A 115,343-nucleotide genomic window follows, 5' to 3' on the forward strand; every position below is an offset into this window, starting at 1 on the left:
ATGTACGCCGCCTGATGCCGGCCGCCGAGCCGTATCGGGCCTGGGCCACGTTCTCCTTCACCGCGCAGTCGGGCCGTATCAACGAGTGCGACCTCCTGATCGCGGTACCCGCCGGCCTTTACCTGGTCGAGATCAAGAGCCATCCAGGGCGCCTGGAGAACAACGGATCCACCTGGAACTTCCGAGGCTCCGACCGCACCCGGACGATCAACAACCCGCTGCACTTCAACGATGCCAAGTCGAAGGACCTCAAGAGCAGACTCCTGTGGGCGGCCCGCAAGCTGGGCATCCCCGAGCGCTCCGTGCCACGTGTGGAACCGGCGATCTTCCTCTCGGCTCCGGACCTCGAGAGCCATCTCGACGACGTCCAGAAGGTCAAGGTCTACGGTCGTGACGACCGCCCCACCGGCCTGAAGCGCATCTGGCAGGACTTCCTCGGCCTGCCGCCCGACCGCCCCGACCGCCGCATCACGCCCGACTTCTCCCGGAATACGCTGCCGCGTCTGCTGAAGGCCATCGGTGTCCAGCAGTCCACGGCCCATCTCAGGTTCGGCGACGCCTGGAAGCTGCAGCCGCACCCCCTGGACCGCGGGCAGTCCTGGGAGGACCGCCTGGCCACGCGCGACGACGGCCTCGTCCAGGAGGAGGGCCGCGTCCGCATCTACCTGGTCGGCCATATGGCCACGGAGGCCGCGAAGAAGTCGACCGATCGCGCGGCTCGCCGCGAGTACCAGGTCCTGCAGGGCATCACGCACCGCGGCATCGTCGAGGCCGTCGAGATCCGCGAGCACCAGGGCGGACCCGCGATCCTCTTCCGTCACCGGCACACGGACCTGCGCCTCGACCAGTACCTGGCCACCTATGGGGGCAAGCTCACCCCCGAGATCCGCCTCGACCTCGTACGACAGCTCGCCGAAGCCGTCCGTTACGCGCACAACCGCGCCCTCTACCACCGGGCCCTGGCGGCCAGTTCCGTCTACGTCTCCTTCCGGTCCGACGGAACGCGCCCCGAATTGCGCATCACCGACTGGCAGACCGCGGCCCGCGACTTCGACAGCAACGCCACCTTTTTCCGCTCCATCGGCGGCTCGGCACTCGACGCCGCTCTGATCGAGGACGCGGCCCGCCTCTATCTCGCCCCCGAGACCGACCAGCCGTACGCCGATCCGGCAGACCTGGACATGTTCGGGCTCGGCGCGGTCGCGTACCTGATCCTCACCGGTCAGCCTCCCGCCACTCAGCGCAGCGCGCTGAGCGAGCGGCTGCGCACCGACTCCGGGCTGCATCTGTACGCCGTCGCCGACGGTTTCTCGGACGTCCTCGACGACCTGGTCTTCAAGGCCACTCGCTCCGACGTTACCGAACGCCTCGGCTCCGCCGAGGAGTTCCTCGACCTGCTGGACAAGGCGGAGCGCGCCAGCGTGCTGCCCGAGGCGCCCACGGCCGTCGGCGTCGACCCGCTGGAGGCACTGCCCGGCCAGTCGCTCGACGCGGAATGGTCCGTACGCCGCGTTCTCGGCACCGGCGCCACGGCCCGCGCCCTTCTCGTGGAGCGCGTGGTCGAGGACGAGGACGGCCGCACACAGATCGACGAGCGAGTCTTCAAGGTCGCTCTGGACGAGCAGAAGGCCGAACGGCTGCGTGCCGAGGCGGGCGTCCTCAAGGAGGTCGGGGGCGGCGCGGTCGTACAACTGCGGGGGGAAGGGCTGCGCGAGATCGGCGGACGCACTGTCCTGCAGCTCGAGTACGCCGGTGAGCAGTCCCTGGGTGCCCGGCTGCGCGGCAAGGGCAAGCTGACCTACCACGAGCTGGAGCGCTTCGGCGACGATCTGTTCAGGGCGCTCGACCAGCTGGCCGCCAACGGAGTCCTGCACCGCGACCTGAAGCCCGACAACTTCGGCATCCACCACAGCAAGGACCGGATCTGGCGTCTGAAGCTGTTCGACTTCTCCCTCGCCGACGCCTCCGAGCGTGACATCAAGGCGGGCACGCGCGGCTACCTCGACCCCTTCCTCGGCTCCCTGCGGCGGCCGTACTACGACGACCACGCCGAGCGGTACGCGGCGGCCGTCACCCTGCACGAGATGGCCGGCGGTGAGCGCCCCATGTGGGGCGACGGACAGCTGGACCCGCTCACCAACGAGTCCGCCGAACTGTACGTCGCCTCCGAGCTGTTCGAGCCGGCCCTCAGGGACGGCCTCACGTCCTTCTTCCGGCGGGCGCTGCACCGCGACACCGAGCACCGCTTCGACACGCTGCGGCAGATGCACGACGAGTGGCGCGAGGTGTTCCGGGCGGCCGACGCGACCAAGCCGGCCACCACCCCGGCCACGGTCGGCGCCCAGGCCGAGGACGCGGAGGAGGCCCGTGACGCCGCCGCCGAGGCCGCGGACGCCGAGACCCTGCTGGACGCCGCAGGCCTGTCGCCCCGGGCCGTGTCCGTCGCGCACGGGCTGGGCGCCACCAAGGTGGGAGAGCTGCTCAACGTCCAGCCGTACGCGATCTCGAAGGCGCGGGGCGCGGGTGCGCTCGTACGCAAGGAACTCAACCGGCGCCGCAAGCAGTGGGCGATCGCCCTGCGGCAGCCCACCGGGGCCGACGTCCGACCCGCGGTACCGGCCGCGCGCGCGGCCGGTGACCCCGAGCCGGACGGATCGCTGCTCCTGTCGATAGACGACATGGCCGCCAGGCTCACCCCCGAACCCGGTCGCAAGGGTTCCCACCGTGCGCCGGTGGTCCGGCTCACGCTCGGTCTGCCGCCCGAGGAGGGCGGGCTGTCGCCGTTGGGCCCCTGGCCGGTCCAGGCCCGCATCGCCGACCACCTCAAGATCAAGCAGCCGCCGGTCTCCCGTCACCACCGCATCGAGATCAAGCAGTGGGCCGAGACGGACTGGTTGCGACGGGTGCGCGAAGAGCTGGTCGAGATCGTCACGGCGGCCGGGCGGGTCATGACCGCGCAGGAGGCGGCCGCCGAGCTGCGCGTCCGGCACGGCGCGGGCGACGACACCCCCGAGCGTACGCTCGCGAGGGCGCTGGCCGTGGTACGGGCCGCCACTGAGGCCGAGCTGTGGGACGGCGAGGGCGTGGAACAGCACGAGCCGCGCCTGGCTGTGCACCGACGAGGCGACACCGTACTGATCGCCGCGGAGTCGTTGCCCGGGACCGACGACCCGAGCCCCCGTGAACTGGCCGACTATGCAGCCGAGTTGGGGTCGGTGGCGGAGCGACTGGCACGTGAGGAGCCATTGCCGGGACGAGCCGCGGTGGTCCGGGACCTGCGCGCGGTGCCCGCCCCGGAGGGCTTCGCCCCGCTCGCGGACACCCGGCTGGTCGACCTCGCAGCCGCCGTCGCCGTGGGGACCGAGGTCACTCCGCGCCTGGAGCTGTACCCCCGTGACCTCAGCCTGGACCGCGCCCTGCGCATTTCGCAGGCAGGGGCGGGAGTACGACGGGACCGTGGCATCACCGTCGCTGAGCTGCTGGCGCGGCTGCGCGCGCGCTTCCCCGTGCTCGACGCGCTCTCCACAGAGCGCGAGCCGACGTACGTCGAGCTGGAGGACCCGCTCAGGGAGGCCCGCTTCGAGCTCCAGTACGACACCAAGCTGGAGCGGTTCTTCCCGCCGGCCCTGGAGACGGCCGGCCAGTGGACGTCCACCGGGACGGGCACCAGTTACGTGTCGCCCGGCCATGGCATCCCGGCGGTCGCGGAGGTGGACGGGGATCCGCACGCCGCCACCCGTGCCAGGCTCGCTTCCCGCGTTCAGCGTGGCGGGTTCCTCGCGCTGACCGTGAAGGGCAGCCGGCTGCCGGGTGCCGCCGGGGCGGTGGCCGCGGCGTTCCCCGTCGAACCGGTCGACCTGGGGCGGGAGTTCCTTGCCGAGTTCCGCGCGCTGGCGGCGGAGAAGGGGCAGGACTGGGAGAAGGTCCTGCGTGCCGACGCGGGCTCCGCGCCGGGGCAGATCAAGCGGGGTCTGGCTTCGTTCGTCCGCGCGGTCTGGGTACGTCTGGAGGCGGCCCTGCTGGAGCGGGCCTCGGCACCTCGCACGGTCCTCTTCCTGCATGATGCGGGGCTGCTCGCCCGGTACTGGGACGAAGGCGGCCACGACCTTCTGGTCCGGCTGCAGACGGCGGCCCGCCGACCGGCCGACGACCCGCACGGGCTGTGGCTGCTGTGCCCCGTGGACACGCGGACGCAGGTCCCGCACCTGGACGGGCGGACGGTCGAGGTGATCGGCGGCGACGGGGAACGGGCGTACCTTGACGGCGACTTCCTGACGGCGGTGGCTGCGGCGGCCTGAGCGCTCCGCTGGAAGTACCGCTTGGAAGCGCCGCGGTGTGCCGTCGGTCGTCTGTGGCGCCGTCGTCGCCGGTCGCTCAGTTCCCCGCGCCCCTTCGGGGCGCTCTCCGCCGCCTTCAAGGCCGCACGCCGGGATCTGCCTGTGGTCAGTGTGCGCGCCGGGAGACGCCCCCCTTGCGGCCGATGCCGAAGGCCAGGCGGTAGACGTCGGGGATGTCGACCGCGTAGTCGCGCAGGTCGGTGGCGCCCGCCGCTCGCCGTGTCATCACGCCGAGCCTCTCCAACTCGTCAATCAGCTCACGGTGGTTGTCGACATCCTCCGGGCCGCTGCCCTGCGAGCCGTTCGCCAGGACCTCGCGCAGCTTCGCGGAGAGGGAGGCGTCCCGCCAGTAGGCGAGGACCACGGACGGCTGCATCGGAACCTGGCCGCCCCGCAGTTGCTCGACGGCGACCGCCGCCCAGCGGATGTCCTCCGTGATCTCGTCCACGCGGATCTGGGAGGCGGTACTCACGGACGCGCGGATGGCGTCGTAGTGAAGGGCGTATTCGTGTTCGGGGTGCCGGTCCCGGCTGATGGTCGCCGCTGTGGAGACCGCCTGGAGGAGGGTGCGTGGACTCACCTGGCCCCTGCCGTCCTGCAGGTGGTTGGGAAGCCAGGTGTACGTGTGGCCGCGGCGGTGGCTCGGACCCATGTACGGGCCGGCCATCGTGACGAACAGATCGTGCTGGCGTTTCGGGGTGGCGATGACGTCGACGGGGGCGATGCACCGGCCTTCGCCCTCGCTGCGCCAACTGCCGGTCCACGAACGGAACTTCTCCGCCTCGGGGCTCGGGTGGTTGCCCAACTGGTGGTAGAGGAGGCCGTACAGGTTCTCCGTGGTCCAGGTCAGGTCGGTGGCGTTGGCGCCGAGTTTGGAGGCGTCGGGGAAGTGTTTGGGCGCGCTCTCGTACATGTCCGGGCGGACGAAGATCTTCGCCCGGATGGCGCTGGTGCTCATACGGAGATCCAGCGCCACCTCGAAGAGGCCGGACACCAGCTGGTCGACGACCGGCCTTTCGTTGTGGAGGTGCTCCAGGGCATCGAAGATCAGCAGGCGGGTGCGGCCGCTCTTGCGGGCCTCCTGGTCGATCGTCCACAGGGCGCGTTCGTAGGACTCCATGTGCTCGGCGACCCAGCGGACCCGCTTGTCCCAGCCTTCGATGCGCAGGATCTCCGGGGCCCCGAGTCCGGTCAGGACCACGGCTGACCAGAGGTGCCGGGGCTTGACGCCGTCCTCCACGAGTTTGCTGATGACGTTCTTGCTGGGGTGGTGCAGATTGGGCTCGCCGCCTGTCGCGTGGCCCGTGGCGACCGTCATCCGTTGCAGCCGGGGCATCATGTACGAGGCTGCGGCGATCTCGCGCATGCTGTCGTCGCTGAGGACCTTGGTCCACACGGTCTTGCCTGAACCGCGTGCGCCGCGCACCACCGTCACGTCGGGGTCCAGCGCACGCCGGTGGCTCGACGGCGTGAACAGCCGCGTGACGTCGGGGCTCACGGTGTCGGCGTCGAAGGCGCTGCCGGGGGCGGTGGCGAGCAGCGTCCGGTACTCGTCGGTGGACAGTGGGTCCCGGTCCGTCATGACAGCTCCTCGCTGGGGAAGACGAGTTGGTAGACCTCGTCGAGGAACCTCTTGTACGCGGCCTCCACGAAGGGCAGTTCGGGCCAGTCGCGGTCCTGGAGCGGGTCGAGGCCGATCAGGTCGTGGCTGAAGAGGATCGGGATGGGCGAGTGCGGGGCCTGGTCGTCCTCCAGGGCCGGGTGGTACGCGTCGAGGTCCGCGCCCTCCGCGTCGTCGTAGAGCGTGTCGGCGAACATCTTCTGGGCGTTGTCGCGGAGCTTGTGCAGGCGCTGTATGTCCCCGGCGGACCGGAACATGGCGGCCACGATCCGGAGTCGTTCGCGCAGGTCGACGGCCCGGTCCGGGCGCTGCTTCCACTGGGAGAACAGCATGCCGTAGCCGTACCAGGTGGACGGGTTGTCGACGGTGAAGAGCAGGGACAGCCCGCTGAGCTGGGTGAGGGTGACGGCGGCGATGTCGTGAATGCCGGCGCGGCTGTCGAGCAGGACGACGTCCGGCTGCCGAGAGACCGCGGCCACCTGCGCCTCGCAGGCGGCGATGGCCTCCTCCAGCCGTACACAGAACGGCTTGGGTGTGCCGCCCGGTTCGGCGGCCGGAAGGTCGCTGTAGATGCGGTTCAGCTTTGCGAGGTAGTCGTAGTCGTCGCGGGGGCGGCCTCCGGCGGGGGCCAGCCAGATCTCGCCGTTGCCCTGGGTGGGAGTGAAGAACGAGCTCTGGGTGACGAGATCCAGCTCGTCCGCGTTGCCGACGCCGGCTTCGACCAGGTGGTCGACGATGCCGTGCTCGGGCAGTTCGTCGAGGCCATGCAGGAGCGTGGAGACTCCCGGGGACTCCAGGTCGAGGTCGACGACGAGGACGCAGTGGCCCTTGTCGGCAAGGTGCCGGGCAAGGACGGCGGTGGCGGTGGAGCGCCCGACGCCGCCTTTGAAGCCGTACAGGGCGACGCGCCGCTCTCGCACCTCGGGCTGCGGTGAAGCGCCTGGTGCGGCTTCCCGGGCCCAGTCGGCGCCCACGACGGTCCGTTCGAGTACGGCGACCCTGCCTCGGTGGCCTGGCTCGCCCTCGTCCTGCACGATGAGTTCGCGGGAGCCGAAGAACATCTCCGGTGCGAACATCGTGGACGCGGCCTGGACGGGTTGGGGGCCTGCGAAGGCCTGGGTGTCGCTTCGGAACGCCGCTGCGAGCGATTCCAGCTCCTCGGCGGACAGTGGCTCGGACTCGTCGTCAATCAGGAGCGACGCACGCCCGAACAGGTCGCGTACGAGGACGGTGTCCCGGCCGGTTTCGGCGGCCCGGTGGGCGTGGCCCAGGGCGGCGTGCCACGCGGCGTCGAATCGGGTCGGGTTCATGGGGCGGGCGCCTGCTTTTCCACTTCGGCTCTGGCTTTGGCTTGGCTTCGGCTGCGTTTGTGCTTTGTGCTACTTCGCCTGTTGGTAGGCGGCGATCACGGTACGGGCCGCGGTGAGGTGACGTTTCACGCGCTGATCCGATATCTGGCTGCTGTCACGGTAGCGGTGGGCCACGTCCCACTCGTCGGCGGATTCCCGGAAGGGGTTCTGCTGGGGGATCTGCGCGAGGACGGTGGCACCGCGGTGGCCATTGGCGAGTAGGAGGAGCTGGTCCCAGACGTGGGGGAGGTGACCGTGTTCGGAGGCCTTCCTCGCCTTCTCGATCTGGGTCTTGCTCGGCGCCGCCGGGTTGTTCCTGATCGCAGGGCTGTAAGGGATCCCGAGCGGGGTGTCCTGTTTGGAACCGAAGAAGTCGAGGAGCATCGCCTTGATGACGCACTCCGCCGCGATTCCGGCCAGGTGGTCGGCGGGGCCGAAGAGCGGGGGTGACTTGGCGAGTTGCGTTGCCGCGTCGTAGTGGCCGCGGCCCACCTCCAAGAAGGAGTGTTGGTGGGCGGGTACGGGTGCGGGTGTCGGCGTAGGTGCTCCGGGTGCCGGGGCTGCGGGTGTGGTCGAGGCCGCCGGGACCGGAGGAGGTGTCTGAGCCGTCACGGTGATCACCTTAGCGGCGTGATCATGGCAGATGAGAGTACTTTGCCATGACTCCTGCGGGATCTGTTTCGGTCGACGGTGCTGGCAGGATTGGGACGCGAAACCGTGTAGCGATGTGCGGTGGGTGACGTGGTGCTGCGAGAGGGATGCGAAGAGTGACGGTCACGGGCCAGGGTGAGCGGGCGGGGCTGGATCAGGCGGCGCTGCTGAAGGATCTGCGGCGGCAGGTCGTCGTCCTGGAGGACGATCTGCGTGCGCGCAGTGAGTCCGAGGAGGAGTACCGCGTCCGGCTGGAGTCCGAGTACCGGCGGGCCCGGGAGGCGCAGCGTACGGCGGCGACGTATGGGGCTTGGCGGGACGAGCGGGTGACTCAGGCTGCCGTGGCTTGGGTGCTGGCCTGTGTCTTCGTACGGTTCTGTGAGGATCACGGGCTGATCGAGGCGCCGTTCATCGCCGGGCCCGGGGAGCGGTTGGTCGAGGCGGAGGAGCGGCATGAGGTGCACTTCCGTGAGCATCCCGACCACAACGACCGGGACTGGCTGCTTGCGGCGTTCGAGCATCTTGCGGAGGCCCATGAGACCGTGGCCGGTCTCTTCGACCGCGCGCACAACCCGCTGTGGGAGCTGATGCCGAGCTATGAGGCCGCGACGGAGTTGTTGCGGTTCTGGCGGCGGTGGGACGCGGACGGGCGGATCGTTTACGACTTCTCGTATCTGGACTGGGATACGCGGTTCCTCGGTGACCTGTATCAGGACCTGAGTGACCATGCCCGGAAGACGTACGCGCTGTTGCAGACGCCGGAGTTCGTCGAGGAGTTCATCCTCGATCTGACGCTGGAGCCGGCCATCGAGGAGTTCGGGCTGGATCCCGTGGCGGAGGGGCCAGGGGGCGTCGAGCGGCGGGGGCTGCGGACGATCGACCCCGCGTGCGGGTCCGGGCACTTCCTGCTCGGGATCTTCGAACGGCTCGTGGAGAAGTGGCGGGAGGCGGAGCCCGGTGCGGATGAGTGGTCGGTGGTGCGGAGGGCTCTGGAGTCCGTCCACGGGTGCGACAAGAATCCGTTTGCGGTGAGTATCGCTCGGTTCCGGTTGTTGGTTGTGGCTATGCGGGCTGCGGGGGCTGAGCGGTTGGCGCTCGCGCCGGTGTTTCCCATCAATGTGGCGGTGGGGGACTCGTTGCTGCATGGGCGGGATGCGGCGGGTATTCAGACGGATTTGGGGACGTTGTTTGCGGAGGTGGAGGGGGGTGGCTCTGAGGGGGGAAGCGCCTTTGTTTATTCTACGGAGGATGTGGGGGAGTTCGCTGGGCAAGTGGATTTGCTGGGGCGGGGGTCGTATCACGTTGTGGTGGGAAATCCGCCGTATATTACGGTGAAGGATAAGCAAGAAAATGAAAACTATAGGGGTGCGTACGATGCTTCCGCAGGGAAGTATGCCTTGTCGGTGCCATTTGCGCAGAGGCTCTTTGAGCTGGCGTTGAGGGGAGTGGGTGGCAGCAGGGGTGGCGGAGGTTTCGTCGGCCAGATCACCGCCAACTCTTTCATGAAACGGGAGTTTGGTAAGAAGCTCATCGATATCGTCTTCCGTGATCGGGTCGAGCTGTCACATGTGATCGACACGTCGGGAGCATTCATTCCTGGGCATGGAACGCCGACCGTGATTCTGGTGGGGCGCAACCGGGTGCCGCGTCCTGAGCGCACGGTGCGGGCAGTTCTGGGGGTTAGAGGAGAGCCATCACAGCCCGATGTTCCGGCGGAGGCGGCTGTCTGGCGGGCGATTGTTGAGCAGGTGGATAGGCCTGGCAGTGAGTCCCAATGGGTGTCAGTGGAGGACACTCCGGCCCGCAATTTTTCTTCGCATCCTTGGTCGGTGAGCGGCGGCGGCGCGGGTTCACTTCTGGAACGCCTTGAGGAGGCGACGGTGGGGAAGCTCGGCGCCATCGCGGACTCTGCAGGTATCAGCTCCGTGACAGGCGAGGATGATCTATTTTTGCTTCCTGCGGGCGGTGCTGCGGGACGCTTGGCGGTAGCGCAGACGCGGCCAATGATTACCGGCGATGTGACCCGAGACTTCATGGCGCGGAGCGAGGTGGAGGCGATCTGGGTTTACGGGGACGACTTTGAGACTCTCCCTCTGGAAAGCATCGGCACCACTGCACGAATTCTCTCGGTCTACCGAGCAGCTATCTCTCATCGGCGACGTTTTGGTGTGCCGATGTTGGAACGTGGCATGTCTTGGTATGAGTGGCAAGAGCTATACCCGAGCAAACTGCGGACACCGCTGTCGATCGCGTTTGCCTTCGTGGCGACACACAACCACTTTGTACTGGACCGGGGCGGAAAGGTATTTAATCGATCTGCGCCTGTAATCAAGCTTCCTGCAGAGGCGAGCGAGGAGAAGTACCTCGAACTCTTGGGCTTGCTGAACTCGTCGACCGCTTGCTTCTGGCTGAAGCAAGTGAGTCACGACAAGGGCAGCCAGTCCGGCACTGGTGGATTCATGCACGATGAGTGGGAGCGATTTTATGAGTTCACCAGTACCAAGCTTCAAGAGTTCCCAATTCCTGATCGGTTGCCGCTGGTCACGGGGCGGCTATTGGATTCTCGTGCTCAGAGAGTGATCCAGTTTGACGCATCGACTGTTTGTGAGTCAGGGCTGCCGACACGTACCGTCCTCGATAGTGCTCGCGCCAAGTACACAGACCTTCGTCAGCAGATGATTGCTCTTCAAGAGGAGTTGGACTGGCAGGTGTATGGCCTGTACGGTCTGTTGTCTGCCCATGACGCAGTGCGGACAGCCGTCACGTCTCCCGAGCAGGTCGATATCCCCCAGGTGCAGCTCGGGGAGAGGGCTTTCGAGATCGTGTTGGCTAGGCAGGTGGCAAGTGGTGACGCAGAAACCGTGTGGTTTGACAGACACGGATCGGCCCTCGTCACCGAGATTCCAGAACGTTGGCCCCGCTGGTACCGAGACATCGTGCAAGCCCGTATCGACATCATTGAGGCTCGCAAGGACATTGGCCTCATCGAACGGCCGGAGTGTAAGCGACGGTGGTTCGTCGAACCTTGGGAGAAGAAAGAGAAGGACGCTCTGCGTACCTGGTTGCTGGACCAGTGTGAGAATCCGACGCTGTGGTTCACTCTCCGCGAGGGGGTGAAGCAACCTCGTACGCTCACCGTCAACCAGCTTGCGGATCTGTTGAGTTCCGATGCCGACTTCACTGCTGTTGCCGCACTGTACGCCAGGGATCACCTAAAGAAGCCGGACCTGCCAATTGGGCAGGTGCTGGCTGACGTTGTCGCCGATGAGCATGTGCCGTACCTCGCTGCCATGCGGTACAGGGACGCGGGGCTGCGTAAGCGTGAGCAGTGGGAGGGAGTCTGGGAGCGGCAGCGACAGGAGGACCGGACTGGACAGCGGCTCGATATCCCCGTCCCACCAAAGTACTCATCCGCAGACTTCCTGAAGACGTCCTATTGGTCCAACCGCGGCAGGCTCGACGTACCCAAGGAGCGGTTCATCTCCTATCTGGAGGCCGGGCCCGAGGCGGACCCGACCACACTGCTCGGGTGGGCCGGGTGGGATCACAAGGATCAGGCTCAGGCGCTCATCAACCTCATCGAGGACCGTACGGAGCAGAGCGGTTGGCACACCGAGCGGCTCACCCCGCTGATCGCTGGGTTGCATGAGGTCATGCCCTGGGTGCGGCAGTGGCACGGTGAGTACGACGCCGAGTGGGAGTCCGTGCCGGCGGAGGACTGCGATGCCTTCCTGGACGAGCAGATGGGCAAGCACCGGCTCAGCGCGGCGGATCTCAAGGCATGGCGGCCGGTGAAGCGCGCGCGAGGGCGGAAGGCCGCCGTCTCGAAGAAGGCGAGCGCCCCGGAGCAGCCCGCCCTCGACGTCGAGTAGGCGGAACGTGGCGGTGGGGCTGGCGGGGTTCAGAACTCGGCCAGCCCCACGGGCGTTGGGCGGGTGTCAGACTTGGGCGTCTGCTGCGTACGCGACGAAGGTCGACCACGTGGTGCGGGAGAGGGCGAGCTGGCCGCCCTCCTTGTCCTTGGAGTCCCGGACGTGGACGGCTTCAGGGCAGTCAGCGACTTCGACGCAGTTGTCGCCCTCGCTACCGCTATAGCTGCTCTTGAACCACGCCGGTTCCGTAGTGCTCATAGCGCTCCTCGCATGTGTTCCAGCAGGCTCACCGTGGCCCTGCAATCGAGGGCCTGCGCACGCAGCTTGCCATAGCGCTGGAGCAGGACGCTCACGTCCTTCGATGCCGTGATCAGGGTGCTGGAACGCTGACCCTCGGTGTAGCCGATCCACTGGTTGTCAGGAGTCTCTGCCAGGTACATCTGGCCGTCAACGCCCGCGTGGTCCTCCTGCCGCAGTGGCATGAGCTGGATCTCCACGTTGCGCAGCTTCCCGACCTCCAGGAGGTGCTCGATGAGGGCCTTTGTGACGCTCGCTCCACCCACCCGCCGTTCCAACAGCGCCTGTTCGATGACGAAGCTGAAGGCCGTGTTCGGCTTCTGCGTCAGGAGTTGCTGTCGCTCAAGTCGTGCCGCAGTCTCGCGTTCCACTTGCTCCTCGGTCACCGGCGGCAACCTTCGATCAAAGATCGCCCGGATGTAAGCCTCCGGCTGCAACAACCCAGGAACTGCCCGGCACTCATACGCATAAAGTGAGATCGCCTCCTCCTCGATCCCCGCCCACTGCACGAACCACGAAGCCAGCCCCTGCCTCCGCGTCAGATGCCGTGCCGCCGCCTTGAGCACCCTCGGCGCCTGTAGAACCGCCCCGGTCCGCTCGATGAACCTCACCGACGGAAACCGTTTCCCCTGCTCCAGCTTGGCCACCGCATGTACGGAGTACCGCACCTGCGGAGCGAACTCCTCCTGCGTCAGGCCCGCTTCCTCCCGCAGCGCTTTCAGGACCGCGCCGAAGCTCTTGAGGCCGTCCGACACTTCCGGTTCACTGCTCGCGACGCCGTCCAACACGCCCGGCCCACCTCCCACGTACCCCACCGGGACATCAACCCACCCATGGTTACGGGGCGTCACCCACCCTGTCCACTCAGTGAACCCACCCAGCCGCGGCTGTACCAGCGTCGTGTCTGTTGAACCGCTCTCCCTCCCACAACGCTGGACCGCATGACCGCACCTCAGGCCCAACCGGCCGTCACCGTACGTGTGTTCTTCCAGAGGCTGAGCGCGACCCGGCGCGGCGCCCGCCTCGCCCGCCACCTCGCCACGCACCAACTCGACGCCTGGGGCATCCCGTTCGGCTCGGACCTCTCCGACACCGCCGCCCTCGTCGTCGCCGAGCTGGCGTCCAATGCCGTACTCCACGCCCGCGTACCCGGCCGCGACTTCGCCCTCCGCCTTGAACACCGTACGGACGCGCTCCGAATCGAGGTCGCCGACGCCCGAGGTGACCGCCCCCTCGCCGCACAGCCACCCGCGACCGCCACCACGGACGCAACCACCGATCAAGACCACGGCCGTGGCCTCGTCATCGTCGGCGCCCTCGCCTCCCGTTGGGGCGTCACCGACCGCCAAGGGCCCGGCAAGGCGGTCTGGGCCGAGATCGACCTCCTCGACAGCGCCCCGAGTATCCGTCATGGCATCGGAACCGCCGGAGGGGTCGGCCGCTGCCAATAGTGCAGCACCGGAGGATGCGCGACCTCCTCCCCGAGATCGGAGGTCAGCAGGTGATGCCGGGCAACCGCGTCGTCGACGATCTGCCGCCACCACTCCAGCCTGTCCGGGCCCGCGTCGGCCGAGATCAACTCATCGTGCAGCGCGTACAGCTCACACGTGTTGTGCCACTGCGACTCGCGTACGCCGGCGTTGCTCTCGCTGAAGCGGGACAACTCGGCGCCCTCGCACACCGCGCACCCACACGTCCACGGATCGACGCGCGCGAACCAGTTCTGCAGCACCTCCACCCGGTGGTACTTCAGCAGGTCGCGGACGAGCACCACCGGATACGGCCGCCAGCCCCGGCCCTTGCGGCGCGGGTCCATGCCGTGACGGAGCATGGCGGTGACCCCCACCGCCGTGCCCAGGGCGCCGTGCGCCAGAGCGTCGAAGGCGGCCAGGTCCGTGCGCCACAGCAGCAGCCGCGGGCACGACCGGCACAACACGCGCAGGCCCTCGGCCACCCCCACCCGCTCCAGCGGGTCCTTGTAGTGCTGCATGATCAACGCCACGGGGTGCCGACTGTCCCGTACCGCCTCCACCAGATGCAACAGTGACTCGTCCCGCAGCCAGCGGTAGCTGCACGGCAGCAGAACGACCGTGTCCGTTCGCTCCAGCAGGTTGGCCTGGTTGATCACGGCACGCAGCACGCGCGCGTCGGCGTCCTCGTCCGGCGGCGGTATGAAACAGGTCGGGGTCACCGCGAACGCCGCTTTGTTGGCCAGCTGGCCGTTCAGGACCTCCTCCAGGCCGGAGTGGTCCAGCGCGTGCCAGCCGTCGGACGCCTGATAGCCGAAGGGGCGGTCGGCGGTCGCGACCCGGTGTTCGTGGCCGCCGTAGTCGACGGCCACGACGGTGTCCGGGTAGCTGTTGCGTATGTTCCGGCACCTCGCGGCGGCATCGGCACCCGTGAGAAGCAGGCCCCCGGTGTGGCCGTCGATGTGCGGCAGCAGGCCGATCGCCGACCTGTCGTTCACCATGATCAGTAACCTGTCGCGCAGTAAGCCCTCGATCCCGGTGCTCCCCATGTGGTCCCCCTCGCGGTCATCAAGCACGCTGGCATGTCCCGCTGGTCACGAGTGTCAGAGCCGGTTGAAAAGGAGCACAAGACGGTCGTATGCGGGCTTAAGTGGTTCTCGGCCAGGCTGTCGACGGGCCTACACCCAGGTGAAAGTCACGGAGAGATGCTCACTGGTCGCTTTGCGTGAGAGATTCGTGCGCTCGAGTCGCTCAACGTGACACCAGCGTCACGCAACTTGCGTCTGGCCTGGGCACAAGGCATGGCAAGACTGGCAAGATTGGATGTCGCGCGTGAGATCGGGGAGATCGGCGCGCCCCGACTGCTGCCGAGTGAGGGAACGAGAGCCGGATGCCCACCAGCGAACTCTTCCTGCGGGATGTCATCGACATCAAGGAAGACGTCCATGCCGGCGATTTCAAGGTCGAGCTGTCCGGCGGGTTCACGGAAACCGATGCCCGCGTCGCGGAGTACGTGGTCACCGAGCAGCTGCAGGGGGCCTTCCGGAGCGCGCTCGGGCTGGTCGGGGCGGCGGTCAGGTCGGGGAACTCGCACGCTGCCTATCTGCATGGTTCGTTCGGTGCCGGTAAGAGCCACTTCCTGACCGTGCTGCATGCCGTGCTGAACAACAGCGCTGCGGCCCGCTCCAAGCCGCGGCTGCAGGAGGTCATTGCCGAGCACGACGACTGGCTGCGCGACAGCAAGTTCCTCATGGTGCCCTACCACCTCGTGGGCTCCACCGACCTGGACTCGGCCATCCTCGGCGGCTACGTCCACGCCGTGCGCTCCCTCGACGGGAACAAGCCGACCCCCGCCGTCTACCGGGCCGACTCCGCGCTCACGGACGCACGTAGGCAGCGGGAGTTCCTCGCCGACGATGCCAAGTTCGTGCAGTGGCTCGGGGACGGGGCCACCGTGGTGACCCCGGGCGGCGGTGCCGTCGGCGCGGACGGCGATGACGACGACCTCGACATGCTGGACGCGGACGACGCCGCCCCGGCCGCCGGGAGCTGGACCTCCGCCGACCTGGACCGTGCCTTCGAGGCGCCCGCCGGGGACCCGTACCGCGAGGCGCTCGTGTCCGCCCTGCTCTCCGGGCCCATGGCGGCGTACGCGCAAGGAGCCCGCGGCGACAAGGACGCCTTCGTGCCGCTGGAGAACGGGCTGTCGGTCATCTCCCGGCACGCCAAGTCCCTCGGCTACGACGGCATCGTGCTCTTCCTCGACGAGCTGATCCTCTGGCTCCAGGCGCACATGGGCGAGCAGGACTTCGTGCGCGACCAGGTGCAGCGGCTGGTCAAGCTGATCGAGTCCGGCGACACCGACCGGCCCGTACCGATCGTGTCCTTCATCTCGCGTCAGCGCGACCTGTCGCAGCTCATCGGCTCCGACGTGGCGGGCGCCGAGGTGCAGAACCTGGAACAGCAGATCGAGTATCTCGCCGGACGCATCGACGTCGTCAATCTGGAGGACAGCAACCTCGTCGAGATCATCAAGCGCCGTGTGCTGGAACCGAAGCCAGGGATGGAATCGGCCCGCGACGAGGCCTTCACGCTCGTCGAGTCGTCCAAGGACGAGGTCCGGCAGGTGCTGCTCGACGCCCACGGGCGGACCGAGGCCAGCTGGGACGACTTCCGCACCCTGTACCCGCTCTCGCCCGCGCTGCTCAACGTCCTCGTAGACCTCTCCGGAGCGCTCCAGCGCGAACGCACCGGTCTCAAGCTCGTCCAGGAACTGCTGCGGCGCCGACGCGACGACCTGAGGATGGGGGAGCTGATCCCGCTCGGCGATCTGTGGGACGTCATAGCGTCGGGCACCGGCGAGGCGTTCACCGCCAAGCTGCGCCGCGAGTCCGAGATCGCGCACCGCTTCCACGCGCGCGTACGGGCGCATCTGCTGGAGAAGTACGGGTCCGTCGACGATCCGCGCTACCGGCGGGACGACCGGCTCGTCAAAACGCTGCTGCTCGCCGCGCTCGCCCCCAACGTCCCGGCTCTGGCACGGCTGACCGGTGGGCGGCTCGCCGCCCTCAACCACGGCACGATCAGGGCCCGGGTGGGGTCGGCCGGATCGATCGCGGTGAAGGCGCTGCGAGACCTCCAGGCCCAGGGTTTCGGGGAGCTGAGGAGCGAGGGCGACGCCGACCCGGTGTTCCATCTGCACCTGTCCGACCTGGACGTCGAGCCGCTGCTCGAAGAGGTCCAGGGGGTCGCTGACAAGGGCGGACACCGGCGGCAGTGGGTCAAGGACCAGCTGTGGGCGGCCTTCGGCATCAAGGACACACAGGCGTTCGTGTGCGAGCGCGAGATCGTCTGGCGGGGCACCAAGCGGACCGCCGAGTTCGTCTTCGGGAACGTGCGGGATCCCCATCTGCCCGACGAGCAGTTCGAACCGCAGACGGACGGCAACATCCGTTTCGTACTGGACTATCCCTTCGACGAGCCGCAGCGCTCGCCCATCGAGGACGTCCACCGGATCGAGGCCCTGAAGCGGTCGGGACGGACCGGGAACACCATCGTCTGGCTGCCCGACTTCTTCTCCGAGCAGCGGGCCCGGCAGCTCGGACGACTCCTGAAGATCAACTATCTGCTGGAGCGCGACCGACTCGACGACGTCACCGCCACCCGCCCGACCGAGGAACGGATCCAGATCCGCCACCAGCTCAAGGCGCAGAGCGACAATCTCACCACTCAACTCTCCGCCGTACTGGAGCAGTTGTACGGGATCAGTAAGGCGGAGGCCGCGAACGTCGGAGCCGAGGTCCCGGCGGACCAGCACGTGTGGTCGCTGCGGCCCGGCTTCACGCGGCAGAAGCCCGAGCCCGGAATCGGCTTCGAGAAGAACCTCTACGCCCTCGCGGACGAGATGTTCGCCGTGCTCTACCCGAAACACCCCGACTTCGACCCCGCCCTCACCCGCAAGCCGGTCACCCTGCGCGAGCTGAAGACGGCGCTCGAATGGATCGGCCGGGCCATGGAGAGCGGCGAGCGACGCATCGTCGTCGACAGCCACCAGCTGGCCATGGTGAAGAAGATCGTGCACCCGCTGGGACTGGGCGAGGTGTACGACGGTCCGCTGAACGTCAGCCGTGAGTGGCGGCTGCGGATCAACCAGAAGGCCGCCGACGCGCACGCCGGGACGGACCTGTCCGTCGAGGACATCCGCAGGTGGATCGGCCAGCTCGGGTTCACCGGCCTGGAGAAGAACGTCAGCAACCTGATCATCGCCACCTACGCACTGCTCGACGACCGGACGTGGGTGTACCAGACCTCACCGCTGCGGCAGGCGCCGGAGCTGGACAAGATCGGTCCCGGCTACGGACTGCGCGCCGTCGAGAAGCCGACCGACGAGGAGTTCGCGACCGCGCGTGAACGGGCCGGAAGGATCTTCGGGGTTCACGTACCGCCCGCGCTCATCGCACTGAACGTCGCCAAACTCGCCACCGGCGTGAAGGAAGTGGCCGAGAGGCATCGCGATGCCGTGAGCGGGGTCCGGTCCGTGCTGCAGAAGCGGGCCGGGGAACTGGGGCTGCAGGGCCCCCAGGGGGCGGACGCCCCGCGGATGAGGTCCATGAAGGCCGCGGCGGACCTCGTGGCCCGGCTCGGGCGCACCGACGACGCGGCCCTGGTGGTGCGCGAGCTCGCGTCGGTGGCGTACGACGTGACCGACCAGGAGATCGGGGCAGCCCTCAAGCAGGCCCCCGAGGTGCTGGCCGCGCTCGACGACACCAACTGGAAGCTGCTGGGCAGCGTGCGCGGCTTCACCGGCCGGGACGACGGGGTGGGCGACCGGGCCGCACGGTTGATCCAGGTCATCGAGGAGACCGCGAACGACCACGAGCAGGCCCGCTCGCTCGTCCCCGTACTCGAACAGCTCCAGGACCGGGCGCTGGCCCTCGTCAACGAAGTCGCACGCCTCGCGCAGGTCGCCCAGCCCGTGCCACCTCAGCCGCAACAACCACAGCCGACCGCCGACGACATCAGCTTCACGGAACACGGGAAGCCGGTGATCCCGTCGGTGCCCGTCGTGCCGGAGGACACGCCGCAGCAGGTCGACGGTGGCGGGCGGCCGGTCGAGGTACCCGCTCACGCCGTACGCCCGGGGGCTCCGCATGTCGTCGAGCCCACTCGGCTCGAAGCGTCCCTCGCCGCCACGGTCGCCGACGTGGAGGAGGAGATCAGGTCGTACCTCGCCACCCATCCGGGCACCCGCATCCAGGTCACCTGGCGCCCCGTGCCCACCGGCGACCAGGAGCAGGAGACCGGACGCTGATGGGCGCCGCCCTGCCCCAGGTGGGCCGCCGCACCATCGAGGCCCTGCTCGCCACGCACGCCTCCGGGCTCAAAGAGCGGCGTCTCGTCCTGGTGCACGGGCGCTACACGGCCGGCGCGCCCGAGGAGTTCACCGTGCGGACGGGGGAGGAGACGAGGCGCGTCCGCGTCAGCCACCAGGCGTCCGTCCTGGGCATCCTCGAGGAGTGGACGAAGCACCGGGACAAGGCTGCCGGTGCGGACCTGCTCGTCGTCACCACCGGCGTCGACGACGGTCAGATCGGCTGGGACCTGCGCGGGCAGGCGGTACGGCGGCAGACGCTCACGGTGGAGAACGCCGAAATCGTCATGCAGCGCTTCGGAGCGGCCGGACTCGATCCGCGCATGTACGACGAAGGATGGCTGCTGGAGGCGCTGCTCGACGCCGAGCCGTCCCGGGGGTGGACACGCGCGGGCTCCGTCCTGACGCGGGACGCGGCGCTGCGCGCGCTGGTCGTGGCCCGGCTCGGGCTGGGCGACGGCGACGACGGGGCGGCCCCGGCTGCGGGGACAGTCGTCGATCTGGACGCCTTGCTCACCTGGTCCCGTACACCTGCGGGGCCCCTGCGCTTCGCTGAGTTGGACCAGACCGAACGGGATGAGCTGAAGAAGTGGCTCGGTGAGACCACGGGCCCGGCGGCACCGGTCCTGATGTCCCTGGCCGAGACCGGGCGCGGACCGGACGCGATGCCGCTCGGTCTGCTGGGAGCCGTCCTGCGCGACCAGGCCGCGAGCCCGGACGTGGTGCTCGCCGTGGGCGGGCTGTTCGGCCAGGTGATGCCGCGCCGGACCGAACTGCAGTCCTTCACCGAGGCCGTCGAGGGCGCCCTCATCCGCTGGATCGGGGAGGCCCGGCACAACGCCGACGCACTGGAGCGGGTCTCCGCCGTCCTCAAGCGCGCCGACGAGCTCGCCGAGGACGCCGGACTCACCACGGCTCTCGAATCCAACCGCTTCCTGCCGTCCAGCTTCACGGCCCAGCTGCGGCACGTGACGGCAGCGGCCCGTACCTCCCCCGAAGCGGGGGAAGCGGCCCTGTCCGAGCTGAACGCGCACATGCTGGCCCGGCTGAACACGGACCGCGTCGGCGTGGCCGAGATGGCCGTACGCATCGCCCGCTGGCTGTCCCTTCCGCGGCCCTCGGTGGCGTCGGTGGCGGCCGGAGTACGGGACCAGGCAGGGGACTGGGGCTGGGCGGACCGGGCGCTCGCCGTTCTGTGGGCCGGCGACCCCGAGGGTGACGCCGCCGTGGGCGAGGACCTTCGCGCGCTGTACGACGCGGCCCGAGAGCGGCGCGAGTGGCTGGACGAGGAGTTCGCCCGGCGGCTCGCCTCCTGGGTACCGAACGCCACCGCGCTCCACCCCGGCGGCTGCCTGGTCGTCGAGAACGTACTGGCCGAAGCCGTCAGGCCGCTGGTCGGCGATACGGCTCCGCTCGTTCTGGTCTTGGACGGCATGAGCTCTGCCGTCGCCGCCCAACTGGGCGAGGAGGTCGAGCGCGAGGGCTGGACCGAGGCCGTGCCCAGCAAGGCGGGCTCGGAAGAAGAGCCGCGGCGGATGGCCGCGGTCTCCATGCTCCCCTCGGTCACCGAGGTCAGTCGTGCGTCCCTGCTCACCGGAACAGCGGTCAAGGGCGGGCAGACGAAGGAGAGTTCGGGCTTCGCCGCCTTCTGGAAGCAGCGGCGTCTCGACGGGCTGCTCTTCCACAAGGCCGGGATAGAGGGAGGAGCGGGAAGGTTCCTCTCCGAGGAGATCATGGCCGCGCTCGCCTCGGATGCGGTCGTCGGCGTCGTACTGAACACCATCGACGACGCCCTCGACAAGGGCCAGCAGGGGCGGCGCACCCAGTGGAGCCTGGGTGACGTCACCTACCTGCGAGAACTGCTGTCGGCGGCCAAGGGGTACGGGCGCCCGGTCGTGCTCGTCGCGGACCACGGGCATGTGCTGGAGAGGGGCGCCAGCCAAGGACCTGGGGGTGACGAGAGCGCGGGGCCCGGCTCGGCCCGATGGCGTACCGGCGCGGCGAAGGACGGCGAGGTCCAGCTGTCGGGGCCGCGCGTCCTGGAAGGCGGCGGCAGCATCGTCGCGCCCTGGCGGGAGGACATCCGCTACACCGGCCGCCGGGCCGGGTACCACGGCGGAGCCGCGCTCGCGGAGGTCACGGTGCCGCTGCTCGTCCTGGTGCCCGACCGCGACCTGGTGCCGAAGGGGTGGGAGGCCCTGCCCCGGGAGCAGGCCGTCCCTGGGTGGTGGGCCCCCTACAAGGGCGGGCGGCCCGAGGCCGTGGCAGCGCAGGAGCCACCACGCAAACCGAAGCGGGGCAAGCCGAAGGAGCAGCACGCGGGCGAAGGACTCTTCGCCGCTGCCGACGTCGTAGTGCCGGCCGCGGACGGAGCCGCCCCTGCCACCCTGGGCGAGCGGGTGGTCGCCAGCGAGGTGTACGAGGCGCAGAAGGAGTACGTCCGCAAGGCTCCCGAGAGCAAGGTCGTGGCGGCCGTCATCGACGCGCTGGCCGGGGCGGGCGGCACCATGTCGCCGGCCGCGCTCGCTGGCGCCATCTCGGCGACCGGGCGGGTGCGGCGCAACATCGACGGGTTCATCGCCACCGTGCAGCGGCTGCTCAACATCGAGGGCTACCCGGTCCTCGGCTTCATCGACGCCGGGCACACGGTGAAACTCGATGTGACCCTGCTGCGCGACCAGTTCTTCCCGAAGGAGCCGACGTGACGCCGATGACGCCGTCGCCCGACGTGAGCGCGGTCCGGCGGCGGGAGGTCGTCGACGCACTGCGCCGGGGCACCGTGCCGCACTCCGGGCTCGACCTCTTCGCGGTCGGCCTCGACCGGTTCACCGGCGCCCTCGACGAGGACGTGGCCACGGTGGCGCGGGGCGGGGCCGCCTTCCACGCCATCCGCGGCGAGTACGGATCCGGCAAGACCTTCTTCGCACGCTGGCTCGCCGAGCGGGCCAAGCGCGCCGGGCTCGCCACGGCCGAGGTGCAGATCTCCGAGACGGAGACACCTCTGCACCGGCTGGAGACGGTGTACCGCCGGCTCACCGAGCGGCTGTCCACGGCGACCCACCAGCCCAGTGCGCTGCGCGCGATCGTCGACTCCTGGTTCTACACATTGGAGGAGGAGGTCCTCGACAACGGGGACGTGGACGAGGACGACGAGGTGGCGCTGGCAGCGGCCGTCGACGTACTGATGGAGCGTCGGCTTGCCGATGTGGCCCGCACCACGCCGGCGTTCGCCGCGGCGCTGCGCGGGTACCGGCGCGCGGTCGCGGCCGACGACGCGGCGACCGCCGAAGCCCTCATCGCCTGGCTCGGCGGTCAGAAGTCCGTCGCGGCGTCTGCCCGTAGGGCCGCCGGAGTCCGGGGAGACCTCGACCACTTCGCGGCCCTCGGCTTCCTGCAGGGACTGCTCACGGTGCTGCGTGACTGCGGCCATCCCGGCCTGCTGGTCGTCCTCGACGAGATCGAGACTCTCCAGCGGGTACGTGGTGATGTGCGGGAGAAGGGGCTCAACGCTCTACGGCAGCTTCTCGACGAGATTGACGCGGGGCGCTTTCCCGGGCTGTTTCTCGTCATCACCGGGACCCCGGCATTCTTCGACGGTCAGCAGGGAGTGCAGCGGCTTCCGCCGCTGGCGCAGCGGCTGGCGACCGACTTCAGCACCGACCCGCGATTCGACTCTCCGCGAGCGGTCCAACTGCGGCTTGCGGGCTTCGACTTGGAGCGGCTCGGCGAGTTGGGCAGGCGGGTGCGCGACCTGTACGCGGGTGCTGCCCGGTATCCGCAGCGAGTCGAGCAGCAGGTGGACGACGCTTATCTCATGGAACTCGCCACTGCCGTCACCGGCGGACTCGGGGGCAAGGTCGGGGTAGCGCCCCGCGTCTTCCTGCGCAAGCTCGTCGCCGATGTGTTGGACCGGGTGGACGAGTTCGAGGACTTCGATCCGCGCAAGCACTACGCGCTCACCATCGCGGACGGCGAGCTGACCGAAGTGGAACGCAACGCGGCGGCCGCACGCGCGGACGACATCGACCTGGAGATGCCGTGAGCGGCATCGACGATCTCGAACCCGCGCTGGTCCACCACATCGTCAACACGCTCGGCTGGCCCGGACTGCGCCCTCTGCAGGAGGAGGCCATCGGGCCGCTGCTCGCGGGCGACGACGCGATCCTTCTGGCACCCACCGCCGGAGGGAAGACAGAGGCCGCTTCGTTTCCGCTGCTGTCGAAGATGGTGCAGCGGAAGTGGTCAGGGACGTCCGTCCTCTACGTGTGTCCGCTCAAGGCGCTGCTGAACAACCTGCTGCCCCGGCTGGAGACGTACAGCTCGTGGCTCGGACGCACGGCCGCCCTGTGGCACGGGGACGTCACCTCCGGCGCGCGGAAGCGGATCCTGGCCGCGCGGCCCGACATCCTGCTCACCACGCCGGAGTCGCTGGAGGCGATGCTGGTGAGCGCGAACGTCGATCACACGTCCTTCTTCTCCGGACTGCGCACCGTGGTCGTCGACGAGGTGCACGCCTTCGCCGGGGACGACCGGGGCTGGCATCTGCTCGCGGTCCTGGAGCGGCTGCAGCGCGTCGTCGGACGCCCCGTCCAGCGCGTCGGGCTGTCCGCCACGGTCGGTAACCCTGAGGAGCTGTTGCTGTGGCTGCAGGGATCCGGAGCGGGGAAGCAGCCGTCCGTGGTGGTGGCACCGCATCTGGCCGATCCGCAGCCGGAGACACAGGGAGCGATGTCGCCGCCCCTGGCGGACATCGAGCTCGACTATGTGGGTTCCGTCGACAACGCGGCCACCGTGATCGCGGCCCTGCACCGCGGCGAGAAACGGCTCGTCTTCTGCGAGTCCCGTCGGCTCGTCGAGGAGCTGGGCGAGAAGCTGCGAGCAAAGGGCGTGACGACCTTCCTCTCGCACGCCTCCCTTTCGGTCGACGAACGCCGTCGCGCGGAACAGGCATTCGCCGAGGCCCGCGACTGTGTCATCGTCTCCACGAGTACCCTCGAACTCGGCATCGACGTCGGGGATCTGGACCGGGTCATCCAGATCGACGCCCCGCTCACCGTCGCCTCCTTCCTGCAACGGCTCGGCCGCACCGGACGCAGGCCCGGGACGTCACGCAACTGCCTGTTCCTCGCGCTGGACCGCGATGGACTCCTCGGCGCCGCGGCCCTTCTCCTGCAGTGGTCGCGCGGCTGGGTGGAGCCTGTCGTGGCCCCGCCGGAGCCGCGGCACATCGTGGCCCAACAGCTTCTCGCGCTGTGCCTGCAGGAACCGCAGGTCGGGGACCGTCTCTGGCAGGAGTGGTGGAATGGCCTCGGCCCGTTCGGCCAGTCCGCCGAGCCGATCGTCCGGCACCTGGTCGACAACGGCTACCTGAACCAGGACGGCGGACTCCTGTTCATCGGCCCCGAGGCGGAACGGCGCTTCGGGCACCGGCACTTCATGAACCTCACGGCGGTCTTCACCGCGCCTCCCCAGTTCACCGTGCTGCAAGGCCGCCGGGAGATCGGCAGGACCGATCCGAGCCTTCTCACCGAACGGATCGACGGACCAAGGCGGTTGCTCCTGGCCGGGCGGAGCTGGCAGGTCACGTACATCGACTGGAAGCGCAAGCGGTGCTTCGTCGAACCCGTCGACGGCGGCGGCAGAGCAAAGTGGAGCGGTGCCGGGCTCGACTTCGGCATCTCCTTCGAACTCACCCGCGCAGTACGAGAAGTGCTCCTCGGGGCTAACCCGCCGGTGGACCTCACGGCGCGTGCGGAGAAGTACCTGGCCGAAGCACGGGAGCACTTCATGGAAGAGGTGCACCCCGGAGGCACGGTGATCACCCGCGGTTCCGGAGGATACGTGAGGTGGTGGACATGGGCCGGCCATCGGGCGAACGCCACACTCTCGGCGACGCTCGCTGAGGTCGCCGTACCTGCCCAGCAGATCAACGACTGCTGGATCCGGCTGCGTGAGGACCTCAGCCCGGACGCCTGGAAACAGGTTTCGGTCGCCGCCTCGGACCATCTGTGCCTGCCGGAGGTCGACGAGCGGGCGGTCAAAGGACTGAAGTTCGCGGATGCACTGCCGCCGAGGCTCGCCGAATCGACGCTGGCAAGGCGGCTGGCGGACCTGGAGTCGGTAGCGCGAGTGCTGTCTGAACCCGTGCGGTTCGTTGCACGGCCATGATGAGTGCTTGGGTCAAGCCAGGAGTTGCGTCAGGGCGTGAGTCTTCGGGCAAACAGGCTTTGAGCGAGCCTCACGCGAGTCGGCCGATTCCGCCTCCGGTTGAGGGCCGCTGCAGACTGCCGCTTACCTCCCAACGTCGTGCTGCTGCAGCTCCAGGCACCTCAGCCATTGAACAAGAGCCGCCCTTGCCATCCGCAGCGAATCCTCTGCAAACCACTCGTCCGCGAAGCCGGTCCTCGCCGTCCGCCGTACGACGACGACCAGATATTTGGCCACAGCCGTGAGGCGTTCCCTGTGCGCCACTGCCAGGAGACCGTCGTGCTCCGCGTCGGCCCCGTACGTGGATGGCACCCCGCGCGGCTCGGTCTCGCGAGGCCGGGACACGTCGGCCGGCGACGAGCCGACCTCAACGGCCGCCTCCCGGCCCACAATCCGATTCAGCAGGCGTAGTGACGCCAACGACTGCAGCACCTCGCCGACGATCGCTTCGAGATCCGCCAGGTCTGCTGCTACCTCTTCCCCGGCTTCCTGGGTGAGTGGTTGCCCCAGGCGTTCCCCGGCAGCCTCGCCGTGTGCACCAGCTTCATCGATCACGCAGTAGTGGCGTTCAGCCCGGCGAATGCCGCTCCATCGCGGCGATCGAGGCTCTCAGCATCCCCGCCGTATCCTCGCCGAAGACGAAGATTGCGCAACACCAGGCGATGACCATGACCAGGGCCCAGCAGTTGATCGTGGCCCGAACTGTACGCCGACGAGGGCCTGCACTCTGCTCAGTGAGGGTTTGGACGCTGCGGACCGACTGCCCCAGAAGCGACACAGCTCTGCTGGACGGTTTGGTGCCGGGGCAGGGACTTGCTGGTGCCGGGGGCCCCTATGCCTTTGGTCAAGGGGTAGTCGGGGTTGGTGGTTGGTAGAAGGTGCCGTCGCGGAGCATCGCGAAGAGCACGTCCGCTCGGCGTCGGGCAAGGCAGAGGATCAGCGGTCTGTAAGTGCCTTCGGAGTTGGTGACACCCCCCCGGGCCATGCACTCGACAAGGGGAGGTAGTAATGCCAACTCCGAAGGCCGGTAACCCCGTTGCGGGGCTACGAAGACGGTAATGGGGGGCGGGGCGCATCAGCGCTTGCGTAGCCGTCAAAGTAGCCACACTGGTGGACATTACGCCCTGCGACGGCTCTCCCCGGCGTATAGCCTGACTCGTCTGCCGCACAGGACCCCTGGTCAGCGAACATGCTGGGCAGGGGCGCTTTTTGTGAAATCGGGGGCTAGGTTAGACCCCGCTCCGCACCGGTTCAAACGGGGTCGCGTGGCTACGTACGTAGCCACGAGAGTAGCCATGGGGCGTGGGGGCGGAGATTGGTGGCGACCCGACTGCGGCTACTGCTACGTCTTCACTCCCCTGAGCAGCGTGGCGAAAGCCGCCCGCCCGCATGAGCATGGAGGTCGCCCGAGCGGCCGGGAGAAGAATCCGCCAGCATGCGGCGGCGCACCAGCCGCGGACGGTGGATCCGGCACGTTCAGAGGTCGCTGAGCCAGCACGGCTGGGAACCGCGGGCATCGGCGCCGTCACCCCCACAGCTCGGCGACCCGCATCGCGATGTCGCAACGCGCGTTGACCGAGCCAAACACGACCTGTTCGATTCCCCGCCACTGGCTTCCGCCCTGCTCGTGGAGGACGGCCGGGGTGACATCGTCGGCATGGCCGCCTACTCGCTTCTCTGGCGGGCCGCAGGTTCCTCTCACTCTCTCTTCCTCAGGGAGCTCTACGTCGGGACCCCCTTCGTAGGCAGGGAGTCGGCAAGGCACTGATGAGGAAGCTCCGCGGCATCGCCGACGAGTGGCTGGGATGCAGTCGCTTGGAGTGGATGGCCGACCGTGAGAACGAGGGGCCCGATTGTCTTCCGAGAACTCGGCTTCGCTGAGTTCGGCGGGAAGATCGTCTACCGGTAGACGGGAACCGGCGCATTCCATTTCGGCCTGCCACGCGCCTGCCGGTCGGGAGACGGAGGCGTCACCTCGAGGTGGTGATGAGGTCGTCGAGTACCTGCTCCAACAGGCTGTTGTCGCCGAGGAAACTCTTCACCGAGGCGTCCTCGTTGCGCTGGGGGTCGATGCCCGACCAGTTCAGGTCGTATCCCGCGTCTGCGCTGAGCTGGGCCAAGAACGCCCGCTGGGCACGGCCGTTGCCCTCGCGGAACGGGTGGAGAACGTTCATGTCGCCGTACAGCGCGGCGAGTTGGATGACGAATTCCTGCCGAGGGAGATCCCTCAGATGGCCGGATGAGGCGAGATGGCCGAAGATCTCTCCGGCATAGGGCACCAGGTTTCTCGCCGGGCAGAACGGCGTGCGCTTGGCGATGTTCACAGTGCGTAACTCGCCTGCCCACGGGTAGATGTCGCCGAAGACCGCGGCATGGAACGCCTGCAGATGGCCGAGGTCGTACGCGCCGGGCAGGGGGCGTACGGCGAGCATGACGAAGCGAGCCCGGGTGATGTCCGCCTCCGCTGCCGCTAGCAGCTGATGGGAGGTGATGCCGAGCTTGTTGCGTAGCACGCCGTTGGGCATGGAGTACGGATCGTTCACCCGGCCCGCTGCTCCGAAGTCTGTCGGTGGCGGGCGATCGCGCGGGCGACAAGGGTGTCCACGTCGAGGTCGCCCTTGACGTACGCCTCGGTGTCGCGGTCGGAGGCGTCGGAGGCGTGAAGCCGCTCGGCCTCGATGGAGCCGGTGGCCGAGGCGACAGCTGCACGTCGTGCCGCTCGGCCGCTCAGCGCCTCGAAGGCCTCGACGGACAGGAGGACGCCTTGGGGTTTGCGGTGGGCGCCGATCAGGACCGGGTGCGCATCCGCGCCGGACTCCGACAGGTCAGTCAGGATCCGCGACAGTCGCGCGCGCGCGTCGCTGACGGTCACGACCTCAGGGATCTCCATGCTGTCACCGTACCCATATAGAGGCCTGATTCTGTACAGATTCTAGTACGGATTCCGGTGAGTGTCCCGCCTCGGGTGGCCTTGGAGGTATCCCCAACCCTGTCCCGGAGGCTGCCACCAGCGAGACTGCGACGTCCTCGCCGATGTCGGCGGGGTTGAACCGGACCACCGGTACATCGCGCCGGTTGAGTTCGGTGATCTCCATGTCGGCGGTGATGCCGTCCGCCTCGGTTTCCACCAGAACCGGCCTCTCCGAGAACGACGAAGCCCCCGTCCGGACCGCTCTGGCGCGGGGCGCCTCCTTGCATAGCCATCAAGGTAGCCACGGAAACGCCCTCCCTGCACGTTTGTGCAGGTCATAGCGTTGCGGTGATTCTCCCCGGCGTACAGCCCGACTCGACTGCCGCTCTCCGTCGCCCGGCGCGTCCCGTGTCCCGTCACACGCCCAGCCGTCAGTCGATAAGTCCGGCCCGCTCGCAAGCGGCCCGGATCCCCGGTGTGCAGATCTGGTCGACGGTGTACACACCGTCCTTGATGACCGTGTCCTTGATGTTGTCGACGGTGACAGGGACGGGATCGAGCAGGACGGCGGGGATGTCCTTGGTGGTGGCCGTGTCGACGCTGGTCTTGGCGATGGCGTCGACATTTCCGCCGCGGCCCAGGGCGACGGCCATCTCCGCGGCGGTGTCGGCCTCGGCCTTGAAGGGCTTGTAGACGCTCATGTACTGCTCGCCCAGGAGGATGCGCCGCACGGCCTCCAGGTCGGCGTCCTGGCCGGTCACGGGAGGCAATGGCTCGATGCGGGCGGCTCTGAGGGCGGAGATCACGCCGGCGGCGAGGCCGTCGTTCGCGGCGTAGACGCCGTCGATGCCGTCGGCGCCCAGGGCGGCGATGGCGCGGACCATGTCGGCGTGGGCGATCTCCTGGCTCCAGCCCGGGACGTCGTACGACCTGCCGATCCCGACCTTGCCCTGGAGGGCGGACATCGCGCCTCTCTTGAAGGAGACATTGGTCGGGGAGGTCTGGGGACCGTTCATCATCACGATCTGCCCGCCGTCCGCCTTGTCGCCCATGGCCTTCAGGAGCGCCTCGCCCTGGAGTCTCCCGACCCGTTCGTTGTCGAAGGAGACGTGGGCCGAGATCGGGCCCTCGACGAGGCCGTCGTAGGCGATGACCGGAACGCCCGCGTCGTGCGCCCGCTCGACCGAGGAGCGCAGCGACCGGAAGTTGACGGCGCTGAGGATCAGGACCTTGACGTCCTTGCTGAGCAAGGTCTCCACCTGCTGTTTCTGGGCGGCCACATCGCCCTGGGCGTTGGCGTACTCCAGCGCGCAGCCCGCGCACAGCTCCTTGACCCTCCGCTCGATCAGGGGCTTGTCGAACGTCTCCCAGCGCGTCTGGATGTTCTGACTGAGCAGCAGCCCGACCGTGAATCCACCCTCGCCGGAGGCAGCCCCACCCGGGCCGGGCTCCCCGGAGCCGCCACAGGCGGCCAGGCACACGACCAGCGACAATGCGGAGGCTGCGACCGCCGTACGGCCCCGACACCCACTCACACGGGGACCTCCCTGACTCGCCGAGGCACCCCCGGCCGCCCCCCGCCGGCCACTCTCTGCCAGCATAGGGCGGACACTTCGACCCGGCAGACCCGATGGGGCCGTCGGACCAGGGAAGGGCGCCGGACATGCCCTCTCAGGGACCTTCAGAGCGCGTCCACCGCACTCACCTTCCAGCCGTCGTCGGTGTCGGTCATCGTCATCCGCACCCGGTTCAGATCCACCCGAGCCCCCGAAACCTGCGTGCTCTCAGTGACCTGGTTGACGAAGAGCAGCACCACGACCCTGTCCGGCGAGGCGGAGACGACGGAGGCTGCCGGGGCTCCGGTCGTGGGAGCGGCGACCGTGGCCTTGACGACCCCGTGGTACTTCTCGGCCGTCGGGCCGACCACGGTCTTCGTCGTCTTGCCGTACTCGTCGCGGAAGTCGCCGGTCAGGTGGGTGCGGGCGCGGGTGAAGTCGCGGTCCAGGTGGCGGTAGTCGTACGACAGGACGGCCGGTGCCGCCTTCTGCGCGGCTGCGACGGCCTCGGCGCGGGCGCTCTCCGTCTGGCGTGCGTCGCGGTACTGCCATCCCAACAGTGCGGCTGCCACCAGGCCGGCCACCAGAAGGACACCGAGCACCGCGAGGAACAGTCGGTGCCGACGGGGCCGTAGCCCGTCCTCTGGCGGCGTGTCCTCCTCGAACGACTCCAGCGACGGCTCCGGCGGGTCCTCCCAGCCGTCCTTCGGGGCCTCGATGAGCACCGTGCGTCCGGCGACCGTGGCCTCCGGGACTGGCTCGTGGTGGCCGCGTTCCGCTCGCTTGGCCGCTGCCCTGGCCGCTGCCGTCATCTTGCGCCGGGTGGTCGTGCCGGGGGCGCGGCCGGTCGTCGTCTTCGCCATGGTCGTGCTCCTCACTCGTGCGTCCTCAACTTGCCGGTCAGCCGACGAACTCGACATCCGACGTCAGCCAGCGGCCATCCCGCCGCACCAGGTCCAGCTGCAGGCGATACGTGCGTGCCTCCCCCTGCGGCACCGACGTGTTCGTCACCTTGCTGTCGGCCACCACCAGCACGCGGGCCGAGTTGTCGTCGGAGCGGACGATGCCCGCCTCCAGGACCTGGCCCTCCGATACGGACTTGTTCGTGGCCACGAGCTGTGTCAGCTGCTCCGTCTGGGCCGCGAACTGTTTCTTGAAGGCGCCGGTCGCGCCTGCCAGGACGTTGGCGCTGTCGCGGTCGTAGTGGCGGTAGTCGAGCGACGTGAAGTTCAGTGCTGACTGGCGGGCCGTGGCCAGGATGTCCTGGCGGCGTTGGTCCGCCTCGCGTTGCGTGTGGAGGCCGAGGATCAGCCAGATCGTCAGGGCGGTGACTGCGGCCGTCGCCGTCGTCAGCGCCACCGGCAGTGCCTTGCCCATACCGTTCAGTGCCTTTCTCATGCCATCGGGCCAACCAGCAGCCATTGCCACGACTCCTTTCCGAACACGGCCCGCTGGCCGCCCGTCGTACCGATCCGCACGTCCCGTCCGTCCGGGCCGGTCGTGGTGCCGGTCTCCGGGTCGTACGGAGTGACGTACGGCGCGTTCTGCGCCCCCCGCACCGACGACTCGCTGCCCCGCGGCAGCGTGCAGCGGGCGCCCGTGTTCGCCTCGCGCGTGCTCGTGTCCGCGGGGTCGCGGCGTGCCGTGCCGTAGCCCTGGGTGCAGGCCGGGGGATCGTCGGCGTTGACCACCAGGCCGAAATGCGTGGTGCCGTCGCCGGGGACGACCGTGTAGCTGCCCGCCACCATCACCGGGAAGGTGACCAGCGCCTGTTCCACGCCGGGCAGGCGGGCCAGCGTCACCTGGCCGCCGCTGATCAGGTTGGCCAGCAGGACCGAGAGTCTCGGCGATACCGACTTCAGCAGCGCGTTCACCTCCTGCGCCGCCGGTCTCGCGTTGCCGATCAGCCTGCGCAGGTCCCCGTCGCTCGCCTTCAACTGGGCTGTCAGGGCTGCCAGATCGCGCGAGAACGACTTGATCGACGAGCCCTGGTCCGCCTGGGTCTTGAGGACCTTCCTCGAGTCCTCGATCAGCGCGATCGTCTCCGGGAGTGCCTCCGACGCCGACTCGATCAGCTCGTTGCCCGAGTTCACCAGGCGGCTGAGGCTCGGGCCCGTTCCCGCGAACGCCTTGTCCAGCTCGTCCACGGTGACTTGCAGGTCCTCCTTGCCGACCGAGTTCACCAGGCGGTCCAGGCTGAGGACCAGGTCCGTCGTCGGCAGCGGCACGCGTGTGCTCGTGCGCGGGATCGTGCTGCCGTCGAGCAGATACGGGCCGTGGGACGTGCGGGGTTGGAGGTCCACGTACTGCTCGCCCACCGCCGAGCGGTTCGCCACCACCGCCAGCGCGTCCGCAGGGATGCTCGGTGTCCCGTCCTGGATGTCCAGGGCCACGGACACGCCGCCGCTGCCCGTCAGGTGCAGCGCGCCCACCTTCCCCACCGGCACCCCGCGGTACGTCACCTCGGCGCCGGGGAAGATGCCCCCGGAGTCCGCGAAGTCCGCCCGTACCGTGTAGCCGCGGTCCAGGGCTTCGTCCACCAAGCCCGTGTACTCGGCGCCCACGTATGACACCCCTACGGCGGTGATGGTCGCGAAGGCGAGGAGCTGGGCCTTGACCGTGCGTGTGATCACGGCTGGACTCCCTTCAGCATCAGCTCGGCCAGGTCGAGATCGATGCCCTCGGGCCAGTCGCCCCCGGTGCGGTAGCCACTGCCGTAGCCGGCCGTGCACACCGGCGGGCACAGCAGGTCACCGCCGCCCCCGGACGGCGCCGAGGGGGAGGAGGACGGCACGCCCGGCAGGGCGGTGGGTGTGGGTACGCCCGGCACCTCCGGGAGATCCGGTACGTCCGGCAGGTCAGGGGTCTCGGGCAGCTCGGGGCCCTGGGTGTCCCCGTCGTCGTCCCGGTCGCCGCCCGGCTCGTCCGTCAGGTTGCCGTAGATCCCCGCCAGGTCCAGGTCCGCCGTGATGTGCAGGTTGACGTAGTCCCCCTTGATGGCGTCCACCGCGTTGCGTGGGAACGGGTAGGTCGTCAGCAGTTCGAGGGAGTTGGGCAGGTCGTCGCCAGCCTTGTTCAGCTGCCGCAGAATCGGCCGCAGCGCCCTGAGGTTGGCGACCGTGTCCTCGTGCGAGGCGTTGATGACCCTGGTGCCCGTCCTGCCGAGCTTCGACAGGGCCGTCAGCATTCTTGTCAGGTCGCGCCGCTGGTCCGCCAGCACCTTCAGCGCCGGTGGCATCGCGTCCACCGCCTCGGCGATGGTCTTCTTTTCCTTGCCGAGGCGCTTGGACAGCCGGTCCACGGCCTCCAGGGCCCGGACGATGTCCTTCTTCTGCTCGTCCAGGCCGCCCAGGAAGACATTCAGCTCCTTGAGCAGGGACTTCACCCGGTTCTCCCGGCCCTCCAGCGCCTTGTTCAGCTCCACGGTGATCGTCTTGAGCTGGGCCACCCCGCCGCCGTTGAGCAGGGCCGACAGCGCGGACAACACCTCCTCGATCTCCGGGTTGCGGCCGCTGCGGGACAGCGGGATCACATCGCCGTCGGCGAGACGGCCGACCGGTTCCGCCCCCATCGGCTTCGACAGCGCCACGTATTTCTCGCCCAGCATGCTGGTCTGGCGTAGCTCCGCTATCGCGTTGGCCGGCAGCTTCACCGAGTCGGCCACACGGAGGTGCACGCGTGCGTGCCAGCCGTCCAGTTCCACCTTCTCGACCGCGCCGACCGTCACGTGGTTGACCTTCACCGCCGACTGCGGCACCAGGTCGAGGACGTCACGGAACTCGACGGTGACGTGGTACGCCTTGCCGTCCGAGGCGGCGCCGCCGGGCAGTCGGACGTCGTACCAGCCGTTGAAGTCGCAGGCGGAGAGGAGCAGTGTTCCTGCCGCCGCCCAGGCGACCGCCCCGCCCTTGCGCAGAGCCCTCATGCGCTCGCCCCCAGGATTCCGCCGAGCGTGCGATCGACCGTGCCCGTGACCGCCGCGCCGCCGCCATGCGGCACTTCCGGCAGGGAGTCGAAGAGCTCCCGCAGCTCGCCGCAGTCCGGGTTCTCGCCGCCCTCGTCCCCCGTCGTCCTGAGCACCGAGCACAGCAGTGCCGCCGGATCCTGCGCCTGGTCGGCGTTGTTGCGGGTGTCGAGGGTGCCGGCCGACGGGTTGTACGCGTTGTTGAGGTTCGACATGCCGGTCGGGGCCACCTCCAACAGCTCTTCCAGCGCCGCCCGTTGGGTGACGAGCACCTTGGTCACCTTGCTGAGCCCCTCCACGTTCGCGGTCAGCGACTTCCTGTTCCTCTTCACGAAGTCGGACACGTCGCCGAGCGCCGCCCCGAGGTTCTTCAGTGCCGCCGCCAAGTCCTCGCGCTCGGCGGCGAGTTGGCCCGCGACCTTCGCGAGGCTGCTGTTGAAGGACCGCACGCTCTTGTCGTCGGCCGCCAGCGCCGCCGTGAACACCTGGAGGTTGCGGATCGTGCCGAACAGGTCCGTGCGGCCGTCGGAGAGGGTCGCGACCGCCTGCGAGAGGTCCTCGACCGTCTGGTGGAGGTTCTCGCCCTGGCCGTCCAGGTTGTCGGCGCTCACCCCGAGCAGCCGGGACAGGGCGCCGTCCTTGTTGGCGCCCTCGGGGCCCAGCGCCTCGGCCGTGGTGTGGAGGCTGTCGAAGACACGGTCCAGTTCGACGGGTACGGCCGTACGCGACTCGGGGATCTCGTCCCCGTCCCGCAGCACCGGACCGTCGCCCCGGTACACCGGCAGCAGCTGCACGTAACGGTCGCTGACCACCGAGGAGTTGATGATGGCCGCCTGCGCGGACGCCGGTACCTTGCGGTCCGCGTCGTACTCCAGCTCCACCCGCACCCGGCCGCCCTCCGGCGTGATCGTCCTGACCTCGCCGATGCGGACGCCGAGGACGCGGACGTCCGAGCCCGGGTAGATGCCGACCGTGCGCGGGAAGTACGCCGTGACACGGACCGGCTCGGGGCGCGGCCACAGGACGTAGGCGAGCGCGGCGACCAGGGACAGTGCGGTGAGCAGGGCCAGCCGCTTTCTCAGCCTGACAGGGATCCTCACTGTGCCCCTCCCGTCCGCGGCGCCACCGGAGCGGCGACCAGGTTCTGCACGTAGGAGTCGAACCAGCGGCCGTTGCCGAGGGTGTTGGTGAAGAGCCGGACGTAGGGCGCCATGAGCTTGATGCTCCGGTCCAGGCTCGACTGGTTCCGTTCCAGCATGTCCACCACGCGGTTCAGGCCCTCCAGTGCGGGCCCGATCTCCTTGTCGTTGTCCTGGACCAGGCCGGAGAGCTGGATGCCGAGCGCGGCGGAGCTCTTCAGCAGGTTGTGGATCGCCTCCCGCCGCCTGCTGATCTCCCGGAACAGCTTGTCGCCGTCCTTGACCAGGGCGGTGAAGTCCGCCGAGCGGTCGGCCAGGACGCCCGTCACGCCGTTCGCGTGGTCGAGCAGCTCGCGCAGCGCCTTGTCGCGGGAGGCCACCGTGCGGGAGATCTGCGACAGGCCCTTGATGGACGCCCGTACCTCCGAAGGGGAGTCCTCGAAGGTGGTGGAGATGGTGTCCAGGGCCTTCGCCACGCGGTCGGTGTCGATCTCCTCCGCTGTCGTGGTGAGGTCGCTGAAAGCCTGTACGACGTCGTACGCGGGGACGGTGCGCCTCAGCGGTATCTCGCTGCCGGGTGCCAACTGGCCCCGGCCCTCGGGGTGCAGGGCGAGGTACTTCGCGCCGAGGATCGTCTTGACCCGGATCGACGCCCCGGTCTCGGTGCCGAAGCCCGGCTCACCCTTGATCCTGAAGGTGACCTTGACGTGGTCGCCGTCCAGGTCGACCTCCTTGACCTTGCCGACCTTGACCCCGGCGATCCGCACCTCGTCGCCCGGCTTGAGACCGCCCGCCTCCGCGAAGGCCGCGCTGTACGTCTCGCCGCCGCCGATGACCGGCAGCCGGTCGGCGTTGAACGCGGCCACGGCCAGCAGCGCGAGGATCGTGAGGCCGATCGCGCCGATGACGACGGGGTTGCGGTCGCGGAAGGGGCCGAGGTGCGGGCGGCGGAGCCGAATCCTCGGCAGCTTCGGCGGCTCGACGCGCACCTTGATCATCGGCCGCGGGCGGCTCGGGCGCGGCTTCCGGCGCGGCAGGAGCCGTACCTTCGGCAGACGTGTCCTCGGCAGGCTCGGCAGGCTCGGCAGTTTCGGCGGCTCGACGCGCACCTTGAACAGCGGCTCCGGACGGGTTTTACGGCTCATGCCCCGCACCTCGCCCTCGCCACGTGCAGGTCTGGCGTGAGCACCTGCTTCGTCTTCGGCAGCACGATCCGGCCGTCGAAGTCGCAGAGGTAGAAGTTGAACCACGAGCCGTAGGACGCCGTTCCCGTCAGCTCGTTCAGCTTGTTCGGCAGCCGCTTCAGCACGCCCTCCACCGTCTTCTCGTTGTCGTTCAGCGTTCCGGTGAGTTCGGTCAGCTCGGCGATGTCGTCCCGCAGCGGTGGACGCGCGTCCTTCAACAGCCCTGAGGTGGCCTCCGTCAGGTCGCCGATGCTCACCAGCGAGCGGCCGATGGGCTTGCGGTCGGCGGACAGGCCCGAGATCACCCGGCGCAGCTGCTCGATCAGGCCGGAGAAGCGGGTGCCCCGGTCGTCCAGCGTCTCCAGCACGGTGTTCAGGTTGTCGATCACCGAGCCGATCAGCTGGTCGCGGCCGGCCAGTGTCGAGGTGAGCGACGCCGTGTGCACGAGCAGGCTGTTGACGGTGCCGCCCTCGCCCTGGAGTGTCTTGATGATCTCGGTGGCGAGCTGGTTGACGTCCTTCGGGCTGAGCGCGGCGAACAGCGGCTTGAAGCCGTTCAGCAACGCGTTGAGGTCCAACGCCGGCTGGGTGCGCGACAGCGGGATGGTCGCGCCCGGCCGCAACGGGCGGCTGCCGTCGCCCGTGCCCTCGGTCAGCGCGACGTAGCGCTGCCCGACCAGGTTGCGGTACCGGATGACGGCGCCCGTGCCGGTGAGCAGTGGCCGGTCCTCGCTGACCGTGAAGGTGACCTCGGCCAGCGTCCGGTCCTTGATCCGGATGCCCTCGACCTCGCCGACCCGCACCCCGGCCACCCGGATGTCGTCGCCCTCCTCCAGGCCGGTGACGTCGCTGAAGACCGCGCGGTAGCGATCCTCCGGGGTGAAGGAGATGTTCACGATGGTGGCGGCGAGCAGGGCCGTCGCCAGGATGGTCACCAGCGCGAAGACGCTGAACTTGATGAGGGGAACGGCGGTCTGCCGTGCGCCTGCGGTTCTCATGCGACGGTCACCGCCGTCCCGCGCGCCATCGGCCCGAACAGCAGCGTCGCGACCGGCGGCACCTCGTCGGCGGGCACGCCCAGGACCGGGGCCACGAGCGAGCCGACGGCCCGCTGCTCGGCCCGGGTGGCGGACACGCCGAGCGGGCCGCCCGAGGACGAACTCGGCTTCTTGGAACCGTCGTTGAGGTGGGCGCCCGGTGCCGGCACCCGAGGGTGCGACAGACCGTGACAGTTCGGCCCCGACCGCTCGCCGTAACGTGGCTCCTCGCCCGGTTCGTACGCCCCTTGCGGCCGTACGACCTCCAGCGTGATGTGCATCTTCCCGCCCCGGAACGCCTCCTCCGAGGCCTTCTCCTGCCGGACCAGTCCGGCCAGCAGGCACGGGTACTCGGGGGAGTAGCGGGCGAACAGCTCCAGGGTCGGGCGGGAGACCTGGCCGAGGGTGATCAGCCGGCCGCCGTTCGCGTCGAGGAAGTCCTGCGCCGTGCCCGCGACGGTCGCCGTGGTCTTCAGCGCCGCCGCCAGCCGGTCCTTCTGGTCGACGATCGTGCGGCTCGTGGTGACGGTGTTGCGCAGGATCTCCATCAGGTCGGGTGCCGCGTCGCCGTACGTCTCGGCCACCTCGGCGAAGCGGGCGATGTTCTCGGTGAGGGACGGCAGATGGGGGTTGAGGCGGCTCAGGTAGGCCTCCAGGCGTGTGAGGTTGTCGCCGATGCGGTCGCCGCGGCCGTCGAGGGCGGTGGCGATGGCGGAGAGCGTGGCGTTGAGCTTGCCGGGCTGGACGGTGCGCAGCAGGGGCAGCAGGTCGTTCATCAGCTGCTGTACCTCGATGCCGACGCGGGTGCGGTCCTGGGTGATGACGTCACCGGCGCGGATCGGGCGGGCCGACGAGGAGCCGGCGCCGGCGGGCGGCACCAGGTCGACGTACTTCTCGCCGAACAGCGTCTTGGGCAGCAGCCGCGCGTGCACGTCGGACGGGATGTACGCGACGTGCTCCGGCTTGAGCGCGATGTCCAGCCGCGCCTTCGTCCCGTCGGCGTGCACCTCGCGCACCTCGCCGACCAGCAGCCCGCGCAGCTTCACGTCGGCGCGCGGGTCGAGCTGGTTGCCGAGGCTGTCGGCCTCCAGCGTGATCCGCACGACCGGCGTGAACGCCTGCCGGTAGACGGCGACCGACAGGGACAGCAGCAGGGCGAGCACGGCGAGGAAGACGATGCCGTACAGCCGTAGTCTCAGCACTCTCATACGCGCCCTCATCCGGCGGCTCACCCCGCGATCCGTACGGTCGTGTTGGCGCCCCAGATCGCGAGCGACAGGAAGAAGTCCAGGACGTTGATCGCCACGATCGACGTCCGCACCGCACGGCCCACGGCCACGCCGACCCCCGCCGGGCCGCCGCTCGCGTAGTAGCCGTAGAAGCAGTGGACGAGGATGATCAGGACGGCGAAGACGAGCACTTTCCCGAAGGACCACAGCACGTCCACCGGGGGCAGGTACTGCTGGAAGTAGTGGTCGTAGGTGCCGGCCGACTGCCCGTAGTAGCCGGTGGTGATGGTGCGGGCGGCCAGGTACGAGGACAGCAGGCCGATCACGTACAGCGGGATGACCGCGACGAACCCGGCGATCATCCTCGTCGTCACCAGGAACGGCAGCGAGGGCACGCCCATCACTTCGAGCGCGTCGGTCTCCTCGCTGATCCGCATCGCGCCCAGCTGGGCCGTGAACCCGGCGCCGACGGTCGCCGACAGCGCGAGCCCGGCCACCAGCGGGGCGATCTCCCGGGTGTTGAAGTACGCCGAGAGGAAGGCGACGAAGTTGGAGGTGCCGAGCTGGTTGAGGGCCGCGTAGCCCTGGAGGCCCACCTCCGTGCCGGTGAAGAAGGACAGGAAGGCGATCACGCCGACCGTGCCGCCGACGACGGCCAGGGCTCCGCGCCCGAAGCTCACCTCGGCGAGCAGCCGCAGGATCTCCTTCTTGTAGCGGCGCAGGGTGCGGCCGGTCCATGCCAACGAGCGGCCGTAGAAGGAGAGTTGGGTGCCCAGCGCTTCGAGGGAGCGCAGGGGGCGGTCGAGCAGTCTCATCGGCTAACCCCTCTGCGGGACGACCTGGAAGTACACCGCGGTCATCACGAAGTTCGTCACGAACAGCAACATGAAGGTGATCACCACCGACTGGTTCACCGCGTCGCCCACGCCCTTCGGGCCGCCCTTCGCGGTGAGCCCTTTGTACGAGGCGACGATCGCCGCGATCGCGCCGAAGACGAGCGCCTTGATCTCGGCCGCCCACAGGTCGGAGAGCTGGGCGAGGGTGGTGAAGGAGGCGAGGTAGGCGCCCGGAGTGCCGTTCTGCAGGACGACGTTGAAGAAATAGCCGCCCGCCACGCCGACCACCGACACCAGGCCGTTGAGCAGCACCGCCACCAGCATCGACGCCAGCACGCGCGGGACGACGAGGCGGTGGATGGGGTCGATGCCCAGCACCTGCATCGCGTCGATCTCGTCCCGTATCTTCCGGGCGCCCAGGTCCGCGCAGATCGCGGTGCCGCCGGCGCCCGCGATCAGCAGCGCGGTGACGATCGGCGAGGCCTCGCGCAGCACGGCCAGCACGGAGGCGGCGCCCGAGAAGGACTGGGCGCCCAACTGCCGTGTCAGGCTGCCGATCTGGAGGGCGATGACCGCTCCGAAGGGGATGGAGACAAGGGCCGTCGGCAGGATGGTGACACTCGCGACGAACCACGCCTGCTGAATGAACTCCCTTGCCTGGAACGGCCGTCGGGGGATCGTCCGGACGACGTCCAGCGCCATCGCGAACAGGCTCCCCGAGTGCCGCAGCGCTCCGACCGGTGACGGACTCATGCGCTCGCCCCCGCCTTCTGGCGCAGCGCGGCCTCGCGCCGGGCGATCGCCTCCCAGCGTGGTGGCCGCGGGATGCCCGGCCCCGGCAGCAGGCGGGGAGGAAGAGCCTGGCTGCCGGGAGACCGTGTGCCCTTGTCGGCGTCGCCGAGGGCGGCCAGCTCCTGCTCGACCTGGGCCGCGTCCTTCTCCTCCGCCATGCCGATCGGTCCCTGCATCCGGCCGTTCAGGAACTGCCGTACGACCGGCTCGTCACTCGTCAGCAGCTCCTCGCGGGGCCCGAACATCACCAGTTCGCGGCGGAACAGCAGCCCGATGTTGTCCGGGACCTGGCGGGCCGAGGCGATGTCGTGCGTGACGATCAGGAAGGTCGCGTCGATCTGGGCGTTCAGGTCGACGATGAGCTGGTTGAGGTAGGCGACGCGGACCGGGTCGAGGCCCGAGTCGGGTTCGTCGAAGAGGATGATCTCGGGGTCGAGCACCAGGGCCCGGGCCAGTCCCGCCCGCTTCCGCATCCCGCCGGAGATCTCGCCGGGCAGCTTCCCCTCGGCGCCGATCAGCCCGACCATGTCCATCTTCTCCAGCACGATGCGCCGGATCTCGCTCTCGGACTTACGGGTGTGCTCGCGCAGCGGGAAGGCGATGTTGTCGTACAGGTTCATCGAGCCGAACAGCGCACCGTCCTGGAACAGCACGCCGAAGAGCTTCCGCACCTCGTAGAGGTCGTGCTCCCGGAGCTTGGTGATGTCCCGGCCGGCGACCTTCACCGACCCCCGCTCCGGCTTCAGCAGTCCGACGAGCGTCTTGAGGAACACCGACTTGCCCGTGCCCGAGGGGCCGAGCATGACCGAGACCTCCCCGGCGGGCAGCGTCAGCGAGACGTCCTGCCAGATGACCTGGTGACCGAAGGACTTGGTCAGCCCTTCCACACAGATCTCGACACCCATCCGGTCCACCCTTCAGCCCGCGGAGCAGCTCTGACATCTGCTCTACGGGGAGGGGCGGGGCGTCCGTCGCTCGCGTTGCGGATTTTTTCCGGGCGGGTTTCCGGTCGATGGTTTCGTGATGATTTACGGCCGTATGTCCGGCGGTTGTATGTCCGGAGCCTGCTACGGCAGTGGGGTCGCCATGGGCGCGGGGAGCGAGGCGGACGGTACGGCGGTGGAGGCGTCCGGGATCGCCGGGGGTGCCGTGTCCGTCGGAACGGCGGAGGACGTGACCGGCAGGCCGGGGAGCTCGGGCAGCTCCGGGACGTCGGGCACCTGGGGGACCTCCGGCGCGGACAACACCGGCAGCGGGGACACGGAGACCTCCGGGACGTCCGGCAGCGACGGCACGGTGAGCGGCAGGGACGATTCGCCCGCCGGGGACTCGGCTGCTCTCCGTTCGGCCGACGTGACTGTGGGCTTGTTCCCCTGAGGTGTACGTCCTTCGCCACCACCGTCCGGCCGCACCGCCTCCGGACCCGGCGAGGCGACGGCGGGCCGAGGCGCCGTACCGCCCCCGCCGCCACTGCCGTCGAGGGCGTACGGCAGCACGAACCCCGCAACCGCCAGGGTCGCCGCAGTCGAGGCCACCGCCAAGGCCGGGCCCTTGCCGGCCGGCCTCGGCCGCCCCCACCCGATCAGGAACAGCACGCACCCGAGCGTCGCGGCGAGCGACTGCCGCAGCGTCCGCCGGGCCCGGGCGAGCAGTGACTCGACGGTCCGGTAGCTCAGCCCCATCCGGACGGCGACCTGGCCGACGTCCAGGTCCTCCGACTTCAGCCGCAGCGCCTCGGCCTGCCGCGCGGGCAGCTCACCACTGCGCACCGCCAGCCACTTCGCCTCGGCCCGGTCGCAGACCGCCTCCTCGACGGGCACCGGCCCGGGGGCGATGAGGGTAGGGCTCGTGCGCACCTGTGCCTCACGGTTCACCTGCCGGTAGCGGTCGACGCAGATCCGCATCGTGACCGTCGTCAGCCACGCGGCGAGCCGTTCGTCGTCCAGGTCCGGCCGCTCGGCGGCGCGCAGCATCGCCTCGTGCACCGCGTCCTCGGCGTCCTCCGCGCTCACCGACCTGCGCCGGGCCACCTTGAGCAGCTGCTCGCGGTGGCTCCACATGAGCTGCCAACGGTCGTCGTCGGCGTCCATCTCCGCAGGCGCCGCGGGTGTCTGTGTGCTCATGTCCGCAGGCATGTCCGTCGCCATGAGGGCCCCTTCGCTCTCACCCCACCGGTCTCGTGCCGTCCGGCGGGGGGCGACATTACCGCCGAGTATCGGCGGTTGTGGAGGGGGAGGCGGGCATCGATTCCACGCCGTTACTGGTCAGCGGGGCGCCGCCGGACAGCAGGTCGTCGCCGGGGAGCTCGATGTCCGGGGCGGGGAGGGGGAGTTGTGGAATCCCGGTCTCCTCGGGGGCGGTGGCGGGACGGGACGTGGCGGGGGACGGAGAAGCGGGAGCCGGCGGAGTGCGGGACGGGGTGGTGCTCGGACGGGCGGTGGGGGTCGGTGCGGCCTCGTCCGGCTTGCCCGGTGAGGGCGACGGCTCGGGGCGTACCGACGAACCGGCGGAGCCGTCCGGCACCACCCGGTGCCCGTCGAGGAAGTACGTGTACCAGGCCCGGACCGTGCGCAGATAGGCAGCCGAGTGGTTGTAGCCGAGGATCGCCCGGTCCAGCTCGGCCGGGACGGACAGATCCCTTCCGCCCGCGCACAGGTAGCGTCCGGCGGCGAGAGCCGCGTCGAAGACGTTGTTCGGATCCGTACGCCCGTCGCCGTTGCCGTCCGCGCCCCAGCGGGCCCAGGTCGACGGGATGAACTGCATGGGCCCCACCGCGCGGTCGTACGTCATGTCCCCGTCGTGGGCGCCGCCGTCGGTGTCCCGGATCAGCGCGTAGGCCACGCCGTCCAGCCGTGGCCCGAGGATCGGCGTCACGGTCGTACCGTCCGACGCCACCCGGCCGCCCCGCGCCTGCCCGGACTCCACCTGCCCGATCGCCGCGAGCAACTGCCACCGCAGCCGACAGCCGGGCGCCTCGCGCGAGAGGCGCGCCTCCGCCCGCCGGTACGCGGCGAACACGCTTGCCGGAAGCGCGGCGCCGACCTCCGCTGGTGCCTTGTCGCCGTGGGGCTGTCCGGTTCGCAGGGGTGGCAGTTCGGTGCGGTACGGGGTGTCGCCGGAGACGCTCGGTCCGTGCTCGGTGGGTGTCTGCCCCGGTACCGGCGCCGAGGCCCGTGCCGGGGCCGCCCCCGGCGCCTGTGACGCGGTCAGCGCGACCATCGCCGCGATCGCGGCCGCCGTACCTCTGACGGTTCTGACTCCGTGCCCTGCCACGTGCTGTTCCCCTCCCCGCAGACTGCTGTCGTCTGCTCTACGGGGCAGGGCGGCCGGTCCGTCGCGCGGTTTGTGCGCGTGCCGCTACGGCGAATTCCGCACCCCGCTCAACGTCTCCTCCGCCCGCTGGTCCACGAGGTGCGTCACCAGATGCTGCGCCGCCCCGAACAGCACCGCCCAGCCGAGGATCTGTGCGGAACTGTCGAGGTTGCTCAGACCCGGGACGAAGGCCGCCTTGATGAGCACGATTCCGGCCAGCGCGGACAGCGCGCCCATCGGGAACTTCAGTACCGCCGCGGCGAGCGGGAGGCGGAACTGATAGGGATGCGCGTTGCTCTCGTGGAGGCGGCGGACCGCGGTGACCACGGTCAGGGCCGCGCCGATGAGGCCCGCGCACTCGACGGTCAGAACGTCGAGGCGGTCCGAGTAGTCGCTGGTGATGACGTCCGTGGGGGCGGCGGTCTTGAGCGCCGGGGGTGGGCCCAGGTACGGGACCCGGTGCTCGCCGGTGGGGCACACCACACGATTGCCGGGCGGCTGGGGGCGGAAGCACAGGTCCACGGACGCCTTGTCGAAGTACCCCCACAGCGCGAGCACGATGACGCCTAGGGTCGCCGCTCCCGTGAAGATCCACAGCAGGTCCGCCATGACACGCACCCGCCGGTACTTGCCGCCCAGCGAGGCGTAGGCGAACGCGAGCGCCCGGACCAGGGTGGTGCGGTCCTGGTCCGTGAGGGGCGCCTCGCCGGAGTCGACCTTCTCGGCGAGGTCCTCCACGGCCTGCCGCTGCGGACTGCCCTCCGAAAGGTGCCGTCGCACCATGCCCCGGATCTCGGGGGTTCTCGCCCGGAGCTCGTCGTCGGAGGCGAGGGAGAGGAGGTCGGCCTCGGCGGCCCGGACGTTCGACCAGACGCGTTCCAGAGTGCCGGACCTCGGCCGGAACCTCGTCGCGCTCAGACACGCCTCCTCGGCCTCCCGGAGATGCTGTCTCGCCCCGTCGAGCACCACCCTGCGCCGATCGCCGTCGTCCCCCGCGACACGGCACTCCTCTTTCGCCAGCTGGGTTCGGAGTCGGGAGATCACGGTCAGCGGCAGTTCTCGCCAGGACGCGAGATTGTTCCTCTGCCCCGTGGACATCCGGGCCTCCGTGACTTCCCTCGCGGAAGTCCAGTACGACACGACCGCGGCCCGTACGGCGAGGTGACTGCTCCCCACGGGTGACGGCGACGGCCCGGGCCCGCCCGGGCCGTCCACCCCCGCGCGTCACCGTTCCGGACCCTTCCTGGAGGCCGGACCTCCGGGCTTCCTCTATTCAGGAGGTATGCAGGAGAGACCACCCCGGAGCGCTGGAGGCACGGCGTGGACAACAACCCCAGACTCCCCCTCGTCTACGTCCGCGGCTTCGCCGGCGGCACCCGCGGTATCGACAAGGCCGTCGACGACCCCTTCTACGGCTTCAACGAGGGCTCCACCCACATCCGCGTCGGCGCCCGCAACCAGCCCTACTTCCACCAGTTCGAGAGCCCGCTGCTGCGCCTGCTGCGCGAGGAGGGCTACGAACTGCTCGTGAAGGGGGACCAGGCGGCCTATCTCGCCGAGCACACGGAGATTCCCGCCAACACCGTCTGGATCCACCGCTTCTACGACCGCTCGGCGACCACCTGGGGCGGCAGCGCCCAGGAGTACCGGCTGGAGAACGCCGCCGCCGACCTGCTCGACCTCGTCGACCGGCTCCGCGAGAAGACCGGCGCGCCCGCCGTGAACCTGGTGGCTCACTCCATGGGCGGCCTGATCTGCCGGTGTCTGCTGCAGAAGGTCCTGCCGGACCGGGGGCGCGGCGCGGACTGTGTCGCGAAGCTGTTCACCTACGGCACCCCGCACGGCGGTATCACCTTCGACCTCGGGGGCGGGCTGTTCGAGCGGGTCCGGGACAAGCTCGGCATCCAGGGCGCGGACATCTTCGGACCCCGGCGGATGTACGAGTACCTCACTCCGCAGGCCGAGCTGGACCCGGACGGCCCGCCCCGGGGCTGGGACGCCCGGGAGATGCCCCAGGGGCCGGGGACGCTGCCCGTCGAACGGGTCTTCTGCCTGGTCGGCACCGACCCGGCCGACTACGACGTCGCCCTCGGTCTGTCCGCGGCGGCCGTCGGACCGCACAGCGACGGGCTCGTGCAGATCGAGCGGGCGTATGTGCCGGGGGCGCAGCGCGCCTTCGTGCACCGCAGTCACAGCGGGCGCTACGGCATGGTCAACTCCGAGGAGGGCTACCAGAACCTGCGGCGGTTCCTCTTCGGGGACACCCGGATCGAGGCCTCGCTGGTCGACTACCGGCTGCCCGGCGACGACGACCTCGTGTGGCAGGGCGATGTGCGGCTGTCGGTGCGCGGGCTGCCCGTGGTGATGCACGAGCGACTCGCCGCCCACTGGTGTCCGATCCAGCTCGACCCGCCCGCCGAAGGGCAGCAGGGGGCGCCGGTCACGCTGGCCACCACCTTTCTCAACAGCGGTCTGCGACAGGCGACCGACGAACCCATGCGGTTCATCCTCGAACTGCGGCTCATCTCGCTGCGCGAGCGGCGCGGCATCCTCAGCCTCGGCGACCACCTGGAGCAGACCGCCGACTTCGCCGACACCCTCGTCATCGACGTCGGCACACCGCAGGCCGGCCCCGGCATCTGGGCCACCTGGAACTCGGAGATCGAGGGCGCCATCCGCGACCACCGCGTCGCCGGAACGCCCCGCGTCGACGAGGACCCCGCCCCCGGCCGCTGGGTCGCCCACATCGCACTGCCCGCCACCGCCGCACCGCTCCTCGGCGGCGACGCGCGGATCCGGCTCGTCGCCACGCCCTGGACATGAGGCGGTGAGGGACCTCATCTGCGGTTACTTGCCTCAGGCAACCCGCAGGTAAGGTGGCCGTATGCCGAAGCCGCCGTCTCCCGACGCGGTGCCGGATGTTCTGCTCGTCGTCGGCGATCCCCGTACGTCCGAGCCGCTCTCCGCGATGCTGGAGCTCGCCGGCTACCGGACCGCCACGGTGGACCGCGCGACCGAGGCCGACGACCTGCTCACCGAGCGCCGGTTCGATCTGGTCATCCTCGATGTGACGTTGGCGGACACCGAAACGCTCAAGCACAGCCGCCGGCTTCTCGCCGCCGACCGCCCGGCCGTCCTGTTGCTCACCGGAGCCGGCGAGTTCCTCGGCAGTCTTCCCGGCGGCAGCCCGTCCGGAGGCGGCGCGGTGGCCCGTCCGGTCAAGGTCGCCGATGTCCTGGCCCGGGCACGGCAGTTGGTACGGAGCGGTGAGCCGGTGGCCGCGTGGGACGGCGCGCTGCGCTACGGCGACCTCGTACTGGACGACGCCACCCGCCGGGCCCGCCGCGGCGAGCGCACCATCGAGCTCACGCCCGCCGAATACCGCCTGCTGCGCTGCCTGCTGGTCAACGCCGAACGCGTGCTCTCCAAGGAGCAGATCGGGCGGCACGTCTGGGACGACCCGCCGACCGACGGCGCCGTCGAGCGGCTTGTCTCCCGGCTGCGTCGCAAGGTGAACGGGGAGCAAGCGGCGCTGATCCACACGCGCAGGGGCTTCGGCTACTGGCTGGGCAGTTCCGCACAACCGTAAGGGACGTGTGTCCTGGCTCACACCGATCGCGTGTCCGGGATATGTCTGGGAGCTGTCAGCCCACTTCGCTTCACTGGTCTCGACTTCCCCTGTCCCGGCCCTCCCCACGGCCGGCCCCACGACCGAGGAGAGCACGCCCGTGCCCGAGCCGCAGCCCCTGAACCAGGACCTGGACCTGGACCTGGACTTCGACCCCGAAGCCCTGCGCGCCAAATACCGCGCCGAGCGCGACCGCCGCATCCGCCCCGACGGCGGCGCACAGTACCGGCACCCCACTGGCGAGTTCGGCGCGTACGACGAAGACCCCCACGCCGACCCGGAGTTCACCCGCGCGCCCCTGCACGACCGCGTCGAGGCCGTGGTCGTCGGCGGCGGGTTCGGCGGGCTGCTGGCCGGGGCGCGGCTGCGGCAGGCGGGGGTGCAGGAGATCCGGGTCGTCGAGAAGGGCGCGGACTTCGGCGGCACCTGGTACTGGAACCGGTACCCGGGCATCCACTGCGACATCGAGTCGTACATCTACCTCCCGCTGCTCGAAGAGCTCGGCTACGTCCCGAAGTGGAAGTACGCCCCCGGCGAGGAGATCCACGAGCACGCGCGGGCCATCGCCCGCCACTTCGGCCTCTACGACCAGGCCTGCTTCCAGACCCAGGTCACCGAACTGCGCTGGGACGACGAGCAGTCGGAGTGGGAGGTCGCCACCGACCGCGGCGACCGCATCCGCGCCCGCTACGTCGTCGTCTCCAGCGGCACCCTCAGCCAGGCCAAACTCCCCGGCATCCCCGGCATCGAGACCTTCCGCGGGCACACCTTCCACACCAGCCGCTGGGACTACGACTACACCGGCGGCGACGCGACCGGCGGCCTCACCGGCCTCGCCGACAAGCGTGTCGCCCTGATCGGCACCGGCGCCACCGCCATCCAGGTCGTACCGCACCTCGGGGCCGACGCAGCGCAGGTGTACGTCTTCCAGCGCACCCCGTCCTCCGTCGACGTGCGCGGCAACCGGCCGACCGATCCGCAGTGGGCCGAGTCGCTGGAGCCGGGCTGGCAGCGGCGCCGTATGGAGAACTTCCTGAAGATCGTCACCGGCGTCCGGGCGGACGAGGAGGATCTGGTGAACGACGCCTGGACGTCCAGCGCCCGGCTCCAGGAGAAGCTCATCCCGACCAACGCCTACGCGGACGTCCCGGCCGAGGAGCGCGAACTCGCCTACGAGATCGCCGACTTCCAGAAGATGAACGAGCTGCGCTCCCGTGTCGAAACGGTCGTCGAGGACCCGGAGACCGCCGAGAAGCTCAAGCCCTGGTACCGCTACATGTGCAAGCGGCCCACGTTCAGCGACCAGTACCTCCAGACCTTCAACCGGCCCAACGTCACCCTCGTCGACACCGCCGACACGCACGGCGTCGAGCGGATCACCGAGAACGCCGTCGTGGTGGGCGGGACGGAATACGAGGTCGACTGCGTCATCTTCGCCACCGGCTTCGACGTCGGCAGGTCGGGCGTCCTGTCCGGCAAGCTCCCCGTGTACGGGCGGGGCGGCGCCGGTCTGCTGGAGACCTGGATGACCGAGGGCCTCAAGACGCTGCACGGCTTCACCACCCGCGGCTTCCCCAACTTCTTCCAGCTCGGCCCGATGCAGAACGCCTCCGCCGTCAACTACGTCCACATCCTCGACGAACAGGCCACGCATGTCGCGGAGGTCGTCGCGGAGGCCCGCAAGCGCGAGGCCCGGTACGTCGAGCCGACCGCCGAGGCGCAGGACGCCTGGGTGGCGACGGTCCGTCAGAAGGCGCCCGACCTCTACAAGTTCCAGGCCGAGTGCACGCCCGGGTACTACAACAACGAGGGCAGCCCGAGGGAGCGCAGCGAGTCGTACGGCGACGGACCGGTCGCCTTCCACGAGCTGCTGCGGCGCTGGCGTGCGGAGGGCGGCATGCGTGAGGTTCTGACCGAGAGCGAGGGGTGAGAGGCGTGACGGGCGTGACGAGCACAGAACCGAGCAGGTACGACGCGACCGGCAAGCGGCACGCCACCAGCGCCCGTTGGGCCGTCGAGCGACTCAACCCGCCCAGCCGGCTGTGGGGCTCCAACGGCGTCGCCTTCGGGCCGGACGGGCGGCTGTACGTCGCCCAGTTCCTCGCCGGTCAGATCAGCGCCGTCGACCCGGCCACCGGGGACGTCGAGGTCGTCGTACCGATGGACAGTCCCGTGCAGTCGCCGGACGACCTCGCCTTCGGCGCGGACGGCTCGATGTACATCGCCGACCTGGTGCCGGGCCGGGTGTGGCGGCGCAGCCCGCAGGGGACGTACACGCTCGTCTCCGGCGATGTCGACAACCCCAACGGCATCACCTGCGTGGGCGACCGGCTGTTCGTGAACGAGATGAAGCCGGACGGCCGGCTGATGGAGCTCTTCCCCGACGGCGGCGACCCCGTGGTCCTCACCCAGGGGCTCGCCCTCGGCAACGCGATGCAGCTCGGGCCGGACGGCCACCTGTACTACCCGCACATGATGAGCGGCGCGAACCCCCTGCTCACCGGCCAGGTCTGGCGGATCCCGCCGGACGGGGGCGCGCCCGAGGTGGTCGCGGACGACGTCCATCAGCCGGTCGCCGTGCGGTTCGACCAGGGCGGGGTGCTGCATGTGCTCTCCCGCGGCCCCGAGGGCATCGTCACCCGAATCGACCTGCACTGCAGCGGTTCGCGGACCCTGGTCACCAGCGGGGTCGTCGGGCTGGACAACGCGGCCTTCGACGCCGAGAACCGCATGTTCGTCTCCAGCTACTCCAGCGGCGGCGTCACCGAGATGCACCCCGACGGGCGCACCCGCGAGATCGTGCCGCGCGGACTCGACGGACCGTACGGCGTGACCATCGACCTCGGCGGCCAGGTGTACGCCGCCGACCACTACCGTCTCGCGCGCCCCGACCCCTCGCCGGAGGGCGGCGTCACCACCCACTCCCTGCTGCACTTCTCGCACGGCATCGTGGCCGCCGGCGAACTCCTCCACATCACCTCGCAGTTCGGGCAGGTCCAGACGTACGACCCTGAGTCCGGGACCACGCGGGACCGGGCCGGCGGACTGCGGCGCCCCCTCGGCATCACGGTCGCGCCGGACGGCTCGCTCGTCGTCGCCGAGTCGGACGCGGGGCGGGTGGTGGCCGTCGACGAGAACGACGCCGTCAGCGTCCTCGCGGACGGGCTCGACCGGCCCGTGGACGTGGCCTTCGACGCGGAGGGGCGTTGTTACGTCAGCGACGAGGGGGCCGGCGTCCTCTTGAGGGTCGAGGCGGACGGGGCGGCGACGGTCGTCATGGACGGGCTCGACGCGCCCCAGGGCCTCGCGGTCCTCGGCGACGAGCTGTTCACGGTGGAGACCGGGCCGCGCAGACTCCGGGCCGTGTCCCTGACGACGGGGGAGACGCGCACCGACGCGGAGGACCTGCCGGTCGGGCCGCCGCCGGGGGTGGTTCCGCGGGCGGAACCGGCTCTCTTCGCCAACGGGATGCCGGGGATGGCGCGTCGGTTCGCGGGGTTGGCGGTGGGGACGGACGGTTCGTTGCTGTTGTCGGCGAACGGGGAGGGGACGGTACTGCGGCTGACGGTCAGGACGCCGGACCCAGCGAACGCTCCGTCACCCGCTCCAGATGCCGATGGAAGACCTCCTGAGTGTCGGGCGTCAGCGTCCGCAGGGCGACCAGTGCGGTGATGACGACATCGCACAGCTCGCCCTGCACGTCCTCCCACGTGTGGGTGACCCCCTTGCGCGGGTTCTGACCGGTCGCGCCGATCACCGCCTCGGCGACCTCGCCGACCTCCTCCGACAGCTTCAGCATGCGCAGCAGCATGCCCTCCCTGCCGCCGATCGGCTGGTCCGTGTCGAGCCAGGTCCACAGGTCGTCGATGGCTGCCCAGAGGTCGGTCGAGGTCGCGGGAGGGGTGGCCTGATCAGTCATGCGGGCAGCTTGGCACAGCGCCGTCCGCCCTCGCGGAGGGGAAGAGACCTCTACTCCTCGAACAGGGCCTCCTGCCCCTCGATCCCGGCCGCGCCCTCCCCCTTCTCCGGCCTGTCCAGCCTCCGGTTCCGCGCCCCCACCACCAGCGCCGTCACCGTGGCCGTCGCCGCGAGTGCCGTGGGGACCATCCAGCCGCGGTCGACGACATGGCCGAGAGCGTGGTCGAGGGAGAGCCGGCCCGGGCCCGCGATCGCGAGACCGGTCGCGGCGAGGGCGAGGGTGGCCGCGTACTCGTAGCCGCCGCCCTGGTTGAAGAAGCCGTTCGGGGCGTGCACCGCGGACGCCCCCGCCATCGCCCCGGCCGCCGCCGCGCCCGCCGCGGGCGTCGCCAGCCCCAGCGCCAGCAGCGTGCCGCCACCGGTCTCCGCGAGGCCCGCCGCCGTCGCGCTCGCCTTGCCCGGCCGGTAGCCGACCGACTCCATGAACTGGCCGGTCCCATGGATGCCGTGCCCGCCGAACCAGCCGAACAGCTTCTGGGTGCCGTGCGCGGCCAGCACCCCGCCGGCACCCAGCCGGAGCAACAGCAGACCCAGATCACGTCGATCGAAAGCACGCACAGCACCCAAAGCGACTCCCGGAACAGTCAGCAGGAACGGATCCCCTCCCGCGTATCCACCGTCGCACCCACGGCACCCACCCGGCCCGCCCTCGCCGCCGTTCGGGTGGCGGGTCGGCGGGGGCGGTGTGAGGCTGACCCGTATGACGATTCAGACGTCCAAACTCAGCGACCCGGCCGTCCGCGCCTTCGTCACCGCCGTCAACGCCCATGACCGCGAGGGCTTCCTGAGCATCCTCGCGCCCGGCGCGACCATGGCGGACGACGGCACCGACCGCGACCTCGCCGACTGGATCGACCGGGAGATCTTCACCTCCCACGGTCATATGGAGGTCGACAACGAGTCGAACCGCGGCCGCGACCTCATCGCCTCCTACCGCAATGACACCTGGGGCGAGATGCGCACCCGGTGGCACTTCGAGATCGAGGACGACGGCAGGATCTCGCGGTTCGAGACCGGGCAGGCGTAGCCGGTCAACAGGAAGCCGTCGCGGGCAAGCCGCCCCTCAGGGGCTTGCCTTCGTGTGCGCTCCAACCCCTACCGTCCCACCCCATGGAGACCAAGAGGACTTTGGGACGGACCGGCATCGAGGTAAGCGCTCTCGGCTTCGGCTGCTGGGCCATCGGCGGTGAGTGGCAGTCCGGCGACGGGCAGCCCCTGGGGTGGGGCAAGGTGGACGACGAGGAGTCGGTACGGGCCGTCCGCCGCGCCCTCGACCTGGGCGTCACCTTCTTCGACACCGCGGACACCTACGGCGCCGGCCACAGTGAGCGGGTCCTCGGCCGCGCCCTGGGCAAGCGTCGCGCCGAGGTCGTCGTCGCGACCAAGTGGGGCAACGTCTTCGACGAGGAGACCCGCACCCTCACCGGTGCCGATGACTCGGTGGAGTACGCCCGCCGCGCGCTGACCGCCTCGCTCAAGCGGCTGGACACCGACTACATCGACCTCTACCAACTGCACCTCTCCGACGCCGACCCGGAGCGCGCGGCCGAACTCCGCGACGTCTGCGGGGAGTTCGTGCGCGAGGGGCTCGTCCGCGCCTACGCGTGGAGCACCGACGACCCGGCCCGCGCCGCCGTCTTCGCGCGAGGGGAGCACTGTGCGGCCGTACAGCACATGGCCAATGTGCTCCAGGACGCGCCGGAGATGTTCGCGCTGTGCGAGGGGCTGGAGCTGGCCAGTATCAACCGCAGCCCGCTGGCGATGGGGCTGCTGACCGGCAAGCGCCGGAGCGGTGAGGCGCTGGAGGCCGGGGACATCCGCAACCGGCCGCCGCAGTGGCTGCAGGGGTTCGCGGACGGGTCCGGCGCCGACCCGGAGTGGGTGGCCCGCGTCGACGCGCTGAAGGACGTCCTCACCAGCGACGGCCGTACGCTCGGTCAGGGCGCCCTCGCCTGGCTGTGGGCCCGCAGCCCGCGCACCGTGCCGATCCCGGGGTTCCGTTCCGTCGCCCAGGCCGAGCAGAACGCGGGTGCGCTGGCGAAGGGGCCGCTCACCGGCGAGCAGATGGGCGAGGTGGATCGGATCCTCGGTCGCTGAGTATCGCCACGCGCCGCCTACGACTTACGCGGCAGCCGTTCCACGCACCGGTGCGCACCTCGCGGTCCCACGCGAAGTCCACCCCCACCCGGTGATCGTGGAACGGCTGCCGCCTCCCCCCTCGGAGTGGCCTGCGGAAGCCTTGTGCTCCATATGTGAAGCTCTGGTGCAGGGCGCGTTGAGCATATGCCGCTCACCGGCCGCGATGCAGCGGAACTTCATATTCCGGTTGTGCAAGTTGTGGAGGTGGTGAGCGGGGCTCAGGAATTTCAGCCGCGCCCCACGTACGGCATCGCCGTCGCCAGCACCGTCGCGAACTGCACGTTCGCCTCCAAGGGCAGCTCCGCCATGTGCCGCACGGTCCGCGCCACGTCGGCCACGTCCATCACCGGCTCGGGTACCACGGAACCGTTGGCCTGGAGAGCGCCCGCCTCCATTCGCACGGTCATGTCGGTCGCCGCGTTGCCGATGTCGATCTGGCCGACGGCGATGTCGTACGGCCGCCCGTCCAGCGACAGCGACTTGGTCAGGCCGGTCAGCGCGTGCTTGGTCGCCGTGTAGGCCACCGAGTGCGGACGGGGTGTGTGCGCGGAGATCGAGCCGTTGTTGATGATGCGGCCGCCCCGCGGGTCCTGCTCCTTCATCTGCCGGTACGCCGCCTGCGCGCACAGGAACGCCCCGTTGAGGTTGGTGTCCACCACGTGCCGCCAGGCGTCGTACGACAGCTCCTCGACCGGCACCCCGCCGGGACCGAACGTGCCCGCGTTGTTGAACAGCAGGTCCACCCGCCCGAACCGCTCCACGGTGGCGGCGAACAGCGCGGCCACGTCCTCCTGCCGTGACACGTCCGTCCGTACGGTGAGCGATGCGCTGTCGGGCACCAGCCCCGCCGTCTCCTCCAGCGTCTCGACGCGCCGCCCGGCCAGCGCCACCGACCAGCCCGCGCGCAGCAGTTCCACCGCGACCGCGCGTCCGATGCCGGAGCCCGCGCCGGTCACCACGGCGATCCTCGGGCCCGTGATCCTCGCGTCCGTTTGCCTCTCGTTCATGGGCCCGCAGCGTACGGGAGGGTCCGCCATTCGGAACTCATCTGTCTGCCATCCGGGTGTTGTGTACGCGCCAAGCGAGTGTCGTCCCCGGCCACTCCAATGCCTCGTGCATCCATCAGTCAGGGGAGGACCGGATGACCATCGCAACAGACCTGCCCCAGCACGCCCCCGAACTGCGCGCCGCAGCCCGGCACATCGGGCGCCGCCGTTTCCTGACCCTCACCGGCGCGGCAGCGGCGCTCGCCTTCGCCGTGAACCTGCCGGCCGCGGGCGCGGCGAGCGCCGCCCGGCTCGACGCCCGCAAGATCACCGCCAACCCCTTCACCCTCGGCGTCGCCTCCGGCGACCCACTGCCCGGCTCCGTCGTCCTGTGGACCCGGCTCGCGCCCGTCCCGTATCAGCCGGACGGCGGACTGCCCGCCGAACGCGTCACCGTCGACTGGGAGCTGGCGCACGACGAGCAGTTCAGCCGCGTCGCCAGACGCGGCACCGCCACCGCGCACCCCGAGTTCCACCACACGGTCCACGTCGAGGTCGACCAGCTCGACGCGGACCGCGTCTACTACTACCGCTTCCGCACCGGCACCTGGATCAGCGAGACGGGCCGCACCCGCACCGCGCCCCTCGCCACCAGCGAGGTGGGCTCCCTCACCCTCGCCGCCGTCTCCTGCCAGGCGTACGCCGACGGCTACTTCACGCCGTACCGCCATCTCGCCCAGGACGACGTGGACGTCGTCTTCCACCTGGGCGACTACCTGTACGAGTACGCGGTCAACTCCGTCGGCGGGTACCGCAACTACACCGACCGCACGCTCCCCGCGCTCTTCAACCGCGAGACGATGACCCTGGAGGACTACCGCCTGCGCTACGCCCTCTTCAAGACCGACCCCGACCTCAGGGCCGCGCACGCCGCGCACCCCTTCGTCGTCACCTGGGACGACCACGAGACCGAGAACAACTACGCCGGCGACATCCCGGAGAACAGCGTCCCGCCGGAGGAGTTCCTGCTGCGCCGCGCCTCCGCCTATCGCGCCTACTGGGAGAACCAGCCGCTGCGCAGCCCCCAGCAGCCCACCGGCCCCGACATGCGGCTCTACCGGCGCCTGCAATGGGGCCGGCTCGCCCAGTTCGACGTGCTGGACACCCGGCAGTACCGCTCCAACCAGGCGTACGGCGACGGCTCCCAGATCCCCGGCCCGGACGTCGACGACCCGGCGCGCACGATGACCGGCGCGACACAGGAGCGGTGGCTGCTCGACGGATGGCGCTCGTCGAGCGCGCTGTGGAACGTCGTACCGCAGCAGGTCACCTTCGCCCAGCGCAACTTCGACCTCACCTCGCCGTCGAGGGTGTCGATGGACGCCTGGGACGGCTACCGCGCCTCCCGGCGCCGGGTGCTGGACGGGGCCAAGGCCGCCGGGATCGAGAACCTGATGGTGCTCACCGGTGACGTCCACGTCGGCTACGGCTTCGACATCAAGGACGACTTCGACGACCCCGACTCCGACACGCTCGGCACGGAGATCGTGGCCACGTCGATCGCGAGCGGCCGGGACGGCGTCGACAAGCCCGCCAACTGGGACACGTACATGCAGGCCAACCCGCACATGAAGTTCTACAACGGGCGGCGCGGATACGTGACCGTCGCGCTGGGAGAAGAGCGGGCACGGGCCGACTTCAAGACCGTGCCGTACGTGACCACGCCCGGGGCGCCGATCGCGACGGCCGCGTCCTTCGTCACGGAGGTGGGGGAGCCGGGGCTCACGCCGGTGTGAGCGCGGGCGCGCGGTCCTCTTCGGGGGCCTCGCCCGGGTAGCGGACGCCGACGCGGTCCCGGATCGCGTCGAGCGTCCGCATCACGGCCAGCGTGCCGTCGAGCGGCACCAGCGGGGACTCGGTCTCCCCGGCGCGCACGGCCCGCATCACCTCGGCGGCCTCGTGCCGCAGGCTGCCCCGTGGCCCGTCCGCCGGGTCGGCCGTGAACTCCTCGGGGTCACGGCCGTCGCGGTGCAGCACGAAACGGTCCGGGAAGAAGAAGCCGTTCGGTACGTCGATACGGCCGCCCGAGCCGGTCACGGACGCCGAGGTGGCCGTACCGCCGACGATCGAGCAGTGCAGCGAGGCGAGCGCGCCGCTCTCCCAGGACAGCAGGGCTCCCGTCTGGAGGTCGACGCCCTCCGCGGACAGCGCCGCGCGCGCCGTGACGTCCGACGGCTCCCCGAGCAGCAGCTGGGCGAAGGAGACCGGGTACACACCGAGGTCCAGCAGCGCGCCGCCGCCCTGGGCCGGGTCGCGCAGGCGGTGCGCCGGCGGGAAGGGGCCGGCCAGCCCGAAGTCGGCCTGGACATGGCGCACTTCGCCGATCGCGCCGTCGTCCACGAGCGCCTTGAGCCGCCGGATCAGCGGGTTGCAGTACATCCACATGGCTTCCATCAGGAAGCTGCCCCGCGCACCGGCCAGGGCGACCAGCTCCTCGGCCTCCCGCGCGTTGATCGTGAACGCCTTCTCGCACAGCACGTTCCGCCCGGCCTCCAGACACAGCCCCGCGGCCGTGCGGTGTGCCGAGTGCGGGGTGGCTACGTACACGACATCGATGTCGCCGTCCTCGGCGAGCGCGTTCCAGTCGCCGTACGCCCGCGGAATCCCGAAACGCTCGGCGAACGCGTCCGCGGTGGCCTGGCTCCGCGAGGCCACCGCGACCACGTCGGCGTCGGGCATGTCGACCAGATCGGCCGTGAACGCGGCCGCGATCCCGCCGGTCGCCAGGATCCCCCACCGCACGCTCTGCTCGGCCATCGCGGCCCCGCCCCTCGATCGTGTGACCATCGGCACTCTGTACGAGCTGAGAGCATAGAGGGCGGATCACGAGGAGAGGGAGGGGCGCATGGGTGACCCTGGGGGGCCGATACCGGACGTATCGCACGCGGAGAGATCGACCTCCGAGAAAACGACGGCCCCGGCGAAACAACCGCCCACCCGCTCCCTCCGCCGCACCGGCTTCCTCGTCACCTTCATCCTCGGCGGACTGACGGCCACGCCCCCGCTGGCGATGGACATGTACCTCCCGGCGCTCCCCGAGGTCACCGGGTCCCTGCACGCCCCCGCCGCGACCGTCCAGCTCACGCTCACCGCCTGCCTGGCCGGCATGGCGTTCGGGCAGCTGGTGGTCGGCCCGATGAGCGACCGATGGGGCCGCAGGCGTCCGCTGCTGGCAGGCCTGGCGGTGTATGTGCTGGCCACGGCGCTCTGCGCGCTCGCGCCCACCGTCCAGGCCCTGATCGCCTTCCGGCTGGCGCAGGGCCTCGCGGGTGCGGCGGCGATCGTGATCGCGCGGGCGGTCGTACGCGATCTCTACGACGGCCTGGCGATGGCCCGCTTCTTCTCCACCCTCATGCTGATCTCCGGGGTCGCCCCCATCGTGGCGCCGCTCATCGGCGGACAGGTCCTGCAAGTGACGGACTGGCGGGGCGTGTTCGTCGTGCTCACGGCCGTCGGGGCGCTGCTGGCGGGGCTCGTCTGGTGGAAGCTCCCCGAGACCCTCCCGGCGGACGACCGGCACGGCGGCGGGGTCGGCACCGCCCTGCGCGCGATGCGCGGCCTGCTCGCCGACGGGGCCTTCGCCGGGTACACGCTGGCCGGCGGGTTCGCCTTCGCCGCGCTGTTCGCGTACATAGCGGCGTCGCCGTTCGTGATCCAGGAGATCTACGGGGCCTCGCCGCAGACCTTCAGCCTGCTGTTCGGGATCAACTCGGTCGGGCTGGTGGTGGTCGGCCAGATCAACGGCAAGGTGCTGGTGGGGCGGGTCAGCCTGGACCGGGTGCTCGGGGCGGGCCTGGCGATCGTCATCCTCGCCGCGACGGCGCTGCTGCTGATGTCCCTGGGCGTGTTCGGCGAGGTCGGACTGCTCCCCGTGGCCGCGGCCCTCTTCGTCCTGATGTCCGCGATGGGCATCACCCTCCCCAACACCCAGGCCCTCGCCCTCCTGCGCACCAAGCACGCCGCGGGCTCCGCGTCCGCGCTCCTCGGCACGTCCTCCTTCCTCATCGGCGCGATCGCCTCGCCCCTCGTGGGCGTCGCCGGTGAGGACACCGCCGTCCCGATGGCCGTCGTCCAACTGGCCGCAGCACTGGTGGCGCTGGCCTGCTTCATGGGAATGTGCCGTCCTTGGAACAGACGTGCGGATGGACATGCGGGTGCGGAGGGAGCAGAGAGCTGAGCGCGCCGAGACTGCGCGGGGACACGCCGGAAAGGGCCGGACTCGACCCCGAGGAGATCCGTCATCTCGTCCGCGAGGTCCACGACCTCACCACCGGCTCTCGCCCCTGGGCGGCCGGCGCGGTGCTGGCCGTCGGGCGGGGGCCCTGCCTCGCCGTCGAGGAGGCGGCGGGCTGGGCCGTGCGGTACGCCTCCTACGACGAGGAGAAGGACGTCGGGGTGGAGCTGCCGCCCGACTCCCGCGTCCCGATGACCACGGACACCCCCTTCGACCTGGCCTCCCTCACGAAACTCTTCACCTCGGTGGCCGCGGTGCAGCAGATCGAGCGGGGCACGCTCGGCATCGACGCGCGGGTCGGGGCGTATCTGCCGGACTTCCGTGCGGCGGCCCGGCACGACGTCACGGTGCGGCAGCTGCTCACGCACACTTCGGGGCTGCGGCCCGAACTGCCGCTGTACGACTGCGCTGACGACGCGGAGCGGCTGGAGCTGCTGCGGGCGGAACCGCCGATCGGGGTGCCCGGCACGTACTGCTACTCGGACCTCAACTTCCTCCTGCTCCAGCACGTACTGGAACGCATCACCGGCCGCACGCTCGACGTCCTCGTCCACGACGGCATCACCCGCCCCCTCGGCATGGCCGCGACCCGCTTCGGCCCGTGCCCCGGCGCGGCGGCGACCGAGGACCAGCGGCGGCCGTGGGCCAAGGCGGAACGCGGGATGCTGCGGGGTGTCGTGCACGACGAGAACGCGTGGGCGCTGGGTGGGGTGGCGGGGCACGCGGGCCTGTTCTCGACCGCCCGGGACCTGGCGGTCTTCTGCCGCGCACTGCTGTCGGGCGGCGCGTACGGGCCCGCCCGCATCCTCGGCCCGGACTTCGTGGAGCTGCTGCTGACCGCGCCCGGGCTGGGGTTCGGGGTCGATCAGCCGTGGTTCATGGGGGAGTTGGCGGGGCGAGGGGCGGCGGGGCACACCGGCTTCACCGGGACGTCGTTGGTGGTGGATCCGGCGACGGACACGTTTGTGGTGCTGCTGGCGAATACGGTGCATCCGCGGCGGCGGGGGGCTGCGAGCGAAGCGAGATGGGGGTCCCCCCGGACGGAGTCTGGGGGAGGGCCGCGGGCGGCGGTGGGGACGCGGGTGGCGCGGGCGGTTCGGGGGTTGTAGGGGTGCGGGCCGTGTTGTCTTTCGCCCCCGCCGCCCCTACCCGTCCCATCCCCAGGGGCTGTTTTCAGCCCGTCCGGCGTTCGAGGACGAGGCCCCTTCAGGGCCGAAGCGGGGGTCTGGGGGCGCAGCCCCCAGTGAGGGGACGGGTAGGGGCGGCGGGGGCGAGAAAAGCCTCGCCCACCCCCACGCCGCGCGCCCTCGTAGAATCGCCGAGTGAACGCCCCCGTCCCCCCTCCCGCCGAGACCCTGCGCCACAGCCTCGCCACCCTCCTCGACGGCCTCCCGCCCCGCCAGGCCACCCAGGCCGTCGACCGGCTGATCGCCACCTACCGGGGCGGCGCCACCCCCACCCACACCCCGATCCTCCGCGACCGCGCAGACGTGGCCGCCTACGCCGCCTACCGCATGCCCGCCACCTTCGAGGCGGTCCACGCCGCACTGGAGGCGTTCGCACAGGCCGTCCCGGACTGGACCCCGACCAGCCACACCGACGTCGGCGGCGGAACCGGCGCAGCGACCTGGGCCGTCACAGCCGCCTGGCCCGGCGAGCGCAGCGTCACCGTGCTGGACTGGGCCGAGCCCGCCCTCGCGATCGGCCGGGAGATCGCCGCCGCCAACCCCGCGCTGAAGAACGCCCGTTGGCAGCGAGCCCGCATCGGCACGGCCCTTACCCTGGACCCCACCGACCTCGTCACGGTCTCCTACGTCCTCAACGAACTCACCGCCCCCGACCGCACCACCCTCCTCGACACGGTCGCCTCCGCCGCCCAGTCGGTCGTGATCGTCGAACCCGGCACCCCGGACGGCTACACCCGCGTCATCGAGGCCCGGGACCGCCTCGTCACCGCCGGTTTCCACGTCGCCGCCCCCTGCCCGCACAGCGCCGCCTGCCCCATCGCCCCCGGCACGGACTGGTGCCACTTCTCGGCAAGGGTCAGCCGCTCCTCGCTCCACCGCCAGATCAAGGGCGGCTCCCTCGCCTACGAGGACGAGAAGTTCGCGTACGTCGCCGCCACCCGCCTCCCGGTCACCCCGGCCCCCGCCCGCGTCGTACGCAAACCCCAGATCCGCAAGGGCCAGGTCCTCCTCGACCTGTGCGAAACCGAGCCCGCCCTGCGCCGCACGACTGTCACCAAACGCCACGGCGACCTCTACAAGGCGGCCCGCGACGCGGACTGGGGCGACGCCTGGCCGCCGGCCGAGTGAAGAGGGGCGCGGTCGGTGGCCGGGTGAAGAGGGGCGTGGTCGGTCACGACGACTCGTCGGGCGCCCCCTCTCCCTGTTTCTCCTGGAACTTCCGCAGCAGTTCCCGTTTCTGCGCCGCGGGGTCCGTACCGCCGCCGATCCGGCTGCCCTGACCACCCCCGCGCAGCGCCTTGCGGCCGAGGTTCCGCCGCGCGCCGCCGACTCCGAGCATGTTTCCGCCGCCTCGGGCCATGGTGAGGCTCCTTTCGTCATCCACATCCATCACTCAACGAGACGTATCGTCTCGATCACCCGATCAGGGTCCAGCGAGACGCTCCGTCTTGTCAACCTGATAAATTCAAGCCATGGCAGCCCAGAAGTCCGCGCAGAATTCCCCCGGGAAAATCGATCACCCCGCCCCCAACACCACCCGCCGCAGCGAGAAGTCCCGCCGCGCCATCTACGACGCCGCCCTCGCCCTCGTCGTCGAGGTCGGCTACCCCAGGACGACCATCGAGGGCATCGCCGCCCGCGCCGGCGTCGGCAAGCAGACGATCTACCGCTGGTGGTCGTCGAAGGCCGAGGTGCTGATGGAGGCGTTCCTCGATCTCGGGGAGCAGTCCGTGCGGGACTCGGGCCTTGAGCCGTACGCCATCCCGGACACCGGAGACCTCGCCGCCGACCTGAAGGCCGTACTGCGCGCCACCGTCGACGAGCTGAAGGACCCCCGCTTCGAGGCCCCGTCCCGCGCCCTCGCCGCCGAGGGCGTGGTCAACGAGCAGCTCGGCCGGGAGTTCGTGACCAAGCTCCTCGAACCCTCGCTCCAGCTCTACGTCGACCGGCTGCGCTCGGCGCAGGAGGCCGGGGACGTGCGCCCGGAGATCGACCCGCGCATCGCCCTCGAACTCTTCGTCTCGCCCCTCGCCCAGCGCTGGCTGCAGTACACGGGCCCGATCTCGTACGAGTACACGGACACCCTCGTCGACTACGCCCTGCACGGCCTTGCACCGCGCACCCGGTAGGGCCGTAAGTCTGTAAGTCCGGGCGCACACGGCAAGGGCCGTAAATCCCGCCAAAGCAGCCCATTATCCCTGATCGCAGGGGAGTGCACACCTCGCCCCACCTGGCCCGGTTGTCCGCTACGGCCCCCCGAGGCGCACGATGATGGGACCATAGGGCATGCTGTTCCGCACGACAGCGAGGCGAGGCGATAGATGAGCGCGGAGTTGGGCGGCAGGGCCGGCCTACAGGGCAAACTCACCCAATGGCTGCGCGGACGCCGCCCGAAGGACACCGCCGACGACGGTGGCAGGGAGGCCCTGCTGCTGGCCGCCGCCGCCGTCGGACTGCCCCTCGCGCCCGCCGCGCACCCGGCCGGCTACCGCTGTTCCTGTGATCGGATCGGCTGTCCCACCCCGGCCCGGCACCCGGTGTCCTTCGCCTGGCAGACGCAGTCCACCACCGATCGAGGACAGATCGAGCGGTGGGCCCGGCATCAGCCGCAGGCCAACTTCATCACCGCGACCGGCATGGTGCACGACGTGCTCGACGTGCCGATCGAGGCCGGGCGCGAGGCGCTGGAGCGGCTGCTCGCCTCCGGTATCGAGGTCGGCCCGGTCGCCGAGAGCGACGACGGCCGCATGCTCCTGTTCACCCTCACCCGCGGCACCCCCGAGGACGAGGACGAGTGGTGGCCCTGCGAGCTGGACTGCCACCCCGAGACCATGGACGAGCACCCGGGACTGCGCTGGCACTGCCGCGGGTCCTACGTCCTCGTACCGCCCGCCCAACTGCCCGGCGAGGGCCAGACCGTGCACTGGGTGCGCGGCCTCGAACACCCGCTGCCCGACCCGCTGAGCCTGCTGGAAGTCCTCACCGACGCCTGCTCCCGCTACGTCGGCGAGGAGCCCGACCACGTCTCCGCGGCCTGGCCCCTCCGCCGCTGAGCCGTAGGGCCTGGCGGTGGCGCCGCTACTCGCCCTTCGCCGACGTCAGACCCTGGGTCCGGCCGATGACCTCGACCTTCCCGGAGCCCTTCGGATCCAGCGCCAGTTCGTTGGAGATGATCTCCATCGTGAGCGACTGCTTGATCTCGCCCTTCGTCAGGGCCTCCACGGCCTTGCCGGGCGAGGGGACCGAGGTGCCGGCGTAGGCCGTCCGCTTCTCGTAGTAGCGCGTGGTGAAGAACACCAGCGCGCCGCCGTCCGTGGTGCGCAGCGCCAGCGGGGCGTAGTCGCCGCTGGTGAGCGGCTCGTCGATGAACTGGCTGACCAGGCCCGGCCGCTTGGCGGCCTTCGTCCGGTCGGCACGCCACTCGCTGGTGTGGCGGCCGTCCGCGAAGGCGTTCCCGCCGTCCTTGAGATAGCCCGCGTACTCCTTGCTCAAGTCCACGGGCGGCATGGCCAGTTCGGTCGAGTTCGCGGGGACGGCCTCGGCCCAGCCGTCCTTGTCCGTCTTGAACTTCGGCATGTCGTCGGGGGCCACCAGCGTCAGATACGCCGCCTCCCACGGCTCGTCCAGACCGCCCCGGGTGAACACGAAGATCCAGCGCGCGGTGCCGAACTTGTTGCCGGCCGCGTCGGCCATGAACCAGCGTGGCCAGCCCGCCTTCTTCGGGATCGTGATCTTGACGTCCGACAGCTTCAGCGGAGTGTGCGCCGCGTTGCCGCCGGGGCTGACCGCCTTGCCCGCCGTCAGCCGGGCCCCGTCGATGTCGCCCAGGGCGCCGGTGACGTAGTCGGCGTCGAGGGAGCTGTCGTACGCCTTGTCCGCCTTGTTGTACGCGGAAGTGAACTCTTCGAGCGCCTTGGTGGCCTCCGCCTTGGTGGCCGAGGGGAGGATCTCCCGCTCCCCGTGGACGACCACGCATCCGCTCGCCGTCAACGACAAAGCGGTCAGCGAGGCTGCAATCAGTGCGCTCCGGTCAAGCCTGCGGAGCCTTTGAGGGCCGCGTTCCCTGCTCATCAGGTCCCTTCACCTTCCCCTTCCCGGAGGCGAACCCTACCGGTGCGAGGAACAGCGTGAGTGTCGGGACCAGGTACAGCAGCCACACCGTGACCTGGAGGACGGTCGGATCGGGCTGGAAGTTGAAGATTCCCTTCAGCAGGGTGCCGTACCAACTCGACGGATCGACGGTGTCGCTGATGTCGAACGCCTTGTCGCTCAGGCCCGGCAGCCACCGCGCCTCCTGCAGGTCGTGGAAGCCGTACGCCAGCACGCCCGCCGCCACGACCACCAGCATGCCGCCGGTCCAGGTGAAGAACTTCGCGAGGTTGATGCGCACGGCGCCGCGATAGAACAGCCAGCCCAGGACGATCGCCGTGGCGATGCCGAGGGCGGCGCCGATCATCGGGCGCGGGCTGCCGTCGCCGGCCGCGCGCACCGACGCCCAGACGAACAGGGCCGTCTCCAGACCCTCCCGGCCGACCGCCAGGAACGCGGTCGCGACCAGCGCGCCCGTGCCCATCCGCAGGGCCTCGTCCAGCTTGCCGTGCAGCTCGGCCTTCAGATGCCGGGCGGTGCGCCGCATCCAGAACACCATCCACGTCACCAGGCCCACCGCGAGCAGCGACAGAGAACCGCCGAGCGCCTCCTGCGCCTCGAACGTCAGCTCCTGCGAGCCGAATTCGAGCGCGCAGCCGAAGCCGAGCGCGAGGAGGACCGCGACGCCGATGCCGATCCAGATGGGCTTGAGGGCGTCCCGGCGATCCGTCTTCACCAGGTAGGCGATGAGGATGCAGACGACCAGGCTCGCCTCCAGGCCCTCGCGCAGGCCGATCAGGTAGTTGGAGAACATCAGCCCTCACGCCTCCTTGCCGAACAGGGTGCTGCCCCACCAGTCGTCCTTGTCGCGGACGCCGGGCGGGATCGCGAACAGCGCCGAACCCACGTGCTGGATGTACTCGTTGAGCGAGTCGAGCGCCAGATTGCGCTGGATGCGGATGAACCCGGTGCGCGGGTCCCGCTGGTAGGCCAGGAAGAACAGGCCCGCGTCCAGCCGGCCCAGCCCGTCGGTGCCGTCGGTGAAGGAGTAGCCGCGGCGCAGGATCGTCGCCCCGTGGTTGGAGTCGGGGTGCGCGAGCCGGACGTGCGCGTCGGGCAGCATCGCCTTCAGGAACGGCTCGTCGCGCTCCTTGGCCTTGCCGACCGGGGCGCCCTCGCCCTTGTCCCGGCCGATGATGTCCTCCTGCTCCTGCAGGGAGGTGCGGTCCCAGGTCTCGATGTGCATACGGATGCGGCGGGCGACGAGGTAGGAGCCGCCGTTCAGCCACGCCGGACCGTCCTGCTCGTCCACCCACACGAACTTCTTCAGCCGGTCCGCCTCCGTGCCCGCGATGTTGCGGGTGCCGTCCTTGAACCCCATGAGGTTGCGGGGAGTCTGCTCCTCCGGCGTTGTCGACGAGGTCTTCCCGAAGCCCAGTTGGGACCACTTGATGACGACCTTGCCGAAGCCGATGCGGGCCAGGTTGCGGATGGCGTGCACCGCGACCTGCGGATCGTCCGCGCAGGCCTGGACGCACAGGTCGCCGCCGCTGCGGTTCCGGTCCAGGTTGTCCCCGGCGAACTTCGGCAGCTCGGCGAGGGCTTCGGGGCGGGCGTCCGCGATGCCGAACGCCTCGCCGTACTTCTCGAAGAGCGACGGCCCGAAGCCGATCGTCAGCGTCAGCCGCGACGGCTTCAGCCCCAGCGCCTCACCGGTGTCGTCCGGCGGCGCCTCGGCCAGACCGCCGTACGCACCCTCGCCTACCGCCTGCCCGGCGGTCATCCGGCGTGCGGCTTCCGTCCAGTCCTTCAGCATCCGCACGAACTCGGCGCGGTCGTCGGTCTTCACGTCGAACGCGGCGAAGTGCAGCCGGTCCTGCACCGGCGTGGCGATGCCCGCCTGCCGGTCGCCGTGGAAGTCGATCGCGGCGCCCGCGTCGGCGCCCGCCGGAGCCACGTCGTCGCCGGTGCGGCTCATCGCCACGGCACCGCCGGCCGCGACGGCACCGAGCGCGAGCCCGGCACCACCCCAGCCGATCAGCGCACGCCGGGACGGAGTCGGAGAGATCTCGGTCATGAGGGCGTCCGCCTTACTTCACGACGACGGCGGCGGCGAGCTTGGACAGCGGCTCCGCGAGCGCGTTGACGCCGTCCGACAGCTCCTTGCGGTCGGCCTCGCCGACCTTGTCGTACGAGGTGAAGTCGTACGACGCCTTGTCCGCCCGGTACTTGTCGAGCAGCGTGTTCAGCGCGCCGAACTGCGTGTCGAGCTCGGTGACCAACTCCGGCTCGTTCTCCTTCGCGACCGCCTTCAGCAGCTCGTACGCCTTCTGGGCGCCCTCGACGTTGGCCTTGAAGTCGACCAGGTCGGTGTGCGAGTAGCGCTCCTCCTCGCCGGTGACCTTGCCGGTGGCGACCTCGTCGAGGAGCTCCTTGGCGCCGTTGGCCATGGAGGTCGGGGTGATCTCGGCCTTGCCGACCCGCTTCTGCCAGTCCTTCAGATCGGTGATCAGCTGGTCGGCGAGTTCCGAGTCGCGGTCGGTGAGCTTCTTGTCCTGCCAGAGCGAGCGCTCCAGACGGTGCCAGCCCGTCCAGTCCTTCTCCGGGTCCTGACCCTCCCCCAGGCCGTCCTCGCGGACGTCGACCTTAGGGTCGATGTCGCCGAAGGACTCGGCCACCGGCTCGGTGCGCTCCCAGCCGATGCGGGAGGGGGCGTAGGCCTTCTTCGCGGCCTCGATGTCGCCGTCCTTGACGGCCTTGGCGAACGCCTCAGCCTTCGGCAGTGTCTCGTCGGCCTGCGCCTGCGCGTACTCGCGGTAGGCGGCGACGGCGCTGTCCAGCCGCGGATCCCGCTGGGCGACCGTGCCCTTGCCGGTGGCCTTGACGGTCTGCCGGATGCCGTCGCCCTTCATGCCGGGCTTGCAGGCGATCGTGTAATCGCCCGCCTTCACCTCGGCGGTGACGGTCTGCTTGGTGCCGGGGCCTATGTTTTCGCGCTCGGTGACGATGCGGTCGTCCGGGAAGAGGATGTAGACCTCGGTGACCTTGGACCCCTTGTTCTCGATGGCGAGTTCGACGTGCCCGGCCGGGAACTCCTTCTTCGACACCTCGCACTTGTCGTCGGTCGCGGTCACGTTGACGACCCGGTCGCTGCCCGCCGAACTGCCCTTCTCGGTGCACCCCGTGACGGCGGTCAGGGCCGCCACGGCGGCGAGGGCGGTGGTGACGGGACGTCTGACGGCGCGCATAAGGGCTCCAGAAGGTGAGGCTCGCCTAACGAAGATAAGGATTACCTAAGTGGCCAAAAACGATCCCATAGGGAAGTCAAAGGAACGTCAAAGGTTTGGCGTGGGTCAGCGGAGTGCGTCAGGGGAGTGGTTCAGCGGCGTGGGGTCACCAGCAACTCCCCGGTCCGCGGATGCGCAAGCACCTCCACCGGCTGGTCATACACCTCCGAGAGCAGCCGCTCGGAGAACACCTCGGCGGGCGGCCCGTCGGCCGCGACCCGCCCGGCGCGCAGGATCGCGACCCGGTGCGCGTAGGCCGCCGCGAGCCCCAGGTCGTGGAGTACGACGACCACCGCGTCCCCGGCCCGCGCCCGCTCCCGGCACAGCCGCAGCACCAGCTCCTGATGCCTGAGGTCCAGGGCCGCCGTCGGTTCGTCGAGCAGCAGCAGCGGGGCGCGTTGGGCCAGCACCCGGGCGAGCGCGACCCGGGCCCGCTCACCGCCGCTGAGCGCGGAGAACGGCCGTACGGCGAAGGCGGCCACCTCGGTGACGGCCATGGCCTCGGCGACGGCCGCGTCGTCGTCCTCCATCCCGAGCGCGGCCCAGGGCGCACGGCCCATCCGGACGACCTCCTCGACCGTGAAGGGGAAGGAGAGGGCCGCCGACTGCGGTAGCACGGCGCGACGGAGGGCCAGCTCGGGCGCGGGCCAGTCGGCCGCCGGCCGACCGTGGATCCGTACGCCCCCCTCGGCGGCCGGGAGATCGGCGGCCAGCGCGCTCAACAGGGTCGACTTTCCGGCACCGTTGGGCCCGACGAGGGCGAGCACTTCGCCGGCCCGGACGGTCACGGAGACGCCCGTCAGCACGTCACGGGCACCGAGACGAACGTGCAGCGACTCGGCGGTGGCGAGGATGTCGCCGGGTTCGGCGGGGGAGGGGGGAGTGGGGCGAGGGCGGAGCAGTCTCACGGAGGGGGTCCTTGTCGAGAAGGGGACTGGAGAACCTGAGGGGCGCGGGGCTGTGTTGATTTGCGGCTACCGCCGCGTGGGCGCGACCAGCCCCCACTCACCCGCAGCCGACACACGACCTCCTAGGCCCACCCCCCTTGTCGCCGCCGAGTCCGACGCAACAGCCAGAAGAAGAACGGACTACCAAGAAGCGCGGTCAGAACGCCGAGCGGCAACTCCGCCGGCGCCGCAACGGTCCGCGCAGCGAGATCCGCCGCCAGCAACACCACCGCCCCACCCAACGCACTCCCCGGAATGAGAAACCGATGCCCCGGCCCCGCGGCCATGCGCAGCAGATGAGGCACGACAAGCCCGATGAACCCGATGACCCCGGAAACACTCACCGCGGCCGCCGTCAGCAGCGCGACGACCAGGATCAACGCAACCCGCATCCGCTCCACGTCCACCCCCAGATGCCGCGCGGCCCGGTCGCCCAGCGCGAGCAGGTCCAGGCGACGCGCGTACAGCGGCGCCACCACCAGCCCCACGGCCGCGCACGGCAGGACCGCCGTCACCTTGGGCCAGGTGGACTGGGCGAGGGAGCCGAGCTGCCAGAAGGTGATCTGGTTCACCGCGGCGGTGTCCGCGAGGAAGATGAACAGACCGATGAGCGCCCCGGCGAAGGCGTTGACCGCGATGCCCATGAGGATCAGGGTCACGACCTCCGTACGGCCGCCCGAGCGGGACATCGCGTACACCAGCAGCACGGTGCCGAGCCCGGCGACGAACGCCATCGCGGGCAGGGTCCAGTTGCCGAGGAAGGTCAGCCCGAGCGAGATCGCGGCGACCGCCCCGACCGCCGCGCCCAGGGAGACGCCGATGGTGGCCGGTTCGGCCAGCGGATTGCCGAACACCCCCTGCATCAACGCTCCGGCACACCCCAGCGAGGCCCCGATGAGCAGCGCGAGCACGATCCGCGGGAAGCGGACGTTCCACAGCACCGACTCGGCGACCCGGTCCAACTCGCCGCCGCCCAGCCCGACTTTGTGCGTCACGGACGCGAGCACGTCCCCGACCGGGATCGGATAGGCGCCGATCCCGGCGGCCACCGGGACCAGGACGAGGAGGGCGACGCTCATACCGACGGTCAGCAACCAGGCGGTGGTGTGCCGGCTGCGGGCCGGGGTTTCGGCCACGGCCTCGGGTGCGGCCTTCTCCAGTACGGTCATGCCGAGTCGCCCTTCTTGTACAGCTGCGCCACGACCGACCTCAGTACCTGGTCGGTGCGCGGCCCGTAGCTCAGCAGCGCGCCGTCCTCGATCGAGACGACCCGGCGGTCCGCCCCGGCGGGTGTCTGGGCGACCCCCGGGATCTCCACCAGCCCGTCGACGCCGCCCACGGACTCAAGCCCCTTGGTCATCACGAGAATCGCGTCCGGCGCCGCCTTCACCAGGGCCTCGCTGGTGATGGCGGTGAAGTCCTTCTCCAGCCCCGACTCTGCCGCTGCGTCGACCCCTCCGGCCGCCTCGATGAGGGGAGTGGCGCCGGAGCCCTTGCCGCCGATGAGGTAGACGGAGGCGGAGCCGCGCAGATGGGGGAAGGCGACCCGCGGTCGGTCGTCGCGGGACGGAACTTCCTTGCGTACGGCGGCGATCCGGGCCTGCGACCGCTCGGTCAGCCGCTTCCCCGCCGACGGTACGCCGAGCGCGTCGGCGACGGCCTGGATGCGCGGGCCGACGTCGTCGAGGCCCTGCGCGGGGTCGAGTACGAGGACCGGGATGCCGGCGGCGCGGATCTGGTCGATGGCCTCCGCGGGGCCGGTCGTCTTCTCGGCGAGCACCAGGTCGGGCCTGAGCGACAGCACGCTCTCCGCGGAGACGTCATGGCCCCGGGTGACCACGGGCAGCTTCGCCGCCTGCTCGAAGGTGGCGGTGATGTCGCGGGCGACGACGCGATCGCCGAGCCCGAGCGTGAACACGATCTCGCTGAGGCTGCCGGAGAGGGGGACGAGGCGCTCCGCCTGCTCCACCGTCACATCCGTGCCGTCGGCCGACGGCACGGTGACCGGGAGCTTCGGCGTCGGCGTGCCGCCGAGGGGCTCGACCCGGTTGGCGGTCGCCGCCGCGGCGGTCGTCTTCTTCGCGGGGGCCGCCGCCGTGGAGCCCCCGCAGGCCGTCGCCGTCGTGAGGGCGAGCACCGCCAGCAGTGCGCCCGTCAGTCGTGCGCGCATGGGTCTGGGTCGCACGGTGGGCCGTCCTCTCCGCGCCCGTCTGACGTGCGCTCTTTGGTTGTCGGTTGGTTGTCGGCCTGGTCTCGGTCCGGTGGTCGTCAACCGTGGCCGCTTCCCTGCCTACCGCCGGAACCAGTCGTACCTTAGGTTAGCCTTACCTTGCCTGGATGGAGTCGGTTCGAGACTGGCGGGATCTTGTCCATGCCTCGGAGGTCAACCATGTCCCCCGGGGGGGGCGGACCGTGCAGGGCGGCCGGCTCGACTGGGGCCTCAAGTCCTCCTTCCAGAGCTACGTCACCGGGCCCATCGCGAAGGGGAGTTACTCGCTGACGAGCGGCGCGGCCACCGTCGGCACGGGCAGCTTCCGCTTCCACTCGGCGACGGGGACGTACGACGGCGACACCGGCGCCTTCGCCGCGTCCTTCTCCGGCGGGGTCCACTTCGTCGGCCACAAGACGGACGCCGGCACCTACCAGCTCGACCTCACCATCAGTCACCCCACCGTGCGCGCCTCGGGCTCCACCGGAACGCTCCACGTGGACGTCACCAGCAAGGCGAAGGGCACCGGGACGGTCACGACGTCCTCACAGGTGCCCTTCGCCTCCCTCTCCCTCGGCGGGATCGACATGCGGGGCGGCGGGAGCGCGGTGGTCCTGAACAACCTGCCCGCCACGCTCACCGCCGAGGGCGCGAAGTCCTTCGCCGGGTACTGCACCGCCGGCACCGAACTCGGCCCGGTGGACCTGTCGGTGGCCCTGACGGCGGACGCGGAACTGCCGGGCGACGGGGGGCACGACGGGCGGCTCGTTCGGGGGTACGACAGGCGGCTCCTCCGGCACGACGGGTTCGACCACCGGCGGCACGGGCTCGGCGACGGGCGGGGTCACGGGTGGCCTGGCCGGCACGGGTTCGGACGTACCGGTGGCTGCGCTGGGGACGGCGGCCGCGGTGACGGTGGCGGCCGGGGCGGGTGTGGTGTTCGCGATGCGCAGGCGGCGTACGGAGGCGTAAGACTGTCCCGATGAACAGGGGGTACAGGGAACTTCTGGGGCCGGGACGGCTGGTACTGAACATACGGGGCTGTCCCGGCCCACCGACGTTGCGCTTCGAGACGGCGGAGCAGGGGCTGCTGCTGAGGCAGGGGGAACGGCCGTTGCTGCTCGGCCGTACGCAGGACAAGGGTTGCTGCAAGGACCTGGCGATGCACCGCCTCGACGGCTTCCGCTCACCCCTCCCGCATCTGCGCTCCGACGCGATGCGCGAGGGGACCGACTGGACGCACCAGTACGCGCGTTGGCTGGAGGAGACAGCAGACGGCCCCCTGCACGACGGTCGCTGGCACATCACCCGGCGAGCGTCATTCGCACCGGGCATCTGGACCGAGGACTTCGTCCGGGACTGGCCGGGCGGGAGCCTGGAGCTGTACTGCGGGGGCGGCTGGCACGGAGTCCTGCCCCTGCGCAGCCTCTCCCCGCCCGACGCCCCGCGAGTGAAGGCGTACCGCAAGCACGCCCGGGACGGCACGCTCGCGCCCGTGCTCCTGTGGTGGGTGACGTTCCTCGACGGGTGGCTGATCCTGGACGGCCACGACCGCGCCATGGCCGCGCTGGCGGAGGGGGCGGAGCCGGTGTGCGTGGAGCTCAAGCCAGTGGCGGACGAGGAGCGCTGGCGGGCGACGGCCGACGAGATCACGACGGCGCACGGGCAGCACATGGCGCGTCTGGACTCCTGCGCGCCCCATCCGAACCTCATGCATCAACGAGCCGCACTGGAACGTGGCTACGCCGACGTCATCGCATCCCTTCCGTACGACACCGCACACACTGCCTCCTGGGCCCTCCCCGGCGGAGCCGCCGCCTGGGACGACCTCGCCGCCCGCGCGATGTTTCAATTCCCCCGTGACTGACTACGACGTCCTCCGCGTCTTCTGCGGCCCCAAGGGCGGATACGGCAACGAACTCGGCGTCGTCCGCGAGGGCTCCGTCATGCCCGAGCGGGCGGACCGGCAGGCGTTCGCCGGGAAGCTCGGCTTCAGTGAGACCGTTTTCGTGGACGACCCCGAGCGCGGGGTCATCGACATCTACACGCCCTCCCTGCGACTCCCCTTCGCCGGATACCCCTGCGTCGGCACGGCCTGGCTCCTCGACGTGCCCGAGCTGGTGACGCCCGCCGGCGTGGTGGGCACGCGGCTGGACGGGGAGTTCAGCTGGATCGAGGCGCGGGCGGAGTGGGCCCCGCCGCGCACCCTGCGCCAGTACGCGACGGCCGCCGAGGTCGACGACCTGGAGGTGCCGCCACCCGGTGAATGGCTGTACGCCTGGGCCTGGGAGGACGAGGCCGCCGGACGTGTCCGGGTCCGCGGCTTCCCCGGCCGCGGTGACGGCATCGACGAGGACGAGGCGACCGGCGCCGCGGCCATCCAGCTCACCCACCAGCTGGGCCGGGCGCTCAACATCACCCAGGGCGCCGGCTCCCAGCTGCTCACCGCACCCCAGCCCGGCGACTGGGTCGAACTCGGCGGCCGGGTGGTCCTGGAGCGCTGAGAGCCTCCGAACGGACTCTGAGCCTCAGGCGCTCAGCGGAAATTCCTCGCCCAACGCCCTGAACACCGCGGTGTTCAGGGCGAACGCCTTCTTGCACTCCGCCACGATCCGCTGCTTCTCCAGATCGTCCACCCGGACCGCGTCCAGCAGTTCGCGGTAACCCCGCTTGAAGGCGGCCGGGTTGGAGATCTCCTCGAAGACATAGAAGCGGACGCCGTCGCCCTTGCGCGCGAAGCCCCACGTCTTCTCCGCCTTGTCGCGGATGATCTGGCCGCCGGAGAGGTCGCCGAGGTAGCGGGTGTAGTGGTGGGCGATGTAGCCGGCCGGCCAGTCGCCGGCGCACTCCCGTACCCGGTCCGCATAGGCCTGGGTGGCGGGCAGGGCGGACAGGCCTGAGCGCCAGTTCGAACCCCGCAGATGTGCAAGGTCCCGCTCCAGCGACGCCAGCCGGAACAGCTCCGGCTGGATGAACGGACCCGCCGCCGGGTCCGACGCCAGCCGCTCGGTGCCGGTCTCCAGCGCCTCGTACACGAACCACAGCTGCTCGGTGTAGCGCGCGTACGCGTCGACGCCGAGCCGTCCGCCGAGCAGGTCGCTCATGAACGTCGAGGTCTCGGCCTCCACGTGCTGTTCATGGGACGCGGTGCGGATGAGTGTCGAGAAGGACTCCATAGGGCACATCCTCTAAGGTAAGGCTTACCTAAGTCAATAGCTTGCCGACACCCTGTCGGTAAAAGGGTACAAGAGAAAGCCCGCCCTGGCAGGGCGGGCTTTTCAATCGGTGTGACCGATGGTCGGTGGTCGGTGGTCGGTGGTCAGGGGAGCGTCAGGATCTCCGTCCCCGTCTCCGTCACCACCAGCGTGTGCTCGAACTGAGCCGTCCGCCTCCGGTCCTTCGTGACGACCGTCCAGTTGTCGTCCCACATGTCGTACTCGTGCGTCCCGAGCGTCAGCATCGGCTCGATCGTGAAGGTCATGCCGGGCTGGATGACCGTCGTCGCGTGCGGGCTGTCGTAGTGCGGGATGATCAGGCCCGAGTGGAACGACGAGTTGATGCCGTGACCGGTGAAGTCGCGGACCACCCCGTAGCCGAAGCGCTTGGCGTACGACTCGATCACCCGGCCGATGACGTTGATCTGGCGGCCCGGCTTGACCGCCTTGATCGCACGCGCCAACGACTCCCGCGTCCGCTCCACCAGCAGGCGGCTCTCCTCGTCGACGTCGCCCACCAGGTACGTCGCGTTGTTGTCGCCGTGCACTCCGCCGATGTACGCCGTCACATCGAGGTTGATGATGTCGCCGTCGCGCAGCACCGTGGAGTCCGGGATGCCGTGGCAGATCACCTCGTTGACGCTGGTGCACAGCGACTTGGGGAAGCCGCGGTAGCCGAGCGTCGAGGGGTAGGCGCCGTGGTCGCACATGTAGTCGTGCGCCACCTTGTCCAGCTCGTCCGTCGTCACGCCGGGCGCGATCAGCTTCGCCGCCTCGGCCATCGCCCGCGCGGCGATACGGCCGGCGACACGCATCGCCTCGACGGTTTCCGGGGTCTGCACCTCCGGACCGGTGTACGGCGTCGGCGCGGGCTTGCCGACGTACTCGGGGCGGCGGATGTTTCCGGGCACGGAACGGGTGGGGGACAGGTCCCCTGGGACGAGCAGCGACTGGCCAGACATGCAGGCGAGTCTAACCAGCGGGCATGGGGGAACATGTCGGTGGTGAGAGGAGCCGGTCATGGCCTTGTTCAAGAAGCGCACGGTCGGGAAGCCCGGGGAGTGGTACTACTGCCTCGTGCACAAGAAGGTCGAGGAGGGGCCGGAGTGCCCGGCCAAGGACCGTTTCGGGCCGTACGCCACCCGCCAGGAGGCCCAGCAGGCGATGGACCTCGCCCGGGAGCGCAACCTGGAGTGGGAGAACGACCCCAGGTGGCACGACGCCCCGACGGGCCCGGCGGACGACAACTGATCAACTCTCCGTAGCCGTCGGCACCGGTGTGGCTGCCGCCGCCCGCTGCTCCCGCAGCCGTACCGCGTGCTGGTTCGTGCGCGCGTCGTACGACATCAGCTTCGGCAGGCACAGCGTCAGCAGCCCCACCGCGCCCACGCACAGCAGCCCGCCCGACCAGATCGACGTCCGCACGCCCCTCCAGGCGGCCATCCCGCCCACATAGGTCTGGCCGAGCTGCGGGCCGACCGAGTACGACAGCAGCTCGATCCCGGCGAGCCGGCCGCGTAGCTCGTCCGGGATCGTCTGGTTCCACATCACCCCGCGGAAGATGCCGCTCACCATGTCGGCGGCGCCGCCGAGGGTCAGGAACAGCAGCACCAGCCATACGTCGCGTGAGACGCCGGCGGCCGCGATCGCCGCGCCCCACAGTGCCGCCGACAGGACGACCAGGCGACCGTGCCGGTGCACCCGTGACGTCCAGCCGCTGGTCAGGCTCACCAGCATCGCGCCGGCCGGGATGGCCGAGTACATCAGGCCGAGGGACCAGGGGGCGTTCAACTCGTCGGCGAGGAACGGCAGTACGGCGAGCGGCATCGCGAACAGCATCGCCGCGATGTCGATGACGTAGGTGCCGAGGAGTTCCTTGCGGCTCCAGGCGTAGCGGGCGCCCTCGGCGATGGCCTTGAGGGACGGCTTCGCGGCGGCGTGGGAGGCGGGGGAGGGGGCGATACCGAGCGCGAGGAGGACCGAGGCCACGAACGTCAGGAGGTCGGCGCCGTACGCCCAGCCGAGCCCCGCGTACGCGACGACCACGCCGGCCAGGGCCGGGCCCGCCACGCCGCCGACCTGCCAGCGCAGCGCGTTGAGGGAGGCGGCGGCCGGGAGGTGCTCGTGGGCCACGATCCGGGGCCACAGGGCGTCCAGGGCGGGGCGCTGGACCGAGACGAGCGCGGAGGACAGGGCGGCGACGGCGTACAGCGGCCAGACGGCGGGGCTCGGCATGAGCGCGTTGACCAGCAGCGCCGCGCTCAGCACCGCCTGCCCGGCCTCCGTCCACAGGATCAGCTTCCGCTTGTCGAGCGCGTCGGCGAGCGCGCCCCCGTACAGCCCGAACGCGATCAACGGCACCAGTTCCACGGCCCCGATCGCCCCGACCGCCGCCGCGGACCCGGTGAGTTCCTTGATCTGCACGGGCAGCGCGACGAAGGTCAGAAAGCTGCCGAAGGAGGAGATCAGCCCGGCCAGCCACAGCTTCCGGAAGTCGGCGGAGGCCCGCCAGGGAGTGAGGTCGGGGAGTACGGAGGCCACGAGGGGCCATGCTCGGGTGGTGCGGTGCCGTAGGCAACCGGTTTTGCGGCGAGGAGGGGTGGGCCGGTCACCAGCGTGCGGGCGGCGGTGCCGTCAGCGACTCCGCCAGGCGGGACAGACGGTCGCGGAAGCGTCGGCGCCCCCTCCCGGAGGGCACCGCGTTCTCGCCGGCCGCCGCGCTCACCAGGTGCTGCACGGTGTCCAGGTCCAGCTCGGAACCCTCGGGCACGGCCAGCGTCTCGTGTGCCATGGCCGTCAGGTCCCCCTCGTCGGCGCCGAGCGCCAGCACGGTCGCCCCGGCCCGTCGGGCGTCGTGCACCCGTTCCAGCAGTGGCGCCCCGGTCCCTCCTCCTGGCGACACCACCAGCAGCGTCTCCCCGCGCCGCGCCGCCGCCAACCGCCCGAGGCCGACCGCCAGATGCGCCGGATCCGAGGCGCGCGCGTCATGCCGTACGAGAGTCGGGGCCAGCTCCGGCGTCCCCGACCACGCGGCCTCGTCCACCAGATGGGCCGCCAGATGCCACGGCTCGTACTCCGGCGTGCCGACCAGCAGCAGCCCGCCGCCGTGCGCCACCGCCGACGCCCGCAGCGCGCCCGCGAAGCGCCGCGTCTGACCCAGCCACTCGGTCCCGGCGAGCACTTCGCGCAGCAACGCGACACGTACGGCGTCCATGCGCCCGCATCCTGCCGCAACCGACCACTTGTGACCCGGAGTTCACCACGAATTCGCCCGGCATGGGGAGGCACAGGGCCCGGTGGTCATGTGGAGGAGTACGAACCGATGTCCGAGACCAGCATTCCCTTCCGCGCGGGCCAGGGGGGATATGCCTCCTTCCGTATCCCGGCGGTCGTCGTCAGCCATGAGGGCACGCTGCTCGCCTTTTGTGAGGGGCGGGTCGAGTCCGCCGCCGACCACGGGCAGATCGACATCGTGCTGAAGCGGTCGACGGACGGCGGCCGCACCTGGGGCCCTCTCCGTGTGGCCGCCGACAACAACTGGCACCTCGCCGGCAACCCCGCCCCCGTCGTCCTCGACACCGGCCGCATCCTGCTCGTCTACATCCGTAACCACGCCACCGCCACCGAGGCCGCCATCCTGCGCGGCGAGGTGAGCGACGCCGACGGCCGCCGGATCTGGGTGCGGTACAGCGACGACGACGGGGTCACCTGGTCCAGCTCGAGGGAGATCACCGCGCAGGTGAAGCGGGCGGGGTGGCGGTGGTACGCCACCACGCCGGGGCACGCGATCCAGCTGAGCACCGGCCGGGTCGTCGTCCCCGCCAACCACACGATCCCGCCCACCGGCGACGACATCGGCACGGAGGCCAGGTACAACAGCGGCCACTGTCTGCTCAGCGACGACCGGGGCGCCACCTGGCGCATCGGCTACGTCGACGAGAACACCGACGGCTACATCAACGTCAACGAGTCCACCGCCGCCGAACTCCCGGACGGCCGCGTCTACTTCAACACCCGCAACGACTCCCCGTCCCCGGGCAACCGCGCCGACGCGTACTCCGCGGACGGCGGCCAGACGCTGGTCAAGCCCTTCCGCCCGCAGGCCGGTCTCGTCGCCCCCATCTGCGAGGGCAGCGTGCTCCAGCTCCGCGACCCCGACGTCCTGCTCTTCTCCGGCCCCGCCGACCCCACCGCCGCCCGCGCCCTGATGACGATCCGTGCCTCCACCGACGGCGGCGTCACCTGGCGGCCCGCCTACACGGCGGACGGGCTGCCCGCCGCGTACTCGGATCTCGTACGGATCGACGCCGACACGGTCGGACTCCTCTACGAGACCGGCGACTTCGGCCCCTACGAGAACATCACCTTCCGGCGGGTGCCCGTGAGCAGCCTCACCTGAGCCGACGGGGCGGGCGGGGCGGACGTAAAGTCGGCCCATGACCTCTACCGACAGTGCACAGCAGCCCACCGACGCCCCCGCCAAGGCCCCGGCCAAGGACCCCTGGGATCTCCCTGACGTCTCCGGGCTCGTCGTCGGCGTGCTCGGCGGGACCGGGCCGCAGGGCAAGGGCCTCGCCTACCGGCTCGCCCGGGCCGGCCAGAAGGTGATCATCGGCTCGCGGGCCGCCGAGCGTGCCCAGGCCGCCGCCGACGAGCTCGGGCACGGTGTCGAGGGCGCCGACAACGCCGAGTGCGCGCGGCGCAGCGACATCGTGATCGTCGCCGTGCCGTGGGAGGGGCACGGCAAGACGCTGGAGTCCCTGCGCGAGGAGCTGGCCGGCAAGCTGGTCGTCGACTGCGTCAACCCGCTCGGCTTCGACAAGAAGGGCGCCTACGCGCTCAAGCCGGAGGAGGGCAGCGCCGCCGAGCAGGCCGCCGTCCTGCTGCCGGACTCGCGGGTGACGGCCGCCTTCCACCATCTGTCGGCGGTGCTGCTGCAGGACCCGGAGATCGCCGAGATCGACACCGATGTGATGGTCCTCGGCGAGGAGCGGGCGGACGTCGAGATCGTCCAGGCGCTGGCCGGCCGTATCCCGGGCATGCGCGGCATCTTCTCGGGGCGGCTGCGCAACGCCCACCAGGTGGAGTCGCTGGTCGCGAACCTGATCTCGGTGAACCGGCGGTACAAGGCACACGCGGGGCTCCGCGTCACGGACGTCTGAGGCGATGGGGGACACTGGTCGGGTAGCAGTGTCCCCCGAAGGAGCCGACCGACATGCCCCGCCTTGGTGTCTATGCCCTGATCGTCTGTGTGCTGGCCGTGGCCGCGGCCGTGGTCTCCTTCGTGCAGGGCAGCTGGCTCGGCATCGTGTGGGTGCTGCTGGCGGGGCTGTCGTCGAACATGACCTGGTACTACGTCAAGACCGGCAGGGACGCCCGGCGGGACTCCGTCACCGGCTGATCGAGGCACGAGTCGATCGAGGTCATGAGCCGACCGTGCAGAACTCGTTCGTGTCCCGCCAGAAGCGGAACAGGTCGTAGCCGCAGTACGTCTCCAGGTCGCTGATCCCGAGGCCGCGCAGCGCGGCGTCGACCATGTCGAAGAACGCGCCGTTGATCGACGGCACCCACAGCAGCGCGAACACGAACAGCAGGCCGAACGGGGCGAACGGCTCCACCTGCCGCTTGATGCTCTGCGACAGCCAGGGCTCGATGACGCCGTAGCCGTCCAGACCCGGGACCGGCAGGAAGTTCAGGATCGCGGCCGTCACCTGGAGCAGGGCGAGGAAGGCGAGCGCGAAGCGGAAGTGCGCCGGGACACCGTCCAGCGCGTCCAGCCAGAACGGCGCGGTGCACACCACGGCGAAGAGGACGTTGGTCAGCGGGCCCGCCGCCGAGATCAGACTGTGCCGCCAGCGGCCCCGGATCCGGCCGCGCTCGATGAAGACGGCACCGCCGGGAAGTCCGATACCGCCCATGATCACGAAGACGACCGGCAGCACGATGCTGAGCAGCGCGTGGGTGTACTTCAGCGGGTTGAGCGTGAGATAGCCCTTCGCACCGACCGAGATGTCACCGCTGTGCAGGGCGGTACGCGCGTGTGCGTACTCGTGCAGACACAGGGACACGATCCAGGCGGCGGTCACGAACAGGAACACGGCCAGCCCGGGCTGCTCGGCGAACCCGGTCCAGGTGGCCCAGCCGGTCACCGCCGTGACGGCCAGGATGCCCACGAAGACGGGGCTGATCCGCCGGTCGCTCCGGCGGGTGAGGGCGGTGGTCATGGGGCTCCCTGGACTCTCGTGCATGGGCGGGGACCGCTTGGGGACTGCCCGACCGTACCGGGCGTACGGGGAAAACGTCTCGCGGTGGGACGTTGGTTCCGGGGAGGGTGGGGGCATGGGGCTTTGGCATGTGTTCTACGCGGACTGGCAGATGGGGTGCTGCGGTACGCCGTTCAAGGTGGGCGACGAGGTGAGCTGGCCGCTGCTCCTGAGCGACGCCGACGGCGAACTGGGCGGCGGCTGGCACGACCAGCTCACCAGGATCGCCGGTGCGGTGGAGGACCTGCCGGGGGACGAGGGCGCGGTGCGGGTCCTGCGGGAGGAGAGCGGGCTCGTGGTCGCGCTGCACGAGGATCCGGTCGACGTCGTCGCCGAGGAGGAGCTGGGTGAGGTGCGGCCGGGGGACCGGCTCCGACACGTCGGCCTCCTCACGGCCGAGTTCCACGGGGACCCCGACCTGCCCGAGACACGGGGCCGGGTGCGGGCGATCCAGGTGCTGCGGCAGGGCTGGGCCGAGACGGCGCCGGGTTCGCACACGCGCGAGCCGGTCGCCGGGGATCGGTCGCTGCGGTCGGTGTGGGAGTGCCCGAAGTGGTTCGCGGACGCCGACGCGGGCGTGATCGTGACCCTGGAGGTACCGGGCACGGACTCCTGGCTGTCCCACGCGGTGCGCGAGGCCCGGGGCATCCCGCACACGACACCGGGCAGGGACGTGACCGGCCTGCCGCCGGCCGCCCTCGCGGAGCTGCTGGAGACCCTGAGCACCGTCCGCGAACCGGACTGAGAGTCGCCGTACACCCCTCGCGCGCCGCGCCACACAACCCTGTGACTGTCCCCGACCCGACCAGAGACAATGGACCCCGTGCGCTATCGCATCCTCGGCACCACCCAGGCTCTCCGCCCCGACGGCACCCCTGTTCCCGTGGGCGGTGCGCGGCTGCGTGCCCTGCTGACCGTGCTGGCGTTGCGGGGCGGCCGTACCGTGGCCGCGACTCTGCTGGTCGACGAGGTGTGGGACGGCGATCCGCCCGCCGACGCGCCGGGCGCGCTGCAGGCGCTCGTCGGCCGGCTGCGGCGGGCGCTCGGCGCGGACGCGGTGCTCTCGACCGAGGGCGGGTACCGTCTCGCCGCCGCGCCCGACGACATCGACCTGCACCGCTTCGAGCGCCTCGCCGGCGAGGGCACGCGCGCGCTGGCCGACGGTGACCCCGCCAAGGCCGTCGTCGTCCTCGACGACGCCCTCGCCCTGTGGCACGGCCCCGCCCTCGCCGACCTCCCCGACCGCGTAGCCGACGCGGCCCGCCAGGAAACCCTGCGCCTCGACGCCCTGCGCGCCCGCCACACCGCCGCCCTGGCCCTCGGCCACGCCGAGCAGTCCCTGCCCGAGCTGACCGCCCTGTGCGACACCCACCCCCTCGACGAGCCCCTCCAGTCCCTGCGCCTGCGCGCCCTGCGCGACGCGGGCCGCACGGCTGAGGCGCTGGCCGCCTACGAGGACGTACGACGACTCCTGGCGGACCGGCTGGGTTCCGACCCGGGGCCCGAACTGCGGGCGCTGCACGGGGAGTTGCTCCGGCCCGGGGCGGGTGCGGGCACGTCCCGCAGGGCGACCGACCCCGCCGTTCCCCCCGCCGTTCCCTCCGCCACCGGCCTCGCCCCTCGCACGACCCCCGCCGCCGACCTGCCCGGCACCCTTCACCCCACAGACCCCGCCCCCCTCCGACCCGCCGGCAACCTCCGGGCCCGTCTCACCTCCTTCGTCGGCCGGGAAGCGGACATCGATGCCATCCGCGGCGACCTGGCCACCGCCCGCCTGGTGACCCTGCTGGGCCCCGGCGGCGCCGGTAAGACACGGCTTTCGCAGGAGGCCGCCGAGCGGGTGCGGGGCGCCGCCCCGGACGGGGTGTGGCTGGCCGAGCTCGCGCCGGTCGACGATCCGCAGGCCGTGCCGGAGGCCGTGCTCACCGCCGTCGGCGCCCGGGAGACCGTGCTGTACGGCGCCGGGGCCGAGGCCATGCGGGCCGGGTCGGACCGGCACGACGACCCCGTCGAGCGGCTCGCCGAGCACTGCGGCAGGCGCCGGATGCTGCTGATCCTCGACAACTGCGAGCACGTCGTCGAGGCCGCCGCCCGCCTCGTGGAGGAGCTGCTGGAGCGTTGCCCGGCGCTGACGGTGCTGGCCACGAGCCGTGAACCCCTCGGCGTACCGGGCGAGTTGCTGCGCCCGGTCGACCCGCTGCCCGAGCCGGTCGCGCTGCGGCTGCTCGCCGACCGGGGAGCCGCCGCCAGGCCGGGGTTCCGGATCGACGACGACCCCGCGGCGAGCGCCGAGATCTGCCGGCGCCTCGACGGCCTGCCCCTCGCCATCGAACTCGCGGCCGCCCGGCTCCGCATGCTGACGCCACGCCAGATCGCCGACCGGCTCGACGACCGCTTCTGCCTGCTCACCTCCGGCAGCCGTACCGTCCTGCCCCGCCAGCAGACCCTGCGCGCGGTCGTCGACTGGTCCTGGGAGCTGCTGGACGAGGACGAACGGGACGTGCTGCGCGGGCTGTCCGTGTTCGCCGGCGGCTGCGATCTCGCCGCCGCCGAGGCCGTGTGCGGATCCGGCGCGCTTCAGGCGCTCGGCTCGCTCGTCGACAAGTCCCTCGTGGTGGCGGCCCCTTCGGGGGACGGCGAGATGCGCTACCGGCTGCTGGAGACCGTCGCCGAGTACGCCGCCGAACGGCTCGACGAGACCGGCCGGCGGGCGGAGGCCGAACGCGCGCATCTGACGTACTACCGCGAACTCGCCCGCACCACCGAACCGTTGCTGCGCGGCTCCCGCCAACGCGCCGCCATCCAGCGGCTGGAGCGCGAGAGCGAGAACATCCGCGCCGCCCTGCACCACGCCGTCGCCGTACGCGACGAGCAGGAGGCGATGTGCCTGGTGCTGTCGATGGCCTGGCACTGGCAGATGCGCGACCAGCGCATCCTCGCCCGCAACTGGTGCCGGGAGGTCCAGGACCTGGGCCCCGACCCCTTCGCCGAGCCCGTCCGGCCCGCCGTCCCGCTGTGGGAGCGCTGCACGGCGACCCCGCCGCCCTGGACCGGCGAGCTGCTCGCGGAGGCCCGGCGGGGTGTCCACCTGGTCCATCTGGCCTGCATGGACACGGAGTTGGACCGCTGGCAGACCCCCGAGGGCGGGCGGAAGCTGCGCGCCATCGCCCAGACGTACCGGCCCGGACTCCCGCAGGGCTGCCGGTTCCCCGGCTCCCTCTGGTTCTACGCCGTCCTGCTCACCGGCGACCTGGCACGGGTGCGGACGATCATCGATTCCGCCGTCGACACCTGCCGGGGTGTGCCCGGATACGAGTGGGACCTGGCCGCCAGTCTGCAGATGCGGGCCAACCTGCTCGCCAACCGCACCGAGTGGGAGGGCGACGCGACCGCCGACGCCGACGAGGCGCTGGCGATCTACCGCCGCCTCGGCGATCTCTGGGGCACCGCGGAGGCGCTCGCCGCACGAGCCGAGGGGCATGAGCGTCGGGGCGACTACCGCGAGGCCGCCGTCGACTACGAGGCGGCGATCGAACGTGCCGAAGGTCTCGGCGCCCGCGCTCAGGTGGGCGTGCTCGCCGCCCGGCTCGGCAGCGTCCTCATCGAGTCGGGCGAGGCCGAGCGGGGCGAGAGCCTGCTGCGCGAGGTCGTCGACCAGGCGAGCGGCCCGAACGACCATTCGATGCCGTTCGCCCGGCTGGTCCTGGCCGGCTGGCTCAGTCTGACCGGTCGGATCCCCGAGGCGCGCCGGCAGATCCGGCTGCTGCGCGAGCAGTTCAGGATCGCCCACTTCATCATCTTCGACGCCTTCATCCTCGGTATGGAGGCCTGGCTGGACGCGGCCGACGGCCGCTACCAGGAGTCCCTGGAGACGATCAAGATCGCCCTGGACCGTGCCGAGGACCCGCTGTCCGAGGCCATCGCCCCGCAGATGCGCTCCGCGTATCTCACCACCGCCGCGTTCGCCCTTGCCCGGGTCGACGGCGGCGGCCGGGCCCGCGACGCAGCCCGCTGTCTCGGTGCCGCCGACGCGCTGTCGCCGAGCCGGCACGTCTCGTCGCTCCAGGAGCGTGAGGTGTACGACCGGGCGGTGGAGCGCTCGCGCCAGTTGCTCGGCGACGCGGCGTACCAGGCGGCGTACGCGGAGGGCGGCGGCCTCTCCTCCCGGGAGGCCGCCGCCCTCGTGTGACCCGCCGTCGGAGAACGTCAGCTCTTCGTGCGGAACTTGTGGATCGCGACCGGCGCCATCACCGCCGTGATCGCCACCGACCAGCCGAGCGTCACCCACAGGTCGTGCGCGACGGGCCCGCCCACCATCAACCCGCGCGCGGCGTCCGCGAGCGTGGACAGCGGGTTGTAGTCGGTGAAGCCCTGCAGCCAGCCCGGCATCGAGGTCGTCGGCGCGAAGATCGACGAGCCGAACTGGAGCGGGAACAGCACCAGGAAGCCCATGGCCTGCACGGACTGCGCGTTCTTCAGGATCACGCCCAGGGTGAGGAACACCCACATGATCGACGAGGCGAACGCCGTGGACAGGGCCACGGTCGCGAACAGCCCGGGCCAGCTGTTGATCTCGAACCCGACCGCGACGGCGACGACCATCAGCACGGCGGTCGCGAACAGCATCCGCAGCAGCTCGACGGAGATCTTCGCGAAGAGCACCGAGCCCCGCCCGATCGGCAGGGACCGGAACCGGTCCATGACACCGGAGTTGAAGTCCTGGCTGAACCCGGTGCCGACACCCTGCGAGAGCGTCATGCTCATCATCGCGATCATGCCCGGGATGACGTACTGCACATACTGGTCCTGCCCGCCGCCCAGCGCCTGCCCGATCGAGCCGCCGAAGACGAACACGAACAGCAGCGTGAAGATGACCGGCATCAACAGCGCGTCGGCCATCGACTCCGGGTCCTGGCGGATCCACAGCAGATTGCGGCGGACGAGGGCGCCCGTGTGCCGCAGATGCCCGCGCAGCGAAATGCGGGCGTCGTCGGTTGCGGCGACGGGGGTCGCGGCTGCGGTGGTGGTGGCGCTCATACGGCGACCTCCTCGCGGTCGTCGGTGGGCACGGCGTCCTGCGGGGCACTGGCACGGTGGCCGGTGAGGGACAGGAACACCTCGTCCAGGCTGGGCAGTTCGGTGCTGATGGAGGCGAGCGTGACGCCGCGCGCGGTAATCGCGCCGACGATCGCGGTGAGCTGCTCGTCGCTGAGGATCGGGACGAGCAGGGTGCCGGTCTCGGTGTCCACGGTGGTGGTGGCGAGCCCGGTGATGCCGAGCTCGTCCAGGTATCCGGCGAGGGGCCGCAGCTGCAGGGCATCGGTCGGCCGGACGCGCAGGGTCCGCCCGCCGACCTTGGCCTTGAGCTCCTCGATCTCGCCGCCCGCGATGACCTTGCCCCGGTCGACGACCGTCAGCTCGGAGGCGAGCTGCTCGGCCTCCTCCATGTACTGGGTGGTCAGCAGCACCGTCACCCCGTCCCCGACCATGGCCTTGACCTCGGCCCACACCTCGTTGCGGGTGCGGGGGTCGAGACCCGTGGTCGGCTCGTCGAGGAACAGCACCGAGGGCCGCCCGATCATGGAGGCGGCCAGGTCGAGCCGGCGCCGCATACCGCCGGAGTAGGTGCTGGCCGGCCGCTTGGCCGCCTCGGTCAGCGAGAACCGCTCCAGCAGCTCGTCGGCACGCGCGCGTGCGTCCTTGCGGGGCAGGTCCAGCAGCCGTCCGATGAGGTACAGGTTCTCCCACCCGGGGAGCTTCTCGTCGACCGAGGCGTACTGCCCGGTCAGCCCGATCACCCTGCGCAGCTGCCGGGGCTGGCGTACGACGTCGTAGCCGGCGACGGTGGCCTGCCCCGCGTCCGGCGCCAGCAGCGTGGACAGGATCCGCACGAGGGTGGTCTTCCCGGCGCCGTTCGGCCCGAGCACGCCCATGACGGTGCCCTCCCGCACCGTGAGATCAACACCGTCCAGAGCCTTGGTCTCGCCGTAGTGCTTGACCAACCCCCGCACGGACACGGCGCTGCTCACGCCGTCGGGGTTCATGTCGATTCGCGTCATGTCGACGACGGTCTCAGGGACCACCGACAAACGACCGACAGATCACCGACATGGCCTACAGCCCACCGACAAAGGGGCGCCCGGTGATCACCGGGCGCCCCCTCGGGTTGTTGTGGAACGCGCGGAGCTCAGTACTGAACCGTCTCCGCCTGCTGCGGAACATGCCCCGCGACCACCCGCTCCCGCCCGGCCCGCGGAGCGGCCACCCGGCGCCGGTCCACCGCGTACGCGGCCCCGGCGACCGCCAGCCCGAGCACGGCCAGCGCGGCCCCGGCGAGCGCCGGAGACGTCACGCCGAACCCGGCGGCGAGGGCCAGGCCGCCGATCCAGGCGCCGCCCGCGTTGGCGAGGTTGAAGGCGGCCTGGTTGGCGGAGGAGGCCAGGGACGGGGCCGAGGAGGCCTTCTCCATCACCATCAGGTTGAGCGGGGAGCCGGTCACGAACGCCGCCATGCCGAGCAGGGTCACCGCCAGGGCCGCGCTCCACGCCGTGGACATCAGGAGCGGGAACAGCGCCAGGACGGCGGCCAGCGAGAGCAGGCCCCCGAACAAGGTCCCCCGCATCGCGTGGTCCGCCAGCCGGCCGCCCAGCAGGTTGCCGATGGTGGCGCCCACGCCGAACAGCGCCAGCAGCAGCGTCACGCTGGCGTCGGCGTACCCGGCGGCGTCGGTCAGCATCGGCGTGACGTAGCTGTACGCGGCGAAGAGCGCGCCGAAGCCCGCGACCGTCGTACCGAGGGCCAGCCACACCGGCAGGGACTTCAGCGCGGCCAGCTCGCCCCGCAGCCCGGCGGAGGGCGCCGGCACCCGGTCGTGCGGGATCAGCAGTGCGAGCGAGGCGATCGCGGCCAGGCCGATCGTGCTGACGCCCAGGAAGGTCGCCCGCCATCCCAGGTGCTGGCCCATGAGCGTGGCGACCGGCACGCCGGCGACGTTCGCGACGGTCAGTCCGAGGAACATCAGGGACACCGACCGGGCCTTGCGCTCCGGCGCGACCATGCTGGTGGCGACCACCGCGCCGACGCCGAAGAAGGCGCCGTGCGGCAGGCCGCTCACGAAGCGGGCCACGAGCAGCCAGGAGTTGTCCGGCGCGAAGGCCGACGCCGCGTTGCCCGCCACGAACAGCGCCATCAGCGCGATCAGGACCGTACGGCGGGGCATCCGCGCCGTCACGGCCGCCAGCAGCGGGGCGCCGATGACGACACCGAGGGCATAGGCCGAGACCAGATGCCCGGCGCTGGGGATGGATATGTGCAGGTCGTTCGCGACTTCGGGCAGGAGGCCCATCATCACGAACTCGGTGGTACCGATGCCGAAGGCGCCGACGGCGAGGGCGAGCAGGGCCAGGGGCATGAAAGCAGCCGTGCCTTTCCGGGGAGAGAGCGGAGTTCCGTACGAAGTTTATGTTCAGCTTCGGAACAAAGACGCTCGGCCCCGGTATTCCCTCTGGTTACGAGGACGTGTCGACCTTCACACGGGCGGCCACCGGAAGGTGGTCGCTCCCCGTCTCCGGCAGCGTCCACGAGCTCTCCGGCTCGACGCCCTTCACCATGATCTGGTCGATCCGCGCCATCGGGAACGACGCCGGCCAGCTGAACCCGAACCCGCTGCCCGAGGCGCCCTGCGTGGAGCGCATCTGGGCGGTGACGGCCCGCAGCGCGCGGTCGTTCATCGTGCCGTTCAGGTCGCCGAGCAGGACCACCCTCTCCAGCGGCTCGTCGGCGATGGCCTCGCCCAGCGCGTTGGCGCTCTTGTCGCGCTGCCGGGCGGTGAACCCGGCCTCCATCTTCACCCGCACCGACGGCAGATGGGCGACGTACACCGCGACCTGCCCGGACGGCGCGCTCACCACGGCCCGCATGGCCCGGGTCCAGCCCAGCTTGATGTCGACGGCCTTGACGCCGGTCAGCGGGTACTTGCTCCACAGCCCGACGGTGCCCTGCACCGAGTGGTACTTGTACGTCGACGCCAGCGCCTTCTGGTACGTCGGGACCGCCGTGGTCGTCAGCTCCTCCAGGGCGACCACGTCCGCGCCGGACGCGGCCACGTCCCGGGCCGTGCCGGCCGGATCGGGGTTGTCGGCGTTGACGTTGTGTGTGGCCACCGTGAGGTCACCGCCCGGGCCGGTCCGGTCCACGAGGAGGCCGCCGAAGAGGTTCAGCCACACGATCGCCGGGAGCAGCACGGCGATGAGCGCGGTCGCGGACTTCCGTACCAGGGCCAGCAGGATCAGCACCGGAATGAGCAGCCCCAGCCAGGGCAGGAACGTCTCGGTGAGGCTGCCGAGGTTGCCCACGGCGTTCGGGATGTGCGCGTGCAGCAGCATCACCAGGGCGAGGATCACCGCGAGGGCGGCCAGCACGATGCCGCGCCGCCAGATGCGCCGGTCGCCGCGCCAGCCCGCCACGAAACGGCTCTTCATCAAGCGGTTCATCAGGCGTCGTAGCCCGGATTCCCGGCGTTCGGGCCCCGAGCCGCCGTTGTCCGTCTCCGTCACGTACGCCTGCTGCGCCATACCGTCGCCTCACTACCTGCCGTGCACACCGTCGTCCCCACGCGCCCACAAGAAACCCTAGGGGATGATCGGCTCCGTTCTGCCGCACTCATGACGGCCGTACGGGGGCGAGGACGTACAAGTCGCCTGCAGGAGTTCCGGTCTCGGCGGGAGAAAGCGCGGTCTGTGACGTAACGCGCACATGCGATCTACGGAGTGCGCGAACTTACGGAGTCGGCGAACTGACGGGCCGTAGACCGTCGAGCACGGCGTCGACCATCTGCTCCGCCAGCCCTTCCGGAAGGTCGGCGTCCGGGCGCATGACGGCACGTACCAGCATCGGGCCGAAGATCATGTCGTTCATCACGTCGACGTCGATGTCCGTGCGCAGTTCGCCGTTCTGCTGCCCCCGGCGCAGGATCGCGTGCTGCTTCCTGCGCCGTGGCTCGACGACGGTCGCGTGATAGGCGTCCCAGATCTTCGGGCTGCTCTTCATCTGGGCGATGACGTTGTGCAGCAGCACCGACGAACGGGTCATCAGGCCGCGTCGGCGCAACTGCTCCATGAGCGCCACGAGATCCTCGCGCACCGAGGTGCCGGGCAGTTCGGGGTCCGGGGGTTCGGCGGCGCGCACGACGTCGACGAAGAGCTCCTCCTTGCCGCTCCAGCGGCGGTAGATGGTGGCCTTGCCGACGCCGGCGGTCCGGGCGATCCGCTCGATGGACAGCTCCGCGAGCGGCACGCCGTCCTCCAGCAGCTTGAGGATGCCCTCCATGATGGACCGCTCCACGGCCTCGCTGCGGGGGCGACCCCTGACGGGGCCGTCCTGCCGGGGGTGGCTGTCGGCGAGGCTCACTCGAATTCGGTCCTTTCCATGGGCTGTGCTGATTCTCCCTGGTGCACGGCGGCTGCGGTGCAGGAGGCGCCGGCCCGGCGCGTTTCCTACTCCGCTGCCGCCAACTCCCGCGGTGCCTCACCCTCCTGAGGCGCCGTCGGCCGCCCCGGCAGGAACAGCGCCACGACCACCGCGCCGAGCACCGCGACGCCCGCTCCCCACAACGCCGTGACGTGCATGGAGTGCAGGAAGGCGTCGTGGGCCGGGCCGACGAGGGCCTCGCCGCGCTGCCCGAGCCGGTCGGCGACGCCGAGCGTGGCCTCGATGGACTCGCCCGCCGTGTGCCGCAGGCCCTCCGGCAGCACCGTGAGCCGGTCCTCGATGCCGCCCCGGTAGGTGGCCGACATGACCGAGCCCAGGACGGCGATGCCGAGGGCGCCGCCGACCTGCCGGAAGGTGTTGCTGAGGGCGGAGGCGGAGCCGGCCTTCTCGCGGGGCAGGGCCTGCATGATGACGACGCTGAGCGGCGTCATGATGTGCGCCATCGCGGCGCCCATCAGGAAGAACACGACCTCCAGGACCCAGATCGGCGTGTCCGCCTCGAACGTGGCGAAAGCGGTCAGCGTGGCGGCGATGAGCAGCATGGCGCCGGTGGTCGTGGCCCGGTTGCCGAACCGGTCGACCAGGAGCCGGGCGCGCGGCGCGAAGATCATCTGCGCGGCGGCGAGCGGCAGCATCAGCAGACCGGTCTCCAGGGGCGAGTAGCCGCGCACGCTCTGGGTGTAGAAGACCGAGAAGAAGGTCACGCCCATGAGGGCGAAGAAGACCAGCGCGATGACGCCGATCGCGGCCGAGAAGACCTTGTTCCTGAAGTACGTGACGTCGACGGACGGATGGTCGCTGCGCTTCTCGAACACGACGAAGCCGACGAGGACGGCGAGCCCGGCCCCGATCGTCGCGAGCACCGTCGGATCGGTGAAGTCGGCGAGCTGGCCGCCCTTGATGATGCCGTAGACCAGCAGGACCAGGCCGACCACGGACAGCACGACCCCGACGGGATCGATGCGCCCGGGGTTCGGGTCGCGCGAGTCCGGGACCAGCCACACCATCAGCGCGACCGCGATCAGCACGATCGGCACGTTGATGAGGAAGACCGAGCCCCACCAGAAGTGGTCGAGGAGGAGGCCGCCGGTGATGGGCCCGATGGCGATGGCGAGCCCGACGCCGCCCGCCCAGATGCCGATGGCCTTGGGCTGCTCGTCCCGCTCGAAGACGTTCATCAGGACGGCGAGCGTGGCCGGCATGACGAAGGCGGCGCCGAGGCCCATCACCGCACGGAAAGCGATGAGCTCGCCCGGCGAACCGGAGAACGCGGCGAGCGCGGAGCCGATGCCGAACACCGCGAGCCCGCCGAGCAGCACCTTCTTGCGGCCGAGCCGGTCGCCGAGGAGACCGGCGCTGAACAGCAGACCGGCGAAGACGAGCGTGTAGGAGTTGATCGCCCACTCCAGCTCGCTCTGGGTGGCGCCGAGGCCCGTCGGCGCCGGGGTCGAGATCGTCTTGATCGCGACGTTCAGGATCGAGTTGTCGAGGACGACGATCAGCAGGCTGAGCATCAGCACACCGAGGATCGCCCAGCGGCGCCGGTGCACGGCTTCCGGTATCCGGGGGCCGGTGTCAGGGACGGGAGAAGTCATGCCGTCGAGCGTAGAACCTTTTCGATACGGCACCGTCTCGTATCGTAAATTTTTACCGAGCTCTTACGTGGGGGCGAGGAAGCGGCGGAGGCGGGGCGGAACTCACACAGGGGGGCCTGGTTCTCCCTGACACGAAGTGCCACCATGGAGGGGATCCGGGGACGCCGTCAGGGCGCCTCGAGATGACATGAAGGAGCCGTTGCCATGACGCAGCTTTCGGCTGCCCAGACGCCTCAGGCGAAGACCTCCGACGGCAGCAAGGCGCTGTACGGGGGGAAGGGCACCCGCCGCATCACCGTTCGGGACATCGCGCTCGCCAAGGAGCGGGGCGAGAAGTGGCCCATGCTCACCGCCTACGACGCGATGACCGCGTCCGTCTTCGACGAGGCCGGCATCCCGGTCATGCTCGTCGGCGACTCCGCGGGCAACTGTCACCTCGGGTACGACACCACCGTGCCCGTCACGCTCGACGAGATGACCATGCTCTCGGCGGCCGTCGTACGCGGCACGTCCCGCGCCATGATCGTCGGCGACCTGCCGTTCGGCTCCTACCAGGAGGGCCCGGTGCAGGCGCTGCGCTCGGCGACCCGGATGGTCAAGGAGGCCGGGGTCGGCGCGGTCAAGCTGGAGGGCGGCGAGCGGTCGTACGACCAGATCCGGCTGCTGGTCGAGTCCGGCATCCCGGTGATGGCCCACATCGGCCTGACCCCGCAGTCCGTCAACGCCATGGGCTACCGCGTCCAGGGCCGCGGCGAGGAGGCGGCCGCACAGCTGCTGCGGGACGCCAAGGCGGTCCAGGACGCGGGCGCGTTCGCGGTCGTCCTGGAGCTGGTGCCGGCGGAGCTGGCGGCCGAGGTCACGCGCACGCTGCACATCCCGACGGTCGGCATCGGCGCCGGTTCCGAGACCGACGCGCAGGTCCTGGTCTGGACGGACATGCTGGGCCTGACCGGCGGCCGCGTCCCCAAGTTCGTCAAGCAGTACGCCAACCTGCGCGAGGTCATGGGCAACGCGGCGAAGGCCTTCGCGGAGGACGTGATCGGCGGAACGTTCCCGCTGGAGGAGCACTCCGTCCACTGAGCCCTCCCGGGCACCCACCCCTGAACCACTGCGGCACCAAAGCGCCCCGCCGATCTTCCCCCGTCGGCGGGGCGCCCCGTTTTCCGAAGGTGCGGGTCAGCGGCGGTACGACTCCACGTAACCGCCCGCGGGCGTCCCCACGCCGGTCACGTCGTCGTAGCCCTTCACCGCGCTCAGCGAGCTGTCCTTGCCGAGGGTCCGTACGGATGTGCTCAGTCCGCCCGTCGCGTCGTAGCCGTTGACGAAGTCGAGGCGGGCGACCGCGAGGCCGGAGCCCGTCGGGTTGTCGGTGACGTCGTGGTACGCCTTCGAGCCGTACCGCGCGTAGATCGCCGGGTTGGCGAAGCCGAGCGGCTTCCCGCCCCGCGCCTCCTGGGCCAGCGCCTGGACGGCCGCGATCACCGGCGCGGCGAGCGAGGTGCCGCCGATGCGGTACTCGTCGTACGCCTGCGTGGTGCCGTCCGGCAGGGTCTGCGTCTGCCCCACCAGGAACCCGGTGTTCGGGTCGGCGATCGCCGCGATGTCCGGGACGACGCGGTTGCCGTCGGCACTGTTGGCCTTGGCCAGCGCGTCCGGCACGACGCCCTTCTGCCAGTACGGCTCGGCGACCGTCTTGCTGGTGCCGCCGCCCGCGCCCGAGGTGAACGCGCCGGGGAAGTCGGTCCAGCTCTTGCCGTCGGCCGACAGCACCGCCTTCTCGGTGCCCCAGCCGGTCTCCCACAGGTACTTGTCGCCCTTGCCGACCGCCAGCGACGTACCGCCGACCGCCGTCACCCAGGCCGAACTCGCCGGGATATCGACCTGCTTGGTGCCGCTGCTCGCGACCTCGTCGCCGTCGTCGCCGGAGGAGTAGTAGAAGCCGATGCCCTCGACCGCGCCGAACTGGAAGACCTGGTCGTAGGCGGCCGCGAGGTCCGGCGTCTGGGCGGCCTCGGTCTCGCCCCAGGAGTTGGAGACGAGGTCGGCCAGGTGGTTGTCGACGATCTTGCTGAGGGAGTCCAGCAGATCCTCGTCGTAGCAGGACGCGGCGCCCACGTAGGTGACCTGCGTGCCGGGCGCGACCGCGTGCACGGCCTCGACGTCGAGGGTCTCCTCGCCGTACCAGCCGGCGGCCCCGCACTCCTCGGTCCGCGTGTACTTCGCCGGCAGGACCTGGCGCAACTGGCCGGTCTTCCAGGTCGCGTCGCCGTTGCGCTTGGCGTAGGTGGCCGCGTCGAAGGCGATCGTCGGGGAGGCGTACGCGTCGGTGATGGCGATACGCACGCCCTTGCCGGTGCGCTTGCCCGCGCCGTACGCGGCGCGCAGCTGCTTGCCGGTGTAGCCCTTGACGGCGTACGGGATCTTCGTGCCGTACGCGTCCGGCAGCGTGGCCGCCACGTTCGAGCCGTGGTACGTCGAGAACGGCCCGGCGTTGCGGAACACCGTCTCCGGCGGCGGGAGTCGGTCCTGGTGGCTCGCCAGGTGCGGGGCGTTGTCCAGGCCCGTGACGGTCAGCACGGCGCCCTGGACGGCGTCCGGCACCGAGGCGGTCGTCGTGGGCGCGCGGTAGGTCTTCGCGCCCTTGGTGTAGTTGTGCAGCTGGGTGCCGAACGCCTTCTCCGCGGCGGCCACATCGCCGGTGACGGCGACATAGTGCTGCGTCACGTCCGTGACCTTCAGGCCCGACGCCGTCAACCAGCTCTTCACGGCGGCCACTTGGGCCTTGGTCGCACCGAAGCGGGCCTGCGTCTGCTTGGCACTCAGGTATTTGCCGTACGAGGCCGAGCCCGGGTCGGACACGGCCTTCGCGTAGGCGGCGAGGCCGGTCGCGTCCCGGCCCGCGAGGTAGACGCGTACGGCGACCTTGGCGCCGTCCGAGGCCGCTCCCCGGTCGGCCTTGGCCGTGGCCCACGCGGGCTTGGTGCCGGCGAGCCCGTCCCGGCCCGGGTTGTCCGCGGCGTGCGCGGGTATGCCGAGCGCCAGCGCGCCGGTGAGCAGAGGCAGTGTCGCCGCCAGGCTCACTCCGGCGCGCAGCGCGGCGCGGTGAGATCTCATGGAACCCCCTGTGCGGTTCGTGTGCGCGAGTGGATCACTCGACGGTGGCCACTCTCGCGATGAACCGTTCATGCCAGGGGAATGCGAGGGCCAAGAAGCACCCAATTAACCTAATGACAAGGCCATTTGAGGTCAGGGCCGCGGCTAAGGGTGACGATTGCGGCCGAGGGCTACGACCGCGCCTTCGCCCCGCTCCTTCAACATGTCCGCCATCAGGTCGATCTCCGCCTTCTGGCCGTTCACCATGGTCTGCGCGAGCCTCTTCTCCACGCCGACCGCGCATTTGTCCACACAGCCCTTGGCCATGTGGATGCCGCCCTTGTGATGGGCCGTCATCAACTGGAGAAAGAAGATCTCGGCCTGCTTGCCGCTGAGGCCCTCCAGCTTCTTCATCTCCGTGTTGGTCGCCATGCCCGGCATCAGCGCGCCGTCCTCGCCGGCGGGCATGTCGCCCATGCCCATCCAGGTCATCGGTGCCTTGGACGACACCTTCGGCAGCTTCCACAGATCCAGCCAGCCCAGCAGCATGCCGCGCTGGTTGGCCTGCGTCTGGGCGATGTCGTACGCGAGCCGCCGTACCTCCTCGTCCTTCGTACGGTCGCGCACGATGTACGACATCTCCACGGCCTGCTGATGGTGCACCGCCATGTCCCGCGCGAACCCGGCGTCCGCCGAGTCGGCGCTCGGGGTGTTGCCCGCGCCGCCGTCCCCGTCCTCGGCGACCGCGTAGGTGATCGCGCCGGCCGCGACGAGCACTGCCGCCGCGGTCCCGGCGATCCAACCGATGTGCTGCCTCACTCCGACAGACCGCCCGTGCACGGCGCGCCCGGCTCGGGCGTCTGCTCGCCCTGGACGTACTTCTCGAAGAACTTGCCGACGTTCGGGTCGCTCGCGCTCGTCACCGTGCGCTGGTGCCCCCACGCGCTGAGCATGATCGGGTCCTTCTGGCTGTCGTCCGGGCTCATCAGCGTGAACGGGGTCTGCTTGACCTTCGTCGCCAGCGCCTCGACATCGGCCTTGGCGGCCTTGCCGTTGTACGTCACCCACACCGCGCCGTGCTCCAGCGAGTGCACGGCGTTCTCGTTCGCCAGTTCCTTGGTGTAGACGTCGCCGTTGCAGTTCATCCAGGCCTTGTGGTGGTTGCCGCCGACCGGGGGCTCCATCGGGTACGACACGCTCTCGGTGACGTGGGTACTCGACAGCGTCTTGTTCCAGGTCTTCACGCCGTCCTTGCCGGTGACGAACTTCCCCGGAGTCTTGTCGGCCTCGTCCTTCTTGTCGGCCTGCGACTGGACGAGAACGACACCGCCGACGACGAGACCGACGACGACCACCACGCTGGCCCCGATGGTGAGAATGCGGTTGCGCCGCTCACGGGCCTGCTCGGCGCGCCGCATCTCCTCTATTCGCGCCTTGCGCGCGGCGCTGCTCTTGTTCTTGGCGGAGCCCATGAGGGGTGCCCTTCTGGGAGGCGTGGGACGGACGGGTCCGCTGATCGTAATGGGGGAGACGGGGCCTCTCGTAGGGCGGTCGCAGGAATGGCCAGGAGTTTCCGGGTCGAACGGATGACCACTACCCTGCGAGGGAGGCCATCCGGCCATTACGGATATCGGTCCGAGCAGGCAAGATGGGCGTAGGAGCAGTACACCGGCCATATGCGAGGCGTTCAGGCCCGGGTCGCCCGGGCGATCAAGGTCGGCAACGCGCATGAAATGCGGCTGTGGTGTGATGCTCAGGTGCCCGACCGCCTCCCGCGGTACCGGAGACAGGCGGCCTGACCAGCAAGGATGGGGAAGCGGAAGATGGACAAGCAGCAGGAGTTCGTGCTCCGGACGTTGGAGGAGCGCGACATCCGGTTCGTACGGCTGTGGTTCACGGACGTTCTGGGCTTCCTCAAGTCCGTGGCCGTGGCCCCCGCCGAGCTGGAGCAGGCCTTCGACGAGGGCATCGGCTTCGACGGCTCGGCCATCGAGGGCTTCGCCCGCGTATACGAGTCCGACATGATCGCCAAGCCGGACCCGTCGACGTTCCAGATCCTGCCGTGGCGCGCCGAGGCCCCCGGCACGGCCCGGATGTTCTGCGACATCCTCATGCCGGACGGCTCCCCGTCCTTCGCGGACCCGCGCTACGTGCTCAAGCGCGCCCTGGCCCGCGCCTCCGACCTGGGCTTCACCTTCTACACCCACCCCGAGATCGAGTTCTTCCTGCTGAAGGACAAGCCCGTCGACGGCTCCGTGCCGACCCCCGCCGACAACTCCGGCTACTTCGACCACACCCCGCAGAACATCGGCATGGACTTCCGCCGCCAGGCGATCACCATGCTGGAGTCGATGGGCATCTCGGTCGAGTTCTCCCACCACGAGGGCGCGCCGGGCCAGCAGGAGATCGACCTGCGCTACGCCGACGCGCTGTCCACGGCGGACAACATCATGACGTTCCGCCTGGTCATGAAGCAGGTGGCGCTGGAGCAGGGCGTCCAGGCGACCTTCATGCCGAAGCCGTTCTCCGAGCACCCGGGCAGCGGTATGCACACGCACCTGTCGTTGTTCGAGGGCGACAGGAACGCCTTCTACGAGTCGGGCTCGGAGTACCAGCTCTCCAAGGTCGGCCGCTCCTTCATCGCGGGCCTGCTGAAGCACGCCGCGGAGATCGCCGCGGTCACCAACCAGTGGGTCAACTCCTACAAGCGCATCTGGGGCGGCTCCGAGCGCACCGCGGGCGCCGGCGGCGAGGCCCCGTCGTACATCTGCTGGGGCCACAACAACCGCTCGGCCCTGGTCCGCGTCCCGATGTACAAGCCCGGCAAGACGGGCTCCGCACGCGTCGAGGTCCGCTCGCTGGACTCGGGCGCGAACCCGTACCTCGCGTACGCGATGCTCCTGGCCGCCGGCCTCAAGGGCATCGAGGAGGGCTACGAGCTCCCGCCCGGCGCCGAGGACGACGTGTGGGCGCTGTCGGATGCCGAGCGTCGTGCGATGGGCATCGAGCCGCTGCCGCAGAACCTGGGCGAGGCGCTGACGCTGATGGAGCGCAGTGACCTGGTCGCCGAGACGCTGGGCGAGCACGTGTTCGACTTCTTCCTGCGGAACAAGCGGCACGAGTGGCACGAGTACCGGTCCGAGGTGACCGCGTTCGAGTTGCGGAAGAATCTGCCGGTTCTTTAGTGCGCCTGATCGCCGTGGGGGCGCGGGTTGCGTCGCGGCTTGCCCGCCGGTGGGGGCTTGTCGCGCCCACGCGGCGGAGCCGCACATCGGCACAGCCCCGCGCCCCTAAAAGCGGTTGGCTAGCTTGCCGCCTGCTTTGAGAGCAGCTCGTGCAAGGGCTCCGTCACCCTGCGCCGGTACTCCTGGATCGACCAACCGTTGCCGTCCGGGTCCTTGAAGTACATGAACGTCGCGCCGTCGTCGGGGGCGTACTGGACCGGCTCGGACACCTCCAGGCCTCGTTCCACCAGTTCCGCGCGGGCCGCCTTGATGTCCGACACGCACAGTTGCAGGCCCTGGTAGGAGCCGGGCTTGGGTACGGTTTCGCCCTTGGTCATGTCCCAGATGCTGTCGCCGAGGGCGATCGAGCAACCGGAGCCCGGAGGCGTGAGCTGGACGATGCGCATGCCCGGCATGACCTCCTGGTCGATGTCGACGTGGAAACCGACCTTGTCCCGGTAGAAGTCGCGGGCCCGGTCGATGTCGCTCACGGGCAGCGGGATCACTTCGAGGGTGAAGTCCATTGCTAGTCCTCCATGATGAATCGCCAGCGGGTCTGGCTGAACGGCTCCCCCTTACCGAAGCCGAAAACCGTGCGTGGCGCCACCGAAAAGACATAGGCATGTCCGGAGCCGTGCCGGAAGCAGGCGTCGGCCACCTCGAAGTGCCAGAAACTGCCGTACTTCGCCTCCCACCCGGCGGCCAGTTCGCGTAGCCGCGTCTCGTCGGTGATCCGGACCGCCTCGCCCTCGACCACGAGGTCGTAACCCTTGTCCCAGGTGTTCGTGCCCGTCGTCAGGACGACCTGCGGGTTCAGCGCCAGGTTCCGCGCCTTGCGCTCCTCCGGGCCGGTGCAGAAGTGCAGAGCGCCGGCCGACCAGACCGTCGGCAGCGGGGTGACGTGCGGCCGCCCGTCCGGCCGTACCGTCGAGATCCAGAACAGCTCGGCCTCGGACAGCAGCTTCTCGGCCTGGGGCCACGGGATCGCCGTCGCCGTCTCGTCGCTGTAGCGCGCATCCAGCCGGGTCTGTGGTTGCTTGGCGGTCATCGGACGTCCTCCTGACATGTCGCTTCACAAGGCTGACCGTGCGGGGCTTCGAAATTCATCGGCGCCGCTGTCGGACACTGCGGTTAGGCTCGACCGCGTACGACCTTGATCGGGCGCGTACGACCCCGATCGGACGGGAGACCGAGCATGACGGCGCCGGGGCGCAGGAGCAGTACTTTCACGCGGCTGCTGCGGCACGGATTCACCGACCCGTCGGCCGCCGACCGGCTGCTGGAGACCCCCGAACTCGCGCCGATCAAGAACGACCCGGTGCTGCTGGAGGCCCTGGGCGCCACCGCCGACCCCGATCTCGCCCTGCACGGTCTCGTCCGGCTGCTCGAAGCACAGCCCGGCCACTCCGCCCAGCAGGAACTGCTGGACACGGTGATAGCGGCCAAGCCCCTGCGCGACCGGCTGCTCGGCGTGCTCGGCGCCTCCTCCGCGCTCGCCGACCACCTCGCCAGGCACGCCGGCGACTGGCAGGCGCTGGTCATGTACGAGCCGCGGGACCTGCACCCGGAGGTGGAGGAGTTCGAACGCGGGCTCGCCGAGGCCACGGACCCCGTGTCCCTGCGCGTCGGCTACCGGCGCTGTCTGCTGTCCATCGCCGCCCGCGACGTGTGCGGCACCGCCGACGTGGCCCAGACCGCCGCCGAGCTCGCCGACCTCGCCACCGCGACCCTGCGCGCCGCCCTCGCCATCGCCCGCGCCGCCGCGCCCGAGGACGCCGCACAGTGCCGGCTCGCGGTGATCGCGATGGGCAAGTGCGGAGGCCATGAACTCAATTACGTCTCCGACGTCGACGTCATCTTCGTCGGCGAGACCACCAACGGCGCCGACGAGGGCAAGGCGCTGCGGTCCGCCACCAAGCTCGCCTCGCACATGATGCGGATCTGCTCCGAGACCACCGTCGAGGGGTCCATCTGGCCCGTGGACGCCAACCTGCGGCCCGAGGGCCGGAACGGTCCGCTGGTGCGGACCCTCAGCAGCCACCTCGCCTACTACCAGCGCTGGGCCAAGACCTGGGAGTTCCAGGCGCTGCTCAAGGCACGCCCGGTCGCGGGCGACATCGAGCTGGGCGAGGAGTACGTGGCCGCGCTGGAGCCGCTGGTCTGGAAGGCCGCCGAGCGGGACAACTTCGTCGCCGACGTGCAGAAGATGCGCCGCCGGGTCGTCGAGAACATCCCCGTCACCGAGGTGGACCGCCAGCTCAAGCTCGGCCCGGGCGGACTCAGGGACGTCGAATTCGCCGTACAGCTCCTGCAGTTGGTGCACGGGCGGCATGACGCCTCCCTGCGCAGCGGCACCACACTGGACGCGCTGCAGGCGCTCGCGGCGGGTGGCTACGTCGGGCGCGCCGACGCCGCCCAACTCGACGACGCCTACCGCTTCCTGCGCTCCATGGAGCACCGCATCCAGCTCTACCGGCTGCGCCGCACCCACCTGGTGCCCGAGGACGACGACGACCTGCGCCGCATCGGCCGCTCGCTCGGTCTGCGCGCCGACCCGGTCGTCGAGCTGAACCGCGAGTGGAGACGGCACGCGAGTGTCGTACGGCGCCTGCACGAAAAGCTCTTCTACCGCCCGCTGCTCGACGCGGTCGCCCAACTCGCCCCCGGCGAGGCCCGGTTGAGCGCGGGGGCGGCACGCGAGCGGCTGGTCGCGCTCGGGTACGCCGATCCGGCCGCCGCGCTCCGGCATCTGGAGGCGCTGGCCTCCGGCGTCAGCCGCAAGGCGGCGATCCAACGCACCCTGCTGCCGGTCCTGTTGGGCTGGTTCGCGGACTCCGCCGACCCGGACGCGGGCCTGCTGAACTTCCGCAAGGTGTCGGACGCGCTCGGCAAGACCCCTTGGTATCTGCGGCTGTTGCGGGACGAGGGCGCCGCCGCCGAGAACCTCGCCCGTGTGCTGTCGGCCGGCCGCCTCGCCCCCGACCTGCTGATGCGGGCGCCGGAGGCGGTGGCCCTGCTCGGCGACGGCGACGGCGGCACCGGTCTGGAGCCGCGCTCGCGCAGCCATCTGGAGCAGGAGATCCTCGCCGCGGTGGGCCGGGCGGACGGCGCCACGCAGGCGGTCACGGCGGCCCGTGGCGTGCGTCGGCGGGAACTGTTCCGTACGGCCGCCGCCGACATCGTCGACTCCTACGGCACCGAGACGAAGCCGGCCGAGGCGGATCAGGGTGCGCTGGTGGACCGTGTCGGGGCCGCGGTGTCGGACCTGACGGCGGCGACGCTCGCGGGCACGCTGCGTGCGGTGGTGCGGGACGGCTGGGGTGACACGCTGCCCACCCGGTTCGCGATCATCGGCATGGGGCGGTTCGGCGGGCACGAACTGGGCTACGGCAGTGACGCCGATGTCGTGTTCGTGCACGAGCCGCGGGACGGGGTCGACGAGCACGAGGCCTCGGCCGCGGCGAACCGGGTGGTCTCGGAGATGAGCCGGCTGCTGCAGATCTCGAGCGCGGATCCGGTGCTGCTGATCGACGCGGATCTGCGCCCGGAGGGCAAGTCGGGGCCGCTGGTGCGCACGCTGAACTCGTACGAGGCGTACTACCGCCGGTGGTCCCTGGTGTGGGAGTCACAGGCGCTGCTGCGGGCCGAGGCGGTGGCCGGCGACGAGGATCTGGGGCGGCGTTTCATCGACCTGATCGATCCGCTCCGGTATCCCGCCGAGGGGCTGGGGGAGGACGCCGTACGGGAGATCCGTCGGCTGAAGGCCCGTATGGAGTCCGAGCGGCTCCCTCGCGGCGCCGACCCCAAGCTGCACACCAAGCTCGGGCCCGGCGGCCTCTCCGACGTCGAGTGGACGGTTCAGCTGCTGCAGCTCCAGCACGGGTGGGCGGAACCGGGGCTGCGGACGACGCGCACGCGGGAGGCACTTGCCGCGGCGTGTGCGGCCGGGCTGCTGCCGGCCGAGGAGGCGGCGATTCTGGACGAGGCGTGGGTGTTGGCCACGCGGGTGCGCAACGCGGTGATGCTGGTGCGGGGGCGGGCCGGGGACACCTTCCCGTCGGACAGCCGTGAGCTGGCGGCGGTGGGGCGGTATCTGGGGTACGAGCCGGGGCATGTGGGGGACATGCTCGACGCGTATCGGCGTACGGCGCGTCGGGCGCGGGCCGTGGTGGAGGAGTTGTTCTACGGCGCGTGATGCCTCCGGCGGTGGGGCCGGGATGCCTGCGGCGGCCTGCGCGGCTGCGTGGGGGTGCGGGTTTGTGCCTGCGGCGGCGTGTGCCGCTGCGTGGGGGTGCGCGTAGCGCCTACGCGTGGGTCGTGGGTCGGGGCCGCGCCGGGGGGTGTCCGTCCTCGGTCGGGCGGCTCGGTTCGTCGGAAGCGTCCTCGGCGTTGACGCCCGCCGCTGCGGGCGGACACTCCCCGGCACGTCCCCTGCCCGCCGTGGGCGGGTGCGGGTGCTTGCGGGGGTGCCGCGGCAGGGTGTGCGGGAACGCTCCGTACCACAGGCGTGCCACCGTGTAGCCGAAGGCCAGGCAGACGAGGCCGCCGACCGCGTCCAGCCAGAAGTGGTTGGCCGTTGCGACGATCACCACCAGGGTGGCGGTCGGGTACAGCAGGCCCAGGACGCGAACCCAGGGGATTCGCGCCAGGGCGAAGATCGTCAGGCCGCTCCAGACGGACCAGCCGATGTGCATGGACGGCATGGCCGCGTACTGGTTCGACATGTTCTTCAGGTCGCCGGAGGCCATCGAGCCCCAGGTGTCATGGACCAGGACCGTGTCGATGAAGCCGCCGTTGGTCATCAACCGCGGGGGAGCGAGCGGGTACAGGTAGTAACCGACCAGGGCCACGCCGGTCGTCGCGAAGAGGACCAGGCGGGTCGCCGCGTAGCGGCCGGGGTGGCTGCGGTAGAGCCAGACCAGGACGCCGATGGTGACGATGAAGTGCAGGGTCGCGTAGTAGTAGTTCATGCCGACGATGAGCCAAGTCACCGAGTTCACGGCGTGGTTGATCGACTCCTCGACGGCGATGCCGAGATGGTGTTCCAGCTGCCAGAGCCAGTCGGCGTTGCGCAGCGCCTCGGCCTTCTGCTCCGGAACCGCGTTGCGGATCAGTGAGTAGGTCCAGTAACTCACCGCGATCAGCAGGATCTCGAACCAGAGGCGGGGTCGGCGAGGGGTGCGCAGACGCAGCAGGGGGCTTTGCCCCGTCTTGTCCGCGACGGGGTTCCGAACGGCCGCTTCGCGGCCTTCCAGTGTCGTCACCGTCGTGTCACCCATGGGCACAGAGTCTGCCAGATAAGCCTTCCCCGACCGATCATCCCTCGGGTGGGTCAAGGACGCACGTTCTACGACGGGCGTACACCCCGTTCTCCTACCAACGCAGGGCAGGATGCCGGGATTCTCCGCCTTGGGGAGGAGTTAGGAGTGGTTCCTGTTCCCGGGCGCCGAAGCCGTCGAACCGCGCACCACCAGCTCCGGCATGAACACGAACTCGCTGTGGGGGGCCGGGGTCCCGCCGATCTCCTCCAGCAACGTGCGCACCGCCGCCTGTCCCATCGCCGGAACCGGTTTGCGGACCGTGGTGAGGGGCGGGTCGGTGAAGGCGATCAGGGGGGAGTCGTCGAAGCCGACCACCGAGACGTCCTTCGGGACCCCGAGGCCGCGTTGCCGTGCCGCCCTTATCGCGCCCAGCGCCATCATGTCGCTGGCGCAGACGATCGCGGTGCAGTCGCGGTCGATCAGGGCCGTGGCCGCCGCCTGGCCGCCCTCCAGCGTGTACAGGGAGTGCTGGATCAGCTCGGTCTCTATGACGTCCGTCGGCAGGTTCAGCTGATCCTGTATCGCGCGGACGAAGCCCTCGATCTTGCGCTGGACCGGGACGAAGCGCTTGGGGCCCAGTGCCAGACCGATGCGGGTGTGGCCCAGGGAGGCGAGGTGCGTGACCGCGAGCGTCATCGCGGCGCGGTCGTCGGGGGAGATGAACGGTGCCTGGACCTTGGGGGAGAAGCCGTCGACCAGGACGAAGGGGACGCCCTGGGCGCGCAGCCGCTCGTAGCGCTGCATGTCGGCGGTGGTGTCGGCGTGGAGTCCGGAGACGTAGATGATGCCGGCGACGCCGCGGTCGACGAGCATCTCGGTCAGCTCGTCCTCCGTCGAACCGCCCGGGGTCTGGGTGGCCAGCACCGGGGTGTAGCCCTGGCGCGTGAGCGCCTGGCCGATGACCTGGGCCAGGGCCGGGAATATCGGGTTCTCCAGCTCCGGGGTGATCAGGCCCACCAGGCCCTCGCTGCGCTGCCGCAGCCGTACCGGGCGTTCATAGCCGAGCACGTCGAGTGCGGCCAGCACGGACTGGCGAGTGGTGGCGGCGACGCCCGGCTTGCCGTTGAGGACGCGGCTGACGGTCGCTTCGCTCACCCCCGCCTGAGCAGCGATGTCGGCAAGCCGTGTGGTCACGGCACTGGACTGTACCGGCCGTATGTCGCCTTGCACACCAATCGGACGCCGTGGGCGACCTGTTGGCCGTCCCCGCCCGGGCTGCTGCGTCATCGCACTCCCTCGTGAAAATGATGGCAAGAGCTTGCAGAGTCTTGCACAACCCCGCCCTGTACCGCTCCACCCCTGTAAAGAAGCGTCTCACGGCGGTCGCCGAGAGGTCACGCACGGGTAACTTTGACGTTCTCTTGCACTTTTTTTCTGCAAGGTCTTTCGTCGAGCTTTCAACGCTGTTACGTTCACGTCGCCCGGCGGCGGCAACGGCGCAGTCGGAAAGACGGCAGGGAAAGGCAGACGGGGCCGCCCCTGCAGCACACGGGCTTTCACCCTCAAGGAGATCTCATGCGGCGTGGCATAGCGGCCACCGCGCTGGTGGCGTCCCTCGCCCTCGCGGCGACGGCCTGCGGCGGAAGTGACAGCGGCGACAGTGCCGACGGGCCGGTCACCATCACCTGGTGGGACACCTCCAACGCCACCAACGAGGCGCCGACGTACCAGGCCCTGGTCAAGGAGTTCGAGGCCGCCAACAAGGACGTCAAGGTCAAGTACGTCAACGTCCCCTTCGACCAGGCGCAGAACAAGTTCGACACGGCCGCCGGCTCCAAGGGTGCCCCGGACGTCCTGCGCTCCGAGGTCGGCTGGACCCCCGCCTTCGCCAAGAAGGGCTTCTTCGCGCCGCTCGACGGCACCGAGGCCCTCGCCGACGAGAGCAAGTTCCAGCCCAGCCTGATCGAGCAGGCCAAGTACGAGGGCAAGGTCTACGGCGTTCCGTTCACCACGGACACCCTCGCCTTCGTCTACAACAAGGACCTGTTCAAGAAGGCCGGCGTCGAGGCCCCCAAGACCTGGGACGACCTGAAGAAGGCCGCCGCCAAGATCAAGGACAAGACCGGCGTCGACGGCTACTGGGGCTCCACCCAGGCCTACTACGCCCAGACGTTCCTCTACGGCGAGGGCACCGACACCGTCGACGCCGACGCCAAGAAGATCACCGTCGCGGGCGCCGAGGCCAAGAAGGGCTACGGCACCTGGCTGAGCCTCTTCGACGGCAAGGGCCTGCACAAGGCCGACACCACCGCCGACGCCTACGCCCACATCCAGGAGGCGTTCGTCAACGGCAAGGTCGCCGCGATCATGCAGGGCCCGTGGGAGATCACCAACTTCTACAAGGGCTCGGCGTTCAAGGACAAGGACAACCTCGGCATCGCCACCGTCCCGGCCGGCTCCGCCGGCAAGGCGGGCGCCCCGACCGGCGGCCACAACCTCTCCGTGTACGCCGGCTCCGACGAGGCGCACCAGAAGGCCGCGATGAAGTTCGTGAACTTCATGACGTCGCAGAAGGCGCAGGAGACGATCGCGCTCAAGAACTCCACACTGCCGACCCGCGACGACGCCTACACCGCCGAGGTCAAGGCCGACCCGGGCATCGCCGGCTACCAGACCGTCCTCGCCTCCGCCCAGCCGCGCCCGGCCCTGCCCGAGTACAGCTCCCTGTGGGGCCCGGTGGACACCGAGCTGCTGAAGATCGCCGGCGACAAGGAGTCCCTGGACAAGGGGCTGAGCACCGCCGAGACCGCGATCGCCAAGCTGGTCCCGGACTTCAGCAAGTGACCCCGAGTGGCCGTCGGATCCTCCTGATCATGGGGGGAAGGATCCGGCGGCCACCGGCCTGCGCGCCGTACACCCCTCGGGCCGTACAGCCGTACACCCTCGATCTGTCGATCTCCACGAAGGTTGTCGAACCATGACAGTCGCCATCGACCGCGCGACCGGCAAGCGCCGCGGTGACCGCGCGCCGCGCCCCGGACTGGGCCGGCGCCTGAAGCACGGCTACCAGAAGCACTGGTACGCCTACGCGATGATCGCCCCAGTCGTGATCGTCCTCGGCGTCCTCGTGCTGTATCCGCTGGTGTACGGCTTCTATCTCACCCTCACCGACGCCAACAGCCTCAACAGCGCCCGCACGATCGGCGTCAACGAGATCGAGGCGACGTACAAGTTCATCGGACTCGACAACTACGCCGACATCCTGTGGGGCGAGACGGCCTACGACCGCTTCTGGTCGCACTTCATCTGGACGATCTTCTGGACGGCGGCCTGCGTCACCCTCCACTACACGATCGGCCTGGGCCTCGCCCTGCTGCTCAACCAGAAGCTGCGCGGGCGCACCCTGTACCGGCTGATCCTGATCCTGCCGTGGGCCGTGCCGACCTTCGTCACCGTGTTCGGCTGGCGGTTCATGCTCGCCGACGGCGGCATCATCAACTCGTTCCTGGAGACGCTCCACCTGCCGACACCGCTGTGGCTGGAGGACACCTTCTGGCAGCGGTTCGCCGCGATCATGGTCAACACCTGGTGCGGTGTGCCGTTCATGATGCTCTCGCTGCTCGGCGGACTGCAGTCCATCGACTCCTCGCTGTACGAGGCCTCCGAGATGGACGGCGCCAGCAGGTGGCAGCAGTTCCGCTACGTCACCCTGCCGGGCCTGCGGTCCGTCAGCTCCACCGTCGTACTCCTCGGCATCATCTGGACCTTCAACCAGTTCGCCATCATCTTCCTGCTGTTCGGCGACACCGCGCCCGACGCCCAGATCCTGGTCACCTGGGCCTACTACCTCGGCTTCGGACAGCAGCCGCGCGACTTCGCGCAGTCCGCGGCCTACGGCATCCTGCTGCTGGCCATCCTGATCGTCTTCACCTCCTTCTACCGCCGCTGGCTGAACCGCAATGACCCGCAGCTCGCGATCTGAGGCAGGAGTCCCCATGAGTACGACCACTGTTGAGAACCCAGTGAACAAGCAGGACTCCGTGACCACTGCCCCTCGCCGCAAGGTGCGCGGCCGCGGCGAGAACAGCCGCGCCACGTCCCTCGTCTCCCACGGCATCCTCATCGTGGCCAGCCTGATCGCGCTGTTCCCCGTGGCCTGGCTGCTCTTCCTGTCCCTCGGACCGGACAAGGACGACTACCTCCACCCCGGCGGCATCTGGGGGAAGATGACGCTGGACAACTACACGTACGTCCTGCAGGAGACGAAGTTCTTCGACTGGCTGGGCAGCACGCTCATCGTCACGCTGGGCACCACGCTGATCGGCGTCGTCATCGCCGCGACCACCGGCTACGCGGTCTCGCGGATGCGCTTTCCGGGCTACAAGAAGTTCATGTGGGTGCTGTTGGTGACCCAGATGTTCCCGGTGGCCGTCCTCATGGTGCCGATGTACCAGATCCTGTCCGAGCTCCAGCTCATCGACAACTACTTCGGTCTCATCCTCGTCTACTGCTCGACGACCGTGCCGTACTGCGCCTGGCTGATGAAGGGCTACTTCGACACGATCCCGTTCGAGATCGACGAGGCGGGACGCGTCGACGGGCTGAGCCCCTTCGGCACGTTCGGGCGACTGATCCTGCCGCTCGCCAAGCCGGGCCTGGCGGTCGCCGCGTTCTACAGCTTCCTCACGGCCTTCGGCGAGGTCGCGTTCGCGTCGACGTTCATGCTGTCCGACACCAAGTACACGTTCGCGGTCGGTCTGCAGACCTTCGTCAGTGAGCACGACGCTCAGCGCAACCTCATGGCCGCGACGGCGGTGCTGATCGCCATACCCGTCTCCGCGTTCTTCTACTTCGTGCAGAAGAACCTGGTGACCGGACTGACGGCGGGCGGCACCAAGGGCTGAGTGCCCCGAGGACGACAAGCTCCCGTGCGCCTCGTCGCGCGGGTGGCGGCCGCGGTGTCCATCCGACCCCGCTGTCACCGCGGCCGCCTCACAGCCGTGCGCCGAAGAACCCCGGACTTCCGCAAAACGCCGAAAACCTGCAAGCCGCACCATTCATACGTGACCCGAATCCAGTTACGCATCAAGGACGCCATGAGCCAGCACTCCGCCGACCAGGCCCCGACCCCCACCTCCGCAGCGGCCGTCGCCACCGTCGCCAAGCGCCGTGACTGGTGGCGGGACGCGGTGATCTACCAGGTGTATCCGCGCAGCTTCGCCGACAGCAACGGCGACGGCATGGGCGACCTGGAAGGCGTACGCTCCCGCCTCCCGTATCTGCGCGACCTCGGCGTGGACGCCGTGTGGCTCAGCCCCTTCTACGCCTCGCCGCAGGCCGACGCCGGCTACGACGTCGCCGACTACCGGGCCGTCGACCCGATGTTCGGCAACCTGCTCGACGCGGACGCGCTGATCCGCGACGCCCACGAGCTGGGGCTGAGGATCATCGTCGACCTGGTGCCCAACCACTCCTCGGACCAGCACGAGTGGTTCAAGCGGGCGCTCGCGGACGGCCCCGGCTCCCCGCTCCGGGACCGCTACCACTTCCGCCCCGGCAAGGGCGAGAACGGCGAACTCCCGCCCAACGACTGGGAGTCCATCTTCGGCGGACCGGCCTGGACCCGGGTGACCGAGCCCGACGGCACCCCCGGTGAGTGGTACCTGCACCTCTTCGCCCCCGAGCAGCCGGACTTCAACTGGGAGCACCCGGCGGTGGGAGACGAGTTCCGCTCGATTCTCCGGTTCTGGCTGGACATGGGCGTCGACGGCTTCCGTATCGACGTCGCGCACGGCCTGGTGAAGGCCGAGGGGCTGCCGGACCTGGGCGACCACGATCAGCTCAAGCTGCTGGGCAACGATGTCATGCCGTTCTTCGACCAGGACGGTGTGCACGAGGTGTACCGCCAGTGGCGCGTCATCCTCGACGAGTACTCGGGCGAGCGGATCTTCGTCGCGGAAGCCTGGACGCCGACCGTCGAACGCACGGCGAACTACGTCCGTCCCGACGAGCTGCACCAGGCCTTCAACTTCCAGTACCTGTCGACGGAATGGGACGCGGACGAGCTCCGCAAGGTCGTCGACCGCACTCTGGACGCGATGCGCCCGGTCGGCGCCCCGGCCACCTGGGTCCTCTCCAACCACGACGTCACCCGCCACGCCACCCGCTTCGCCAACCCGCCCGGCCTCGGCACCCAGATCCGCACCGCCGGAGACCGGGAACTCGGCCTGCGCCGGGCTCGCGCGGCGACGCTGCTGATGCTGGCCCTGCCCGGCTCGGCGTACGTCTACCAGGGCGAGGAACTCGGCCTCCCGGACGTCGTCGACCTGCCCGACGAGGTGCGCCAGGACCCGGCGTACTTCCGCGGCGCCGGCCAGGACGGCTTCCGCGACGGCTGCCGGGTGCCGATCCCGTGGACGCGCGAGGGATCGTCGTACGGATTCGGCAGCGGGGGCAGCTGGCTGCCGCAGCCGGCGAGCTGGGCCGAGCTGAGCGTCGAGGCGCAGACCGGCGTCGCCGGCTCGACCCTGGAGCTGTACCGCGCCGCCCTCGCCGCCCGCCGCGAGCAGCCCGACCTCGGTGCGGGCGACGCGGTGGAGTGGCTCCGGGCACCCGAGGGCGTCCTGGCCTTCCGCCGCGGCGAGTTCGTGTGCGTCGCCAACACCACCGGCGAGTCGGTGACGCTCCCGGCGTACGGCCGGGTGCTGCTCACCAGCGGCGAGATCACCGAGGCGGACGGCGAGACGAAGGTCCCGTCGGACACGACGGTGTGGTGGACGACGGCCTGACGGCCATCGAGCACGTCCTGTGGCCCACCACCGCCTGAGCGGGGTGGGCCACAGGTCGTTGAGGAGGTCGGCTACTTCCAGGTGTCGGTCGAGGTGTAGCCGCTCGACGTTCCCGTCGTGTAGGAGCGGTTCGTACCCGATTCCCAGGTCACGTTCCCTGAGCTGTCCTTCTTCACGTACTTGTACTCGAAGGCCGTGCTCTTCGGCACGATCACCGGCTTGCTCCACGTCGGGTACGACGCCGAGGAGAGCGGGATCGCGTCGGCCGGGTTCCAGGAGCCGAGGGAGGCGATCGAGCCCACGAGGTAGACGTTGGTGCCCCAGTCGGTCGTGGCGTTGACGTTGAAGGTCACGTCGGTGGCGCCCGCGTTCGCCACGTTCCAGGAGTTGTTGAGCCCGACCGCCGAAGTCGTCGTGGTCGCGGAGCGGTTGGCGTTGGACTCCCAGGTGACGTTCCCCGAGCTGTCCTTCTTCACATACTTGTACTCGAACGACGTGTTGACCGGCACGCTCACCGTCCCCGACCAGATCGGGTAACCCGTCGACGACAGCTTCACCGCCTTCGCCGTGTCCCAGCCGCCCAGCGCCGCGATCGAACCGACCACGTACACGTCCTGGCCGGACGTCGTCGCCGCGTACTCGTTGAACGTCGCCGTCACCGTCGAGGCGCCGTCGTCCGGCTCCTCGCAGGCTGTGTCGCAGGGCGTGAACTCGCCGTCGTAGAAGGCGATCGCGCTCTTCGCGGGGAGGGTGAGGGTGGCACTCCCGCCCGACACCGTCACCGTCGTCGCGCCGTTGTCGACGACATTCGCGTACGAGCCGTCGGCCATCCCGGTCGCGAAGGTGTACGTCGCCGGGGACGAGCCGTTGTTGATCGCGACGTAGCCCGCCGTGCCCCGCCCGAAGCCGATGACGCTCGACGACTTCGTCGACCAGTTGGTCACCGCCTCCGAACCCACCGCGTTGTGCCACTTCACCATGCCGGTGACGGCGGTGTCCCGCTGGAGGCAGTACCAGCCGCTCGAACAGTTCGTGTCCGTCACGAAGCCGCTGGAGTTCGGCGGGGCCTGGTCCGACGAGGAGAACTCGAAGCCCGAGTACACCGTCGGGGTCGACCACTTGTAGGCGAGCTGGAAGATGTTGGCGAGCCGGTAGGTGTCGCCGTCCTTGTAGCTCATGTGCAGGCCGTTGCGCTCGGTGTCGTGGTTGGTCACGAAGGACACCGAGTTGGCGGCGGGCAGGACCCCGGAGGACGGCAGCGACTCCAGGTCGCTCACATTGCCCTGGAACGCCGACTTCACCTTGGAGGCGTAGCCGAAGTCCAGGACATCGCCCGCGGAGTAGTAGTCGGAGGCGGCCGGGGTCGAGCCCGGATACACCTCCTGGAAGATGTACGGCTCCGCACCCGCCGTCGTGTTGTCCAGCTTTGACCGGATCGCGTTGAGGTCGGCCACAGGCATGTGCTTGGCCGCGTCGACACGGAAGCCGTCGACGCCCAGGGCGATCTGCTTGTTCAGGAACGCCGCGATGCCCGAGCGGACGTCGTCGTCCTCCGTCTCCAGGTCGGGCAGGCCGAGCAGTTCGCAGTTCTGGATCTCCGTGAGGTTCGACCAGTCGTCGATGATCAGGTCGGAGTCCGCGCACTCGGCGGACGTGTGGTAGTCGTCCGGGTCCCAGTCGGGGGTGTCGTACTTGTTGGTGAGCGTCGTGCCGTTGTAGCCGGTGCCGGTCTGGGCGGCGGTGTGGTTGATCACAGCGTCGGTGTATACCTTCACGCCCGCGTCATGGCAGGCGTCCACCATCGAGGCGAACTGGGCCGCCGTACCGAAGCGGCCGTTCAGGTCGTACGAGTAGGGCTGGTAGACGTCCCACCAGTAGTAGTTGGTCTGCTTCAAGGACTCGGCCGGCGGAGCGACCCACACCGCGCCGTAGCCGTTCGGGCCGAGCACGTCCGTGCACTCGGCGGCGACCGAGTCCCAGTTGTAGGACCACAGGTTGGCGATGACATCGCCGGAGGTCGTGGCGTCCGCGTGAGCGGGCGCGGTGGGCAGGGCGACGGCTCCGGCCAGGGCGAGTGCGCCCGCCGCCGTGGCGGTCAGGGTGCGGCGGAGGGCCCCAGGGGGACGGGGTCTGATGGTCATGTGCGGCTCCTTCACCGGTGTTCGGGATGTCGATCAGCGGTCAGGGATTCAACAACTGGTGAGCGTGGGGGAGTTGAGAAGGCCACGTCAAGGTTGCGGATGAAAGTACTTGCTATGACTTTCAACTCTCTTGCTGTAAACCTTTCGTGGCGGTACGGTCGCGCCGGTGCCCGGCAACGAAGCCGCGCCGCGGCGCAGGGGGGACCCGACTGAGCCGCCTTCGCAAGGAGTTCGCCCGTGATATCGAGATGGAATGCGCCCCCGAGGCGCCGTACCGCGACCGCCGCCCTCACCGCGTTCGCCGCAGCCGCCGCGGCGGTCGTCATGGCCCCCGGCGACACCGCCTCCGCCTCCCCGCCCGGCAGCAAGGACGTCACCGCGGTGATGTTCGAGTGGAACTTCGCCTCGGTCGCCAAGGAGTGCACCAACACCCTCGGCCCCTCCGGCTACGGCTATGTCCAGGTCTCCCCGCCCCAGGAGCACATCCAGGGCGCGCAGTGGTGGACCTCGTACCAGCCGGTGAGCTACAAGATCGCCGGCCGTCTCGGTGACGCCACCGCCTTCCAGAACATGGTGAACACCTGCCACAACGCGGGCGTGAAGGTCGTCGTCGACACCGTCATCAACCACATGTCCGCAGGCAGCGGCACCGGCACCGGCGGCTCGTCGTACACGAAGTACGACTACCCCGGCCTGTACTCCTCGGCCGACATGAACGACTGCACGGCGACCATCAGCGACTACACCAACCGCACCAACGTCCAGAACTGCGAACTCGTCGGCCTCGCCGACCTGGACACCGGCGAGGAGTACGTCCGCGCCACCATCGCCGGCTATATGAACACCCTGCTCGGCTACGGCGTCGACGGCTTCCGCATCGACGCGGCCAAGCACATGCCGGCGGCCGACCTGGCCAACATCAAGTCGCGCCTGACGAACCCCTCCGTCTACTGGAAGCAGGAGGCCATCTACGGCAGCGGCGAGGCCGTCCAGCCCACCGAGTACACGGGCAACGGCGACGTCCAGGAGTTCCGCTACGCCTACGACCTCAAGCGCGTCTTCAACAACGAGAACCTCGCCTACCTGAAGAACTACGGCGAGGGCTGGGGCTACATGAGCAGCGGCGTCTCCGGTGTCTTCGTCGACAACCACGACACCGAGCGCAATGGCAGCACGTTGAACTACAAGGACGGGGCGAACTACACCCTCGCCAACGTCTTCATGCTCGCCTACCCGTACGGCGCCCCGGACATCAACTCCGGCTACGAGTGGTCCGACTCGGACGCCGGCCCGCCGAACGGCGGCTCGGTGGCCGCCTGCTGGCAGGACGGCTGGAAGTGCCAGCACGCCTGGCCGGAGATCATCCGCATGGTCGCCTTCCGCAACGCCACCCGCGGCGAGTCGGTCACCAACTGGTGGGACAACGGCGCCGACGCCATCGCCTTCGGCCGGGGCGGCAAGGGCTACGTCGCCATCAACCACGAGTCGAGCAGCCTGAGCCGCACCTACCAGACGTCCCTGGCGGCGGGCACGTACTGCAACGTGCAGAACAACACGACGGTGACGGTGAACTCCAGCGGCCAGTTCACGGCCACCCTGGGCGCCAACACCGCGCTGGCGATCTACGCCGGCAAGTCGAGCTGTTGAGCGGCCACCGCCGCTGACCTCCCCCGCGTGACCGCGCATGGTGCGACCGACCATGCGCGGTACGCGTGGGGTTGACGTGTCCCGGTCACACCCCTACCTTCCGCCTCAGGTAGTAATGGGAGCGCTCCCACGATTGGCGGAATCATGATACGCAGACTCCGGAAGTGGACGGTGACCTCGTTATCCGTCCTCCTGACCGCCGCCGGGATCACCACGGTCGGTACCCCGAACGCCTGGGCCGCCACCACGGCGACCATCAACGGCTCCACCACCCATCAACCCATCGACGGCTTCGGCTTCTCCGAGCACTTCGGACGGGCCGCCATCATGAACGGCTCGCAGGGCCTGTCGGCCCCGAAGCAGCGCGAGATCCTCGATCTGCTGCTCAACCGCACCACCGGCGCCGGCCTGAGCATCCTGCGCCTCGGCATCGACTCCGGCATCCAGCCCACCGACCCCGGCGGCCCGAACGCGACCCCCAAGTACGTCTGGGACGGCGTCGACAAGGGCCAGGTCTGGCTGGCCAAGCAGGCCAAGGCGTACGGCGTGAACCGCTTCTACGCCGACGCCTGGACGGCACCCGGGTATATGAAGACCAACGGCACGGATGCCAACGGCGGCACCCTGTGCGGGCTCTCGGGTGCCACCTGCGCGAGCGGCGACTGGCGCAGGGCGTACGCCGACTACCTGGTCCAGTACGCCAAGTTCTACGGCCAGGAGGGCATCGGCATCACCGACCTCGGGTTCACCAACGAGCCCGACTGGACGGCGACGTACGACTCCATGCGGCTCACTCCCGCCCAGGCCGTCGAGTTCACCAAGGTCTTAGGCCCGGTCGCGAACGCGGGCGGATACAAGGTGGCCTGCTGCGACTCCTTCGGCTGGAATCAGCAGAAGAACTACACCAGCGCGATCGAGGCCGACGCGACGGCCCGCGGTCACGTCGCCACCCACACCGGACACACGTACGCCAGTCCCGTCGACGGACCCCTGCCCACCCGGAAACGCACCTGGATGTCGGAGTGGTCGCCCGACGGCACCACCTGGAACGAGAACTGGGACGACGGCAGCGGCTACGACGGCCTCACCGTCGCCTCCGCGATCCACGACGCCCTCACCAAGGGCAACACCAGCGGCTATGTGTACTGGTACGGCGCGTCGACCGGCGCCACCCGCGGCCTGATCCAGATGAACGGCGACGGCTACCGCGTCTCCAAGCGCCTGTGGGCCATGGCCAACTACAGCCGCTTCATCCGGCCGGGGGCCACCCGCATCGGCGCCACCACCCCCGACACCGACCTCAAGCTGTCGGCGTTCCGCAACACCGACGGCACGCTGACCGTCGTCGCGCTCAACGCGGGCACCGGCGCCCAGCAGGTGGCGTACAGCCTCCAGAACACCGGGATCACCGACGGGACGGCGACCCCGTACCTGACCAACGGCTCGAACAGCATGGCCCAGCAGTCCGCCGTCGCCGTCGCCGGAGGCTCGCTGACCGCGACGGTTCCGGCCCGCTCGCTGGTCACGTACACCATCAAGGCGGCCACGTCGTCCGAGCGGCTCGCCGCCCTCCCCGGCAGCTTCCAGTGGAGGTCGAGCGGGGCGCTGATCGCCCCGAAGTCGGACGCGACCCACAGCCTCGCCGCGATCAAGGATCCGTCGGTCGTGTACCACAACGGGCGTTGGCATGTGTTCGCCAGCACGGCGAGCACCAGCGGCGCGTACAACATGGTCTATCTGAACTTCACCGACTGGTCGCAGGCCGCCGCCGCGCAACACCACTATCTGGACCAGACGGCCATCGGCGCCGGGTACAAGGCGGCGCCGCAGGTGTTCTGGTTCGCGCCGCAAAAGCTCTGGTACCTCGTCTTCCAGACCGGGGACAACGCCGCGTACTCGACCACCACCACCATCGCCGACCCGAAGTCGTGGAGCGCGCCGAAGAAGTTCTACGCGAACGGCATGCCGCAGATCATCAAGGACAACATCGGCAACGGTTACTGGGTCGACTTCTGGAACGTCTGCGACTCCGCCAAGTGCTACTTGTTCTCCTCCGACGACAACGGGCATCTCTACCGCTCCGAGACCACGGTCGCCAACTTCCCGAACGGTTTCACCAACACCGTCATCGCGCTGCAGGACCCCAACAAGTACCGCCTCTGGGAGGCCGCGAACGTCTACCGGCTCAAGGACTCGGGCGGCTATCTGCTGGTCGTCGAGGCGATCGGCGGCAACGGCAAGCGGTACTTCCGGTCCTGGACGTCGAACAGCATCGCCGGCGCCTGGACCCCGCTCGCCGACACCGAGGCCAACCCCTTCGCGCGGTCCACCAACGTCGCCTTCGACGGCACCCCCTGGACCCAGGACATCAGCCACGGCGAGATGGTCCGCGACGGCGTCGACCAGACCCTCACCATCAACCCCTGCCGTATGCAGTACCTCTACCAGGGCATGGACCCGGCCGCCTCGGGCCCCTACAACACCCTGCCCTGGCGCCTGGGCCTGCTCACGCAGACCAACTCGCCCTGCTGACAGTCCCCCTGAAAGTTCTTGCCGATGCTTTCAAGCCTCTTGCTGTAATCCTTACGGCGGCGATACGTTTCGCGCGGGGTCGGACCCATGAGAGCCGTAATCGCAAGGAGCCCATCTGTGAGAGCGAGATGGCCGTCGCCGTCGAGGCGCCGAACCACCCATGCCGGACGGGTCGCCGCGGTCACCGTGACCGCGTTGGCCGCAGCGCTCGTCCAGC

Annotated in this window: 93 protein-coding genes and 1 pseudogene (2 of these 94 running past the window's edge); 39 read left to right on the forward strand and 55 right to left on the reverse strand. The window is 70.1% G+C overall.

Going from position 1 to position 115,343, the window contains the following annotated elements:
• Nucleotides 1-4,298, forward strand: the 3' portion of a protein-coding gene (gene pglW, locus BLU79_RS24155; protein WP_093907959.1) for a BREX system serine/threonine kinase PglW. It extends 88 nt beyond the left edge of the window; the window shows 4,298 of its 4,386 coding nt (coding positions 89-4,386); its start codon lies off the left edge, out of view; the stop codon is at nucleotides 4,296-4,298.
• A 145-nt stretch (nucleotides 4,299-4,443) separates the two neighbouring features.
• Here the strand turns inward: pglW and BLU79_RS24160 are convergent, their stop codons facing one another.
• From BLU79_RS24160 to BLU79_RS24170, 3 genes are all read right to left on the reverse strand, one after another.
• The gene (locus tag BLU79_RS24160; RefSeq protein ID WP_093907960.1) at nucleotides 4,444-5,919 is read right to left on the reverse strand and encodes a hypothetical protein; all 1,476 of its coding nucleotides are present in this window, start codon (nucleotides 5,917-5,919) and stop codon (nucleotides 4,444-4,446) included.
• Nucleotides 5,916-7,268, reverse strand: coding sequence for a KGGVGR-motif variant AAA ATPase (locus BLU79_RS24165; protein WP_093907961.1), 1,353 nt, complete (start codon nucleotides 7,266-7,268; stop codon nucleotides 5,916-5,918). Before BLU79_RS24165 ends, BLU79_RS24160 begins: the two co-directional genes overlap by 4 nt.
• A 69-nt stretch (nucleotides 7,269-7,337) precedes the next feature.
• Entirely contained in the window at nucleotides 7,338-7,919 is a 582-nt protein-coding gene (locus tag BLU79_RS24170) for a hypothetical protein (protein WP_305657748.1), read from the reverse strand.
• 146 nt (nucleotides 7,920-8,065) lie between these two features.
• On the opposite strand from BLU79_RS24170, the gene pglX reads away from it, so the two are divergent.
• Nucleotides 8,066-11,830, forward strand: coding sequence for a BREX-2 system adenine-specific DNA-methyltransferase PglX (gene pglX / locus BLU79_RS24175; protein ID WP_177001157.1), 3,765 nt, complete (start codon nucleotides 8,066-8,068; stop codon nucleotides 11,828-11,830).
• Nucleotides 11,831-11,896: 66 nt separating this feature from the next.
• Here the strand turns inward: pglX and BLU79_RS24180 are convergent, their stop codons facing one another.
• Together BLU79_RS24180 and BLU79_RS24185 are read right to left on the reverse strand one after the other, a co-directional pair.
• A complete protein-coding gene (locus tag BLU79_RS24180; protein ID WP_093907964.1) occupies nucleotides 11,897-12,088 on the reverse strand; it encodes a DUF397 domain-containing protein in 192 nt (63 codons plus the stop codon).
• A complete protein-coding gene (locus BLU79_RS24185; protein WP_093907965.1) occupies nucleotides 12,085-12,915 on the reverse strand; it encodes a helix-turn-helix domain-containing protein in 831 nt (276 codons plus the stop codon). The genes BLU79_RS24180 and BLU79_RS24185 overlap by 4 nt, the downstream gene beginning before the upstream one ends.
• Before the next feature lie 153 nt (nucleotides 12,916-13,068).
• Here BLU79_RS24185 and BLU79_RS24190 point away from each other — a divergent pair, with 153 nt between their 5' ends.
• Nucleotides 13,069-13,578 (forward strand): ATP-binding protein, encoded by a 510-nt coding sequence (locus BLU79_RS24190; RefSeq protein ID WP_177001158.1) that lies wholly within the window; start codon nucleotides 13,069-13,071, stop codon nucleotides 13,576-13,578.
• On the opposite strand, the gene BLU79_RS24195 is transcribed toward BLU79_RS24190, so the two are convergent.
• The gene (locus tag BLU79_RS24195; RefSeq protein ID WP_093907966.1) at nucleotides 13,536-14,645 is read right to left on the reverse strand and encodes a hypothetical protein; all 1,110 of its coding nucleotides are present in this window, start codon (nucleotides 14,643-14,645) and stop codon (nucleotides 13,536-13,538) included. The two genes, BLU79_RS24190 and BLU79_RS24195, sit on opposite strands and share 43 nt — an antisense overlap.
• A 341-nt stretch (nucleotides 14,646-14,986) precedes the next feature.
• Here BLU79_RS24195 and BLU79_RS24200 point away from each other — a divergent pair, with 341 nt between their 5' ends.
• From BLU79_RS24200 to BLU79_RS24215, 4 genes are read left to right on the forward strand one after another with little or no spacing between them, the layout of a single operon-like run.
• A complete protein-coding gene (locus BLU79_RS24200) occupies nucleotides 14,987-18,907 on the forward strand; it encodes a BREX-2 system ATPase PglY family protein (protein WP_093907967.1) in 3,921 nt (1,306 codons plus the stop codon).
• Nucleotides 18,907-21,672, forward strand: a complete 2,766-nt coding sequence (gene pglZ / locus BLU79_RS24205) for a BREX-2 system phosphatase PglZ (protein ID WP_093907968.1) — start codon at nucleotides 18,907-18,909, stop codon at nucleotides 21,670-21,672. The genes BLU79_RS24200 and pglZ overlap by 1 nt, the downstream gene beginning before the upstream one ends.
• Before the next feature lie 5 nt (nucleotides 21,673-21,677).
• Nucleotides 21,678-23,009, forward strand: a complete 1,332-nt coding sequence (gene brxD, locus BLU79_RS24210; RefSeq protein WP_093908136.1) for a BREX system ATP-binding protein BrxD — start codon at nucleotides 21,678-21,680, stop codon at nucleotides 23,007-23,009.
• Entirely contained in the window at nucleotides 23,006-25,135 is a 2,130-nt protein-coding gene (locus tag BLU79_RS24215; RefSeq protein WP_093907969.1) for a DEAD/DEAH box helicase, read from the forward strand. Before brxD ends, BLU79_RS24215 begins: the two co-directional genes overlap by 4 nt.
• Before the next feature lie 123 nt (nucleotides 25,136-25,258).
• On the opposite strand, the gene BLU79_RS24220 is transcribed toward BLU79_RS24215, so the two are convergent.
• On the reverse strand, nucleotides 25,259-25,729 hold the full coding sequence (locus tag BLU79_RS24220) for a hypothetical protein (RefSeq protein WP_093907970.1): 471 nt from the start codon (nucleotides 25,727-25,729) through the stop codon (nucleotides 25,259-25,261).
• A gap of 1,212 nt (nucleotides 25,730-26,941) precedes the next feature.
• On the opposite strand from BLU79_RS24220, the gene BLU79_RS50045 reads away from it, so the two are divergent.
• A complete protein-coding gene (locus BLU79_RS50045; RefSeq protein WP_371131926.1) occupies nucleotides 26,942-27,055 on the forward strand; it encodes a hypothetical protein in 114 nt (37 codons plus the stop codon).
• Between the two features lie 89 nt (nucleotides 27,056-27,144).
• Here BLU79_RS50045 and BLU79_RS24230 read toward each other — a convergent pair whose 3' ends face one another.
• From BLU79_RS24230 to BLU79_RS24315, 17 genes are all read right to left on the reverse strand, one after another.
• A complete protein-coding gene (locus BLU79_RS24230) occupies nucleotides 27,145-27,717 on the reverse strand; it encodes a Fic/DOC family protein (RefSeq protein WP_093907971.1) in 573 nt (190 codons plus the stop codon).
• Nucleotides 27,714-28,064, reverse strand: a complete 351-nt coding sequence (locus BLU79_RS24235) for an antitoxin VbhA family protein (RefSeq protein WP_093907972.1) — start codon at nucleotides 28,062-28,064, stop codon at nucleotides 27,714-27,716. The genes BLU79_RS24230 and BLU79_RS24235 overlap by 4 nt, the downstream gene beginning before the upstream one ends.
• 452 nt (nucleotides 28,065-28,516) lie before the next feature.
• Nucleotides 28,517-29,620: a sugar ABC transporter substrate-binding protein gene (locus tag BLU79_RS24245; protein ID WP_256333446.1), complete on the reverse strand. Its 1,104-nt coding sequence runs from the start codon at nucleotides 29,618-29,620 to the stop codon at nucleotides 28,517-28,519.
• A 146-nt stretch (nucleotides 29,621-29,766) separates the two neighbouring features.
• Complete coding sequence (locus BLU79_RS24250; protein WP_093907975.1) at nucleotides 29,767-30,504, reverse strand: hypothetical protein; 738 nt, start codon at nucleotides 30,502-30,504, stop codon at nucleotides 29,767-29,769.
• 37 nt (nucleotides 30,505-30,541) lie between these two features.
• Nucleotides 30,542-31,039 (reverse strand): hypothetical protein, encoded by a 498-nt coding sequence (locus BLU79_RS24255; protein WP_371131927.1) that lies wholly within the window; start codon nucleotides 31,037-31,039, stop codon nucleotides 30,542-30,544.
• Nucleotides 31,036-32,274 (reverse strand): MCE family protein, encoded by a 1,239-nt coding sequence (locus tag BLU79_RS24260; RefSeq protein ID WP_093907976.1) that lies wholly within the window; start codon nucleotides 32,272-32,274, stop codon nucleotides 31,036-31,038. The genes BLU79_RS24255 and BLU79_RS24260 overlap by 4 nt, the downstream gene beginning before the upstream one ends.
• On the reverse strand, nucleotides 32,271-33,566 hold the full coding sequence (locus BLU79_RS24265; protein WP_093907977.1) for an MCE family protein: 1,296 nt from the start codon (nucleotides 33,564-33,566) through the stop codon (nucleotides 32,271-32,273). Before BLU79_RS24265 ends, BLU79_RS24260 begins: the two co-directional genes overlap by 4 nt.
• Complete coding sequence (locus BLU79_RS24270) at nucleotides 33,563-34,705, reverse strand: MCE family protein (RefSeq protein ID WP_371131928.1); 1,143 nt, start codon at nucleotides 34,703-34,705, stop codon at nucleotides 33,563-33,565. The genes BLU79_RS24265 and BLU79_RS24270 overlap by 4 nt, the downstream gene beginning before the upstream one ends.
• A complete protein-coding gene (locus BLU79_RS24275; protein ID WP_371131929.1) occupies nucleotides 34,702-35,889 on the reverse strand; it encodes an MCE family protein in 1,188 nt (395 codons plus the stop codon). Before BLU79_RS24275 ends, BLU79_RS24270 begins: the two co-directional genes overlap by 4 nt.
• A complete protein-coding gene (locus tag BLU79_RS24280; RefSeq protein ID WP_093907978.1) occupies nucleotides 35,886-36,926 on the reverse strand; it encodes an MCE family protein in 1,041 nt (346 codons plus the stop codon). Before BLU79_RS24280 ends, BLU79_RS24275 begins: the two co-directional genes overlap by 4 nt.
• Nucleotides 36,923-38,173 carry an MCE family protein gene (locus BLU79_RS24285; protein WP_093907979.1) on the reverse strand — a complete coding sequence of 417 codons (1,251 nt, stop codon included), beginning with the start codon at nucleotides 38,171-38,173 and terminating at the stop codon, nucleotides 36,923-36,925. The genes BLU79_RS24280 and BLU79_RS24285 overlap by 4 nt, the downstream gene beginning before the upstream one ends.
• A 20-nt stretch (nucleotides 38,174-38,193) precedes the next feature.
• Nucleotides 38,194-39,009 (reverse strand): MlaE family ABC transporter permease, encoded by an 816-nt coding sequence (locus BLU79_RS24290; RefSeq protein WP_048584423.1) that lies wholly within the window; start codon nucleotides 39,007-39,009, stop codon nucleotides 38,194-38,196.
• A 3-nt stretch (nucleotides 39,010-39,012) separates the two neighbouring features.
• Nucleotides 39,013-39,783: an MlaE family ABC transporter permease gene (locus tag BLU79_RS24295; protein ID WP_093907980.1), complete on the reverse strand. Its 771-nt coding sequence runs from the start codon at nucleotides 39,781-39,783 to the stop codon at nucleotides 39,013-39,015.
• Nucleotides 39,780-40,727, reverse strand: coding sequence for an ABC transporter ATP-binding protein (locus tag BLU79_RS24300; RefSeq protein ID WP_093907981.1), 948 nt, complete (start codon nucleotides 40,725-40,727; stop codon nucleotides 39,780-39,782). Before BLU79_RS24300 ends, BLU79_RS24295 begins: the two co-directional genes overlap by 4 nt.
• A gap of 162 nt (nucleotides 40,728-40,889) precedes the next feature.
• A complete protein-coding gene (locus BLU79_RS24305) occupies nucleotides 40,890-41,945 on the reverse strand; it encodes a sigma-70 family RNA polymerase sigma factor (protein ID WP_256333447.1) in 1,056 nt (351 codons plus the stop codon).
• 79 nt (nucleotides 41,946-42,024) lie between these two features.
• Nucleotides 42,025-43,041: a lytic transglycosylase domain-containing protein gene (locus BLU79_RS24310; protein WP_093907983.1), complete on the reverse strand. Its 1,017-nt coding sequence runs from the start codon at nucleotides 43,039-43,041 to the stop codon at nucleotides 42,025-42,027.
• 138 nt (nucleotides 43,042-43,179) lie between these two features.
• Nucleotides 43,180-44,232: a hypothetical protein gene (locus BLU79_RS24315; protein WP_093907984.1), complete on the reverse strand. Its 1,053-nt coding sequence runs from the start codon at nucleotides 44,230-44,232 to the stop codon at nucleotides 43,180-43,182.
• A gap of 222 nt (nucleotides 44,233-44,454) precedes the next feature.
• Between BLU79_RS24315 and BLU79_RS24320 the strand changes: the two genes are divergently transcribed.
• The 4 genes from BLU79_RS24320 to BLU79_RS24335 all read left to right on the forward strand — a co-directional run bounded on the left by BLU79_RS24320 (nucleotide 44,455) and on the right by BLU79_RS24335 (nucleotide 50,434).
• Complete coding sequence (locus BLU79_RS24320) at nucleotides 44,455-45,957, forward strand: esterase/lipase family protein (protein WP_093907985.1); 1,503 nt, start codon at nucleotides 44,455-44,457, stop codon at nucleotides 45,955-45,957.
• Nucleotides 45,958-46,018: 61 nt separating this feature from the next.
• Nucleotides 46,019-46,723: a response regulator transcription factor gene (locus BLU79_RS24325; protein WP_093907986.1), complete on the forward strand. Its 705-nt coding sequence runs from the start codon at nucleotides 46,019-46,021 to the stop codon at nucleotides 46,721-46,723.
• A 139-nt stretch (nucleotides 46,724-46,862) separates the two neighbouring features.
• A complete protein-coding gene (locus tag BLU79_RS24330) occupies nucleotides 46,863-48,692 on the forward strand; it encodes a flavin-containing monooxygenase (RefSeq protein WP_093907987.1) in 1,830 nt (609 codons plus the stop codon).
• A 14-nt stretch (nucleotides 48,693-48,706) separates the two neighbouring features.
• Nucleotides 48,707-50,434, forward strand: a complete 1,728-nt coding sequence (locus BLU79_RS24335; RefSeq protein WP_256333448.1) for a hypothetical protein — start codon at nucleotides 48,707-48,709, stop codon at nucleotides 50,432-50,434.
• On the opposite strand, the gene BLU79_RS24340 is transcribed toward BLU79_RS24335, so the two are convergent.
• Complete coding sequence (locus tag BLU79_RS24340) at nucleotides 50,331-50,681, reverse strand: MazG-like family protein (RefSeq protein WP_093907988.1); 351 nt, start codon at nucleotides 50,679-50,681, stop codon at nucleotides 50,331-50,333. The genes BLU79_RS24335 and BLU79_RS24340 overlap by 104 nt on opposite strands.
• A gap of 50 nt (nucleotides 50,682-50,731) precedes the next feature.
• On the reverse strand, nucleotides 50,732-51,298 hold the full coding sequence (locus tag BLU79_RS24345) for a DoxX family membrane protein (RefSeq protein ID WP_093907989.1): 567 nt from the start codon (nucleotides 51,296-51,298) through the stop codon (nucleotides 50,732-50,734).
• Between the two features lie 142 nt (nucleotides 51,299-51,440).
• Here BLU79_RS24345 and BLU79_RS24350 point away from each other — a divergent pair, with 142 nt between their 5' ends.
• Both BLU79_RS24350 and BLU79_RS24355 read left to right on the forward strand, forming a co-directional pair.
• A complete protein-coding gene (locus BLU79_RS24350; RefSeq protein WP_093907990.1) occupies nucleotides 51,441-51,767 on the forward strand; it encodes a hypothetical protein in 327 nt (108 codons plus the stop codon).
• An 83-nt stretch (nucleotides 51,768-51,850) separates the two neighbouring features.
• On the forward strand, nucleotides 51,851-52,837 hold the full coding sequence (locus tag BLU79_RS24355) for an aldo/keto reductase (protein ID WP_093907991.1): 987 nt from the start codon (nucleotides 51,851-51,853) through the stop codon (nucleotides 52,835-52,837).
• A 269-nt stretch (nucleotides 52,838-53,106) separates the two neighbouring features.
• Here the strand turns inward: BLU79_RS24355 and BLU79_RS24360 are convergent, their stop codons facing one another.
• Nucleotides 53,107-53,886 carry an SDR family oxidoreductase gene (locus BLU79_RS24360; protein WP_093908140.1) on the reverse strand — a complete coding sequence of 260 codons (780 nt, stop codon included), beginning with the start codon at nucleotides 53,884-53,886 and terminating at the stop codon, nucleotides 53,107-53,109.
• A 134-nt stretch (nucleotides 53,887-54,020) separates the two neighbouring features.
• Between BLU79_RS24360 and BLU79_RS24365 the strand changes: the two genes are divergently transcribed.
• The gene (locus tag BLU79_RS24365) at nucleotides 54,021-55,661 is read left to right on the forward strand and encodes an alkaline phosphatase D family protein (RefSeq protein WP_093907992.1); all 1,641 of its coding nucleotides are present in this window, start codon (nucleotides 54,021-54,023) and stop codon (nucleotides 55,659-55,661) included.
• On the opposite strand, the gene BLU79_RS24370 is transcribed toward BLU79_RS24365, so the two are convergent.
• Nucleotides 55,648-56,682: a Gfo/Idh/MocA family protein gene (locus BLU79_RS24370; RefSeq protein WP_093907993.1), complete on the reverse strand. Its 1,035-nt coding sequence runs from the start codon at nucleotides 56,680-56,682 to the stop codon at nucleotides 55,648-55,650. The genes BLU79_RS24365 and BLU79_RS24370 overlap by 14 nt on opposite strands.
• Nucleotides 56,683-56,770: 88 nt before the next feature.
• Here BLU79_RS24370 and BLU79_RS24375 point away from each other — a divergent pair, with 88 nt between their 5' ends.
• From BLU79_RS24375 to BLU79_RS24385, 3 genes are all read left to right on the forward strand, one after another.
• Nucleotides 56,771-58,102, forward strand: coding sequence for a multidrug effflux MFS transporter (locus BLU79_RS24375; RefSeq protein WP_093907994.1), 1,332 nt, complete (start codon nucleotides 56,771-56,773; stop codon nucleotides 58,100-58,102).
• Nucleotides 58,042-59,268 (forward strand): serine hydrolase domain-containing protein, encoded by a 1,227-nt coding sequence (locus BLU79_RS24380; protein WP_093907995.1) that lies wholly within the window; start codon nucleotides 58,042-58,044, stop codon nucleotides 59,266-59,268. The genes BLU79_RS24375 and BLU79_RS24380 overlap by 61 nt, the downstream gene beginning before the upstream one ends.
• A gap of 213 nt (nucleotides 59,269-59,481) precedes the next feature.
• Entirely contained in the window at nucleotides 59,482-60,474 is a 993-nt protein-coding gene (locus BLU79_RS24385) for a small ribosomal subunit Rsm22 family protein (protein ID WP_093907996.1), read from the forward strand.
• A gap of 43 nt (nucleotides 60,475-60,517) precedes the next feature.
• On the opposite strand, the gene BLU79_RS24390 is transcribed toward BLU79_RS24385, so the two are convergent.
• Nucleotides 60,518-60,706 carry a DUF6243 family protein gene (locus BLU79_RS24390; protein ID WP_093907997.1) on the reverse strand — a complete coding sequence of 63 codons (189 nt, stop codon included), beginning with the start codon at nucleotides 60,704-60,706 and terminating at the stop codon, nucleotides 60,518-60,520.
• Nucleotides 60,707-60,818: 112 nt separating this feature from the next.
• On the opposite strand from BLU79_RS24390, the gene BLU79_RS24395 reads away from it, so the two are divergent.
• The gene (locus BLU79_RS24395) at nucleotides 60,819-61,475 is read left to right on the forward strand and encodes a TetR/AcrR family transcriptional regulator (RefSeq protein WP_093907998.1); all 657 of its coding nucleotides are present in this window, start codon (nucleotides 60,819-60,821) and stop codon (nucleotides 61,473-61,475) included.
• 192 nt (nucleotides 61,476-61,667) lie between these two features.
• Nucleotides 61,668-62,399, forward strand: a complete 732-nt coding sequence (locus BLU79_RS24400) for a bifunctional DNA primase/polymerase (protein ID WP_093907999.1) — start codon at nucleotides 61,668-61,670, stop codon at nucleotides 62,397-62,399.
• 25 nt (nucleotides 62,400-62,424) lie between these two features.
• Here the strand turns inward: BLU79_RS24400 and BLU79_RS24405 are convergent, their stop codons facing one another.
• From BLU79_RS24405 to BLU79_RS24435, 7 genes are all read right to left on the reverse strand, one after another.
• Nucleotides 62,425-63,417: an SCO2278 family lipoprotein gene (locus BLU79_RS24405; protein WP_093908000.1), complete on the reverse strand. Its 993-nt coding sequence runs from the start codon at nucleotides 63,415-63,417 to the stop codon at nucleotides 62,425-62,427.
• Nucleotides 63,377-64,249: an iron uptake transporter permease EfeU gene (gene efeU, locus BLU79_RS24410; protein ID WP_093908001.1), complete on the reverse strand. Its 873-nt coding sequence runs from the start codon at nucleotides 64,247-64,249 to the stop codon at nucleotides 63,377-63,379. The genes BLU79_RS24405 and efeU overlap by 41 nt, the downstream gene beginning before the upstream one ends.
• A gap of 6 nt (nucleotides 64,250-64,255) precedes the next feature.
• Nucleotides 64,256-65,512 (reverse strand): iron uptake transporter deferrochelatase/peroxidase subunit, encoded by a 1,257-nt coding sequence (gene efeB / locus BLU79_RS24415; RefSeq protein ID WP_093908002.1) that lies wholly within the window; start codon nucleotides 65,510-65,512, stop codon nucleotides 64,256-64,258.
• 13 nt (nucleotides 65,513-65,525) lie between these two features.
• The gene (efeO, locus tag BLU79_RS24420) at nucleotides 65,526-66,683 is read right to left on the reverse strand and encodes an iron uptake system protein EfeO (RefSeq protein ID WP_093908003.1); all 1,158 of its coding nucleotides are present in this window, start codon (nucleotides 66,681-66,683) and stop codon (nucleotides 65,526-65,528) included.
• Between the two features lie 131 nt (nucleotides 66,684-66,814).
• Nucleotides 66,815-67,630, reverse strand: a complete 816-nt coding sequence (locus tag BLU79_RS24425; RefSeq protein WP_093908004.1) for a heme ABC transporter ATP-binding protein — start codon at nucleotides 67,628-67,630, stop codon at nucleotides 66,815-66,817.
• Between the two features lie 122 nt (nucleotides 67,631-67,752).
• Nucleotides 67,753-68,838 (reverse strand): FecCD family ABC transporter permease, encoded by a 1,086-nt coding sequence (locus BLU79_RS24430; protein WP_093908005.1) that lies wholly within the window; start codon nucleotides 68,836-68,838, stop codon nucleotides 67,753-67,755.
• On the reverse strand, nucleotides 68,835-69,839 hold the full coding sequence (locus BLU79_RS24435) for a heme/hemin ABC transporter substrate-binding protein (RefSeq protein ID WP_093908006.1): 1,005 nt from the start codon (nucleotides 69,837-69,839) through the stop codon (nucleotides 68,835-68,837). The genes BLU79_RS24430 and BLU79_RS24435 overlap by 4 nt, the downstream gene beginning before the upstream one ends.
• Nucleotides 69,840-70,075: 236 nt before the next feature.
• Here BLU79_RS24435 and BLU79_RS24440 point away from each other — a divergent pair.
• The 3 genes and pseudogenes from BLU79_RS24440 to BLU79_RS24450 all read left to right on the forward strand — a co-directional run.
• Nucleotides 70,076-70,618: pseudogene (locus tag BLU79_RS24440) on the forward strand (HtaA domain-containing protein); the annotation flags it as partial.
• Between the two features lie 242 nt (nucleotides 70,619-70,860).
• Entirely contained in the window at nucleotides 70,861-71,745 is an 885-nt protein-coding gene (locus tag BLU79_RS24445) for a hypothetical protein (RefSeq protein WP_093908007.1), read from the forward strand.
• Complete coding sequence (locus BLU79_RS24450; RefSeq protein ID WP_093908008.1) at nucleotides 71,738-72,382, forward strand: PhzF family phenazine biosynthesis protein; 645 nt, start codon at nucleotides 71,738-71,740, stop codon at nucleotides 72,380-72,382. The genes BLU79_RS24445 and BLU79_RS24450 overlap by 8 nt, the downstream gene beginning before the upstream one ends.
• A 24-nt stretch (nucleotides 72,383-72,406) precedes the next feature.
• On the opposite strand, the gene BLU79_RS24455 is transcribed toward BLU79_RS24450, so the two are convergent.
• Both BLU79_RS24455 and map read right to left on the reverse strand, forming a co-directional pair.
• Entirely contained in the window at nucleotides 72,407-73,054 is a 648-nt protein-coding gene (locus BLU79_RS24455; RefSeq protein WP_093908009.1) for a biliverdin-producing heme oxygenase, read from the reverse strand.
• 143 nt (nucleotides 73,055-73,197) lie between these two features.
• Nucleotides 73,198-74,055 carry a type I methionyl aminopeptidase gene (gene map, locus BLU79_RS24460; RefSeq protein WP_093908010.1) on the reverse strand — a complete coding sequence of 286 codons (858 nt, stop codon included), beginning with the start codon at nucleotides 74,053-74,055 and terminating at the stop codon, nucleotides 73,198-73,200.
• 58 nt (nucleotides 74,056-74,113) lie between these two features.
• Between map and BLU79_RS24465 the strand changes: the two genes are divergently transcribed.
• Complete coding sequence (locus tag BLU79_RS24465) at nucleotides 74,114-74,344, forward strand: hypothetical protein (protein ID WP_093908011.1); 231 nt, start codon at nucleotides 74,114-74,116, stop codon at nucleotides 74,342-74,344.
• On the opposite strand, the gene BLU79_RS24470 is transcribed toward BLU79_RS24465, so the two are convergent.
• The gene (locus BLU79_RS24470) at nucleotides 74,345-75,634 is read right to left on the reverse strand and encodes an MFS transporter (protein WP_093908012.1); all 1,290 of its coding nucleotides are present in this window, start codon (nucleotides 75,632-75,634) and stop codon (nucleotides 74,345-74,347) included. It lies immediately after the preceding gene.
• A 67-nt stretch (nucleotides 75,635-75,701) separates the two neighbouring features.
• Entirely contained in the window at nucleotides 75,702-76,307 is a 606-nt protein-coding gene (locus tag BLU79_RS24475; RefSeq protein WP_093908013.1) for a hypothetical protein, read from the reverse strand.
• Between the two features lie 108 nt (nucleotides 76,308-76,415).
• Between BLU79_RS24475 and BLU79_RS24480 the strand changes: the two genes are divergently transcribed.
• From BLU79_RS24480 to BLU79_RS24490, 3 genes are read left to right on the forward strand one after another with little or no spacing between them, the layout of a single operon-like run.
• Nucleotides 76,416-77,492: a sialidase family protein gene (locus BLU79_RS24480; protein WP_093908141.1), complete on the forward strand. Its 1,077-nt coding sequence runs from the start codon at nucleotides 76,416-76,418 to the stop codon at nucleotides 77,490-77,492.
• Between the two features lie 37 nt (nucleotides 77,493-77,529).
• Nucleotides 77,530-78,255, forward strand: a complete 726-nt coding sequence (gene npdG, locus BLU79_RS24485; RefSeq protein ID WP_093908014.1) for an NADPH-dependent F420 reductase — start codon at nucleotides 77,530-77,532, stop codon at nucleotides 78,253-78,255.
• A gap of 53 nt (nucleotides 78,256-78,308) precedes the next feature.
• Complete coding sequence (locus BLU79_RS24490) at nucleotides 78,309-78,494, forward strand: hypothetical protein (RefSeq protein ID WP_093908015.1); 186 nt, start codon at nucleotides 78,309-78,311, stop codon at nucleotides 78,492-78,494.
• 22 nt (nucleotides 78,495-78,516) lie between these two features.
• Here the strand turns inward: BLU79_RS24490 and BLU79_RS24495 are convergent, their stop codons facing one another.
• Nucleotides 78,517-79,317, reverse strand: a complete 801-nt coding sequence (locus BLU79_RS24495) for a site-2 protease family protein (protein WP_093908016.1) — start codon at nucleotides 79,315-79,317, stop codon at nucleotides 78,517-78,519.
• A gap of 115 nt (nucleotides 79,318-79,432) precedes the next feature.
• Between BLU79_RS24495 and BLU79_RS24500 the strand changes: the two genes are divergently transcribed.
• A complete protein-coding gene (locus BLU79_RS24500) occupies nucleotides 79,433-80,101 on the forward strand; it encodes a DUF6578 domain-containing protein (protein ID WP_093908017.1) in 669 nt (222 codons plus the stop codon).
• A 69-nt stretch (nucleotides 80,102-80,170) separates the two neighbouring features.
• Nucleotides 80,171-83,545 carry an AfsR/SARP family transcriptional regulator gene (locus tag BLU79_RS24505; RefSeq protein WP_093908018.1) on the forward strand — a complete coding sequence of 1,125 codons (3,375 nt, stop codon included), beginning with the start codon at nucleotides 80,171-80,173 and terminating at the stop codon, nucleotides 83,543-83,545.
• Between the two features lie 17 nt (nucleotides 83,546-83,562).
• Here the strand turns inward: BLU79_RS24505 and BLU79_RS24510 are convergent, their stop codons facing one another.
• From BLU79_RS24510 to BLU79_RS24535, 6 genes are all read right to left on the reverse strand, one after another.
• Nucleotides 83,563-84,393, reverse strand: a complete 831-nt coding sequence (locus tag BLU79_RS24510; protein ID WP_093908019.1) for an ABC transporter permease — start codon at nucleotides 84,391-84,393, stop codon at nucleotides 83,563-83,565.
• Entirely contained in the window at nucleotides 84,390-85,415 is a 1,026-nt protein-coding gene (locus BLU79_RS24515; RefSeq protein ID WP_177001159.1) for an ATP-binding cassette domain-containing protein, read from the reverse strand. The genes BLU79_RS24510 and BLU79_RS24515 overlap by 4 nt, the downstream gene beginning before the upstream one ends.
• 128 nt (nucleotides 85,416-85,543) lie before the next feature.
• Nucleotides 85,544-86,767: an MFS transporter gene (locus BLU79_RS24520; RefSeq protein ID WP_093908020.1), complete on the reverse strand. Its 1,224-nt coding sequence runs from the start codon at nucleotides 86,765-86,767 to the stop codon at nucleotides 85,544-85,546.
• A gap of 97 nt (nucleotides 86,768-86,864) precedes the next feature.
• The gene (locus tag BLU79_RS24525; RefSeq protein WP_371131934.1) at nucleotides 86,865-87,836 is read right to left on the reverse strand and encodes an endonuclease/exonuclease/phosphatase family protein; all 972 of its coding nucleotides are present in this window, start codon (nucleotides 87,834-87,836) and stop codon (nucleotides 86,865-86,867) included.
• Between the two features lie 298 nt (nucleotides 87,837-88,134).
• The gene (locus BLU79_RS24530; protein ID WP_093908022.1) at nucleotides 88,135-88,764 is read right to left on the reverse strand and encodes a TetR/AcrR family transcriptional regulator; all 630 of its coding nucleotides are present in this window, start codon (nucleotides 88,762-88,764) and stop codon (nucleotides 88,135-88,137) included.
• 86 nt (nucleotides 88,765-88,850) lie between these two features.
• Complete coding sequence (locus BLU79_RS24535; protein WP_177001160.1) at nucleotides 88,851-90,440, reverse strand: MFS transporter; 1,590 nt, start codon at nucleotides 90,438-90,440, stop codon at nucleotides 88,851-88,853.
• 204 nt (nucleotides 90,441-90,644) lie between these two features.
• Here BLU79_RS24535 and panB point away from each other — a divergent pair, with 204 nt between their 5' ends.
• Nucleotides 90,645-91,520 carry a 3-methyl-2-oxobutanoate hydroxymethyltransferase gene (panB, locus tag BLU79_RS24540; RefSeq protein WP_093908024.1) on the forward strand — a complete coding sequence of 292 codons (876 nt, stop codon included), beginning with the start codon at nucleotides 90,645-90,647 and terminating at the stop codon, nucleotides 91,518-91,520.
• Between the two features lie 96 nt (nucleotides 91,521-91,616).
• Here panB and BLU79_RS24545 read toward each other — a convergent pair whose 3' ends face one another.
• From BLU79_RS24545 to BLU79_RS24555, 3 genes are all read right to left on the reverse strand, one after another.
• Nucleotides 91,617-93,554, reverse strand: coding sequence for a S53 family peptidase (locus tag BLU79_RS24545; RefSeq protein ID WP_093908025.1), 1,938 nt, complete (start codon nucleotides 93,552-93,554; stop codon nucleotides 91,617-91,619).
• 144 nt (nucleotides 93,555-93,698) lie between these two features.
• Nucleotides 93,699-94,352 carry a DUF305 domain-containing protein gene (locus tag BLU79_RS24550; RefSeq protein WP_093908026.1) on the reverse strand — a complete coding sequence of 218 codons (654 nt, stop codon included), beginning with the start codon at nucleotides 94,350-94,352 and terminating at the stop codon, nucleotides 93,699-93,701.
• Nucleotides 94,349-95,005, reverse strand: coding sequence for a DUF3105 domain-containing protein (locus tag BLU79_RS24555; protein WP_093908027.1), 657 nt, complete (start codon nucleotides 95,003-95,005; stop codon nucleotides 94,349-94,351). The genes BLU79_RS24550 and BLU79_RS24555 overlap by 4 nt, the downstream gene beginning before the upstream one ends.
• 351 nt (nucleotides 95,006-95,356) lie before the next feature.
• Between BLU79_RS24555 and BLU79_RS24560 the strand changes: the two genes are divergently transcribed.
• Nucleotides 95,357-96,718 (forward strand): glutamine synthetase family protein, encoded by a 1,362-nt coding sequence (locus tag BLU79_RS24560; RefSeq protein ID WP_093908028.1) that lies wholly within the window; start codon nucleotides 95,357-95,359, stop codon nucleotides 96,716-96,718.
• Nucleotides 96,719-96,837: 119 nt separating this feature from the next.
• Here the strand turns inward: BLU79_RS24560 and BLU79_RS24565 are convergent, their stop codons facing one another.
• Together BLU79_RS24565 and BLU79_RS24570 are read right to left on the reverse strand one after the other, a co-directional pair.
• Nucleotides 96,838-97,281: a VOC family protein gene (locus BLU79_RS24565; protein ID WP_093908029.1), complete on the reverse strand. Its 444-nt coding sequence runs from the start codon at nucleotides 97,279-97,281 to the stop codon at nucleotides 96,838-96,840.
• Between the two features lie 2 nt (nucleotides 97,282-97,283).
• The gene (locus BLU79_RS24570; RefSeq protein WP_093908030.1) at nucleotides 97,284-97,805 is read right to left on the reverse strand and encodes a pyridoxamine 5'-phosphate oxidase family protein; all 522 of its coding nucleotides are present in this window, start codon (nucleotides 97,803-97,805) and stop codon (nucleotides 97,284-97,286) included.
• A 147-nt stretch (nucleotides 97,806-97,952) separates the two neighbouring features.
• Here BLU79_RS24570 and BLU79_RS24575 point away from each other — a divergent pair, with 147 nt between their 5' ends.
• On the forward strand, nucleotides 97,953-100,952 hold the full coding sequence (locus tag BLU79_RS24575; protein ID WP_093908031.1) for a bifunctional [glutamine synthetase] adenylyltransferase/[glutamine synthetase]-adenylyl-L-tyrosine phosphorylase: 3,000 nt from the start codon (nucleotides 97,953-97,955) through the stop codon (nucleotides 100,950-100,952).
• A 109-nt stretch (nucleotides 100,953-101,061) separates the two neighbouring features.
• Here the strand turns inward: BLU79_RS24575 and BLU79_RS24580 are convergent, their stop codons facing one another.
• Both BLU79_RS24580 and BLU79_RS24585 read right to left on the reverse strand, forming a co-directional pair.
• The gene (locus BLU79_RS24580) at nucleotides 101,062-102,036 is read right to left on the reverse strand and encodes a phosphatase PAP2 family protein (RefSeq protein WP_093908032.1); all 975 of its coding nucleotides are present in this window, start codon (nucleotides 102,034-102,036) and stop codon (nucleotides 101,062-101,064) included.
• 141 nt (nucleotides 102,037-102,177) lie between these two features.
• The gene (locus tag BLU79_RS24585) at nucleotides 102,178-103,212 is read right to left on the reverse strand and encodes a LacI family DNA-binding transcriptional regulator (protein ID WP_305657749.1); all 1,035 of its coding nucleotides are present in this window, start codon (nucleotides 103,210-103,212) and stop codon (nucleotides 102,178-102,180) included.
• A 381-nt stretch (nucleotides 103,213-103,593) separates the two neighbouring features.
• Between BLU79_RS24585 and BLU79_RS24590 the strand changes: the two genes are divergently transcribed.
• From BLU79_RS24590 to BLU79_RS24605, 4 genes are all read left to right on the forward strand, one after another.
• A complete protein-coding gene (locus BLU79_RS24590; RefSeq protein WP_093908034.1) occupies nucleotides 103,594-104,862 on the forward strand; it encodes an extracellular solute-binding protein in 1,269 nt (422 codons plus the stop codon).
• A 133-nt stretch (nucleotides 104,863-104,995) separates the two neighbouring features.
• The gene (locus BLU79_RS24595) at nucleotides 104,996-106,000 is read left to right on the forward strand and encodes a carbohydrate ABC transporter permease (RefSeq protein WP_093908035.1); all 1,005 of its coding nucleotides are present in this window, start codon (nucleotides 104,996-104,998) and stop codon (nucleotides 105,998-106,000) included.
• A 13-nt stretch (nucleotides 106,001-106,013) separates the two neighbouring features.
• On the forward strand, nucleotides 106,014-106,922 hold the full coding sequence (locus BLU79_RS24600; protein WP_093908036.1) for a sugar ABC transporter permease: 909 nt from the start codon (nucleotides 106,014-106,016) through the stop codon (nucleotides 106,920-106,922).
• A 192-nt stretch (nucleotides 106,923-107,114) separates the two neighbouring features.
• Nucleotides 107,115-108,806 carry a glycoside hydrolase family 13 protein gene (locus tag BLU79_RS24605; protein ID WP_093908037.1) on the forward strand — a complete coding sequence of 564 codons (1,692 nt, stop codon included), beginning with the start codon at nucleotides 107,115-107,117 and terminating at the stop codon, nucleotides 108,804-108,806.
• A 71-nt stretch (nucleotides 108,807-108,877) separates the two neighbouring features.
• On the opposite strand, the gene BLU79_RS24610 is transcribed toward BLU79_RS24605, so the two are convergent.
• Nucleotides 108,878-110,947 (reverse strand): carbohydrate-binding module family 20 domain-containing protein, encoded by a 2,070-nt coding sequence (locus BLU79_RS24610; RefSeq protein WP_093908038.1) that lies wholly within the window; start codon nucleotides 110,945-110,947, stop codon nucleotides 108,878-108,880.
• 324 nt (nucleotides 110,948-111,271) lie between these two features.
• Here BLU79_RS24610 and BLU79_RS24615 point away from each other — a divergent pair, with 324 nt between their 5' ends.
• From BLU79_RS24615 to pulA, 3 genes are all read left to right on the forward strand, one after another.
• A complete protein-coding gene (locus tag BLU79_RS24615) occupies nucleotides 111,272-112,594 on the forward strand; it encodes an alpha-amylase (RefSeq protein WP_371131935.1) in 1,323 nt (440 codons plus the stop codon).
• A 144-nt stretch (nucleotides 112,595-112,738) separates the two neighbouring features.
• A complete protein-coding gene (locus BLU79_RS24620; RefSeq protein WP_093908040.1) occupies nucleotides 112,739-115,126 on the forward strand; it encodes a non-reducing end alpha-L-arabinofuranosidase family hydrolase in 2,388 nt (795 codons plus the stop codon).
• Between the two features lie 87 nt (nucleotides 115,127-115,213).
• Nucleotides 115,214-115,343 carry the beginning of a pullulanase-type alpha-1,6-glucosidase gene (gene pulA, locus BLU79_RS24625; RefSeq protein WP_371131930.1) on the forward strand. It continues 5,309 nt past the right edge of the window, so the window shows 130 of its 5,439 coding nt (coding positions 1-130); its start codon is at nucleotides 115,214-115,216; its stop codon lies off the right edge, out of view.

This window comes from Streptomyces sp. cf386, assembly GCF_900103585.1.
Lineage (GTDB): Bacteria > Actinomycetota > Actinomycetes > Streptomycetales > Streptomycetaceae > Streptomyces.

Coding starts and splice junctions, on each gene's coding strand:
- BLU79_RS24590 (WP_093908034.1), top strand. CDS start 103,594: ATGCGGCGTGGCATAGCGGCCACCGCGCTGGTGGCGTCCCTCGCCCTC.
- brxD (WP_093908136.1), top strand. CDS start 21,678: ATGACGCCGTCGCCCGACGTGAGCGCGGTCCGGCGGCGGGAGGTCGTC.
- BLU79_RS24595 (WP_093908035.1), top strand. CDS start 104,996: ATGACAGTCGCCATCGACCGCGCGACCGGCAAGCGCCGCGGTGACCGC.
- BLU79_RS24370 (WP_093907993.1), bottom strand. CDS start 56,682: ATGGCCGAGCAGAGCGTGCGGTGGGGGATCCTGGCGACCGGCGGGATC.
- npdG (WP_093908014.1), top strand. CDS start 77,530: ATGACCTCTACCGACAGTGCACAGCAGCCCACCGACGCCCCCGCCAAG.
- BLU79_RS24340 (WP_093907988.1), bottom strand. CDS start 50,681: ATGACTGATCAGGCCACCCCTCCCGCGACCTCGACCGACCTCTGGGCA.
- pglZ (WP_093907968.1), top strand. CDS start 18,907: ATGGGCGCCGCCCTGCCCCAGGTGGGCCGCCGCACCATCGAGGCCCTG.
- panB (WP_093908024.1), top strand. CDS start 90,645: ATGACGCAGCTTTCGGCTGCCCAGACGCCTCAGGCGAAGACCTCCGAC.
- BLU79_RS24495 (WP_093908016.1), bottom strand. CDS start 79,317: ATGACCACCGCCCTCACCCGCCGGAGCGACCGGCGGATCAGCCCCGTC.
- BLU79_RS24545 (WP_093908025.1), bottom strand. CDS start 93,554: ATGAGATCTCACCGCGCCGCGCTGCGCGCCGGAGTGAGCCTGGCGGCG.
- BLU79_RS24235 (WP_093907972.1), bottom strand. CDS start 28,064: ATGGAGATCCCTGAGGTCGTGACCGTCAGCGACGCGCGCGCGCGACTG.
- BLU79_RS24255 (WP_371131927.1), bottom strand. CDS start 31,039: ATGAGAAAGGCACTGAACGGTATGGGCAAGGCACTGCCGGTGGCGCTG.
- BLU79_RS24600 (WP_093908036.1), top strand. CDS start 106,014: ATGAGTACGACCACTGTTGAGAACCCAGTGAACAAGCAGGACTCCGTG.
- BLU79_RS24355 (WP_093907991.1), top strand. CDS start 51,851: ATGGAGACCAAGAGGACTTTGGGACGGACCGGCATCGAGGTAAGCGCT.
- BLU79_RS24605 (WP_093908037.1), top strand. CDS start 107,115: ATGAGCCAGCACTCCGCCGACCAGGCCCCGACCCCCACCTCCGCAGCG.
- BLU79_RS24580 (WP_093908032.1), bottom strand. CDS start 102,036: ATGGGTGACACGACGGTGACGACACTGGAAGGCCGCGAAGCGGCCGTT.
- BLU79_RS24575 (WP_093908031.1), top strand. CDS start 97,953: ATGACGGCGCCGGGGCGCAGGAGCAGTACTTTCACGCGGCTGCTGCGG.
- BLU79_RS24520 (WP_093908020.1), bottom strand. CDS start 86,767: ATGCCCCTGGCCCTGCTCGCCCTCGCCGTCGGCGCCTTCGGCATCGGT.
- BLU79_RS24610 (WP_093908038.1), bottom strand. CDS start 110,947: ATGACCATCAGACCCCGTCCCCCTGGGGCCCTCCGCCGCACCCTGACC.
- BLU79_RS24570 (WP_093908030.1), bottom strand. CDS start 97,805: ATGACCGCCAAGCAACCACAGACCCGGCTGGATGCGCGCTACAGCGAC.
- BLU79_RS24515 (WP_177001159.1), bottom strand. CDS start 85,415: ATGACGCGAATCGACATGAACCCCGACGGCGTGAGCAGCGCCGTGTCC.
- BLU79_RS24190 (WP_177001158.1), top strand. CDS start 13,069: ATGACCGCACCTCAGGCCCAACCGGCCGTCACCGTACGTGTGTTCTTC.
- BLU79_RS24480 (WP_093908141.1), top strand. CDS start 76,416: ATGTCCGAGACCAGCATTCCCTTCCGCGCGGGCCAGGGGGGATATGCC.
- BLU79_RS24285 (WP_093907979.1), bottom strand. CDS start 38,173: ATGAGAGTGCTGAGACTACGGCTGTACGGCATCGTCTTCCTCGCCGTG.
- BLU79_RS24430 (WP_093908005.1), bottom strand. CDS start 68,838: ATGACCGTACTGGAGAAGGCCGCACCCGAGGCCGTGGCCGAAACCCCG.
- BLU79_RS24365 (WP_093907992.1), top strand. CDS start 54,021: ATGACCATCGCAACAGACCTGCCCCAGCACGCCCCCGAACTGCGCGCC.
- efeU (WP_093908001.1), bottom strand. CDS start 64,249: ATGTTCTCCAACTACCTGATCGGCCTGCGCGAGGGCCTGGAGGCGAGC.
- BLU79_RS24455 (WP_093908009.1), bottom strand. CDS start 73,054: ATGGAGTCCTTCTCGACACTCATCCGCACCGCGTCCCATGAACAGCAC.
- BLU79_RS24295 (WP_093907980.1), bottom strand. CDS start 39,783: ATGAGTCCGTCACCGGTCGGAGCGCTGCGGCACTCGGGGAGCCTGTTC.
- BLU79_RS24280 (WP_093907978.1), bottom strand. CDS start 36,926: ATGAGAACCGCAGGCGCACGGCAGACCGCCGTTCCCCTCATCAAGTTC.
- BLU79_RS24620 (WP_093908040.1), top strand. CDS start 112,739: ATGATACGCAGACTCCGGAAGTGGACGGTGACCTCGTTATCCGTCCTC.
- BLU79_RS24465 (WP_093908011.1), top strand. CDS start 74,114: ATGGCCTTGTTCAAGAAGCGCACGGTCGGGAAGCCCGGGGAGTGGTAC.
- efeO (WP_093908003.1), bottom strand. CDS start 66,683: ATGCGCGCCGTCAGACGTCCCGTCACCACCGCCCTCGCCGCCGTGGCG.
- BLU79_RS24395 (WP_093907998.1), top strand. CDS start 60,819: ATGGCAGCCCAGAAGTCCGCGCAGAATTCCCCCGGGAAAATCGATCAC.
- efeB (WP_093908002.1), bottom strand. CDS start 65,512: ATGACCGAGATCTCTCCGACTCCGTCCCGGCGTGCGCTGATCGGCTGG.
- BLU79_RS24535 (WP_177001160.1), bottom strand. CDS start 90,440: ATGACTTCTCCCGTCCCTGACACCGGCCCCCGGATACCGGAAGCCGTG.
- BLU79_RS24300 (WP_093907981.1), bottom strand. CDS start 40,727: ATGGGTGTCGAGATCTGTGTGGAAGGGCTGACCAAGTCCTTCGGTCAC.
- BLU79_RS24400 (WP_093907999.1), top strand. CDS start 61,668: ATGAGCGCGGAGTTGGGCGGCAGGGCCGGCCTACAGGGCAAACTCACC.
- BLU79_RS24290 (WP_048584423.1), bottom strand. CDS start 39,009: ATGAGACTGCTCGACCGCCCCCTGCGCTCCCTCGAAGCGCTGGGCACC.
- BLU79_RS24350 (WP_093907990.1), top strand. CDS start 51,441: ATGACGATTCAGACGTCCAAACTCAGCGACCCGGCCGTCCGCGCCTTC.
- BLU79_RS24390 (WP_093907997.1), bottom strand. CDS start 60,706: ATGGCCCGAGGCGGCGGAAACATGCTCGGAGTCGGCGGCGCGCGGCGG.
- BLU79_RS24555 (WP_093908027.1), bottom strand. CDS start 95,005: ATGGGCTCCGCCAAGAACAAGAGCAGCGCCGCGCGCAAGGCGCGAATA.
- BLU79_RS24375 (WP_093907994.1), top strand. CDS start 56,771: ATGGGTGACCCTGGGGGGCCGATACCGGACGTATCGCACGCGGAGAGA.
- BLU79_RS24565 (WP_093908029.1), bottom strand. CDS start 97,281: ATGGACTTCACCCTCGAAGTGATCCCGCTGCCCGTGAGCGACATCGAC.
- BLU79_RS24360 (WP_093908140.1), bottom strand. CDS start 53,886: ATGAACGAGAGGCAAACGGACGCGAGGATCACGGGCCCGAGGATCGCC.
- BLU79_RS50045 (WP_371131926.1), top strand. CDS start 26,942: ATGAGGAAGCTCCGCGGCATCGCCGACGAGTGGCTGGGATGCAGTCGC.
- BLU79_RS24525 (WP_371131934.1), bottom strand. CDS start 87,836: ATGAAGAGCCGTTTCGTGGCGGGCTGGCGCGGCGACCGGCGCATCTGG.
- BLU79_RS24250 (WP_093907975.1), bottom strand. CDS start 30,504: ATGGCGAAGACGACGACCGGCCGCGCCCCCGGCACGACCACCCGGCGC.
- BLU79_RS24475 (WP_093908013.1), bottom strand. CDS start 76,307: ATGGACGCCGTACGTGTCGCGTTGCTGCGCGAAGTGCTCGCCGGGACC.
- BLU79_RS24310 (WP_093907983.1), bottom strand. CDS start 43,041: ATGGTCGCGCTGACCGCGTCACAGGCGCCGGGGGCGGCCCCGGCACGG.
- BLU79_RS24510 (WP_093908019.1), bottom strand. CDS start 84,393: ATGAGCGCCACCACCACCGCAGCCGCGACCCCCGTCGCCGCAACCGAC.
- BLU79_RS24405 (WP_093908000.1), bottom strand. CDS start 63,417: ATGAGCAGGGAACGCGGCCCTCAAAGGCTCCGCAGGCTTGACCGGAGC.
- BLU79_RS24200 (WP_093907967.1), top strand. CDS start 14,987: ATGCCCACCAGCGAACTCTTCCTGCGGGATGTCATCGACATCAAGGAA.
- BLU79_RS24505 (WP_093908018.1), top strand. CDS start 80,171: ATGGACCCCGTGCGCTATCGCATCCTCGGCACCACCCAGGCTCTCCGC.
- BLU79_RS24180 (WP_093907964.1), bottom strand. CDS start 12,088: ATGAGCACTACGGAACCGGCGTGGTTCAAGAGCAGCTATAGCGGTAGC.
- BLU79_RS24500 (WP_093908017.1), top strand. CDS start 79,433: ATGGGGCTTTGGCATGTGTTCTACGCGGACTGGCAGATGGGGTGCTGC.
- BLU79_RS24325 (WP_093907986.1), top strand. CDS start 46,019: ATGCCGAAGCCGCCGTCTCCCGACGCGGTGCCGGATGTTCTGCTCGTC.
- map (WP_093908010.1), bottom strand. CDS start 74,055: ATGTCTGGCCAGTCGCTGCTCGTCCCAGGGGACCTGTCCCCCACCCGT.
- BLU79_RS24275 (WP_371131929.1), bottom strand. CDS start 35,889: ATGAGCCGTAAAACCCGTCCGGAGCCGCTGTTCAAGGTGCGCGTCGAG.
- BLU79_RS24490 (WP_093908015.1), top strand. CDS start 78,309: ATGCCCCGCCTTGGTGTCTATGCCCTGATCGTCTGTGTGCTGGCCGTG.
- BLU79_RS24445 (WP_093908007.1), top strand. CDS start 70,861: ATGAACAGGGGGTACAGGGAACTTCTGGGGCCGGGACGGCTGGTACTG.
- BLU79_RS24315 (WP_093907984.1), bottom strand. CDS start 44,232: ATGTCCACGGGGCAGAGGAACAATCTCGCGTCCTGGCGAGAACTGCCG.
- BLU79_RS24160 (WP_093907960.1), bottom strand. CDS start 5,919: ATGACGGACCGGGACCCACTGTCCACCGACGAGTACCGGACGCTGCTC.
- BLU79_RS24305 (WP_256333447.1), bottom strand. CDS start 41,945: ATGAGCACACAGACACCCGCGGCGCCTGCGGAGATGGACGCCGACGAC.
- BLU79_RS24615 (WP_371131935.1), top strand. CDS start 111,272: ATGGCCCCCGGCGACACCGCCTCCGCCTCCCCGCCCGGCAGCAAGGAC.
- BLU79_RS24560 (WP_093908028.1), top strand. CDS start 95,357: ATGGACAAGCAGCAGGAGTTCGTGCTCCGGACGTTGGAGGAGCGCGAC.
- BLU79_RS24265 (WP_093907977.1), bottom strand. CDS start 33,566: ATGAGGGCTCTGCGCAAGGGCGGGGCGGTCGCCTGGGCGGCGGCAGGA.
- BLU79_RS24165 (WP_093907961.1), bottom strand. CDS start 7,268: ATGAACCCGACCCGATTCGACGCCGCGTGGCACGCCGCCCTGGGCCAC.
- pglX (WP_177001157.1), top strand. CDS start 8,066: ATGCGAAGAGTGACGGTCACGGGCCAGGGTGAGCGGGCGGGGCTGGAT.
- BLU79_RS24435 (WP_093908006.1), bottom strand. CDS start 69,839: ATGCGCGCACGACTGACGGGCGCACTGCTGGCGGTGCTCGCCCTCACG.
- BLU79_RS24195 (WP_093907966.1), bottom strand. CDS start 14,645: ATGGGGAGCACCGGGATCGAGGGCTTACTGCGCGACAGGTTACTGATC.